Source organism: Acinetobacter sp. 161(2023) (assembly GCF_037027805.1).
In the GTDB taxonomy this organism is placed as follows: Bacteria; Pseudomonadota; Gammaproteobacteria; order Pseudomonadales; family Moraxellaceae; genus Acinetobacter.
Genome location: NZ_JAZEYD010000014.1, coordinates 1 through 115,343 on the forward strand (window position 1 = coordinate 1; position 115,343 = coordinate 115,343).

General features: G+C 38.3%; 104 protein-coding genes, 4 tRNA genes and 4 pseudogenes (1 of these 112 running past the window's edge). 48 read left to right on the forward strand and 64 right to left on the reverse strand.

What is annotated here, in order from left to right:
* Positions 1 to 226, forward strand: a pseudogene (locus WA249_RS13975) (hypothetical protein); the annotation flags it as partial.
* 102 nt (positions 227 to 328) lie between these two features.
* Here the strand turns inward: WA249_RS13975 and WA249_RS13980 are convergent.
* The 3 genes and pseudogenes from WA249_RS13980 to WA249_RS13990 form a co-directional block, all read right to left on the reverse strand.
* Complete coding sequence (locus tag WA249_RS13980; RefSeq protein ID WP_336169554.1) at positions 329 to 742, reverse strand: NF045616 family extracytoplasmic (lipo)protein; 414 nt, start codon at positions 740 to 742, stop codon at positions 329 to 331.
* 2 nt (positions 743 to 744) lie between these two features.
* On the reverse strand, positions 745 to 1,434 hold the full coding sequence (locus WA249_RS13985; RefSeq protein WP_336169556.1) for a zinc protease: 690 nt from the start codon (positions 1,432 to 1,434) through the stop codon (positions 745 to 747).
* Positions 1,427 to 1,959, reverse strand: a pseudogene (locus WA249_RS13990) (PAAR domain-containing protein). Before WA249_RS13990 ends, WA249_RS13985 begins: the two are co-directional and overlap by 8 nt.
* 83 nt (positions 1,960 to 2,042) lie before the next feature.
* Between WA249_RS13990 and WA249_RS13995 the strand changes: the two are divergent.
* Positions 2,043 to 2,855: a hypothetical protein gene (locus WA249_RS13995; protein ID WP_336169561.1), complete on the forward strand. Its 813-nt coding sequence runs from the start codon at positions 2,043 to 2,045 to the stop codon at positions 2,853 to 2,855.
* 268 nt (positions 2,856 to 3,123) lie between these two features.
* Here the strand turns inward: WA249_RS13995 and WA249_RS14000 are convergent, their stop codons facing one another.
* The gene (locus WA249_RS14000) at positions 3,124 to 3,765 is read right to left on the reverse strand and encodes a hypothetical protein (RefSeq protein WP_336169563.1); all 642 of its coding nucleotides are present in this window, start codon (positions 3,763 to 3,765) and stop codon (positions 3,124 to 3,126) included.
* Positions 3,762 to 4,604 (reverse strand): PAAR domain-containing protein, encoded by an 843-nt coding sequence (locus WA249_RS14005; protein ID WP_336169565.1) that lies wholly within the window; start codon positions 4,602 to 4,604, stop codon positions 3,762 to 3,764. Before WA249_RS14005 ends, WA249_RS14000 begins: the two co-directional genes overlap by 4 nt.
* A gap of 482 nt (positions 4,605 to 5,086) precedes the next feature.
* Between WA249_RS14005 and WA249_RS14010 the strand changes: the two genes are divergently transcribed.
* The 5 genes from WA249_RS14010 to WA249_RS14030 all read left to right on the forward strand — a co-directional run bounded on the left by WA249_RS14010 (position 5,087) and on the right by WA249_RS14030 (position 8,710).
* Entirely contained in the window at positions 5,087 to 5,302 is a 216-nt protein-coding gene (locus tag WA249_RS14010; protein WP_003650532.1) for a cold-shock protein, read from the forward strand.
* Between the two features lie 110 nt (positions 5,303 to 5,412).
* Positions 5,413 to 5,640, forward strand: a complete 228-nt coding sequence (locus WA249_RS14015; protein WP_107882789.1) for a hypothetical protein — start codon at positions 5,413 to 5,415, stop codon at positions 5,638 to 5,640.
* 68 nt (positions 5,641 to 5,708) lie between these two features.
* Positions 5,709 to 5,915: a hypothetical protein gene (locus WA249_RS14020; RefSeq protein ID WP_336169569.1), complete on the forward strand. Its 207-nt coding sequence runs from the start codon at positions 5,709 to 5,711 to the stop codon at positions 5,913 to 5,915.
* A 786-nt stretch (positions 5,916 to 6,701) separates the two neighbouring features.
* On the forward strand, positions 6,702 to 7,268 hold the full coding sequence (locus tag WA249_RS14025) for a TetR/AcrR family transcriptional regulator (protein WP_336169571.1): 567 nt from the start codon (positions 6,702 to 6,704) through the stop codon (positions 7,266 to 7,268).
* Between the two features lie 134 nt (positions 7,269 to 7,402).
* Positions 7,403 to 8,710 carry an MFS transporter gene (locus tag WA249_RS14030; protein ID WP_336169573.1) on the forward strand — a complete coding sequence of 436 codons (1,308 nt, stop codon included), beginning with the start codon at positions 7,403 to 7,405 and terminating at the stop codon, positions 8,708 to 8,710.
* 36 nt (positions 8,711 to 8,746) lie between these two features.
* Here the strand turns inward: WA249_RS14030 and WA249_RS14035 are convergent, their stop codons facing one another.
* A complete protein-coding gene (locus WA249_RS14035) occupies positions 8,747 to 9,604 on the reverse strand; it encodes a LysR family transcriptional regulator (RefSeq protein WP_336169575.1) in 858 nt (285 codons plus the stop codon).
* A 313-nt stretch (positions 9,605 to 9,917) separates the two neighbouring features.
* On the opposite strand from WA249_RS14035, the gene WA249_RS14040 reads away from it, so the two are divergent.
* The 4 genes from WA249_RS14040 (at position 9,918) to WA249_RS14055 (ending at position 13,495) form a co-directional block, all read left to right on the forward strand.
* The gene (locus WA249_RS14040) at positions 9,918 to 10,349 is read left to right on the forward strand and encodes a DoxX family protein (RefSeq protein ID WP_336169577.1); all 432 of its coding nucleotides are present in this window, start codon (positions 9,918 to 9,920) and stop codon (positions 10,347 to 10,349) included.
* Positions 10,350 to 10,381: 32 nt separating this feature from the next.
* The gene (locus WA249_RS14045; protein WP_336169579.1) at positions 10,382 to 11,296 is read left to right on the forward strand and encodes a glyoxalase; all 915 of its coding nucleotides are present in this window, start codon (positions 10,382 to 10,384) and stop codon (positions 11,294 to 11,296) included.
* A gap of 111 nt (positions 11,297 to 11,407) precedes the next feature.
* The gene (locus WA249_RS14050; protein ID WP_336169580.1) at positions 11,408 to 12,868 is read left to right on the forward strand and encodes an alginate export family protein; all 1,461 of its coding nucleotides are present in this window, start codon (positions 11,408 to 11,410) and stop codon (positions 12,866 to 12,868) included.
* 18 nt (positions 12,869 to 12,886) lie between these two features.
* Positions 12,887 to 13,495 (forward strand): M17 family peptidase N-terminal domain-containing protein, encoded by a 609-nt coding sequence (locus tag WA249_RS14055; RefSeq protein ID WP_336169582.1) that lies wholly within the window; start codon positions 12,887 to 12,889, stop codon positions 13,493 to 13,495.
* Positions 13,496 to 13,598: 103 nt separating this feature from the next.
* Here the strand turns inward: WA249_RS14055 and WA249_RS14060 are convergent, their stop codons facing one another.
* Together WA249_RS14060 and WA249_RS14065 are read right to left on the reverse strand one after the other, a co-directional pair.
* Positions 13,599 to 14,510 (reverse strand): ornithine cyclodeaminase family protein, encoded by a 912-nt coding sequence (locus WA249_RS14060; RefSeq protein WP_336169584.1) that lies wholly within the window; start codon positions 14,508 to 14,510, stop codon positions 13,599 to 13,601.
* 131 nt (positions 14,511 to 14,641) lie between these two features.
* A complete protein-coding gene (locus tag WA249_RS14065; protein ID WP_336169586.1) occupies positions 14,642 to 15,610 on the reverse strand; it encodes a threo-3-hydroxy-L-aspartate ammonia-lyase in 969 nt (322 codons plus the stop codon).
* A 255-nt stretch (positions 15,611 to 15,865) separates the two neighbouring features.
* On the opposite strand from WA249_RS14065, the gene WA249_RS14070 reads away from it, so the two are divergent.
* On the forward strand, positions 15,866 to 16,489 hold the full coding sequence (locus WA249_RS14070; RefSeq protein ID WP_336169588.1) for a helix-turn-helix transcriptional regulator: 624 nt from the start codon (positions 15,866 to 15,868) through the stop codon (positions 16,487 to 16,489).
* Positions 16,490 to 16,982: 493 nt separating this feature from the next.
* Here the strand turns inward: WA249_RS14070 and WA249_RS14080 are convergent, their stop codons facing one another.
* Both WA249_RS14080 and WA249_RS14085 read right to left on the reverse strand, forming a co-directional pair.
* On the reverse strand, positions 16,983 to 17,669 hold the full coding sequence (locus WA249_RS14080) for a pirin family protein (protein WP_336169594.1): 687 nt from the start codon (positions 17,667 to 17,669) through the stop codon (positions 16,983 to 16,985).
* 188 nt (positions 17,670 to 17,857) lie between these two features.
* Positions 17,858 to 19,096: a L,D-transpeptidase family protein gene (locus tag WA249_RS14085; RefSeq protein ID WP_336169596.1), complete on the reverse strand. Its 1,239-nt coding sequence runs from the start codon at positions 19,094 to 19,096 to the stop codon at positions 17,858 to 17,860.
* 302 nt (positions 19,097 to 19,398) lie between these two features.
* Between WA249_RS14085 and hemE the strand changes: the two genes are divergently transcribed.
* The 4 genes from hemE to WA249_RS14105 all read left to right on the forward strand — a co-directional run bounded on the left by hemE (position 19,399) and on the right by WA249_RS14105 (position 23,847).
* Positions 19,399 to 20,472 (forward strand): uroporphyrinogen decarboxylase, encoded by a 1,074-nt coding sequence (gene hemE / locus WA249_RS14090; protein WP_336169598.1) that lies wholly within the window; start codon positions 19,399 to 19,401, stop codon positions 20,470 to 20,472.
* A gap of 6 nt (positions 20,473 to 20,478) precedes the next feature.
* Positions 20,479 to 21,273, forward strand: coding sequence for a DUF817 family protein (locus WA249_RS14095; protein ID WP_336169600.1), 795 nt, complete (start codon positions 20,479 to 20,481; stop codon positions 21,271 to 21,273).
* 149 nt (positions 21,274 to 21,422) lie between these two features.
* Positions 21,423 to 21,893 (forward strand): DUF3015 family protein, encoded by a 471-nt coding sequence (locus WA249_RS14100; RefSeq protein WP_336169601.1) that lies wholly within the window; start codon positions 21,423 to 21,425, stop codon positions 21,891 to 21,893.
* A gap of 70 nt (positions 21,894 to 21,963) precedes the next feature.
* Positions 21,964 to 23,847: an Lnb N-terminal periplasmic domain-containing protein gene (locus tag WA249_RS14105; RefSeq protein ID WP_442891974.1), complete on the forward strand. Its 1,884-nt coding sequence runs from the start codon at positions 21,964 to 21,966 to the stop codon at positions 23,845 to 23,847.
* Between the two features lie 68 nt (positions 23,848 to 23,915).
* Here WA249_RS14105 and blaADC read toward each other — a convergent pair whose 3' ends face one another.
* The 8 genes from blaADC to WA249_RS14145 form a co-directional block, all read right to left on the reverse strand.
* Positions 23,916 to 25,067, reverse strand: coding sequence for an ADC family extended-spectrum class C beta-lactamase (blaADC, locus tag WA249_RS14110; RefSeq protein WP_336169604.1), 1,152 nt, complete (start codon positions 25,065 to 25,067; stop codon positions 23,916 to 23,918).
* A 152-nt stretch (positions 25,068 to 25,219) separates the two neighbouring features.
* Complete coding sequence (gene folE / locus WA249_RS14115; protein ID WP_336169782.1) at positions 25,220 to 25,768, reverse strand: GTP cyclohydrolase I FolE; 549 nt, start codon at positions 25,766 to 25,768, stop codon at positions 25,220 to 25,222.
* Between the two features lie 90 nt (positions 25,769 to 25,858).
* Positions 25,859 to 26,548: a Smr/MutS family protein gene (locus tag WA249_RS14120; RefSeq protein ID WP_336169606.1), complete on the reverse strand. Its 690-nt coding sequence runs from the start codon at positions 26,546 to 26,548 to the stop codon at positions 25,859 to 25,861.
* A gap of 10 nt (positions 26,549 to 26,558) precedes the next feature.
* On the reverse strand, positions 26,559 to 27,365 hold the full coding sequence (gene trpC, locus WA249_RS14125) for an indole-3-glycerol phosphate synthase TrpC (protein WP_336169608.1): 807 nt from the start codon (positions 27,363 to 27,365) through the stop codon (positions 26,559 to 26,561).
* A 9-nt stretch (positions 27,366 to 27,374) separates the two neighbouring features.
* Positions 27,375 to 28,424: an anthranilate phosphoribosyltransferase gene (gene trpD, locus WA249_RS14130; RefSeq protein ID WP_336169609.1), complete on the reverse strand. Its 1,050-nt coding sequence runs from the start codon at positions 28,422 to 28,424 to the stop codon at positions 27,375 to 27,377.
* A 9-nt stretch (positions 28,425 to 28,433) separates the two neighbouring features.
* On the reverse strand, positions 28,434 to 29,018 hold the full coding sequence (locus WA249_RS14135) for an anthranilate synthase component II (protein ID WP_003650566.1): 585 nt from the start codon (positions 29,016 to 29,018) through the stop codon (positions 28,434 to 28,436).
* A 303-nt stretch (positions 29,019 to 29,321) separates the two neighbouring features.
* Positions 29,322 to 31,124, reverse strand: coding sequence for an aminopeptidase P family protein (locus WA249_RS14140; RefSeq protein ID WP_336169612.1), 1,803 nt, complete (start codon positions 31,122 to 31,124; stop codon positions 29,322 to 29,324).
* The gene (locus WA249_RS14145) at positions 31,121 to 32,662 is read right to left on the reverse strand and encodes a peptide MFS transporter (RefSeq protein WP_336169614.1); all 1,542 of its coding nucleotides are present in this window, start codon (positions 32,660 to 32,662) and stop codon (positions 31,121 to 31,123) included. The genes WA249_RS14140 and WA249_RS14145 overlap by 4 nt, the downstream gene beginning before the upstream one ends.
* Positions 32,663 to 33,458: 796 nt before the next feature.
* Between WA249_RS14145 and glnA the strand changes: the two genes are divergently transcribed.
* The 5 genes from glnA to WA249_RS14170 all read left to right on the forward strand — a co-directional run bounded on the left by glnA (position 33,459) and on the right by WA249_RS14170 (position 38,108).
* Positions 33,459 to 34,874 carry a type I glutamate--ammonia ligase gene (gene glnA / locus WA249_RS14150; RefSeq protein ID WP_336169615.1) on the forward strand — a complete coding sequence of 472 codons (1,416 nt, stop codon included), beginning with the start codon at positions 33,459 to 33,461 and terminating at the stop codon, positions 34,872 to 34,874.
* Positions 34,875 to 35,000: 126 nt separating this feature from the next.
* Positions 35,001 to 35,510 (forward strand): chorismate--pyruvate lyase family protein, encoded by a 510-nt coding sequence (locus WA249_RS14155; protein ID WP_336169617.1) that lies wholly within the window; start codon positions 35,001 to 35,003, stop codon positions 35,508 to 35,510.
* The gene (ubiA, locus tag WA249_RS14160; RefSeq protein WP_336169619.1) at positions 35,507 to 36,385 is read left to right on the forward strand and encodes a 4-hydroxybenzoate octaprenyltransferase; all 879 of its coding nucleotides are present in this window, start codon (positions 35,507 to 35,509) and stop codon (positions 36,383 to 36,385) included. Before WA249_RS14155 ends, ubiA begins: the two co-directional genes overlap by 4 nt.
* A gap of 110 nt (positions 36,386 to 36,495) precedes the next feature.
* A complete protein-coding gene (locus WA249_RS14165) occupies positions 36,496 to 37,803 on the forward strand; it encodes an alpha/beta hydrolase family protein (protein WP_336169620.1) in 1,308 nt (435 codons plus the stop codon).
* 104 nt (positions 37,804 to 37,907) lie between these two features.
* The gene (locus WA249_RS14170; protein ID WP_336169621.1) at positions 37,908 to 38,108 is read left to right on the forward strand and encodes a hypothetical protein; all 201 of its coding nucleotides are present in this window, start codon (positions 37,908 to 37,910) and stop codon (positions 38,106 to 38,108) included.
* A gap of 10 nt (positions 38,109 to 38,118) precedes the next feature.
* On the opposite strand, the gene WA249_RS14175 is transcribed toward WA249_RS14170, so the two are convergent.
* From WA249_RS14175 to WA249_RS14200, 6 genes are all read right to left on the reverse strand, one after another.
* Complete coding sequence (locus WA249_RS14175) at positions 38,119 to 38,562, reverse strand: DUF2726 domain-containing protein (protein WP_336169623.1); 444 nt, start codon at positions 38,560 to 38,562, stop codon at positions 38,119 to 38,121.
* Positions 38,563 to 38,618: 56 nt separating this feature from the next.
* Positions 38,619 to 38,694: transfer RNA gene (locus WA249_RS14180), tRNA-Asn, on the reverse strand.
* A 181-nt stretch (positions 38,695 to 38,875) separates the two neighbouring features.
* A tRNA-Asn gene (locus WA249_RS14185) sits at positions 38,876 to 38,951 on the reverse strand.
* An 8-nt stretch (positions 38,952 to 38,959) separates the two neighbouring features.
* Positions 38,960 to 39,035 (reverse strand) — tRNA-Asn (locus WA249_RS14190).
* 146 nt (positions 39,036 to 39,181) lie between these two features.
* The gene (locus WA249_RS14195; RefSeq protein ID WP_003650584.1) at positions 39,182 to 39,808 is read right to left on the reverse strand and encodes a superoxide dismutase; all 627 of its coding nucleotides are present in this window, start codon (positions 39,806 to 39,808) and stop codon (positions 39,182 to 39,184) included.
* 147 nt (positions 39,809 to 39,955) lie between these two features.
* Positions 39,956 to 40,714 (reverse strand): Nif3-like dinuclear metal center hexameric protein, encoded by a 759-nt coding sequence (locus WA249_RS14200; RefSeq protein WP_336169626.1) that lies wholly within the window; start codon positions 40,712 to 40,714, stop codon positions 39,956 to 39,958.
* Positions 40,715 to 40,908: 194 nt separating this feature from the next.
* Here WA249_RS14200 and WA249_RS14205 point away from each other — a divergent pair, with 194 nt between their 5' ends.
* Entirely contained in the window at positions 40,909 to 42,084 is a 1,176-nt protein-coding gene (locus WA249_RS14205; RefSeq protein ID WP_336169628.1) for a S1C family serine protease, read from the forward strand.
* Between the two features lie 42 nt (positions 42,085 to 42,126).
* On the opposite strand, the gene WA249_RS14210 is transcribed toward WA249_RS14205, so the two are convergent.
* From WA249_RS14210 to ahcY, 6 genes are all read right to left on the reverse strand, one after another.
* The gene (locus WA249_RS14210; RefSeq protein ID WP_336169629.1) at positions 42,127 to 43,365 is read right to left on the reverse strand and encodes a multifunctional CCA addition/repair protein; all 1,239 of its coding nucleotides are present in this window, start codon (positions 43,363 to 43,365) and stop codon (positions 42,127 to 42,129) included.
* A gap of 91 nt (positions 43,366 to 43,456) precedes the next feature.
* Positions 43,457 to 45,727 carry an NADP-dependent malic enzyme gene (locus tag WA249_RS14215; protein WP_016137502.1) on the reverse strand — a complete coding sequence of 757 codons (2,271 nt, stop codon included), beginning with the start codon at positions 45,725 to 45,727 and terminating at the stop codon, positions 43,457 to 43,459.
* A 238-nt stretch (positions 45,728 to 45,965) separates the two neighbouring features.
* Entirely contained in the window at positions 45,966 to 48,818 is a 2,853-nt protein-coding gene (locus WA249_RS14220) for a putative bifunctional diguanylate cyclase/phosphodiesterase (RefSeq protein ID WP_336169631.1), read from the reverse strand.
* A 135-nt stretch (positions 48,819 to 48,953) separates the two neighbouring features.
* Entirely contained in the window at positions 48,954 to 49,676 is a 723-nt protein-coding gene (locus WA249_RS14225; protein ID WP_336169634.1) for a 16S rRNA (uracil(1498)-N(3))-methyltransferase, read from the reverse strand.
* Between the two features lie 18 nt (positions 49,677 to 49,694).
* Positions 49,695 to 50,531, reverse strand: coding sequence for a methylenetetrahydrofolate reductase [NAD(P)H] (gene metF / locus WA249_RS14230; protein WP_252612461.1), 837 nt, complete (start codon positions 50,529 to 50,531; stop codon positions 49,695 to 49,697).
* Between the two features lie 74 nt (positions 50,532 to 50,605).
* On the reverse strand, positions 50,606 to 51,988 hold the full coding sequence (ahcY, locus tag WA249_RS14235) for an adenosylhomocysteinase (protein WP_336169637.1): 1,383 nt from the start codon (positions 51,986 to 51,988) through the stop codon (positions 50,606 to 50,608).
* A gap of 222 nt (positions 51,989 to 52,210) precedes the next feature.
* On the opposite strand from ahcY, the gene WA249_RS14240 reads away from it, so the two are divergent.
* Positions 52,211 to 52,747: a cysteine peptidase family C39 domain-containing protein gene (locus WA249_RS14240; protein ID WP_336169640.1), complete on the forward strand. Its 537-nt coding sequence runs from the start codon at positions 52,211 to 52,213 to the stop codon at positions 52,745 to 52,747.
* Between the two features lie 37 nt (positions 52,748 to 52,784).
* Here WA249_RS14240 and WA249_RS14245 read toward each other — a convergent pair whose 3' ends face one another.
* The 3 genes from WA249_RS14245 to lipA all read right to left on the reverse strand — a co-directional run bounded on the left by WA249_RS14245 (position 52,785) and on the right by lipA (position 57,033).
* Positions 52,785 to 53,168 (reverse strand): carboxymuconolactone decarboxylase family protein, encoded by a 384-nt coding sequence (locus WA249_RS14245; protein WP_032055395.1) that lies wholly within the window; start codon positions 53,166 to 53,168, stop codon positions 52,785 to 52,787.
* 106 nt (positions 53,169 to 53,274) lie between these two features.
* A complete protein-coding gene (locus tag WA249_RS14250; RefSeq protein WP_336169641.1) occupies positions 53,275 to 55,737 on the reverse strand; it encodes an acyl-CoA dehydrogenase in 2,463 nt (820 codons plus the stop codon).
* Positions 55,738 to 56,019: 282 nt separating this feature from the next.
* Positions 56,020 to 57,033 (reverse strand): lipoyl synthase, encoded by a 1,014-nt coding sequence (gene lipA, locus WA249_RS14255; RefSeq protein WP_004790988.1) that lies wholly within the window; start codon positions 57,031 to 57,033, stop codon positions 56,020 to 56,022.
* Positions 57,034 to 57,229: 196 nt separating this feature from the next.
* Between lipA and sthA the strand changes: the two genes are divergently transcribed.
* Positions 57,230 to 58,642 (forward strand): Si-specific NAD(P)(+) transhydrogenase, encoded by a 1,413-nt coding sequence (sthA, locus tag WA249_RS14260; RefSeq protein ID WP_004790990.1) that lies wholly within the window; start codon positions 57,230 to 57,232, stop codon positions 58,640 to 58,642.
* Between the two features lie 243 nt (positions 58,643 to 58,885).
* Here the strand turns inward: sthA and WA249_RS14265 are convergent, their stop codons facing one another.
* The 4 genes from WA249_RS14265 to map all read right to left on the reverse strand — a co-directional run bounded on the left by WA249_RS14265 (position 58,886) and on the right by map (position 64,177).
* Positions 58,886 to 60,100: an MFS transporter gene (locus WA249_RS14265; RefSeq protein ID WP_336169644.1), complete on the reverse strand. Its 1,215-nt coding sequence runs from the start codon at positions 60,098 to 60,100 to the stop codon at positions 58,886 to 58,888.
* A 163-nt stretch (positions 60,101 to 60,263) separates the two neighbouring features.
* Complete coding sequence (locus WA249_RS14270) at positions 60,264 to 61,610, reverse strand: MFS transporter (RefSeq protein ID WP_336169646.1); 1,347 nt, start codon at positions 61,608 to 61,610, stop codon at positions 60,264 to 60,266.
* A 411-nt stretch (positions 61,611 to 62,021) separates the two neighbouring features.
* Positions 62,022 to 63,146 (reverse strand): OmpW/AlkL family protein, encoded by a 1,125-nt coding sequence (locus tag WA249_RS14275; protein WP_336169648.1) that lies wholly within the window; start codon positions 63,144 to 63,146, stop codon positions 62,022 to 62,024.
* 206 nt (positions 63,147 to 63,352) lie between these two features.
* The gene (map, locus tag WA249_RS14280) at positions 63,353 to 64,177 is read right to left on the reverse strand and encodes a type I methionyl aminopeptidase (protein ID WP_336169650.1); all 825 of its coding nucleotides are present in this window, start codon (positions 64,175 to 64,177) and stop codon (positions 63,353 to 63,355) included.
* A gap of 210 nt (positions 64,178 to 64,387) precedes the next feature.
* Between map and rpsB the strand changes: the two genes are divergently transcribed.
* From rpsB to WA249_RS14310, 6 genes are all read left to right on the forward strand, one after another.
* The gene (gene rpsB / locus WA249_RS14285) at positions 64,388 to 65,140 is read left to right on the forward strand and encodes a 30S ribosomal protein S2 (protein ID WP_003650626.1); all 753 of its coding nucleotides are present in this window, start codon (positions 64,388 to 64,390) and stop codon (positions 65,138 to 65,140) included.
* Between the two features lie 138 nt (positions 65,141 to 65,278).
* Positions 65,279 to 66,154: a translation elongation factor Ts gene (gene tsf, locus WA249_RS14290; protein WP_336169652.1), complete on the forward strand. Its 876-nt coding sequence runs from the start codon at positions 65,279 to 65,281 to the stop codon at positions 66,152 to 66,154.
* 65 nt (positions 66,155 to 66,219) lie between these two features.
* Complete coding sequence (locus WA249_RS14295; protein ID WP_336169654.1) at positions 66,220 to 66,705, forward strand: DUF3465 domain-containing protein; 486 nt, start codon at positions 66,220 to 66,222, stop codon at positions 66,703 to 66,705.
* Between the two features lie 104 nt (positions 66,706 to 66,809).
* Positions 66,810 to 67,634 carry an AraC family transcriptional regulator gene (locus WA249_RS14300; protein WP_336169656.1) on the forward strand — a complete coding sequence of 275 codons (825 nt, stop codon included), beginning with the start codon at positions 66,810 to 66,812 and terminating at the stop codon, positions 67,632 to 67,634.
* Between the two features lie 94 nt (positions 67,635 to 67,728).
* Positions 67,729 to 68,445 carry an AzlC family ABC transporter permease gene (locus tag WA249_RS14305; protein WP_336169658.1) on the forward strand — a complete coding sequence of 239 codons (717 nt, stop codon included), beginning with the start codon at positions 67,729 to 67,731 and terminating at the stop codon, positions 68,443 to 68,445.
* A 1-nt stretch (position 68,446) separates the two neighbouring features.
* The gene (locus WA249_RS14310; RefSeq protein ID WP_336169660.1) at positions 68,447 to 68,764 is read left to right on the forward strand and encodes an AzlD domain-containing protein; all 318 of its coding nucleotides are present in this window, start codon (positions 68,447 to 68,449) and stop codon (positions 68,762 to 68,764) included.
* 44 nt (positions 68,765 to 68,808) lie between these two features.
* Here the strand turns inward: WA249_RS14310 and WA249_RS14315 are convergent, their stop codons facing one another.
* The 11 genes from WA249_RS14315 to WA249_RS14365 all read right to left on the reverse strand — a co-directional run bounded on the left by WA249_RS14315 (position 68,809) and on the right by WA249_RS14365 (position 77,975).
* Positions 68,809 to 69,258, reverse strand: coding sequence for an Mpo1 family 2-hydroxy fatty acid dioxygenase (locus WA249_RS14315; RefSeq protein ID WP_336169661.1), 450 nt, complete (start codon positions 69,256 to 69,258; stop codon positions 68,809 to 68,811).
* 573 nt (positions 69,259 to 69,831) lie between these two features.
* Positions 69,832 to 70,443, reverse strand: a complete 612-nt coding sequence (locus WA249_RS14320) for a septal ring lytic transglycosylase RlpA family protein (protein WP_336169663.1) — start codon at positions 70,441 to 70,443, stop codon at positions 69,832 to 69,834.
* A 289-nt stretch (positions 70,444 to 70,732) separates the two neighbouring features.
* Positions 70,733 to 71,734 (reverse strand): lytic murein transglycosylase B, encoded by a 1,002-nt coding sequence (gene mltB, locus WA249_RS14325; protein WP_336169665.1) that lies wholly within the window; start codon positions 71,732 to 71,734, stop codon positions 70,733 to 70,735.
* Between the two features lie 19 nt (positions 71,735 to 71,753).
* A complete protein-coding gene (rodA, locus tag WA249_RS14330; protein ID WP_336169666.1) occupies positions 71,754 to 72,896 on the reverse strand; it encodes a rod shape-determining protein RodA in 1,143 nt (380 codons plus the stop codon).
* Positions 72,897 to 73,023: 127 nt separating this feature from the next.
* Positions 73,024 to 73,674, reverse strand: coding sequence for a hypothetical protein (locus tag WA249_RS14335; protein ID WP_199964542.1), 651 nt, complete (start codon positions 73,672 to 73,674; stop codon positions 73,024 to 73,026).
* Between the two features lie 23 nt (positions 73,675 to 73,697).
* Positions 73,698 to 74,510, reverse strand: a complete 813-nt coding sequence (queF, locus tag WA249_RS14340; RefSeq protein WP_336169669.1) for an NADPH-dependent 7-cyano-7-deazaguanine reductase QueF — start codon at positions 74,508 to 74,510, stop codon at positions 73,698 to 73,700.
* Positions 74,507 to 75,280, reverse strand: a complete 774-nt coding sequence (locus WA249_RS14345; protein ID WP_336169671.1) for an ABC transporter permease — start codon at positions 75,278 to 75,280, stop codon at positions 74,507 to 74,509. Before WA249_RS14345 ends, queF begins: the two co-directional genes overlap by 4 nt.
* A complete protein-coding gene (locus WA249_RS14350; protein ID WP_336169673.1) occupies positions 75,277 to 76,212 on the reverse strand; it encodes an ABC transporter ATP-binding protein in 936 nt (311 codons plus the stop codon). The genes WA249_RS14345 and WA249_RS14350 overlap by 4 nt, the downstream gene beginning before the upstream one ends.
* A 117-nt stretch (positions 76,213 to 76,329) precedes the next feature.
* A tRNA-Arg gene (locus tag WA249_RS14355) sits at positions 76,330 to 76,406 on the reverse strand.
* Between the two features lie 113 nt (positions 76,407 to 76,519).
* Positions 76,520 to 77,140, reverse strand: coding sequence for a hypothetical protein (locus WA249_RS14360; RefSeq protein ID WP_336169674.1), 621 nt, complete (start codon positions 77,138 to 77,140; stop codon positions 76,520 to 76,522).
* Between the two features lie 148 nt (positions 77,141 to 77,288).
* Positions 77,289 to 77,975 carry a 3'-5' exonuclease gene (locus WA249_RS14365; protein WP_336169677.1) on the reverse strand — a complete coding sequence of 229 codons (687 nt, stop codon included), beginning with the start codon at positions 77,973 to 77,975 and terminating at the stop codon, positions 77,289 to 77,291.
* A gap of 245 nt (positions 77,976 to 78,220) precedes the next feature.
* Between WA249_RS14365 and WA249_RS14370 the strand changes: the two genes are divergently transcribed.
* Positions 78,221 to 79,447, forward strand: a complete 1,227-nt coding sequence (locus WA249_RS14370) for an alpha/beta hydrolase (RefSeq protein ID WP_336169679.1) — start codon at positions 78,221 to 78,223, stop codon at positions 79,445 to 79,447.
* Positions 79,448 to 79,476: 29 nt separating this feature from the next.
* Here WA249_RS14370 and WA249_RS14375 read toward each other — a convergent pair.
* A pseudogene (locus tag WA249_RS14375) lies at positions 79,477 to 79,631 on the reverse strand (hypothetical protein).
* Positions 79,632 to 79,692: 61 nt separating this feature from the next.
* Between WA249_RS14375 and glyA the strand changes: the two are divergent.
* Positions 79,693 to 80,946 carry a serine hydroxymethyltransferase gene (glyA, locus tag WA249_RS14380; protein WP_336169681.1) on the forward strand — a complete coding sequence of 418 codons (1,254 nt, stop codon included), beginning with the start codon at positions 79,693 to 79,695 and terminating at the stop codon, positions 80,944 to 80,946.
* A 64-nt stretch (positions 80,947 to 81,010) separates the two neighbouring features.
* On the opposite strand, the gene WA249_RS14385 is transcribed toward glyA, so the two are convergent.
* Genes WA249_RS14385 through adeF form a run of 3 tightly spaced genes read right to left on the reverse strand, consistent with a single transcriptional unit; the run spans position 81,011 to position 86,905 of the window.
* Positions 81,011 to 82,486 carry an efflux transporter outer membrane subunit gene (locus WA249_RS14385; protein WP_336169683.1) on the reverse strand — a complete coding sequence of 492 codons (1,476 nt, stop codon included), beginning with the start codon at positions 82,484 to 82,486 and terminating at the stop codon, positions 81,011 to 81,013.
* 12 nt (positions 82,487 to 82,498) lie between these two features.
* The gene (gene adeG / locus WA249_RS14390) at positions 82,499 to 85,678 is read right to left on the reverse strand and encodes a multidrug efflux RND transporter permease subunit AdeG (protein ID WP_336169685.1); all 3,180 of its coding nucleotides are present in this window, start codon (positions 85,676 to 85,678) and stop codon (positions 82,499 to 82,501) included.
* 6 nt (positions 85,679 to 85,684) lie between these two features.
* The gene (gene adeF, locus WA249_RS14395) at positions 85,685 to 86,905 is read right to left on the reverse strand and encodes a multidrug efflux RND transporter periplasmic adaptor subunit AdeF (protein ID WP_013197220.1); all 1,221 of its coding nucleotides are present in this window, start codon (positions 86,903 to 86,905) and stop codon (positions 85,685 to 85,687) included.
* A 201-nt stretch (positions 86,906 to 87,106) separates the two neighbouring features.
* On the opposite strand from adeF, the gene WA249_RS14400 reads away from it, so the two are divergent.
* The 5 genes from WA249_RS14400 (at position 87,107) to WA249_RS14420 (ending at position 91,373) form a co-directional block, all read left to right on the forward strand.
* Positions 87,107 to 88,135: a LysR family transcriptional regulator gene (locus WA249_RS14400; protein WP_336169688.1), complete on the forward strand. Its 1,029-nt coding sequence runs from the start codon at positions 87,107 to 87,109 to the stop codon at positions 88,133 to 88,135.
* 175 nt (positions 88,136 to 88,310) lie between these two features.
* Entirely contained in the window at positions 88,311 to 89,096 is a 786-nt protein-coding gene (locus tag WA249_RS14405) for an ABC transporter substrate-binding protein (RefSeq protein ID WP_005307073.1), read from the forward strand.
* A 91-nt stretch (positions 89,097 to 89,187) separates the two neighbouring features.
* A complete protein-coding gene (locus tag WA249_RS14410) occupies positions 89,188 to 89,877 on the forward strand; it encodes an ABC transporter permease (protein WP_087399935.1) in 690 nt (229 codons plus the stop codon).
* Complete coding sequence (locus tag WA249_RS14415) at positions 89,874 to 90,587, forward strand: ABC transporter permease (RefSeq protein WP_174764843.1); 714 nt, start codon at positions 89,874 to 89,876, stop codon at positions 90,585 to 90,587. The genes WA249_RS14410 and WA249_RS14415 overlap by 4 nt, the downstream gene beginning before the upstream one ends.
* 9 nt (positions 90,588 to 90,596) lie before the next feature.
* Complete coding sequence (locus WA249_RS14420; RefSeq protein WP_013197223.1) at positions 90,597 to 91,373, forward strand: ABC transporter ATP-binding protein; 777 nt, start codon at positions 90,597 to 90,599, stop codon at positions 91,371 to 91,373.
* A 76-nt stretch (positions 91,374 to 91,449) separates the two neighbouring features.
* Here WA249_RS14420 and abeS read toward each other — a convergent pair whose 3' ends face one another.
* The 4 genes from abeS to WA249_RS14440 form a co-directional block, all read right to left on the reverse strand.
* Positions 91,450 to 91,779, reverse strand: a complete 330-nt coding sequence (gene abeS, locus WA249_RS14425) for a multidrug efflux SMR transporter AbeS (protein ID WP_004700493.1) — start codon at positions 91,777 to 91,779, stop codon at positions 91,450 to 91,452.
* Between the two features lie 251 nt (positions 91,780 to 92,030).
* Positions 92,031 to 92,294: a YfhL family 4Fe-4S dicluster ferredoxin gene (locus tag WA249_RS14430; protein WP_336169698.1), complete on the reverse strand. Its 264-nt coding sequence runs from the start codon at positions 92,292 to 92,294 to the stop codon at positions 92,031 to 92,033.
* A 2-nt stretch (positions 92,295 to 92,296) separates the two neighbouring features.
* Complete coding sequence (gene trhP, locus WA249_RS14435) at positions 92,297 to 93,667, reverse strand: prephenate-dependent tRNA uridine(34) hydroxylase TrhP (RefSeq protein WP_336169700.1); 1,371 nt, start codon at positions 93,665 to 93,667, stop codon at positions 92,297 to 92,299.
* Between the two features lie 85 nt (positions 93,668 to 93,752).
* A complete protein-coding gene (locus WA249_RS14440; protein ID WP_336169784.1) occupies positions 93,753 to 95,189 on the reverse strand; it encodes an aminotransferase-like domain-containing protein in 1,437 nt (478 codons plus the stop codon).
* A gap of 231 nt (positions 95,190 to 95,420) precedes the next feature.
* On the opposite strand from WA249_RS14440, the gene WA249_RS14445 reads away from it, so the two are divergent.
* Positions 95,421 to 96,290, forward strand: a complete 870-nt coding sequence (locus tag WA249_RS14445; protein WP_336169702.1) for a PhzF family phenazine biosynthesis protein — start codon at positions 95,421 to 95,423, stop codon at positions 96,288 to 96,290.
* 55 nt (positions 96,291 to 96,345) lie between these two features.
* On the opposite strand, the gene WA249_RS14450 is transcribed toward WA249_RS14445, so the two are convergent.
* Complete coding sequence (locus WA249_RS14450) at positions 96,346 to 97,125, reverse strand: ferredoxin--NADP reductase (RefSeq protein WP_016137545.1); 780 nt, start codon at positions 97,123 to 97,125, stop codon at positions 96,346 to 96,348.
* Between the two features lie 101 nt (positions 97,126 to 97,226).
* On the opposite strand from WA249_RS14450, the gene tsaA reads away from it, so the two are divergent.
* Complete coding sequence (gene tsaA, locus WA249_RS14455; protein WP_336169703.1) at positions 97,227 to 97,961, forward strand: tRNA (N6-threonylcarbamoyladenosine(37)-N6)-methyltransferase TrmO; 735 nt, start codon at positions 97,227 to 97,229, stop codon at positions 97,959 to 97,961.
* Positions 97,962 to 97,967: 6 nt separating this feature from the next.
* Here the strand turns inward: tsaA and WA249_RS14460 are convergent, their stop codons facing one another.
* Positions 97,968 to 99,239, reverse strand: a complete 1,272-nt coding sequence (locus WA249_RS14460; RefSeq protein WP_336169704.1) for an MgtC/SapB family protein — start codon at positions 99,237 to 99,239, stop codon at positions 97,968 to 97,970.
* Positions 99,240 to 99,528: 289 nt separating this feature from the next.
* Between WA249_RS14460 and WA249_RS14465 the strand changes: the two genes are divergently transcribed.
* The 4 genes from WA249_RS14465 to WA249_RS14480 all read left to right on the forward strand — a co-directional run bounded on the left by WA249_RS14465 (position 99,529) and on the right by WA249_RS14480 (position 103,829).
* Positions 99,529 to 101,286 (forward strand): GspE/PulE family protein, encoded by a 1,758-nt coding sequence (locus WA249_RS14465; protein WP_336169705.1) that lies wholly within the window; start codon positions 99,529 to 99,531, stop codon positions 101,284 to 101,286.
* A 75-nt stretch (positions 101,287 to 101,361) separates the two neighbouring features.
* Complete coding sequence (locus tag WA249_RS14470; protein ID WP_336169710.1) at positions 101,362 to 101,721, forward strand: NirD/YgiW/YdeI family stress tolerance protein; 360 nt, start codon at positions 101,362 to 101,364, stop codon at positions 101,719 to 101,721.
* A gap of 108 nt (positions 101,722 to 101,829) precedes the next feature.
* Positions 101,830 to 102,492 (forward strand): response regulator transcription factor, encoded by a 663-nt coding sequence (locus WA249_RS14475; protein ID WP_336169712.1) that lies wholly within the window; start codon positions 101,830 to 101,832, stop codon positions 102,490 to 102,492.
* Positions 102,489 to 103,829, forward strand: coding sequence for a sensor histidine kinase (locus WA249_RS14480; RefSeq protein WP_336169714.1), 1,341 nt, complete (start codon positions 102,489 to 102,491; stop codon positions 103,827 to 103,829). The genes WA249_RS14475 and WA249_RS14480 overlap by 4 nt, the downstream gene beginning before the upstream one ends.
* A gap of 72 nt (positions 103,830 to 103,901) precedes the next feature.
* Here WA249_RS14480 and hemP read toward each other — a convergent pair whose 3' ends face one another.
* Positions 103,902 to 104,072 carry a hemin uptake protein HemP gene (gene hemP / locus WA249_RS14485; protein ID WP_004643472.1) on the reverse strand — a complete coding sequence of 57 codons (171 nt, stop codon included), beginning with the start codon at positions 104,070 to 104,072 and terminating at the stop codon, positions 103,902 to 103,904.
* A gap of 135 nt (positions 104,073 to 104,207) precedes the next feature.
* On the opposite strand from hemP, the gene WA249_RS14490 reads away from it, so the two are divergent.
* On the forward strand, positions 104,208 to 105,110 hold the full coding sequence (locus tag WA249_RS14490; RefSeq protein WP_336169716.1) for an NUDIX domain-containing protein: 903 nt from the start codon (positions 104,208 to 104,210) through the stop codon (positions 105,108 to 105,110).
* Positions 105,111 to 105,135: 25 nt separating this feature from the next.
* Here the strand turns inward: WA249_RS14490 and WA249_RS14495 are convergent, their stop codons facing one another.
* Entirely contained in the window at positions 105,136 to 105,687 is a 552-nt protein-coding gene (locus WA249_RS14495) for a tetratricopeptide repeat protein (protein WP_336169718.1), read from the reverse strand.
* Positions 105,688 to 105,708: 21 nt separating this feature from the next.
* Positions 105,709 to 108,105 (reverse strand): penicillin-binding protein 1B, encoded by a 2,397-nt coding sequence (gene mrcB / locus WA249_RS14500; RefSeq protein WP_336169720.1) that lies wholly within the window; start codon positions 108,103 to 108,105, stop codon positions 105,709 to 105,711.
* 185 nt (positions 108,106 to 108,290) lie between these two features.
* Between mrcB and WA249_RS14505 the strand changes: the two genes are divergently transcribed.
* On the forward strand, positions 108,291 to 109,199 hold the full coding sequence (locus tag WA249_RS14505) for an NAD(+) kinase (RefSeq protein ID WP_336169722.1): 909 nt from the start codon (positions 108,291 to 108,293) through the stop codon (positions 109,197 to 109,199).
* A complete protein-coding gene (locus tag WA249_RS14510) occupies positions 109,196 to 109,468 on the forward strand; it encodes a YeaC family protein (RefSeq protein WP_004791223.1) in 273 nt (90 codons plus the stop codon). The genes WA249_RS14505 and WA249_RS14510 overlap by 4 nt, the downstream gene beginning before the upstream one ends.
* A gap of 194 nt (positions 109,469 to 109,662) precedes the next feature.
* Here WA249_RS14510 and WA249_RS14515 read toward each other — a convergent pair whose 3' ends face one another.
* On the reverse strand, positions 109,663 to 110,673 hold the full coding sequence (locus tag WA249_RS14515) for a glycosyl transferase family protein (RefSeq protein ID WP_336169724.1): 1,011 nt from the start codon (positions 110,671 to 110,673) through the stop codon (positions 109,663 to 109,665).
* 501 nt (positions 110,674 to 111,174) lie between these two features.
* Between WA249_RS14515 and WA249_RS14520 the strand changes: the two genes are divergently transcribed.
* Both WA249_RS14520 and WA249_RS14525 read left to right on the forward strand, forming a co-directional pair.
* Positions 111,175 to 112,530, forward strand: coding sequence for a dicarboxylate/amino acid:cation symporter (locus WA249_RS14520; RefSeq protein WP_336169726.1), 1,356 nt, complete (start codon positions 111,175 to 111,177; stop codon positions 112,528 to 112,530).
* A gap of 156 nt (positions 112,531 to 112,686) precedes the next feature.
* On the forward strand, positions 112,687 to 113,832 hold the full coding sequence (locus tag WA249_RS14525; RefSeq protein ID WP_336169727.1) for an acyl-CoA dehydrogenase family protein: 1,146 nt from the start codon (positions 112,687 to 112,689) through the stop codon (positions 113,830 to 113,832).
* Positions 113,833 to 113,887: 55 nt separating this feature from the next.
* On the opposite strand, the gene WA249_RS14530 is transcribed toward WA249_RS14525, so the two are convergent.
* The gene (locus WA249_RS14530) at positions 113,888 to 114,511 is read right to left on the reverse strand and encodes a hypothetical protein (protein WP_336169728.1); all 624 of its coding nucleotides are present in this window, start codon (positions 114,509 to 114,511) and stop codon (positions 113,888 to 113,890) included.
* 109 nt (positions 114,512 to 114,620) lie between these two features.
* Positions 114,621 to 115,343: pseudogene (locus WA249_RS14535) on the reverse strand (alpha/beta hydrolase); it runs 38 nt beyond the window's last position.

The following is a 115,343-nucleotide window of genomic DNA, read 5'->3' on the forward strand; positions in this document are numbered from 1 at the left end:
GCACTATTTAAATGAACCAGATTCTTTGTATAGTAATAGCTTCACATGGTGGCTGAATCGATTAGAAAGAGCTAATAGTCCTGATTCGATTAAAGAATTATTAGAATACTTTGATGTACAACAAGTTGATGTACTTGAAAAATTTTTATTGTATGTTTTCAAATCAAGTACTGAATGCAAAGATGTTAATATCGCTTTAGATAATCTAAGGCATATAAAAAACTAGATAATTAACCAGTAATGAAGTAAAGCACCCTCTAAATTAGACTATAAGTGTCCAACTTTGGGGGTGCAGTTCAATTATCAGGGCTTCATTTCATCTTTAAATTTAGTCACATGTGGATTTACCTGCTTCAATATGTTTGACTTCCAAGCGATTTCCTTTATCTATTACACAAATTCTGGCATGAAAACTCTTATTAGTTTCTAAAATTATTTCATAAGCAACATTCTTATCAATTACTTCTAATGGTATTGCCACGCAATTAGTTTCTTCTATTGGGAGCGGAGCTTTTGTATATAACTTTTTATAAGTACTTTTAAACTCTTTTGTATAGTCAATCTTACCCAAATAAACTAGAACAGAGTTGTCAAAACTCGCATAAGTTTTAGGATTGTTCGTAAATACACATAAGTTATTTTTTTTGATAACTGCTTCCAATGGACGTGGCCCTTGGCTACAAGCACTGATCGTAATACTTATTATGGCAATAAAGATTAAAGTTAAGTTTTGCTTTATCATTTTTAAGACCTTGGCAATAACGTCTTGTCATGTGGGTTCAGAATAAAATCCCTTAAAATTCTTTCTACATATCCTAAAAGTTTTAGACTCTGTCTGTGATGTACTCTTTCAGGGTCAACATTTTGTAAATAGCATGCATCAAACCAAAACTCAATTAAACGGCCTTGTTGTTCAAAATTGAATTCATTAAATTTCTTTCCAAAGTCCCGTCCCAAAATATCCGTATCATAAGCTTTTAGTTCACCACCAGAATCTACGGACGTCACCATTGAGGTGTAACCACCTTTACAAAGCTGCTTCAAACCTAACCATCCATTTGGTGTCCCCATTTGATATTGCCAAATATGAACCATTTCATGAATAAACCAATGACGATTATCCCCAGAAGCCTTACTAAAATCTGATGTTGCCATATATTCTGATCTAGGAAGCATGATTTCACCAGCAGGTGTCATCGCATTACCTGTCGCATTGTGAATATACCCACCGATATGAATCCATACTTTTGAGTAATCAATAGCATCTTTAAAAACCAATTGGCACATTTTAATTTCGCCAGAAGTTAATTTTCTTTTAGTTTCAATTTTTATTTCAGTCGTTGGATGAGGTTGGTTATTTTTCAATTTAGTCAGCTTTGCTTTCGCATTTGCTACAATGATTTTAGCCGATTGCTTCACTGGATTTTTATCCATGTGTATGTTCCTCATAAATAATATTAATTGTTATTTCTTCGCTATTAGTATTTGTGATTAGTTCAGTAAAGCCTTGTTTATCGGTTATGCCATGTATCGTTTCCCCATTTTTTACTATTTCATAGCAAACACCTGCTAGTGGTGCATCTGTTAGTTGATCTTTTAATAAAAATCTATGCCCGAAATTTTCAATAGGTAATAAGCTCTTAGTATTACTTTTTGAAGAGGTTGAATTACCACCGCCATTATCCTGAACAACTAAACTTTGTTGCGGAAGTAGCTTACAGCCACAGGACAGAGAGTCACCAACACGCGCCGCCATTTTGCCAAAAATATTCATGCACGGATCGCCCGATACAATGGTGGCTACCACTTTATGTGTAGGGCAGGTGGCTTTATCGCCCGTACAAGCTACAGCTTTTCCATCAATTAGAAACAATGAGTTTCCACTAATTACTTTGCCGCCACCTGTAGTATAGGGCAGCCTAATTGAGTGAGTAAGCGACATTTTATGGCGTAAAGCATCTTTTCAAAGCGCCATTTTTTTCAGCTTTTTGATAGTCTAAGTGCAGTTATTATGAGTTTATAAGTTTAAAGGGCGTACTAATGTGGACAATGATCTAAATAAACTTTTGAATGGTATTCAATTAATTGCTCAAAAAGTTCATGAATTTTTGAATAGGGAAGAAGTAAAAATAATTGCCAATAAGGCTATATTAGGAATGCAACAACTAGGAGAATTTGTACATAACTTTTATACATACAGTCAATATCAGAAAAAAATGTATATCGAAATGAGCCAATTTGGTTGGTTTCCTTCTTATTTAACATTCAAAACACCAGTATTAGAAGGTGAAACAGCCGATAATTACATGGACAGATGCTTGTCCGAAAACCTTGTTGATATTGAAGAAATACTAATAGATTCATATCCGCATAGAAAGCATATATTTGAAGAAGCATTCAAACTGTATGGTGAAGAACGATTTGTAGCTGCAATACCTCTATTTCTTAGCCAATTAGATGGTTTGAGTGTTGAGTATGGTTTATCGCCCTTTTTCACAAGAACCAAAGCTGGTTCTGAAAAGAAAAAACTAAGTGCTGATGAACAATTAAAATTAGACAAGTTTCCTATGTATTTAAAACAAGCTTTAGAGAGAAATTTATTAGGAAAAAGTCAGGAGATTGTTTCTTATTACGAAGAAGTTATTAATAATGCTTGTAAATCTTTTATTGGTGATCAAACTAAAAACCTTGATATGACTAATCCCATCAATAGATTAAATAGACATGGCATATTGCATGGTCATGTAGATTTCTTAGAGTATGCTAATAGAATAAATTGCTTAAAAATAATTTCATTAATATTATTTGTAGATCATATCTTGTCACTAATTGGAAATTTGGATGATCAAAAATGATTTATTAGACACCTCTAAAAAATTAGAAATAAGAGTTTGATTAAATATATTTTAATATAAGTAAATATATTAAAATCTTGGTCGATATTTGATATACCTAATAAAATTTATAAAGGGTTTACATCGTTTTAATAATATGTAAGCACATTTTTAATATCTAAAAATATGCAGTAATTGCTTTAAATGCTGTAAAAATAACAAAAATGGCGCCAATTTTACGCCACATACAACTAATAAAAAGCCCCAAATTATCAGGGCTTTTTTTAATCTAGTTTTCAACTTCTACATTATAAATTGTTGTAAAAGACGCCTTTAATTTTTCATCTTTAGTATCTGCAATGTACTTTTGCATTTTTTGCTTATATTCCAGATGACCAGCTTTGTACTTAGCAAGTAAGTATGTAAACTCGCCCTGCTTATAATCAGGATTTGTCTTGTTTTCTGGCTTATCTAGCTCTACTTTTAAAACTTCCGCCGCCTTGTCAAAGCATTGAGAAATTACTTGCTTATCTTTTTGCTGCAACGTAAGAATCTGGCACTTAGAGATATATAGAGCAGGACTTTCAGGCTTTCTTGCTATTTGTTTATCAGTTAAAGTTAAGGCTTCATCATACATCTGTGCAGCTAAGTACACATTCATTTGAAGCATTTCTCGTTTGCCCTGGTCTTCCATTGCATTAATTTCAGGCAATAGTTCCTTCATACGTTTTTTTAAAACTTCTGGGCTTTCAAGAGAATACTTTTGAACATACTCATTGTGTTTATCTAAAATTTGTTGATCCTTAGCAGACAGCTTTTTAGGTGCCTGAGTTTCAGTTTTTACTTCGGTTTGTTTCGTGCTTTCAGAGGCATTACCACAGCCAGCTAGAAAAGCCGAGCCAAGAATAATTAGTGTAAGTGTCTTTCTCATTGCTTCCTTCTTGCTGCAGATGTAATTATGAACTCATGTACTATATTCGGTGGATTCGTAAATAGTGCTCCGCCATCAAATCTAGCATCATACTTCATGGTTAATTGGGCTGTGATAGCAGATAAATCTGGCACTGGTAGTTTGACGTTACAACTGCCAACTGGTTGTCTGTCATTTTCTGTATTCCAAACACCCTTTGCCACTTTTAAATTAATTACGTCACTAATTTGCTTTCCGTTTTTAAATAAGCGCAATGCCGCTTGAGAGTAAATTGTTGCATCCCCCTTTAATACTGGTGGTAGTAAAGTTGCAGTCACAAATAAATTTTGTTTTTCAATCTTATAAGAGACTTCAAATGTACAAGCACCAGACATCGCTTGCATTACTTGACCAAATAGAGACGCTTTGTCTTGGTCGTACGGAAATAACCATGGTTTAAACGGAACCATTGTGGTTTTTGTGTTCTCGATGTAGTAGTTTTCGTACTCATCTTTCGCAAAGCTATCTGTTGTAGGTTGCTTTTGAGACATTGGAGCTGGTGAGGATTTAGCTGCAGAAGATCCAGCCCCACCACCATTATCTTGAACAACTAAACTTTGTTGGGGAAGTAGCTTACAACCACAAGACAGAGAGTCACCAACACGTGCCGCCAGTTTGCCAAAAATATTCATGCACGGATCACCCGATACAATGGTGGCTACCACTTTATGCGTAGGGCAGGTGGCTTTATCACCTGTGCAGGCTACGGCTTTTCCATCAATTAGAAATAATGAATTTCCGCTAATTACTTTGCCGCCGCCAGTAGTCGGGCAACCTATGGTGATATAGGGTGTAGCCAAATTATAATTCCTTGTTATTTGCATGAATTGGGCAAATGATAACAAAGAAAAATATACAGATCTGTCTATTTTTTCAAAAAAAACCTTTATAACCCCCCCTTTAACAGTAACTCACTCATTATTTATCCTTACTTTTTAATGATCTATTTAAAAGCAAATGTCATTTGCTTGACTGCAAAAGGGTAGAGCACAGTCCTTTGCCTGCCTGCATTGAGCACCCCCCTTATAAACACTTAGAATCCAGAACATCACCTTATTTTATAAATAAAATAAATATATATATTAGAAAACTTGATTAATTTTATTTTTCGTATACAATGAACATAACTAGAAAAAGTCATGTTTGGTAAATCTTCTCTAAGTACCGCAGTATTAGTCATAATCCTTCGTTTTTTTCAGATTTTCAGCTCCATTCTTTATTATTTCGATGTTACTCATAACCAATAAAATGGTTTAAATTTTTAAAAAAACTAGGATGTATTATGTCTAATTCAAATATCATGAAAGGTACTGTTAAGTGGTTTAACGAAGCTAAAGGTTTCGGTTTTATCCAACCAGAATCAGGACCAGACGTTTTTGCTCATTTTAGCGAAATCGCTAACTCAGGTTTCAGAACTCTTGCTGAAGGTCAACGTGTTGAATTCAGTGTTGCACAAGGCCAAAAAGGCCCAAATGCTGTAAATATTGTTGCTCTATAAATAATTAAAAGCACTCATAAATAAAAGCACTAATGGGTGCTTTTATTTTGGTTTTAAAATAATTTTAAAGTTTTTTTAAGATTATAAGTAAATTTAATTTAGGATATAAATTGTTAAAAATAAATGACTTAATTGCAAAATCTAAAAATGGTACAGAAATTCTAGTGTCTTTAATTCCTCTAAATAGAATACAAAATACACGCGATGGTTTTAAAACTGTTGAAGTTGGAAAAAGAGTTCTTCTTTCCTCTGGAATTGAAGTTGATTTAAATTTAGATGGGCGTACCTTTTATGCGTCTATAAATCAACTATTTAAATTAGATTATAGAGTTAGTTAAAACTCAGCTTGCTATTGGATATTTAGGCGGGTCCATTATTTCTGCCATAATTTTATTAGGATATTATAATGATTAAACAAAATATCAGTGTTAAAGACCAGTTTGGAAGTAAATACTTCATTCAGGCAACAGTAGATAGTAATTTCGCTAATACTCAATGTTTTTCTAATTTAAAATACATTACAGTTGAAGGCGAAGATATACGACCAAGTTTTGAAATGTTTTTTCAAAGCACCTTAAGTGGTAAAATTTTTAAAATTGATAAAATAAATTAATTTATCAAAGTAGTACATTTAACGCGGTAGGATAGATTCTTTTCAAAAATAGAAAATCCTCATCGCGCTAGGGCACGTTGCAAACACTTAATTAAACAATAACTTTAATAATAAAGCGCAGGTGGTGAAAGCCACACTAGCGTATTGCTACTTCATACCCCCCTTTATAAACCCCTCTTAAACAATAACTTATCTATTATTTATTCTTACTTTTTAATGATCTATTTTAAAACAAATGTCATTTGGTGTGCTTGACTGCAACAAATCCGAAGCTTATCCTTTGCTTGCTGGCCACATTGCCAGCCGGCTTTGACAGGCTGAATAATAACTCCCGCATCAGAGCTTTTCCTTCTGAGGACTACTCTTGTGTGGTGTGCCACTCGTCTCTTTCCCGTAGCGGTAGGACGGGAGAGGGACACCTACGGGTGTGCTAGTTTGAGTTATGCTAGTCTGTCAACCTTCTTCCGTTCTGCCACCATAATTCCTATTAATGTCTGGCAGAACTCCCAATAAAAAGGAGTTGGCTTTGCACATCCATTATTTCTTGGCAGCCGTTGCCAAAAGCTATAACGACACAACTTAAAAATTTAAAGCAGCTTGATCACCTTTAGGGTTTTCAGGCTTTAAGTCATTACGGCTCAAAAAACTTGCATTAACAATAAAACTTGAGATGTGCCAAGCACAGTCTTTATAGGCTTTGCTGTGCCTTTTTTTCTCCCAAAAAGGGTACAGGCTTTTTATATCTCATTTATATACAACAAAAATTTATTTTATAACGGTAAAACAATGCCAAATTTAATTCTTTCAACACGTGCCTTAAAAGTTGTAAATAAAGCGATTGATCTGTTTCATCACGATGGATTTCCCATTGTGGGCGTCGACAAAATTATGCGAGAAGCAGGAGTGGCGAAAATGACGTTTTATAACTATTTCCACTCTAAAGAGCGGTTTATTGAAATTTGTTTGATTGTGCAAAAAGAGCGCTTAAAAGAAAAAGTGATTTCAATTGCTGAGGAGGCGAACCGGACAGATGTAATTGAGCAATTAAAGAAACTTTATTTCTTACATACCGATCTAGAAGGGCCGTACTATTTATTGTTTAAAGCCATTTTTGAAACGAAACTGGCCTATCCAAAAGCCTATCAAGTCGCAGTGAGATATAGAACGTGGTTAATCAACGAAATCTATAGCCAGCTAATAAAGCTAAAAGCTGATGCTTCCTTTCATGATGCTAAATTATTTTTATACATGATTGAAGGCACAATAATTCAGCTTTTAAGTTCGGATGAGGCAAATGAAAAAGATAGGGAGTTGGAATGGAGGTGGATCATGAAATTGCTAAGATTAAACTAGATTTCAGATGCTTTTATAATCGGCTAAGGCAACGATATAAAAAGGTATTTTAAGCTTCTCTTTAATTTCGTAGGTTAACATCTAAAGAAGTTCCTTGTCTGGAATGAATTGAATTCCTACCTAAGGAGAATCAAATGCTTGAAGTCTTAAAAAATAGCACATACCGGCATTTGTTTTTGGCCCAAGTCATTGCATTGATTGGTACTGGGCTAATTACAATTGCGTTGGCTTTACAAGCCTATGACCTTGCTAAAGGGCAGGCTGCGCAAGTTCTTGGTATTGCTTTGGCAATTAAAATGATTGCTTATATTGGCGTCGCCCCAATTGCCTCAGCTTTTGCAGAAAGACTTCCGCGTAAAAAGGTTCTGGTAACGTTAGATGTGATTCGAGCATGCACTGCTTTATGCCTACCATTCGTTACTCAAATTTGGCAAATTTATGTTCTGATTTTTATTTTACAGTCTGCATCGGCTGCATTTACCCCAACATTTCAAGCCATGATTCCCGATGTCTTACCCGAGGAAAGGGAATATACCAATGCGCTATCTCTATCTCGGTTAGCATATGACTTAGAAAATATTATTAGCCCGATGTTGGCAGGTTTTTTACTAAGCTATATGAGTTATCACAACTTATTTTTAGGTACAGTGGTAGGATTTATTGGCTCGGCACTTTTTGTTGTAAGTGCAAAACTACCCGTGGCTCAGGTTGCAGCATTTCAAGGTGTATATAGCAGAATAAAAAGGGGAGCAAAAATCTATTTCAACACTCCTCGTTTAAAAGCTTTATTGGCATTAAATCTAGCCATTGCTTCTGCAAGTGCGGTGGTAATTGTAAATACTGTCGTTTTAGTACAATCCACTTTTAAATTGTCTGAACATGCGACTACTTGGGCGTTTGGGTTATTTGGCTTGGGATCAATGCTTTCAGCTTTTATGCTTCCTAAAGTTTTAGAAAAGTTTGATGACCGATCTGTCATGTTGTCTGGAACGGTAATTTTGGTGATTGGTTTATTGAGTGGATATTTTATCCCTTCATATGATTGGCTTTTAGCGCTCTGGTTTGTTTTGGGAATAGGGTATTCAGTCTCACAAACTCCAACGGGTCGACTCATTCGTAAGTCGGCATCAAGTGAAAATAGAACAGCTTTGTTTGCCGCACAATTCGCGTTTTCACATGCATGTTGGTTAATTACATATCCTTTAGTGGGATGGTTAAGCACTCACTTGGGAACTTTATTTACTTTCATTCCCATGGCGATTATTGCTTTAGTTGCTATGTCTTTTGCCTATTTCATCTGGCCGAAAAATGATGATTTAGTTTTATCTCATACTCATGATGATTTACCTACTGGACATGAACATTTGGTTAACCATAGCCATAATGGTGAGCATGCACACGAATATGTGATTGATGACTATCATCACAAATGGACGAAGTAGAGATGAAAAAAGTAAATAGGGTTAATTTTATAAAATTTAATGATAGTTTGGAAAATGTTGCTTTAACGAGTCTAAAAAAAACTGAACCTTTTTGGGAATTTTTGATCCATAGGGTGTGGTTGCATAGAAATGCACTGTTGATGAAAAGATGTCCTGAGAGTAATTAATAATAATGCCAGCATCTTCATATTTTTTTGCCAAAAAATCGGGAATAAATAAAATACTGTGATTCTTTTGGCAAAAATCTAAAAGAATTTCTATATTATTGCAGATGAGTTGAGGGGGTGAATCAATAAAATTATTTTTTAAATCTGATCTTGAATATAACGATATATTATATTTTCTTAAGTCTTCTATGCTTTTAGGTTTTTCATGTTTATTTGAAAATGAAGCTGTTGCATAAAAGTTTTTTTTATACGTATTTAAAATAAAAGTATTTTGCTCTTCAATATTTTCCTCAAGTTTTAAAATCACATCAAATTTATGGGTATTGATATGATTTGAATGGTCTGAAAACATAAGATCAATTTCAATATGGGGGTATTTCTTTAGAAAATTAGAAATGACATCTGAAAAGCACGTTTGGATAAAGGCATGCGGAGCACTAATTTTGAGTAAGCCTTCAGGGTACTTCTGGTCGTATACAAAGTCATGGGCTGCTAAATCTAACTCTTTCACAATGACTTTGCATCGCTCATAGAACTTTTCTCCAGAGCGAGTGAGGTCCATCTTTCGGGTGTTGCGTATAAATAATGATGTATTAAATAGACTTTCTAAATAAAAAATTCTTTTTGAAACTTGATCTCTCGTAATGCCTAGATTTCTAGAAGCATGACTAAAATTTCCAGTTTCTACGACACTAATGAAAGTATTAATACAGTCTATTTTATCCATTAAATTTTGAAAGGCTAAATTGGCGTTTCGCTAAACTATATTATGATGTTCTACTTATCAATCATTGTATCTTTTTAGAATACAGTTTGTATTTAAATAAATATCTAGTAGTTTACACGGATTTTTGATTTTATATATCGTAAGTTATTTGGTTTTATAAAGGTTAATAAAATATTTAAAACTATTTAAATTATCTTATTTTTATAAAGATAATTTTATAAATTAGATAATGAATATTTTATAAACTTTTATTAATGCATGAAACTTATATTTTTTAAATATTAAAACTATGAGATTTCAAAAAGGTAAATAGATGAGTGACTTGATTAATAATAACCCAGTATGGGTAAAAAAGATCTTATCAATTCATGGATTGCTTTCGCTACTTCGAGTTGCACTCGTTTCAGCGTATTTAGTGGGGGGAATAAATAAGTTTATAGGCTTTCATATGGCGGTTGAGGAACAAGCAAGTTTTGGTCTACAACCCGCTTGGCTTTGGGCAGCTACCGCTATTTTTATCGAAATTGTTGGTTCGCTACTGGTTATTTTTAATCGTTTTGTCTGGTTAGGAGCAGGGGCTTTAGGCTGTCTAACCGCAGTTGCGATGCTCGTTGCAAACGACTTTTGGAATCATACAGGCCCAGCATTTTTTAGTACGTTTAATAGTTTCTTCGAACATCTTGGGCTCATCGCTGCGTTGGTGATGGTCACCATTCTTTCTAATCAATCTTCAAAATCACAATAAGTTTAAGCATCTCATTTAAACAGGAGCATTTTATGCGTAAATCATTATCAGCATTGCTTTTAAGCACCATGCTAGTGGGCACAAATGTTGCCCTAGTTCCTCAAGTTTTTGCCAAAACAACAACAAGTATAAAAAGTGAGGCGCCCGGTGTAGCCCCTCAATACGATACAACGCATGTTTATGTAAACCCTGAAGACTTTGATAAATTTACCGATAGTTTGGTCGCAACATTCGGTGGTACCAAGTCGAAACAAGGTGTTTTCCAAGTCACACCAACCCCGAGCCAGACCATGTCTCAACTTGTATTGACTCCAGTTGGCACAGTGTCTGTATTTGGTTTTAAAACCCCAATTCCACATCCTTTTGGTTTAGAAAGAACAGGCTATTTAGTCAAAGATATGGACGCAGCCGTACAGTCTGCCAAGGCAAATGGGGCAGATGTGATTGTTGATGCATTTCCTGACCCGATCGGGCGTGATGCAGTGATCCAATGGCCGGGTGGTGTGAATATGCAGCTTTATTGGCACACGACTAAGCCTAGCTATAACCAGTTAGAAACTGTTCCAGAAAATCGTATTTATGTTTCAAAACAAAGTGCTGACTCGTTTGTTAAGAAGTTCGTGAGTTTCTCGCACGGTAAAGTCGTTTCCGATAACCCTAAAGCCGCAGGCATAGAAATTGGTCGCCCAAATGAAACGTATAGACGTATTCGCGTTGAATCTGATTTCGGCAAAATGACAGTGTTCGTCACTGATGGTCATCTTCCTTATCCATATGGACACGATATGACGGGTTATGAAGTCAAAAATTTATCTGAAACTTTAGATAAAGCCACAAAAGCGGGTGTATCTGTATTAGTGAATGCCTATAAGTCAGATGGTCGTGAAGCCGCGATGGTACAGTTCCCAGGTGGTTATATTGCCGAAATTCATGCTTCTATCAAATAATTTATAGCCTAAATGATGGATTGAAATTTGCACTTATGTTGCTTAAGAGCAGTATGAGTGCAAAACACCAAGTCTCTGCAACGACCTATTTATTACTATGGATAACACTTGATGGCCTTGCATGTTTTTAAAGTTAGAACATATCGAACTAAGCACTCAGAGACTTACCTTAAAATAATAAAAATGAGTCTGTTATTAACCAGCAGTTTATTTTTCTACGAATCTGCTTATGCAGAAAATGAAGCCTTAAATACAAATGCATGTCCAACTCGTCCAAAAATCTCAACGAATCGTTGGCAAGAAAATTGGGATGTTTTAAAAAATCCGTGTGTGCCAAAGAAAATAGGAGACGACTTCAAATATATACCTTTTGGCGATAATAATTATTTATCACTCGGGGCAAATATTCGTGAACGTTTTGAAGTCAATAATAATGCCAAGTTTGGTACTGGAAATAATCAGGCTGACAGCTATTTAATTCAAAGATTACAAGCGCATGCAGATGTACGAATAGGTGATCATTTACAATTATTTACTCAGTTAAGTGATGCTCGGGCGTTTGATAAAAAGAATATTAGCAGTACCGATCAGAATAGACTTGATGTGGAACAAGCCTTTATTGCGTGGGTGGGTCCTTTAAATAATGGAACTTTTAAATTTAGAGTCGGCCGTCAAGAAATGGCTTTTGACTTACAACGCTTTATTTCGAATAGAGAAGGCCCAAACGTTCGGCAAGCCTTTGATGGCGTTTGGTCAGATTATGAATATGGTGACTGGAGAATTTTAGGGTATTTGACTCGGCCTGTTCAAATTGAAAAAGATTCCACTTTTAATGACCACTCGAAAAGTAACTTTAGCTTTAGTGGCTTTCGCGTCGATAAACAAATTGTATGGGGTGGTGAGTTATCTGGTTATTACTCACGTTATGAACGAGATAATGCATCCTTTCCAAGTGTTAAAGGTAATGAAGTTCGAGACTTATATGATGTTCGGCATATGGGTAAGAAAAACAATATCGATTGGGATGTTGAAGGTATGCTGCAACATGGAAGGATAGGCGGACAATCTATTCAAGCATGGGGACTCAGTAGCATTACAGGATACACGTTTGCTGAGCAAGCTTGGTCGCCGCGTTTAGGCGTCCAGTTTGATATTGCTACAGGTGATAAAAGTGCTAACGATAATCAACTCAATACCTTTAACCAGCTTTTTGCAAATGGCTCATATTTTACTTTGGCGGGTTATAGTGGTTATAGCAATATTATTCACCTAAAACCGTCTCTGACGCTCAAGCCTTCAGAGAAACTTACTTTGTTAAGTGCCTTAGGTTTCCAGTGGCGTGAAACCACCCAAGATGCGATTTATTTCCAAGGCAATAACAGCATGGCAAATACGGCAGGGCAAGGCTCTAGCTGGACAGGTGCATATATTCAACTGAGAGCAGATCAAAAAATAAATTCTAATTTGTCTGTTGCTGCCGAAGGCGTTCACTTTGAGGTTGGCGATACCATTAAGAAAGCGGGTGGTAAAGACGCAAACTATTTAGGCCTTGAGCTTAAATATGGCTGGTAAAACGAGTAGAGTAAAAATATGAGCACAGATTTAAAGCAAACTAAAATTGGACGTTACCAAAGTTTAAACATCGAACTCGTGACTTGGGATTCTACCTCGGCCGAGGTTGATCTTTCCTGTGCTTGTATTTTTGAACATGAAATGAATAACCGTTCTTTTTCGGGTGGTTTGGCACATTTAGATGAAGCTCTAAATGGAAGACTAAACGAAATACGAAAAAATAACTGGTTCAGTGAAAAAATTGGTGATGCACTTTTACTTAATCAAACTCCTTCAACCATACAGGCAACTAAAGTTTTGCTTATAGGCATGGGAGCACCAGAAGATTTCACGGTAGAGCGAATCGAGACTGCGATAAAAACTGTTGTAAGAACAGCGCATCAACTGGAACTTAAAAGTGTGGCATTTGCGCCGAGTATTTTAGATACAGGTCTGAATCCTCCGGCAGGTTTAAATGAACTTATGCTAAGAAGTTTAAAAGAAGAATTAGACAAACATGCACAGCTTTATTTGCACAAATTAGTCAAAAAATCTGAAATTGAAAAATGGGTATTTGATGCGGGTTTTCAAAATTATGATGCTAAGGCTGAGCAATATAGCGCGTCTTTTGCCAAAGTTTTTATTTAAGATTCATTCTGATTTTAAAAACAAAATTCAGTAAAGCATTATGAAAAGGAACATGATTTTAATTTAACTGCATCAACCTGAACGATGCAGTTAAATGTAAAGATTAAGAAATTTCTAAAATTTTCTGAGCGATATATAAATCTTGGATCGATAGCCCTGAACTGTCATAAATTGTGATTTGTTCCTGAGATTGCCTACCTTGAGTGTTTGCTAAAAGCACATCACCTATATTAATTAAAATTGCAGACTCAGGCGCATGTTGAAATTCACCAATGAGTTTAGACTGCACATCAAGATCACAAAATAAGTCACTATGTGAAAATAACTCTGGCGGAAGTTCTTGTTTGCCTTGTTTATCTGAACCCATAGATGAAATATGAGTGCCAGCTTTGACCCATTCAGCTTTAAAAAGAGGAGTGTGGGAGGACGTTGCAGTTACAATAATATCGGCTTGCTCACAGGCTTCTTTTGCACTCATAACTTGAAGCTTAACGCCTAAGTGTTTGAGGTTTTCTATCATTTTTTCAGCTTTACTTTGGTCGCGTCCTACTATCAAAATCTGTTCAAAATTTCTAATTCTTGCTAAAGCCTCACATTCATATTTGGCCTGATTTCCTGTGCCAAATATCGCTAATACTTTTGAATCTTTTCTTGCCAATATATTGGTCGCAACTGCATTAGAAGCAGCTGTACGGAAGGCATTGACTTTGCCTGCTTCAATGGCTGCTGCCATTTTTCCATTGGCTTGATTAAATAATAAAATGAGCGCGTTATGGCGAGGCAAACCATTTTTGGGGTTCTCTTCCCAAAACGAACCAACTTTAAGGCCAGCTAAGTGCTGAGTCGCCGATGATTTAACACTAAAGGTATTTTTGCTATCGGACCCTTGACCATGAACTACAGGAAAACTTTGAGTGTCGGGTTGAGTTGCAGCAATTAAAGCTTGGTAAATAGCATCATAAGCCAGTTCATGATTGATGAGAGCAGAAGATTCAGACTCAGAAATAAATCTCATCACCATCTCCAAAAGTTTATTTAAATTAAGACGCGAACACGTCGAGAGGTCAGTGCATATTGAATGTCTATCCATGACGCTTTAACTGACATCATAGATAGACTTAAGACTTTGATAGACATCGACTTTTATTAAGCTGATAAAAACTCTACATATTTAGAAATATCGACATTTCCGCCACTAATGATGATGCCTATACGTTTGCCTTTTAACTCATGCTTTAAATTACGTGCAGCAGCAAATCCGAGACATCCAGTCGGTTCAACCACCATTTTCATTCTTTCAGCAAAGAACTTCATACAGCTAATAAGTTCTTCGTCTTCTACTGTCAAAATGTCATCTACATTCTGTTGAATGATAGGAAAAGTTAATTTGCCTACACTTTGAAGTTGAGCACCATCGGCAATTGTTTTAGGTATATCAATCTGAACAATTTCTCCTTTTCGAAAAGACATTTGTCCATCATTTCCTAGAGCAGGTTCAACACCATATATTTTACATTTCGGAGAGAGTTGACGGGCAGACAAGGAAGAACCTGCCAATAAACCTCCACCACCTAAGCCTACAAATAGGTAATCTAATTCGCCAACCTCTTCAAATAGCTCTTTTGCAACCGTTCCTTGACCTGCAATTACATGTGGATGGTCATAAGACGGAATGAGTGTTAGGCCATTTTTTTCGGCAATTTCTTTACCAATTTGTTCTCGACTTTCTGTATAACGGTTATATTCAACAATATTGCCGCCGTATTCTCGCGTTGCTGCCATTTTTGCAGCAGGCGCATCTTTAGGCATGATGATAGTTGCTGGAATACCAAGAATTTTGGACGACAGCGCAATAGATTGCGCATGATTTCCCGAAGAGAAAGCAACCACACCAGCTTTTTTCTGAGCATCATTGAATTGCAAAAGCGCATTCATCGCACCACGAAATTTGAAAGCACCAATGCGCTGATAATTCTCACATTTAAAGAATACTTCTGCTTCAAATTCATTGTTAACCGTACGTGAAGTTAAAACAGGGGTTTTATTTGCAAAACCTTTAATACGCTCAGCAGCGGCTGCGACATCTTCATAAGTGGGAAGGGTTAAATTTTTCATAATTAAACCTAATTCTATTCAGTGTTTTGGATGCAAGATTTCGTATTGCTCAAGGAACGCACAATATATAGACCTTGTTTAGATAAAATATATATATTTAGATAAAATGTCTAATTTTATTTTCTAATGTGATAACAATGAGATATAAGATTTTGATTTACATTAAGTTTAAAATTAGATAAAAAGTCTAAATTGCTACTTGCATACTTGACGCTAGGGTTTGAAGTAGCCAGTAAGTCATTTGGAGGAAATAAATTGGGAAATCGCGATAAACATTTACTCACTCAACTAGATACAATCGCAAAGGGTTTAAGTGAAACGCTATCTCCTTTTTGCGAAGTTGTGGTCCATGACTTAACGAATCCTGAGCATGCCATACTCTCAATCCACAATAACTTATCTGGTCGAAAAATTGGAGATCCAGCAACTGAGTTAGGGCTGGCTAGAATTATGTCGCCAGAATTTCCAAATCTTATTTCAAACTATGCAAACCAGTTTGCTGATGGTCGTCCCGCAAAAAGTACTTCTATTGGGATTAAAGATGAAGAGGGTCAGTATGTGGCCGCTTTATGCATGAATATTGATTTAACCCTATTTAGGGGAATGCAAAGTGCTTTAGAGCATTTCACTAAAATTGAAACGAATAACGTTATTGAAAATTTGGAGCCGAATGGCACGGAAGCTATTCGAAAATATATTGATCAATTTGCCTCAAAACATGCAACGACACCGCGTATGTTAAAACTCAACGAGAGAAAAGAGTTAATACACGAATTGAAGAATAATGGGTTATTAGAAATTAAAAAGGCTGTGGAGACAGTTGCGCAGCATTTAGGTATATCAAGAGCGAGTGCTTATTTGTATGTAAAGGAAACTTAAAATCTTTTTTAAGAATTTATAAGCTTCAAATGGCTTGTTTTAATTTTTGTCGAGATGGGTATGGCGTAACCTTTATACTTTTTGAAAGGTTACTCTGCCAATTTTTTGTTTTAGAAGTTGTATCTTATTTATAAAAAATAACTTGTTTATTAGGTCTGGCTTATTTAAATAAAGAAGTAGGCAATACAACAATTATCTTTGTAGCTTTATTGAGGAGGTCATTATTTGAAGATATTTATTATTGTATTTATTACCATTTTTTCCAGTATTGGACTATTTCTTTTAATTGCTTTTCTCCACTATCGAAAAAATTATTCATCATCGGGTGAGCATGATTATTCATCTTCATCACACCATCACTTTAATGACATTAGTCATCATCATAGCTCTAGTTATTCAAATGATTGTTCATCATCTTCAGATTCAGGTAGCTGTGATAGCAGCGGTGGGGGAGATTAAAAAAAGCCCTTTTGTGCAAAGGGCTTTTGATTATTTAAGGTAAGTCAAACCAGATAAATTGACTATCTTCAGTTGCTTGAATTATCGCTTTATCTTCAAACACGAAAGCATCACCAGCTTTTATTTCTTGATCACCAATACGGATTACACCTGAAATCACGTGAACATAGTTCACTTTTTTAACTGGCTCAACACTTAACTCATGTCCTTTTTCCAATACAGCAGACTTTACTTCCGCATTTTGACGGATATGCATCGGTGCATTTGCATCGGGACCTGCAATTAAATGCCATTTGTTTGGATCATTACGTGGGTCAAGGCTAATTTGCTGATAATTTGGCTCTGCATCTCTTACGTTTGGAATAATCCAAATTTGTAATAAATGTACAGGCGTATCAGTGTTGTTGATTTCACTGTGGGCAACACCTGTACCAGCACTCATGAGTTGCCATTCACCTGCTTTAATCTGGCCTTCATTTCCCATCGTGTCGCGGTGTGAAATTGCACCATCGAGCACACAGGTTAAGATTTCCATATTGTCATGCGAGTGCGTACCGAAACCATTATGCGCATCAATCTTGTCGTCATTAATAACTCGTAAAGCACTTACACCCATATATTTAGGGTTATACCAGCTACCAAATGAAAAGCTATGATAAGACTCTAACCAACCCGCTTTTACATGACCTCGATCTTCACCACGATGTAGATAAGCATTCATGATCTAATCTCCCAAATTTTTTATTTATCTCTTGAGAAATATATTAACGTTCTATAGAGGTTAGAAAAATAGGCTAACTGCAACATGTCGTTGCATAATTGATATGGTTGTAAAGTTTTTTATTTATCAATGCATTTTTAACAATAAAAAACCTGCCATGCAGGCAGGTTTTTTTAATAATATATTGATTATTCAAGGAATTTTACAGTTACACCAGAACGTACTTTATTTCCTAAATCGTTTGCATCCCAGTTAGTCAAACGGATACAACCGTGTGATGCAGTTTTAGAAATTAAAGATGGATTTGGAGTTCCGTGAATACCAAAAGATTTTTTACTTAAACCAATCCAGATATTACCTACTGGAGCATTTGGGCCAGGTGGTAAAGAAAGAGGTTTTAAGTTTTTACCTTGTACGAAGTTCGAAGGTGAATAGCTGTACCAAGGGTTACGTGCCACACCAACTACCTTGTAAGTACCGGCCGGAGAAGGCGTATCAGTACTGCCAATTGTTGCAGGAAATGAGGCAATCATTTGGTTCCGGCTATTGAAGAGATACAATTGTTTTGCACCTTTATGGGCAATAATCAAATGAATATCTTCTGGTAAATCATTGCGCACGTTTGGAACAATGATTTTTTCACCCACTTTTTTGAATGTCGCAGTTGGGTTTAATTTCTTTAAGAAACCTTCATCAATATGAAACTTCTCACCCAACATTTCGGTCACACGTGTGTAGTACAAACCTTTCATTTTAGCTTGTAATGCGTAGTCAGAAGGAATTGACTCAGCATATGGACCTTTTAAGTCTGCATCAGTAATTGTGTATTCAATAAATGCTGGCTTGGTTTGTTTCGCAACCAATGCATCCCAAGTTTCTTTGGTCAGGTCACCAGTAGGTGATAAACCATTCATTTGTTGGAATGAAGAAATTGCTTTTAATGTATTTTTACCGCTCATGCCGTCAATTGCACCTGGCGAAGCATGTGCATTATTAAGCATCACATGTGCACGCGCATAGACTGGAAGTTGGCCTTTACCAATATTTTCAGACCATTCTGCCGAGTTTAAGCCATCTAATGTCCATGACGCAGCAGACACTTTTGCGGTCTTAGACGTCGCTGTGCTTTTAGCAGCTGTTGGTGTAGACGCAGCAATACCAGACTCGGCATTTGGGTCTTCTGTTTTCTGCAAATTCTGTAATGTTGTTGACGCTCGATTTAGGTCATTTTGTTCTTGAGCAGTAATTTGTGTCGGAGCTTGAGCTTGTACAGTTGAAGCTGCATCTACTGCTAAAGGATCAATCGGATCTTCTACAGGAGCTGATACCTTTTTAGGGTTCAGGGGTTGCTCAGTTGTTGAAGCAGCAAAAGCAACATTAGCAATAATACAACTTAAACTCATAGCGAGTAATGAGCGAACAAACATGTAATTCAACCTTAAGAATTTTCATATAAGCAATAGGGGATTGATCTAAACTCAAAGTGCAAAAAACTACCAATAACTCATTTATATGAGCCCAAGATTGGTAATTAAGTGATTAAAAGAATATCCAATGACCCCAATGTAACATGTTGCAAGTATTGCAGAAAACCCCACGTCTTGCAGTAGACTTTTGTGTAAATATGCATTTTTTAGTAGATTGACGAGTTTTTTGTGTGAAATTGAAATTATAAAAATGTCTCTGTTTTTGATATGATGCTGCCACATAAAGAAGATAGAGATTGGTAATGACGACTTTGAAAAATGATCGTTTCCTCCGTGCTTTGTTACGCGAACCTGTAGATACCACGCCAGTATGGATGATGCGTCAAGCAGGGCGTTATTTGCCTGAATATCGTGAAACACGTTCAAAAGCAGGTGATTTCCTATCTTTATGTAAAAATACAGATTTTGCCTGTGAAGTTACTTTACAACCTTTGCGTCGCTATGATTTAGATGCAGCAATTTTATTTTCAGATATTTTAACAATTCCAGATGCACTGGGTTTAGGTCTTTATTTTGAAACAGGTGAAGGACCAAAATTCCATAAAACTGTGCGTACTGAACAAGACGTTGCGAATTTACCTAAGTTAAATGCAAAAGTAGACCTTGATTATGTGATGAACGCTGTAAGTACGATTCGCTCTGCTTTAGGTGGTCAAGTTCCACTGATTGGTTTTTCTGGTAGCCCTTGGACTTTAGCGACTTATATGGTTGAAGGTGGTTCAAGTAAAGAGTTCCGTTTTACCAAGCAGATGATGTATGCCCAACCAGAAGTTTTGCATGCTTTACTCGATCATTTAGCAGACTCAGTCATTGACTATTTAAATGCTCAAATTGATGCAGGTGCTCAGGCCATTCAGATCTTTGATAGCTGGGGCGGGGCAATGGCACATCGTGAATATGTCGAATTCTCTTTAAACTACATGAATAAAATCATTGCAGGTTTGCAACGAGAGAAAGATGGCCGACGCATTCCTATCATTGTGTTCACTAAAGGTGGTGGCCAATGGTTAGAGCCAATGATGAGCACAGGTGCGGATGCATTAGGTTTAGATTGGACGACACCATTAAATACAGCTCGAACTACAGTGGCTGGGCGTGTAGCTTTACAAGGGAACCTTGATCCGGCAGTTTTATATGGTTCAGCTGCTTCAATTGAGAAAGCAGTGAAAGCGATGTTGGACGATGCCTATGCAAATGGTGAAAAGACTGGCTATGTTGCAAACTTAGGTCATGGCATTACCCAATGGGTAGACCCGGCGCAGCCAAAAATCTTTGTAGATACAGTACATGAGTATAGCGCTAAATATCTAGGATAGTTTTTTGTGCAATATTTAACTTTACCGTTTCAATTTATCGGCAAGGCTGTTTCTGCAGCCTTGTTTGGTATTTTGCTTTTAATTGCTTTTGCTTTAACAGCGCCGATGGGAAGCCATGAATATATGGGTTTTTATCGTTATGATTATTTACTCATCTATGCAGTGTTAATCCAGATCTGCTTACTCTATTTAAAACTGGAGTCATGGGCTGAAGCCAAAGTGATTGCTTTGTTTCACGTTATGGCGATGGTCATGGAAATCTTTTTGACGCATCCTGGTATTGCTTCATGGCAATACCCGCAGCCTGCTGTATTTAAAATCATTACGGTGCCTTTATTTGCAGGCTTTATGTATTCGGCTGTAGGTAGTTTCTTCGCACGGTCAATACGACTGTTTCAGGTTTCTTTTGAAAAGCTTCCAAGTTTTGGAAGTATGCTGTTGTTAGCCTTTTTCTCATATATAAATTTTATGAGCAAATTTTTTGTTCCCGATATTCGCTATATTTTATTTGCGATTAGTATTTTTATTTTTTGGAAAACAAAACTTTATTTTCAACTTAATCAACATAAATTTAAAATCTCGATGTTACCAATATTATTGACGCTCGCGTTTTTCATTTGGATCGCTGAAAATATAAGTACATTTTATAAAATCTGGCTCTATCCAAGTCAGGTTAATGCTTGGCATATGGTGGGTTGGGGCAAGCTAGGTTCATGGTATTTATTATTAATTTTAAGTCTAGTACTTGTGCTTAAAATATTAGGCAACAGGGATAATCAAGGTAACTGGAATTTAAGATAATTTTTCTTTTGCACTTTTCATCATATTGTTTATTTTTTAATTGCTAAATCACAGTCTTCTCGTTATCTTTAATATCGTGTAATAAGAATTACACATAACAATACAACACATAAGAAACAATCAATAATGATTTTTGGAGATTTAAATCTATGTTAAAAAAATTAGCTTTAGCTGCTTTATTAGCAGCTGGTTCAAGTGTCGTAATGGCTGACAACGATGTGGGTTGTGGTGCAGGTACACAAGTATGGGCTGGCAAAAAAGGAGTAGCGCCTAAAATTCTTGCTGCAACAACAAACGGTCTTTTTACTAACCAATTACTAGGGATTACTTTCGGTACTTTAGGCTGCCGTCAAGGCGGAACAGTAACAGCACAAGTTGTAACATTCACAAATGAAAATGCAGAAGCTTTAGCACGTGATATGGCAGTAGGCCAAGGTGAAAGCCTGAACGTACTTGCTGAGTTAATGCAAATTAAACCTCAAGATAAAGACCGTTTCTTTAAAGTTTCAAAAGCAAACTTTGGTGAAATCTATTCAGCAAATAACCAAAATACCCTTCAAGTTTTAGCATCACTGCAAACTGTAATGGCTAAAGATGACGTTTTAAAAGCTTACGTATAAGTTTGAAACTGAAAACCCTGTCCGATGGCAGGGTTTTTCTTATATTTAATGATAAAAATTGATGAGCTTAATGAAGTCAGTTGTCTTAGTTTTTGCCTCTTTGGCAGTTAATATTGCGTATTCAGCAGATATAAATCCATCTATTCAAAAATATTGGTCAATTGCAGAACAGAAAAACTTAGATCAAGACATTACCTGGCAAAGGCTCATGTATGCCAATAAAGACCATAAAAGTGATGTCACTTATTCTGGCTATTTCATGTCAGAAAATGGGAAAAATAATTTAAAAGAAGAACTGAAAGCTGACATCTCGGCATTATTTATGCCTGCTCAAGATAATCAGTCGATCCGCTGTAAATTTCCGGCACGCAGTCAATGGCTCATACAAAAAGTAGGCATTCAAGAAAGTGAATTGCCTCAAGTGAAGTGTTCAGAATTTGAAAACTGGATTGGGCAGATTAAGCCTTATAAAGCGACATTAATTTATGCAACCGATTTTATGGGCAATCCAAGTTCAATGTTTGGGCATACTTTATTGCGTTTAGACCCCAAAGATCAGCAACAATTAAATTTAGTTTCTTATGCTGTAAATTATGCAGCAACTGTGGCAGGGAATGACAACTGGTCATATGCTTGGAAAGGCTTAACAGGGCAATATCCGGGTGAATATTCACTGATGCCTTATTACCGTAAAGTAAAAGAGTACGGCGATTTTGAAAGCCGTGACTTATGGGAATATGAGCTAAATTTAACACCTGAAGAAACACGGTTTTTAGTAAGCCATATTTGGGAAATGCAACATGTGAGCTTTCCTTATTACTTTGTGAGTGATAACTGTGCCTATCGATTGTTAGGGTTGGTTGATTTAGTAAAACCTGAGTCTCACCTACAAGAGAAATTCACTCATGCTTCCATCCCAATGGAAACCATTAAATCGATGCAGCAGCAAGGGTTAACCCAAGCTCCTGTATATCGACCTGCTTTAGAAACTCAACTATTGGCCCAAGCTCATCAACATGGTGCATCTTTGGCGAAGGTAGCTCATCAAATTGCGATGATGCCTACTCAGCAGTCTTCTCAGATTTTAAAATCATTTGGTGAGCAAGATCAGGCTAAGATTTTAGAGATGGCTTATGATGATTTATATCTTCAATTTACGAGCCGTAAAATAGAAGAAAGCATTGCTCAGCCGCAGTTGCGTCAACTTTTAGCGCTAAGAAGTCAGATTGATTTAGACAAACAGCGTCAAGAACCTAAAAGACCAGCAAAAGAGCCAACTCAAGGTCACAATGCACGTAATATTTCAGTGAAAGTAGGTGAAGTGCAAGGTGATAAGTTTGTCGAACTTGGTCATCGCCAAGCCTATCATGACTTGATAGATCCTCAAGGAGGATACCGGGCGGGAACTCAATTACTCTTTTTAAATGGTAATGCACAGTGGCGAGATGACCATTTAAAACTAGAACGTCTTGATCTGCTAGAAGTAAATTCTTATAACCCGATTCAACCTTTTAGAACACCGCTGAGTTGGGGATTTAATTTAGGTTGGCGTCAGGAAACGATTCATGATGGTACTTTTAGTGAAGAAAAACAGCATGGCGTAGCGAATTTTAATGCTCAGGTTGGATATAGTTTTGCTGACTATGAACGCAAACATGTTTGCTATGGACAACTACAAACCTACCTACAAGCAGGCTCAAATCTAGATAAAGGATGGCGTGTGGGAATGGGCCCGACTTTAGGTTGCATGAACCAATGGTTTGAAAAATTCAACTCTGTGGTGCAAATTGAATTGCCCTATTGGGAAGACCAAAACCAATGGAACTTAAGACTAAATACACAGTGGCAATATGTGATTAATAGTAATAATACCATTCGATTAAACTGGGATTATGAACAACAAAATCATCAAGACTGGATGAAATCAAGCCTAGGATATGTTTGGTTCTTTTAAAGAATAAGCGCATAAAAAAAAGAGAAATGAATAATCTCATTTCTCTTTTTTGTTTTTAGACAAGACGATTATTTCTTTATTGCATTCAACACTGCATAGGCTGCTTTAATACGTTCTTCATTGGGAATACGTTTATTGGTTAACATGACTAAACCAATATTTTCTTTAGGAATAAACACAACATACGTTCCAAAGCCGTTAGTTGAACCAGTTTTGTGGAAAATCTTGACTGAAGGTTCTTTCGAAATAGCAGTCACTTTATTAGGCTTCATCACAATTTGCTCTGAATTACTGTCTAATAAAGTCTGTAAAGGTGCTGGATAAGAGAACTCTTCCCAACCTAACGCTTGATACATTGTGCCTACTTGGTAGAAACCTTGATGTGTTTCATTAATCGCGCGTTGAATATCAGTCGGATATTTTTGTGGATTTAGATTGGCACTAACGAAACTCAGCATATCAGGTAATGTAGATTTAACGCCGTATGCAGGAGCATCTAATGGTCCAGGGGTGACGCGAATCGGCTGATTTTCTTGGTTATAGCCAAATGCATAGTTTTGCATCTGAGTTTTAGGCACATTTACATAGCTATGTTTTAAGCCAAGATCTGGAAAAATGGTTTTTTCTAAGACTTGGTCGAAAGGTTTATTCATAGACAAAGCAACAACTTTTCCAAATAAACCAATGCTTGGATTTGAATATTGTCGATATTCACCGATTGAGTTTTTAGGTTTCCATTCTTTGAAAAAAGTTAAAACTTGCGGGTCTGTTTGGACTTCATCAGGGAATTGTAAGCCAAGATTACCACTCGTATAAGTTGCAAGCTGAAGTAGAGTAACTCGGTCAATCGGTGTGTTTTTTAGTTCTTTCCAATATTTTCCGGGTGTGTCTTCAAAAGAGATTGTTCCTTTTGTTTTTGCATATCCACCTGCTGTGGCAGTAAATAATTTACTCACTGAACCTAGCTCAAAAATGGTATTACCATTTACGATTTTTTTATCTTGAACCGATTGTAGGCCATAATACATTTCATACTTTTTATTATTTTGGATGACACCAACGGCCATACCGGGCACATCATATTTTTCTAATAACGGTTTAAAGTTTTGATCAACCAGTTTTTTAATTTCTTGTTCTTTTGGTGTATTCCCAGCATAGGTTGAGGTATTAAAAATAAAAAGAGGGGATAAAAGTAAGCAAGAAATTTTGTTAAATCGCATGATTAACTCATAAGTTATTTAAAAATAAAGATGTGTACTTTTATAACAAAAATCACATAATTTAATTGTTATGTTTTATAGAATAAAAGCTGTATTTGAATATAAAAAAAGCCCAACTGGGTCGGGCTTTTAATTGGGTTACTAAACAAAAATTAGTAACTTTCAGGTACAGCACTCAAGAACTCACGGCGTGCTTCTTTGTCAGTTTTAAAATCTCCGACAAATGAAACTGTACGTGTGGTTGATTCTTGCTTACCTACACCACGCATCATCATACACATATGTGCTGAATCGATAACGACAGCGACACCACGTGCGCCAGTCACTTCAGCTACAGCTTCTGCGATTTGCTGAGTCAGGTTTTCCTGAATTTGCAAACGACGTGCAAACATTTCAGTAATACGTGCGAATTTTGAAAGGCCAAGAACTTTGCCTTCTGGTAGATAAGCAATATGAACACGGCCGTAGAATGGGAGCAGATGATGTTCGCAAAGCGAATAAAATTCAATATTCTTCACCAATACCATTTCATGGTTATCTGATGGGAAAACCGCATTATTGGTGACTTCTTCTAAAGTTTTACTATAGCCAGAAGTTAAATATGAAAAAGCTTTAGCCGCACGCACAGGCGTATCTTTAAGGCCGGGACGATCAAGATCTTCACCGACGGCAGTCAGAATATTTGCGTACGATTGCTGCATAGACATAAGAATGTTCACTTACACTGGTTGAACAAAACGGCATTCTATCAGAAAACTATAAAAAGTCTGAATTCTGTAGAAAATGCCGCTTTATTGTTGGTACTTGGGATTTTTTTCTGCGCGTTTAAGCAGTACGAGAACGGCGCCTGTGCCACCTTGGTTTTCTGGTGCACTTACAAAAGCTAAAACATCGCGGTGCTGACGTAACCATCCGTTGACATAGGTTTTTAAGACCGCTTCAGGGCCTTTACCATGTACAATTTTGATCACATTTTGATTTTCATCTTTTGCCATCTGGAGAATGTGTAAAACTGCGTCACGTGCTTGCTCAATCGTACAACCGTGTAAATCTACAGCTTCAAACCAACGTATTTTTCCAGCTTTTAAGTCTTCAAAAACTTTATGCTGAAGGGTAGCAATGCGATAGCTTAATGTTGCTTGGCTTGCGACAGGATTTAAAGCAGCTTGAGTATCAGATAACTCAGCATGCTCAGTGTCACGACCACCTTCGGCAGCTGCACGTTTAGCTAATGTTTGAGCATCAACTTTTTTTGTGCGAGGCGTTCTTACATCAGCAATATTACTATTGTTGATGGGTTTAACGCCTGCTACAGCACTTTGAAACAGATTTGCATTTTCCAATTCCTCAGACTCAGCCTGCGGTGGTTTTATCTCAGGCTGACTTGCGATTTTGCTTGAATGAGGATTGGAGATTTGCTTTTTAAATTGCTTCAATAACTTTTGTTGCTCTTTAGAAAGCGATGAATCTTTATTACTCATATATCTTCTATTAAACCGTTTGGGGTTGTCCAAAAAGGGCGTTAAAGGCTTGATCTGGTCTTGGTTGTTTCATAAAACTTTCACCAACCAAGAAGGTGTGAATATCATGTTCTTGCATCATACGAACATCTTCTGGAGTGGCAATACCACTTTCAGTCACAAGTAAACGAGATGCAGGAAGCAAATTTTTCAAACGGATTGATGTATTTAAATCAACATCAAAGGTTTTTAAATTGCGGTTATTTACACCTAACAAACATTGCTCAGACAACTTTAAAGCACGTTCCAGTTCTTCTTCATCATGAACTTCAACCAATACATCAAGTTGATGTTCAAAAGCAGTTTTAGACATTTCTTCAAGCTGCTGATCTGACAAAGATGCCACAATCAATAAAATACAGTCAGCATGTAAAGCACGTGCTTCGACTACATTATATGGATCGATCAGAAAGTCTTTACGTAAAGCAGGTAATGCACAGTGGCTTCGTGCGATTGCAATATTTTCATCTGCACCCTGAAAAAAATCAACATCAGTTAAAACAGATAAACATGCTGCTCCAGCTTGTTCGTACTGCTCGGCAATTTCAGCAGGATTAAAATCTGCACGAATAATGCCTTTTGACGGAGATGCTTTTTTAATTTCAGCAATCACGGCAGGGCATTTGTGCTGTAACGCTTTTGCAAATCCTCGTACAGGAGTCGCAGCTTTAGCAAGTTCTTCAACATCTTGCAAATTACGTTGTTTTAAACGCGTAGCAAGTTCCTCATGTTTACGGTCAACAATTTTACCTAAAATGGTATTTTGAATATTAATCATGAGAAATCCTTAATCTGCCTGACATTGTTTTAATGTTTTGGTAAATTCAGCCAAAACACTCATTTTCTCGAGTGCTTGTCCGCCATAGATAATATCTTGAGCGAATGTAACAGCCTGAGCATACGTTTTGGTAATGCCTGCTACGTAGATACCAGCGCCTGCATTAAGCGCAATCATGTTTGCTGCTTTTTCGCCAATGTCAGTTTTATTTTTACCTAATGCATCTTTAATCAGCTTTAAGCTTGCCGCTGCATCTGTAACTACTAAGCCATTTAGGGTTTGTGATTCAATGCCGACATCTTCGGGATTAAGTGTCCATTCAGTAATTTCGCCATCTTTTAACTCTGCAACAGTAGTAGGAGCAGCAAGGCTGATTTCATCTAGTCCATCTCTTGAATGAACCACCATGACATGTTCAGCTCCGAGTTGCTTCATTACCTCTGCGATAGGACCACAAAGCTCATCTGAAAATACACCAATGACAAAGCGTTTTACACCAGCCGGATTCGTAAGCGGGCCGAGTAAATTGAAAATGCTGCGAACACCAAGCTCACGACGTGGGCCTACAGCATATTTCATTGCTTTGTGGTGGTTTGGAGCGAATAAAAAGCCTACACCCATCTCACGAATGCAGCGCTCAGTTTGTTGCATGTCTAAATCAAGGTTGATACCTGCTTGTTCAAGTAGGTCAGATGAACCTGATTTACTTGAAACGCCTCGATTACCATGCTTTGCAATGGTTGCACCTGCTGCTGCAATCACAAAGCTTGAAGCAGTAGAGACATTAAATAAGTTTTGACCATCACCGCCAGTACCGACAATATCAACTAAATATTTAATATCACTGACATCAATTTTAATAGCGAATTCACGCATAACACGTGCGGCAGCAGTAATTTCATCAATACTTTCACCTTTCATGCGAAGGCCCATCATCAAAGCACCAATTTGTGCTTCTGTTGCTTCACCTTGCATGATGCTGCGCATAATGTCTTCCATTTGCGGCTGAGTCAGGTGAATATTTTTTGTAATATGGTTAAGTGCTTGTTGAATGTTCATAAATATCACTTATGCATAAATATCTAAAAAGTTTTTAAAGATTTGATGGCCATGTTGACTCAAGATTGATTCAGGATGGAACTGCACACCTTCAACAGGCAATGTCTTATGTTTAACACCCATGATTTCTTCCATTGAGCCATCTGCTTCATTGGTCCAGCACGTTACTTCAAGGCAATCAGGCAGTGTTTGCTGATCGATTACCAAAGAGTGATAACGAGTTGCCGAGAATGGGCTAGGAAGATTACTGAAAATACCTTTATTGCTGTGGTACATATCAGATAAACGTCCGTGCATAACCGTTTTGGCTCTTACAATGTTTCCGCCAAAAGCTTGCCCAATACTTTGATGCCCTAAACACACGCCAAGCAAAGGAATTTTTCCGGCAAAGTGATTAATTGCAGGAATTGAAATACCCGCTTCGCTCGGAGAGCAAGGGCCAGGACCAATAACTAGATATTTAGGTTGCCATCGTTCAATATCCTCTAATGTGACTTGATCATTGCGAACAACTTTTACTTCCTGATCCAACTCGCCAAAATACTGGACGATGTTGTAGGTAAAAGAGTCGTAATTGTCGATCATTAGAAGCATTTTTGGCTAAACCTCTTGATATTTAATGTGTTTTTAAATACCGTCTCTTAAGTTACCCGTTTGGTTACCCGTTTTGAATTAAGTGCCCAAAACATTGGATAAAAATAAAGCCGCTATTTAAGCGGCTAATATAACAAAAAATGAAGTGACCAGTTTAACTATTTCATTCGTTAGAAATTTGCTAAAAAAGTCAGCTTTAAATTGATATTAGATCTGTTAAGAAACAGAGATATGTGCAACTAGGGCAGAATCGGCTTTTTCATTAGAAATAAAAAAATATTCTGCCTTAGTTAGAAAAGCAGATTAAATCGCACGAGTGTTGTAAATCAGCCAGTCTAAAACCTCTCCAGATAAATGTTCAGCTAGTCTTTCTTGAACCATTTGGTGATAGGTATTTAGCCAGTCTTTCTCTTCATTGTTAAGCATATCAACAACGATACAATCTAAATGGATTGGACAAAGCGTAAGTGTTTCAAACTCCAAGAATTCACCGTAAGTTTTCTCAAACCCAGAGTGGAGCTGGTTTGCAACCAGATTTTCAATGCGAATACCATATTGTCCCTCATGGTATAAGCCCGGCTCGTTAGAAATAATCATTCCCGCGCGTAGTTTGCTGTAGGCATGAATAGGCGCGTAATAAGAAAGTACTTGTGGACCTTCATGAACATTAAGCGCAAAGCCTACACCGTGGCCTGTTCCATGTCGATAATCTAAACCATGTTGCCATAAAGTATTACGACAAATTGAATCGAGTAGCGGTGCAGCTAAACCTTCTGGATAAATCGTTTTTGCCAAAGCAATGTGACATTTTAAAACCAAGGTGTAGTCACGTTTTTGTTGCCCTGTTGGCGTGCCTACAGGAACAACACGGGTAATATCCGTTGTTCCATCTACATATTGACCACCTGAGTCAATCAGCAATAGACCATCACCTTTGATAAATGAATAGTGCTCTTCAGTTGCACGGTAATGGGGTAGAGCACCATTGGCATTAAAGCCAGCAATTGTTGAAAAACTTGGCCCTATAAATCCATCTTGCTGCGCACGGAAAGCTGTAATCTTTTCATCAATCGTGAGTTCTGAAATGCTTTCACCATGATGAAGTGCTTTCTCTAACCAGTGGAAAAAGTGGCAAAGCGCGACTCCATCTTTAACCATTGCATGACGGATATGAGCAATTTCGCTTTCATGTTTACGCGATTTAAAAAGTGTACTCGGGTTGATGTCATATACAACTCGAATATCTTTTGCGATGGCTTGTTCATGAAAAATCGACACTTTCGCTGGATCTAAAAGTACTGAAGCATCAGAAATATTCGCTAAAAATTTAGCTGTATCTTCGTAGTTACGAATTTCAATACCATCGGCTGCCAAAGCTTGCTGAATGCTTACATCAACTTTTTCAGCATCAATGAAAAGAATAGTTTGTTTTGCACTGACATATAAATGTGAAAGGAACACAGGGTTATATTCTACATCTTGCCCACGTGCATTTAAGATCCATGCAATATCGTCTAAAGATGAAATGAAATGACCCGCAATATTCTTGCTATGTAAAGTTTCACGAATAGCCTGAATTTTTTCTTTACGAGATAAGGCATTTAGCCCTTCAGGCATGAAATGAATTTTCATTGATGGAAGTTCGGGACGGTTTAACCAAATCTCTCCGACTAAATCTTGCTGGGTTTCGAGTCTATAATTATTAACTCGGGCAGTATGTTCAAGCGCCTTAAATTGCTGAATTGATAAAGTATGTCCATTTACCACAATGACTGATTCTGGTTGTAGATTTTTTTCAATCCAAGCGAGATGTGTTGACGATTCATCACTTGTTAATCTTTGAAGATTAAAGCCAGTTCCAACAAGTTGTTGCTCGGCTTGTACCCAATAGCGACCATCTGCCCAGAGGCCAGCAAAGTTTTGGGTCACGACGAGTGTACCAACCGAACCACTAAAACCGCTTAACCACTGCCTTGCTTTCCAGTAGTCTGGTAAATATTCTGACATATGTGGATCGGCACTCATCACAATTAAAGCATCCACCTGCTGATTGCACATGAGTTCACGAAGTTTCTCAAGTTTTTCTGGAACAGTTAAAACGCTCATATAGTTTCCAACTCAGGTTGAACTTTACTGGTACTTTTGTTCATTAATCTATTGATAGGTTTCTTTAATAAAAATAACACGATTGCGCCAATCACTAACGCTAAAACACATCGCATAAACAGGGTGGGTAAATGATTAATGCCATCTGCCGATACGTGCCCGCCAATTAAACCAGCGATAAGATTACCTAAAGCTGAACCCGTGAACCATAGACCCATAATTTGACCGCGTATGACATCGGGTGCAAGTTTAGTCATGGTAGATAGACCAATCGGGCTTAAGCAAAGCTCTCCGATAGTAAGTAGAAATAAAGTACCTACTAACCAAAATGGTGAAACTAAGCCACCAGCAATTGCAAAACGGCTTGCAAATGACATAACTAGAAAGCCACCTGCTGCGAGTAAAAGCGCAATAATAAATTTACTGATATAACTTGGGTCTTTATTTGACTTACCAAGTTTAGCCCAAAGCCATGCTGCAATTGGGGCAAAAATAATAATAAAGAGCGCATTAATTGATTGAAACCATACTGCCGGAATTTCAAATCCGAAAACATTACGGTCCGTATAATCTTGAGCAAATAAATTAAAAGACGTTGGTTTTTGCTCAAAGGCAGACCAAAAAAGAGCTGAGGTTGCTAATAAGACAAAACAGATAATAATTTTAAATTTTTCATGTTGTTCTAAACCCAGGAAAAATAATAAATAGATAAAATAAGCAATAATTCCAATGCCTATTCCAACTGTTAAGTAAGTTGCAACTGCAACTGGGTTGATATGAATTACGCCAAAGAAGGTAAGAGCAATAACCACTGCAACGCTTAATAAAAATGAGAAAGCAATTTTGGGGGCATTTTTATTTTCTACGACAGGTTTATTCCAGTTGTCAGTTTGCTGACGCAATTGATTGAAGGACTGTAGTTGAGGAATGGCTAATGCACGGAAAATGAGTAATGCAACTAACATTCCAAGGCCGCCAATCCCAAAACCCAGATGCCAGCCATGATCGCGAGCTAATATACCTGTAATAAGCGGGGCAATAAACGATCCCATATTGATGCCCATATAAAAAATGGAGAAACCAGCATCACGTCTATTATCTTGTGCTTTATATAACGTTCCGACAATCACTGAAATACAGGTTTTAAACAATCCTGAACCAATAACAATAAGGACTAATCCGAAATAAAAAAAGAAATGATCAAAGATAGGGGTAAGCGCAATTGATAAATGACCTAATGCAATAATAATTGATCCATACCAGACGGATCGTGCTTGACCTAACCAGTTGTCGGCAATCCAACCACCTAAAACGGTCATTAAATACATAGAGCCAGCAAATAGTCCAACAATTGCGGCGGCAGTAGGACGGTCAAGACCTAAACCACCATCATTGACCATCGCAACCATATAGAGAACGAGTAAGGGCCGAATTCCATAGTAAGAAAAGCGTTCCCACAGTTCTGTAAAAAATAAAGTTTTTAAGGGTTTTGGATGGCCGAAAAAAGCCGTGTCACATTGTTCGAGTTCATGCTTCATTTCAAATCCTTTGAACGTATTTGTAGTTTAATAAGCCAAACTTTTAGTTTGTTTAGTTATAAAAAAAAGTTATGTTTTATTTTTTAGATTTTTTTAAATCGAAAAGCAAGTTGGTCATGTATAAAAAAGGTATATAACAAATGGTAAAAAAACTTCCCTTTAGTTTCTTAACCGGCTACCGCACCAAAGCTGATCAAAACTTGCCTCGAGGTAGGGGAAAATAAGTTGTTTTTAATTGGTGTAAAAATAGAGGGCATTGTAAAAAGAAAAATAATTTTATCAATCCTCTGCATTTTAATAAGTGAAGGAGATGATCCAATAGCTGATTTTTTTAATTTTTTAGAGGGCTATTCTTCAAGTCAATATTTACATGAGAACCTTTTTGGCAAAGGCATGAGTAGATATAGTAGGCTCAGCTAAAAGTTACATTTTATAAGTCATCTTTTATTATTTTCATTTATTGCAATAAGAATGTCAGCTTTCTATATGAGAAAGTATTATGATCATGAATTACTGTTAGATATTGATGCGATGGTTCATATTAGCGCAACAATTTTGCACTAAATTAGGGCGATTGCGGGCTATTCTTGTATGCCATAATTTGAAAATGTCTGAATATGGTGCATTTAACGATGCAAACAGTATAATGGGTTCAAGACAAGGGACCTAAATCATAGATAGTTATAAGCAATTCAATGTTTTAGGTAAGTCTTATAAAGTTGGTATGAGATTTGCTTTATAAATACCAGCAATTAACACGCACTTAACAAGTGCAACAAAATTTCATTGGAGCAAAATGAGCATGGCGAACAAGGTCCTTCAACTCATACAAGAAAGTGGCGCAAAATGGGTCGATTTTCGCTTTACTGATACTAAGGGTAAAGAACAGCACGTAACTTACCCAGCTGATTCTATTGATGAAGATACTTTTGAAGACGGTAAAATGTTTGATGGTTCTTCAATCGCTGGTTGGAAAGGCATTGAAGCATCTGACATGATTTTACGTCCAGATGCAGAAACTGGTTTTGTTGACCCGTTCTTTGCTGAACCAACTGTAGTTGTGACTTGTGACGTTATTGAACCTTCAACTGGTCAAGGTTATGAGCGTGACCCACGTTCGATTGCTCGCCGTGCAGAAGAATACTTAAAATCTACAGGTATCGGTGATACTGCATTCTTTGGTCCAGAACCAGAATTCTTTGTATTTGACGAAGTGAAGTGGGACATCGATATGTCTGGCGCTCGTCATACATTAATCGCTGAAGAAGCTGCTTGGTCTACTGGTAAAGATTACGAGTCTGGTAACTCTGGTCACCGTCCACGTGTTAAAGGCGGTTACTTCCCAGTTCCTCCAGTTGATTCTTCACAAGATATGCGTGCAGAAATGTGTGCAAAAATCGAAGACATCATGGGCCCTGGTCGTGTAGAAGTACACCACCACGAAGTTGCTTCTTGCCAGTTAGAAATTGGTGTGAGCTTCAATACACTTGTACGTAAAGCTGACGAAGTTCAACAGTTCAAATATGCTGTTTGGAACGTTGCACATCAATATGCAAAAACTGCAACCTTTATGCCTAAACCAATGGTAGGTGATAACGGTTCTGGTATGCACGTTCATATGTCTATCTCTAAAGATGGCAAGAACTTGTTTGCTGGTGATGAATATGCAGGCCTTTCAGAAATGGCATTGTACTTCATCGGTGGTGTTATCAAGCACGCTCGTGCATTGAACGCAATCACAAATCCATCTACAAACTCGTACAAGCGTTTGGTTCCTCACTTTGAAGCGCCAATCATGCTTGCTTACTCAGCACGTAACCGTTCTGCGTCTATCCGTATTCCTTACGTTTCTAGCCCTAAAGGTAAGCGTATCGAAGCTCGTTTCCCAGACCCAATGATGAACCCGTACTTAGGTTTCGCTGCATTGTTAATGGCTGGTATCGACGGTATTCAAAACAAGACCCATCCGGGCGAAGCTGCTGATAAGAACTTGTATGATCTTCCTCCAGAAGAAGAAGCAAAAATCCCAACAGTTGCTCATAGCTTAGATATGGCTCTTGAAGCACTTCAAGCAGATCACGAATTCTTGTTAAAAGGCGGCGTGTTCACTAAAGAAATGCTTGATGCATACATCGAACTTAAAACTGAAGATGTACGTCGTCTTAACACGACTACTCACCCAGTTGAGTTCGATATGTACTACAGCTTGTAATACATATTTTCATAAAAAAGCCTGCTTATGCAGGCTTTTTTATTGCTTGGAATGTTGATTGAATTCTCTACATTTTTTATCAAAAAATTGGGGTAAACTAGGTGCGAGTTTTCATGTGAGCAGATTATGCGTAAACGACAACCAGTACTTAAACAGGAAAAAACTTTAAATCCTGAATTGAAAACATGGTTGTATGCGTCTGGTTCATTGACCCAACAATTGACTGAAATTGGCGGTGGTCAATTTAGTGTAAAGCCTTTTCAAGAACATTTTCAGCGTTTAACTTTTGCAGATAGTCGTTGGATGAAGATGTCTCATGCTCACACTTCGTGGGTAAGGGAAACCTATTTATATGGCTGTGAAGCAGAGCCATGGGTGAAAGCAAAAAGTATTTTTCCAATTCAAAGTTTACAAAAAAAAGCCCGTATATTTCAGCACATTGGTTCTAAGCCAATAGGCTTTTTTCTATTTCAAAGAACAACACCACTGTGTGACCGCCGTGTCATTCGTTTGCCTGAGGGGTGGACACGACAAAGTTGCTATACTTGGCATGGATGTAAATTTATCGTCCAAGAAACATTCTTACCGGCTTTTGAAGCTTTTCTACATCAGCAGCACGACAAGGAACTACTATGACGACTGCAACAAGTACAACATGGCGTCAGCGTTTAGAGGCTTATTATTATCTTTGCCGATTTGATAAGCCCGTTGGAACAGAACTGGTATTTTGGCCAACCATGTGGGCACTTTGGATTGCAGCAGAGGGAATGCCCCCTCTACATATTCTTTTGGCGATGGTATTGGGTACAATTTTTATGCGTGCTGCTGGATGCGCAATTAATGACTTTGCTGATCGTAAAGTGGATGGTCATGTAGAGCGTACGAAGACACGTCCTTTGGCAACAGGGGTAATCAGTCCAAGAGAAGCGGTGTATGTGTTTTTAGCTCTAGTGTTTGCAAGTGCTTGTACGCTTTTCTTTTTACCTATCGCGACGTTCTACTGTGCATTAGGAGGCTTGGCTTTAGCATTTGTATATCCTTTCATGAAACGTTATACCCATTTACCACAAGTCGTGTTAGGTATGGCATTTTCTTGGGGTATTCCAATGTCATTTACTGCAATGGGTAAGCCTTTAGATATAACGTGTTGGCTAATTTATTTTGGTAATTTGGCTTGGACAGTGGCTTTTGACACTCAATATGCAATTACAGATCGCGAATATGACTTAAAGATTGGCGTCAAATCTACTGCTATTCTTTTTGGTCGATATGACATCCAGATTATTGCGCTTTTACAGGCAACCAGCCTTGTTTTGATTGGTGCCGCACTATATTTAGAAAATATCTTATTTCCATGGGCGATCATTGCTTTAATTGTTGTTGCATTCGATTTTATATATCAAACAATCAAAACCAAAGACCGCAACCCACAAGTATGTTTTTGGGCATTCCGTCACAATCGCTGGGTAGGATTAATCATTTTTCTGGGAATATTTTTAAATTTCATATAGTAAAAATGACCGCAAGGTTGAAAAGTGTTCTATGCAGAGCACTTTTTTTATGTCTTAATATTTGTGCATAAAAATATGCGGAATAAATAATACATAAAAAAGGATATTCTATGAAACGGTCAAAAATTGCTTTAGCTATAACATTATCAGCTTCAACATTTTTTCTTACAGCATGTAATGACAATAATGATGACTATATTGGTGTAAATCCTGATCAAACTTATATTTCTGAAAAAGCTTATTCTCAAGATACTTTAGGTGGTGCGGCATCTATCAAAGTGATGACCTATAACATGGAGAATGTACAAGGGAAGACAGCTCAAGCAACAGCCCTCGTCATGTTCCCTAAAATTGCACAACCTAAAGATGGCTATCGGGTAGTGGTATGGGAGCATGGAACAGTAGGCGTAGGAGATAGTTGTGCTCCAAGCAATAATACAATTAATCCACGTTTCAAAATTCTAGCGGATACATTATTGGCAGCTGGCTATGTCGTGGTTGCTCCAGACTATGAAGGTTTGGGTACTCGAGGAATGCATCCATACCTTAATTTGGCAAGTGAGGCTAAATCTGCAATTGCAGCAGTTAAAGCTGCGAAAGATCATTACGGTAATCAGTTGAATAGTTCATGGATGTCAATTGGGCAGTCTCAGGGAGGGCATGCTTCACTAGGTACTGCTGAATTTGCGAATAACGACACTAACTATAAAGGAGCGGTTGCAACAGCACCAGCTTCCAGTCTCGGCTATATTATTTCTATAGTTGCTCCACAAGCAATTCAAGGCATTCTTAAACAAGAGCAAGCAGGTATTAAACCTGTTGGTACGGCTGTAGAAGTTTATGCTGAGCTACTCGCATATGCTGCATATACCACAGTAGGTATTACTGCTTATGAACCAAAATTTAATTATCGTGAAGTGTTCCAACAACGTTCTCAAAGTATAGCTGAGTTCGCAGAAGGAACTACTGGTGAAAATGGCGTATGTTTAACCGATTTGCATAATAAATTTGCAGCCGATATTCGTGATTATCTTGCGACTAATGCTGGTAAAACAGTATTAGATTATCCAGGTCTAGCTGGTAATTTCCAAGAAAACCCAACGGTGAAAAAATTCTTGGCGGATAACCAACCGGCTACCAAAAAAATTAATTCACCTGTCATGATTGTCCAAGGTACGGCTGATATGGCTGTACCATATCCTGTTACGACTGCCTTGCAAGACGGTCTTAAAAAAATGGGAACGGATGTGACATTTGTACCTGTTGACGGGGCTGCCCATACACAAGCGATTGTTTGTAAAAATGCGGAAATTTATCAATTTGTACAATCTAAGATGCCAGCTAAAACAAATATAGTGCTCGATCCATCGGTAATAGATGCAAGTAAGAATTTCGAATGTACTGGGTTAGTACAATAATTTTTGTATTTAAAATATTCAGCTTAAAAGAGTCCTAAAAAGGGCTCTTTTTTGTTATATTGTTACATATCTTAAAATTAATTATGTTTGAGTTTAAATCACTTATGAGCCAGCAACCTGTTGAAAAAAAATCTGTTCCTTGGCTATTAATGGGATTAGGTTTACTCATTCCTTTTTTGATTATTGGAATACTTTTTTTGGCTGCAAAGAGTGATGCCCAGACCAAAAAGCAATATGAGCAACAACGTTTAGAGATGGTAAAAAGAATAGCTGAAAAAGAAGCAGCAAATTCTGAAAAGAAATAACAGCGGTTTTTTAATGAATATCCTTTTGTAGCTGACGTACAGTCGGAATATTTGTGTAACGTCTTACTATGTAACCTGCTTCTGTGAGCATTTGATCACGAATGCGATCTTCTTCCGCTTTTTCAAGATGGGAAGGGTCATCTAGTTCAATAATGGCAATTACTTCCATCTTGTCGTTAAGCACAACAAAGTCGGTAACTTTTCGGTTGAACTGACTACGAATTTTATAGTCCTTACTGGTAATTAAGGCGCTAAAAGCCACTTGTGCTAAAACATGATAAGTTGGAAAACTTTGTTTTAAACGGATAAACATTTGAGTTTCAAAGTTGGTAATAACGGGACGAGCAAAGAATTTTTGTTTTGGAAATAAATAGGGACGAAAACAAACAACAAGAAAAATACAGGTGCTTAAGCAACCTAAAACAATAAAAAATAAGTGACTCGATTCGAACATGTGAAGGCATCATACAAATAAAAACCCACTCATCATGAGTGGGTTTTTAAGAATCTTGGCTCTCCAACCTGGGCTCGAACCAGGGACCTGCGGATTAACAGTCCGTCGCTCTACCGACTGAGCTATTGGAGAATCTGGAAAAGGATTTTAGGCAGGAAAGGGGGCGAGGTCAAGTCTTAATAACGGAATTAGTGAGAATATATAATCGTTTGGTTTAAAAGTATTCGAAACATTGATTTTATTAAAAATAATAGAAAATTATTAAATGATTGGATAAGAAAAAGCCCACAATAAATGTGGGCTTTTAGAATCTTGGCTCTCCCACCTGGGCTCGAACCAGGGACCTGCGGATTAACAGTCCGTCGCTCTACCGACTGAGCTATGGGAGATTAGTAGATGGCTCTCCAACCTGGGCTCGAACCAGGGACCTGCGGATTAACAGTCCGTCGCTCTACCGACTGAGCTATTGGAGAATCTGATGCGCATTTTATGGATGAAATCTAAAAGCGTCAATAAGAATATTAAAGAAAATGAATCGTTTGCTTGATTAATATGCTTTTGTTGTACTAAAAATAAAAAAACCACCCAAAAAAGGGTGGTTTTTTAGAAATAAATAAAATTATTTCTCTACACCAGCTGGTTGACCTGCAAGTTTTGCATTTGCATAGTCCCAGTTCACTAGGCTTTCTAAGAAAGTTGCGATGTATTTAGGACGTAAGTTACGGAAATCGATGTAGTAAGCATGTTCCCATACGTCAATTGTTAATACAGCAATTTGACCATGTGCAAGTGGAGTGTCTGCATTAGAAGTTTTAGTAATAGATAATTTACCGTTTACTTCATCAGCAACTAACCAAGCCCAACCTGAACCGAATTGAGTTGTTGCAGCAGCTGCAAATTCTTCTGCAAATTTTTCGTAGCTACCGAAAGCTTCTTCAATTTTAGCAGCGATTGCGCCAGTAGGCTTACCACCACCATTTGGCTTCATCGAATTCCAATAGAATGTATGGTTCCAAACTTGAGCAGCGTTGTTGAAAATACCAGCTTTAGATGCATCACCAGCAGTTGCTTTGATGATTTCTTCTAAAGTTTTACCTTCAAGGTCAGTCCCTTTGATTAAGTTGTTTAAGTTAACAACATAGGTATTGTGGTGTTTATCGTGATGGTATTCTAAAGTTTCTTTACTAATATGTGGCGCTAAATCATCATAGCCATATGGAAGTGCAGGTAAAGTAATGGTTGTCATGTTCCTATTCCTTGCATTTGCTGGGTTATACAATATTAAGTGGCTCTATTGTAAATGATTCTGTTCACAATAGTGCATCGTTTTAAAGAACTATACACAATAAAGATCTAATTAATACGCATAACACAGATTGAAAAAAAGACTTAATTAAATCGGATTATTCAATTCAAAATATTCGGTTTCAATTGCAAACTGCTTTGAAATTGCTTGTGCTAAACGTTGAACTCCATAACGTTCAGTTGCATGATGACCACACGCAAAATAGTGAACGCCTAATTCTTTTGCTTCATAGAAAGTTCGTTCACTGACTTCACCTGAAATATATGCATCACAATTTTGCAAAGCTGCTTTAGCAATAAAATCTTGAGCACCACCCGTACAAAAGCCTACTTTTTGAATGCCTTGCTTTTGGGCTGGCAAATGAATCACTTTAAAATCAAAGCTATCTTGTAATTTTGCTTTAAATTCTTCAACAGAAAGCGCTTGCTCTAAATAGCCAATATTTCCAATTGGATGTTTCTCGGCTAAATCGAGTGGTTCTAAATGATGTAAGCCCAATTTTTCTGCAATGGCTACATTGTTACCCAAACTTGGATGTGCATCTAAAGGTAGGTGGTAAGCCACGAGTGAAATATTATTTTGAATGAGTTTTTTAATTCGGTTACCGCGCATTCCTGTAATTGGGTAGGGTTCGCCTTTCCAAAAATAACCATGATGTACAAGTAATAGATCCGCATTTTGAGCAATTGCTGCATCAATCGCATCTTCGGAAGCAGTAACGGCACAAATGATACGTTTTACTTCAGTTGAACCTTCAATTTGCAGGCCATTTGGTGCGTAATCTTTAAATTCTGCCGCTTTTAAGGTTTGGTCGCACCACTGAATAATTTCATGCAAATTCGCCATGATATTTCCTGAATTGAGTCGTAAATAATTCCTAAAGCTATAGAAACATATTTTGTTGTGTAACTAAAGCTAGACAAATCTTTTTTGAGTTTTTTATGTATATCGACATATTTAATTTAAAATGCTTAACTGAAAACTCTTTTTGTTCAATATATTAATTTAATTAAAAACTTCTTTGCGTAGAGGATATGAACGTGCGTCGCACCTTTACATGGTTACCTTGGGTATTACTTATTATTGTAATTGCCAGTTTTATTGCATGGCAAAAATACCATCAGCCGAAACCAACTGTTGCAGTTGATGGGGTGCAAATGCCTGCCGAGAAAGTTGAACCACTGGTTGATACTTCACGAGCGGGCGGGGTGGTGTCTTATAGCGCTGCGGTAAAAGTTGCAGCACCGGCAGTTGTTAATATTTTTACGACCCAGAAAGTTAAACAAAAGCATCCATTGTTAAGTGATCCGGTATTCCGAGAATTTTTTGGAAATCAGGCTCCTGAACAACAACAGCAAAATGAAAATAGTTTAGGTTCTGGGGTTATTGTACGTGCTGATGGTTATATTCTTACCAATAATCATGTAATTGCTCAGGCCGATCAAATTGTAGTGGCATTACGTGACGGTCGCCGTGCAGAAGCAACTATTGTTGGAACGGATCCAGATACGGATTTAGCCGTAATTAAAATCGATTTAGATAAATTACCTGTGTTGCCATTTAAGTTAAGCGGTAATGAAGTGGGTGATGTTGTCTTGGCAATTGGTAACCCATTTGGTGTAGGGCAAACGGTCACTCAAGGTATTGTTTCAGCAACAGGTCGCTCAGACTTAGGTATTAATACCTATGAAGATTTTATTCAAACTGATGCGGCAATTAACCCTGGGAATTCAGGTGGCGCTTTAATTGATGTGGCTGGTAACTTGATTGGCGTGAATACTGCTATTTTTTCACAATCGGGTGGTTCTTTAGGTATTGGTTTCGCAATTCCAGCTAAAATTTGTCAACAAGTATTAAACTCGATTTTGAAAGATGGCCGCGTTGTGCGTGGATGGTTAGGCATTAGTTTAGTACCACCTACACAAGACGATGTATTGGCACCAAAACCATCAGTGGGTGTAGTCGTTGCTGATGTATTAAAAAGTGGTCCAGCGGCTTCTGCTGGCATTAAAGTGGGCGATAAAATTGTTCAGGTAAATAATGAACCGATTACTTCGGCATCTCATTTGATCAATTATGTTGCATTACAAGCGCCTAATAGCGAAATTAAAGTAATGGTTGAGCGAGATGGGAAGCAGCAAAACTTTGTGGTAACAGTTGGCGAAAGAAAAAACCAAAATAGTCAATCTCAATATATACCGTTACCTAAACAGTAAAGACAAAAAAGCCTCATAATGAGGCTTTTTTATTGGCTTAAATTAAGAATGTGTTGGTGTCTGATGTTGATGTTTGAACTCAGTTAAAGCATCAATACGATATTGAATTAACATTTCACCAATTTCAGCACCCTTAATGTTCTCGGGTAAATCCTGAACTTTAACAGAGCGAACCACTTGCATTGCATCTAACATGTATTGAGCTTGAGGATAAGGGCGATCTTCTAAACCTAGTCTTCCTTTCGCATCGCATTCACATGCTTGTACAAAAGCTTCCACTCGCTCAGGACGGCGTAATACATCAAGACGTTGTAATAAACGCCATACAGTTCCTGGTTTTAACGACATGATCTGATGACATTTTAGATGCTCTTTACACACCGATAATGCCAACTGTCGAGTTTGAGTTGGAACTTTTAAACGTTCACATAATTCAGTAACTGGTTTCACGCCACGCTCTTCATGCATGATATGGCGAGGAAGTTCGTTAACTGGCGTTAATGCTTTACCCAAATCATGTACTAAAACAGCAAACCGAACATCAAGCGAGTAGTTTGACTTACACGCTTGCTGTAAAGACATAAGAGTGTGTATGCCACAGTCTACTTCCGGATGATATTCAGGACGCTGTGGTACACCAAACAGTGCGTCAATTTCAGGGAAAAGATGTTTTAAAGCATCACAATCCCGTAATGTCTGAAAATAAATATCTGCATGTTCTTCTAAAAGTGCACGCGAAGTTTCTTTCCAGACACGTTCTGGTGTTAATGCATCCAGTTCACCTGATTCAGCCATCGTTTGCATGAGTTGTAAGGTTTCAGGTGCAATATGAAAACCATATGCAGAATATCGAGCTGCAAAGCGTGCAACACGTAAAACACGTAACGGATCTTCAGCAAAAGCTTCTGAAACATGTCGTAAGGTTTTATTTTCTAAATCAGTCTGACCACCATATGGGTCATATAATTTGCCATCTTGATCCATTGCTATAGCATTGATGGTTAAATCACGGCGAATTAAATCTTCTTCTAAACTTACTGTGGTATCAGTAAAAAACTGAAAACCGTGATAGCCCTTACCGGACTTTCTCTCAGTACGTGCAAGTGCATATTCTTCTTTCGTTTCAGGATGAAGAAACACAGGAAAATCTTTGCCTACAGGTTGAAAACCTTGGGCGAGCATATGTTCAGGTGTTGCTCCGACCACAACATAATCTTTTTCTTGATAGGGATGCCCAAGTAGAGAATCTCGGACGGCACCGCCTACTAAATACACTTGCATGAAAAAACCTCTATTCTTCAAGCAATCATGCTACAGAATAGAGGTTTTCTCAAGTCATTAGACAGGCTTTTCGTAAAAAGCTCTTTCTAAATTATTTTTCTAATTGCTGGATTTCAGCAACAGTTAAAGCAGTCATATTGATAAGACGACGAGTGGTTGCCGTCGGTGTCAAAATATGAACAGGTTTTGCTGCGCCAAGCAAAATTGGACCAATAGTAACGTTATTACCAGAAGTTGCTTTTAACAAGTTAAATGAAATATTTGCTGCATCTAGGTTTGGCATAATGAGCAAGTTTGCAGAACCTTTAAAACGTGAACCAGGGAATGCAAATTGACGAATATTTTCGTCTAATGCTGCATCACCATGCATTTCACCTTCAACTTCAAGCTCAGGAGCTTGCTCAGATAAAATACGATAAACTTCACGCATTTTTTGAGCACTTGAATCAGTTTGGTCGCTACCAAAACTTGAATGAGAAAGCAGTGCTACACGTGGAGTAATACCAAAACGACGTACTTCTTCAGCTGCTAAAATAGTCATTTCAGCAAGTTGTTCAGCAGTCGGGTTAGTGTTTACGTATGTATCTGCGATAAACAAGTTACGATCTTCAAGCATTAATGCATTTAATGTGAAGAAGTTATTCATGCCTTCTTTAAGACCGATAACATTGCGTACAAAGTCAAGGTGAATGTTATAGCTACTATAAGTACCACATAACATACCGTCTGCTTTGCCAAACTTAACGAGAAGAGCAGCGATTAAAGTCGAACGACGACGAGCTTCACGTTTTGCATATTCAACAGTGATGCCTTTACGTTGCATTGTCTGATGGTAGTCTTTCCAGAACTCTTCATACAATGGATTTTGTTCTTGATCAACAATCTCAATATTTACGCCATGTTGTAAACGTAGGCCTAATTTTTTGATATTTGCTTCAATTACAGCAGTACGACCTACTAAAATAGGTTTAGCTAAATCTTCATCAACTGCAATTTGTACTGCACGTAATACGCGTTCGTCTTCACCTTCCGCATATGCAATACGCTTTGGATCAGCTTTTGCTTGAGCAAAAATTGGTTTCATCAAGAATGCAGAGTTATATACAAACTCAGATAATTTTTGACGATATACAGCGAAATCTTCGATAGGACGAGTTGCTACACCTGAGTCCATTGCAGCTTTAGCAACCGCTGGTGCGATTTCTAAAATTAAGCGTTGATCAAGTGGGCGTGGAATTAAATAGTCACGACCAAATGAAGCAGATTTTTCACCATATGTTGCTGCATCAGCTTCGATATGAGCCATACGCGCAATTGCATGTACACATGCAATTTTCATATCTTCATTAATTGTAGTTGCACCAACGTCAAGTGCACCGCGGAAAATGTATGGGAAACATAATGCGTTGTTTACTTGGTTTGGATAGTCAGAACGACCAGTTGCCATAATAACGTCAGAGCGTACTTCATGTGCATGTTCAGGTAAAATTTCTGGATCTGGGTTTGCCAAAGCAAAAATAATAGGGTTCTCAGCCATGTGTTTCACCATTTCTTTGGTGAGAATACCTGCAGCAGAAAGACCCAAGAACATATCTGCACCAGCCATTACTTCATGAAGCTGAGATGCTGTAATATCTTGAACATAACGTTTTTTAGATTCGTCTAAGCCTTCACGTGAAGTGGTTAATAGACCACGTGAATCGGCAACAATAATATTTTCTTTTTTAGCACCAAGCGCACAAAGCAAGTCTAAACATGAAAGTGCTGCTGCACCTGCACCTGAAGCTACGATTTTGATTTCATCAATTTTCTTATTTACAAGTTGCAATGCATTGAGCAAAGCTGAACCTACAATAATACTTGTACCATGTTGATCGTCATGGAATACAGGAATTTTCATGCGTTCACGAAGTTTCTTTTCAATATAGAAACATTCTGGCGCTTTAATATCTTCGAGGTTGATACCACCGAAAGTTGGCTCAAGAGAGGCAACAATATCTACGATCTTATCTGGATCATTTTCTGCAATTTCGATGTCAAATACGTCAACACCAGCAAACTTTTTGAAGAGAACGCCTTTGCCTTCCATTACAGGTTTAGAAGCCAATGGGCCAATATTACCTAAACCAAGAACAGCGGTACCGTTCGTTACTACAGCAACCAAGTTTCCGCGTGCGGTATATTTAGCAGCAGTTGAAGGGTCACGTTCAATCTCTAAACATGGCGCAGCAACTCCGGGTGAGTAGGCTAAAGCCAAATCTCGTTGGTTAACAAGTTGCTTACTTGGGGTAACGCTGATTTTCCCTGGGTTTGGATATTCATGGTAATTTAAAGCGGCCTGTTTTAAAGATTGATCGTCCATCTGAGTCTCTATTTGATACAAAAAAGCAAACTAGTCAAATCACTCATTCAGGGGGAAGGCAATTCAGTTCTTTTACTATGCTTTAATTTTTACCAATTAAGAGAATAGTAGACGAATTGCCAATAGCCCTGTAGTGAGCTAAATGCTAAAGAATATAACACTACTTCTTTATTTCTCACAGTCAAAAACGCTCATTTTTGGAAAAAGCAGCGTATCTAAAAATCGAAGGTTTAAACAACTAAGAAATATGTGAACTTGTTTGTAGATAAGGAATAATCTGCTCAGCAGGGATAGGACGACTAAAGAAATAGCCTTGTAAAAAATCACATTGCTGTTTTTGTAGATAGGTAACTTGTTCCTCTGTTTCTACACCTTCGGCAACCAGTTTAAGACCCATACTTTTACCCATAGCAATCATGGCATTTACAATAGCTTCTTGTTTGTGATCACCGATTTTAGAAATGAAAGCACGGTCAATTTTTAATACATCAATTGGATATTCTGTCAGATAAGCCAAAGAGGAATAACCAGTCCCAAAGTCATCTAGAGCAATTGATATATCTCGCTGTTTTATCGCATGTAATAGCGTTTTGACGTTATCAGTATTATCTAATAGAGCTGACTCAGTAATTTCAAGTTCAAGATCTGCACCTTGTATATTATATTTTTGCAAAACTTCATCTAGATCATTAAGTAATAAGCCACGATGTATTTGTTGAGCAACAATATTTACAGAGACTTGAATGTTTGCATAGCCTGCGTTTTTCCATTCTTGTAATTGTTTACCAACTTTATCTAAAACGACTTTTCCAATATCTGAAATGAGGCTACTACGCTCAGCAAAAGGTATAAACATATTTGGCATGACTAATCCTTTTTCAGGATGTTGCCAACGAATTAATGCTTCGAAACCAATAATTGATTGATCTTGTAGATTAATTTTGGGCTGGTAATAAATGACAAATTCATTATTTTGAATGGCTTTGCGTAACTCTTGTTCTAAATCAGCAGTTTTATATGGATGCTCTGCTTTATTGCAATAGTAAGAAATGGTATTGCCTCCTAAGCGTTTTGCTTCTGAAAGTGCTTGTTCTGCATGGTTGTTAAGATGATCAATTTGTCGGCCATGCTCAGGAAAGCATGCAACACCGATAGATGCTGTAATAAAATATTCGTGATTATCAATATAAAAAGGTGCGTTGAGCGCTTGTAAAATATTTTGGCAATATTGCTCAATATTTGGATGAATTGGAGAAATTTCATAAATAATTGCAAAATCGTCACTATTTAAATAGGCAACCAAGATTGCATTAATATTGATTAAGCGTAAACGCTGTGCAAACTGTTTAAGAAGTTCATCGCCACTATCATTATTTAAAAACTCATTAAAAGCACGAAAGCGGTCAATATTTACTCGTATCAATGCTAAATTTTTAATGTTATATGAAGGGTTTACAAGATATTGATGTAATTGATTGTAATAGTAAAGACGATTAGGTAAGTGGGTGAGGCTATCATAATTTTTTAAATAGGATAGATGTTGTTCCTGACGTTTTTGCTCAGTGAGGTCACGTGCAAATCCAATATAATTTGTGATTTGATGGAACTCATCTTTAACCACATTGATGTGTAACCACAAATATACGCTTTTGCCAGAACTAAACTTTTCATCAAATTGGCCCATATATTCTCCAGTTTCGAGGAGCTGTTGGGTAATTGAGGTGTGAAATTGTTGTTGTAATTCTTTTTGATTAATCGCAATGCTAAATAATTCTTTATTTAATAGTTCTGATTTAGTGAATCCGGTTAATTTTTCGTAGTAAGGGTTAATATCAATATAGTTCAGGTGCTCATCTAGAATAAATATACCTTCAGCTGCTTGTTCAAGCACAATTGCTGATAGTCTTAAGTGTTCTTGATCTTTTTTCTCTTGATGTATGTCTCGGGTCATACCCACCATACGAAGCGCTTTTTGTGTTTTGGGATCTCTCGTGATGACACGACCTACATCCTGAATCCATCGCCATGAACCATCTCGGCGTAATATCCTGAAATTGATATTAAAATGATCTGTAATTCCTTCTATATGTTGCTTTAAACGCTCTTCAAAAAGTTTTTTATCACTTGGATGTACGCGGTCTAAAATGCTATTGAGATGAATAACAGTCGTCTGAGTTTGCTTTTGTTGATCGAAAAACTTAATTTCTAATTTTTGATTTTCAATATCCCAGTCCCAAGGCCGAATGCCCGCCGTTTCATGTGCAAAAGCTAAATTGTAGTGATGGCTTTCGAGTTGCTCATTCATTTTGGTGAGATCGTAAGTGCGTTCCCGTACTTTTTGCTCAAGTAAATGGTTATTAAATTGGAGCTGGGCTTCAATATCTTTTGATTTATTGACTTCTTGTTGAAGCTGTACACATAGCTCTTCAGCCCACTGGGTATGTTGATCTGAAATTTGAACGAGCTGTTTATTTTTGAATAATAATTGAGAAATCTTTTGATAGTTACGTTGAGTTGCGTATGCGCAGAGTACTGTAGCCACAAAAGTTATATTGTAGGCGAAATAAAAAGGTAGCTGAGTAATGGGTGTATGTGTAAATTGAGCGATGAGTAGGGGGAATGTACTGGGAATGAATAAAAGATAAAAGTATCGAGGTTGCTGCGTTAAAAAAGTCAGGCCAATGATATGAGCGGAAGTGATAAACAAGGCAATTAAAATATGAGCATCTGGTAGTGCAACCAACTCTGCCGGAAGATAAAAATGAATAACTGTAACGTTTATTCCGAGTAAAATTCCTGAAATAAAACAAATGCTTTGTAATATAAAATCGGCTTTTTTAATAAAATTAATAGTACGGTAATGGGTTAAAATATTTGGAATAAACCATAAGCAGATAAGAGATACTATAGTAAGGCCAATAGACCAGCTGAATGTTGTTATTGATGATGAAAAATAATAGGAAAAAATAGCATATGAAATCAGACAGAGTAATACTAAGCTAATCAAATACCAGCGTATATATTGAATTGAAAGTTTAAGCTGCTCAATTTTTGTTTGATGCTGTAAGTATTCTTCCTGAAGCCCGGACATAAGATTTTTCTATCCTATTTTTTTTACATATATACAGAAAGAATCTGATTTATCAGTAATAAAGAATTTGAAATTTTATTCATACAATAAAACTAAATTAACTTTAAATAGTGATTTAATCAATGTTCAATGAGCTTAGGTGGATAAAAACCGATAATTTAAAATAGATAAGGCAACGACAGGCGCAGTTTCTGTACGTAAAACACGATCACCAATACACCAATTCATAAAACCAGCTTGATTGGCTTGAGTAATTTCAATTTCGCTTAAACCGCCTTCTGGACCAATCAATAGGGCAAGTTCAGGTTGTATACCGGCTAATACATCTTTTTGTTCTTTTTCTGGTGCTAAAACAAATTTTGAAACGGGAAGTTCAGAAGAACTTACCCATTCACTTAGAGAAATAGGCGCTAAAACTTCTGGAACTAGGTTTAATCCACATTGTTCACATGCTGCAATTGCAACAGCTTGCCAGTGATCTAATTTTTTTTGATCTCGATCATATTTTAAGCGCATTTCACAGCGGTCACTTGTAAGTAACTGAATTTTACTTACCCCGAGTTCAGTGGCTTTCTGAATAGCATAATCCATTCGGTCACCTTTACTCATGACCTGACCAAGAACGGCTTTAAATGGGGCACTACGGTTATTAGGGTTGAAATTCTCAATTGTGACAAACGCATTTTTTTTATTAATTTCGGTCAAGGTCGCTAGATATTCGCCACCTTGGCCATTAAAGAGAGTCGCTTGTTCTTGTAATTGTGCACGTAAAACACGCACCCAATGATGAAATACTGATTCAGTTAGTTGAATTGTTGAACCAACCGTAAGTTCAGTTTCGATAAAAAAACGATTCATTGGGTACGCCTTACAAAATTAATTTAAACCAAGATCAACGACGAGTTGACGAGTTGGTTCGACTTGATTCATTGAATAGAAATGTAAGCTTGGTGCACCACCTGCAATCAGGCGTTCACATAGCTTCACAATAACTTCATGACCAAAAGCTTTAATACTCTCGCTGTCATCACCATAGGCTTGTAATTGTTTACGGATCCAACGAGGAATTTCTGCACCAGTACCATCAGCAAAACGAATTAAATTGCTGGCATTGGTAATCGGCATGATGCCAGGAGCCACCGGAATATTAACTCCAGCTTTTTCCAGACGCTCAATAAAATAAAAGTATGAGTCTGGATTAAAGAAGAATTGAGTAATTCCTGCATTAGCACCAGCTTGTACTTTTTCAATAAAACGTTGGATATCTGCATCAAGGTTTTCAGCTTGGGGATGCATTTCAGGATAAGCTGCAACTTCAATATGAAAATGATCACCTGAATGCTCACGAATGAAACGTACTAAATCTTGAGCATAAGGAAGTTCGCCAAGTCCGACTTGACCAGAAGGTAAGTCACCACGTAAAGCGACAATACGGTTAATGCCTTGAGCTTTATATAAATCTAGTAACTCAGCAATACGCGCTTTATCATCACCAATGCACGAAAGGTGAGGTGCAACTGGTGTACCTTTACCATTGAAATCGTCAATAGCAGCAAGAGTACGTTCGCGAGTAGAGCCACCAGCACCATATGTAATCGAGAAAAAATCTGGATTTAATAGTTGTAATTCTTGATGAACAATACGAAGTTTTTCAGCACCGGCATCAGTTTTCGGTGGGAAAAATTCAAAAGAAATGGGTATACGTTTAGTCATGTCAAATCCTTGTAAACAGCGAAACAATATTTTTAGAAAAAAGGGCAGTCGGTTCACCGTCTGCCCTTAAGTTCTTAGTATTTGTAAGCGTCAGACTTGAATGGTCCCTCAACAGCAACACCTAAATAGCCAGCTTGCTCTTGAGTTAATTGAGTAAGTACACCACCAAAACCTGCAACCATTGCCGCAGCAACTTCTTCGTCAAGTTTCTTAGGAAGAACTTCTACGCGAATTTGTGCAGTTTTTTCGTTTGCAGGAAGGTCAGCAAATTTCTCTTGGAATAAGTGAATTTGACCTAACACTTGGTTAGCAAAAGAACCGTCCATCACGCGTGATGGGTGACCAGTTGCATTACCTAGGTTTACAAGGCGACCTTCAGAAAGAAGAATGAGGTAGTTATTTTCATCTTCTGAACGGTAAACTTGGTGAACTTGAGGTTTAACTTCAACCCACTTATAACCACGTAAATAAGCTGTGTCGATTTCTGTATCAAAGTGACCGATGTTACAAACAACTGCACCAGCTTTTAAGCTATCTAACATTGCAGCGTCACACACGTGGTAGTTACCAGTAGTGGTTACAACAAGATCAGTGTTGCCAAGTAAGTCTTGGTTAATATCTTCTTTTTTGCCTGTTTGTACGCCGTTTTTGTATGGAGATACAACTTCATAGCCGTCCATACATGCTTGCATTGCACAAATTGGGTCAACTTCAGTTACACGAACAATCATGCCTTCTTGACGTAAAGATTGAGCAGAACCTTTACCAACGTCACCATAACCGATCACAAGCGCACGACGGCCAGACAAAAGCATGTCAGTTGCGCGTTTGATTGCGTCATTTAGTGAGTGACGGCAACCATATTTGTTGTCGTTTTTAGATTTAGTAACTGAATCATTTACGTTGATTGCAGGTACTTTCAAAGAACCGTCTTTCCACATTTCGATAAGACGTTGAACACCTGTAGTCGTTTCTTCAGTAATACCGTGAATGCGTTCTAAAAGAGCTGGGTATTTGTCATGAACAAGAGCAGTTAAGTCACCGCCATCATCCAAGATCATGTTGGCATCCCAAGGTTGACCATTAACATTCACTTGTTGTTCAAGACACCATACATATTCTTCTTCAGTTTCGCCTTTCCAAGCAAAAACAGGAATGCCGCGAGCAGCAATTGCAGCAGCAGCATGGTCTTGAGTCGAGAAAATGTTACATGAAGTCCAACGAACTTCAGCACCTAATTCAACAAGCGTTTCAATAAGAACCGCTGTTTGAATGGTCATATGAATACAACCAAGGATTTTTGCACCAGCAAGTGGTTTAGACGCTGCATAACGTTTACGTAAACCAATTAAAGCTGGCATTTCTGCTTCAGCAAGTTTGATTTCTTTACGACCGTAGTCAGCAAGTGAGATGTCAGCAACTTTATAATCTGTAAATGAAGCATTAACCGCGTTCATCAGGATCTCCTAGGGAAAAAATAGTATGGATCGTTCTGTTCGCGGATGCCGTTGTTGGCTAAACCGAGTGTTTAACCGATTGTCGAGCCTGGCAAATTGATCTTTAGTGCCGATCATTTGTCGCAGCATCCCTCGACTAGCGCAACATTGTACTTCGAAAAGCTTTTAGTGCCAATCCAGTTTTGTTTATTATCTGCCTAATTATCTTTATAGATTCAAATTATGGCAATCAATATTCCCCAAGCTCTAGCAAATCTCGAAGCAAACTGTGGTGTTTTTGCGGTTTGGATGGTGCTTCAACATCATGGAGTACAAATTGATGTTGCTGAGTTGATTAAAGTTTGCCGACACGATGAAGGGGGTACCTATACTATTGCCTTAGCTGTTGCATTAAAGAAACTAGGATTTGAAGTGTCATTTCATTCAGATGAAGATCCTAATATTAGCCCAAGTGAACGAATGAGCTATAAAGAAGCAAAGGTATTAAAAATACCGACAGGGCCTGCGTTGAGCTATCAAGATATTCAAGCTGAAATTCAAAACGGAAAAATGGTCATCGTCTATTACGATACTTTAGCTGGAGTGGGGAACCAGTCACTGGTGTATTCAATAGATGAAAAAAATATCTGTTTCTTTGATAGCTTTGAACCGATGTCAGCAGCAGTTTTTGAAAAGCAACGTCAAGTAGAAGGGATTTGTCGTCAGGCTATCGTGATTGATGACCGTAATTTTCAGATGCATTCGACTAAATTGAATTAGATTAAAAAGAGCCAGTAGGCTGCTGGCTCATTTGCAGTTATTTTTGTTGATATTCTTGAATCACTTCTAAAGCAGCGCGAAAAGCTTCTTGAGTAGCAGGCGCGCCACAATATGGCAGACTGTGCAATAAAGTTTCTTGAATTTCTTCAACTGTACAGCCATTGTTGAGCGCACCACGAACATGGCCTTTGAGTTCGGTTGGTGACTTAAGTGCAGTTAACATTGCCAAAGTAATTAATGAACGATATTTACGTGGTAGCACGCCTTCACGTTGCCAAGTCGACCCCCATGCATGTTCATTAATCCAGTCTTGCACAGGCTGGGTAAAGGGTACGGTATTTTCTTGGGCACGTTTTACAAAAGCTTCTCCCATCACTTCTGTGCGAACTTTTAATCCATTTTCGTAATCTTGCTTAGACATTAATTTCTCCTAAAAATAAAAGCGTCGATTGACGCTTTTATGGCTGATTATTAATTAATCTGAATCAAGTATGATTGCAATAGTGAATTAGTGGAGGCATCAGTCACTAAATTTGATGAGGGTTCGATAAAGGCAGGTCCTTATTTAAATCTTCATCAAATACATCTGTAAGCATGCTGTCGAATCGAATTGCATTGTATTGCAATAATTGTTTAGCTTCACTTTCAGTAATAAAACCTTCTTTTATCGCTTGTTCAATATTCTCTTCGAAAGTAAGTCCTGTAAATTTGCCTTTAGATTCAGCTTTTTTAAACTTATCCCAAAGCGGTTCAAGGGTTCGTAGAATTTGGAATGCATGTTCTAAACGTCCAGTCACATCATCGGCTTTGGTAGAATAAAATACGTGATGTTTAAGCTGCTCTCTGAAAGGATGCTCTTGCATCATAAGTTCAGCGACTTGTTGTTTTAACTCATCGTCTGGTTTTGAAATGACACGACCAAGAGGGAAACAGATCCATTTTACAAATGCTGCTGGAAGTTTGGCTGGGAAGTTATCAAATAGACCCCAAAATGCTTCCTGAATATTTAAGAAAGCTTTTTGTAGAGCTAATTTAGCGTGAAGTTGTTCAGCTTCAGTTTTTTGGCCAGCTTCATAAAATTTTAAAATTGCAGTAGAAATAAAAAGGTTCGCGTGAATATCTGCCAAGCGGCCTGATAACATTTCTTTGCGTTTCAAGTCTCCTGCAAGTAAACCAAGTGACATATCCGAAACAAGTGCAAAGTTGGCACTAAAACGGTTAATCGTTTTATAGTAACTGGCAGTAAATTGATCTACTGATTGAGGAGCATCGCTTGAGCCACCTGTCCAACCATAAGCAAATGATTTTGCTCCGCGGTTAAAGGTATAGGCTAAATGTTTAAATAACAGATCATCGAATTTTTTGACTGAATTATTCTTATCTTCAGATTGAAGGAGTTGCAACTCTTCAAAAAGGTAAGGGTGACAACGCATTGAACCTTGACCAAAAATCATCAAAGAACGGGTTAAAATATTTGCGCCTTCCACTGTAATTGCAATTGGAATTGCTTGATAGGTAAGTGCAAGGAAGTTACGTGGTCCAAGTTGAATTGCACGTCCTCCGGCAATATCCATTCCGTGATTGACCACTTTACGCATCGTTTCAGTTGCATAATATTTTGCCATGGCAGTCATTACCGCAGGTGTTCCACCTTGATTTAGGCCACATGTCACTAAATAACGGAATGCTTCAAGCATGTAGGCATCGCTGGCAATTTCACTGGTCGCCTCTTGTACGCCTTCAAATTTACCTACTGAAATATTGAACTGTTGGCGAATTTTCGCAAAAGCACCAACGGTTAAATAGCTCATTTCACCTGCTGCTGTTGCTAAAGCTGGAAGGGAAATACCACGGCCAACGCCTAAGCACTCCATTAGCATTCGCCAGCCTTTACCAGCATTTTCTTGCCCACCAATAATCCAGTCAATAGGAATAAAAACATCTTCTCCTTCTACGGTTCCGTTCATAAATGGAGAACCTGGAAAATGACGCGCTCCTATTTTTACGCCTGCATGACTGGCAGGAATGAGGGCACAGGTAATACCGTACTCAGTTTTACTTTTATCACCGAGTAATCCTTCAGGATCATATAGTTTAAATGCAAGGCCTACGACTGTGGCAATTGGTGCAAGGGTAATCCAGCGTTTAGAGAAATTCATGCGGAGCCCAAGAACTTGAGCACCTTCATATTCGCCGTAGCAAACAACGCCCGAATCTGGAATGGCACCAGCATCTGAACCTGCTTCTGGGCTGGTTAAACCAAAGCATGGGATTTCTTCACCTTTAGCAAGGCCCGGTAAATATTGTTGCTTTTGAGCATCAGTACCGTAGTGCATGAGTAGCTCACCGGGTCCTAACGAGTTTGGAACCATACAACTCACCGCAGTGGTAAGTGAGCGTGAAGCAATTTTGCTCATAATTCGGCTTTGAGCAAATGAGCTAAATTCTTTGCCGCCAAAGGATTTTGGAATAATGAGTCCTAAAAAACCTTTATCTTTAATAAATTGCCAAACTTCAGGAGGAAGATCTTTTAAGTGATGATGAATTTCCCATTCATTGAGCATGCTACAAAGTAGTTCAACTTCATTGTCTATAAAGTTTTGTTCTTCTTCTGACAACTTTGGGTAGGGATACTTTTCAAATTGAGACCAATCAGGCGCTCCCATAAATAACTCTTTTTCCCACCAACTTGTACCTGCTTCTAAAGCCTCTTGTTCTGTGGTACTGATGCTCGGCATTGAGTTTGCTAAAGTCTTATAGGCTGGCTTAGTAATTAGGTTAAATCGTAATGGCTCAACTAAAATAATGATGCTGAGCGCAATAATTGGAATACCTAAAAGCAGTGACCATGGTGTTAGCAAGAATGCCGAAAGTAGGGCAACAATAATCGCCACACCGCTACCAAGAACTTTATTTAAGTTAAAATAGAAAATTGCCCATACTGCAATAAGCTGAATAATAATACTTAATATAAAGAGTAGGAAAATCATACTTGCTCCTTACTAGATAAGCCCTCAGGTGGATGACGTTACAAAAGAGAGGAGATATTTAAGGCTTAACTAGCTGTTTAGTTGCTGTTTAAATTTGAGTTTTTATGTCGCAAATATTGATGTATATGCTAGAGCAGGGATATATCGTACTTTTAGGTATAAGATATTTTTGAGTGAAAGTGTAATGGGTTGTTTTATCGATTTGTCAAGAAATGTTATTGATTTTCTTATACAAATAAAAAGCCCTCTGTGTTAGAGGGCTTTTTATAGATATTTAATTTATTAAGCTTCGACGGTTTGAACAGCGATTTTTTTTGCTGGATCTACTTTACGACGAACTTCTGGTACTGGTTCACCATGGTATTGACGATCAGCAAAGTAGCTTGAACGAACCATTGGTGCAGACCAAATATTTCTAAAGCCGAGTTTACGACCATGCTCTGCATAACGTTCAAACTCTTCTGGCGTTACAAAGCGGTCAATTGGTGCATGTTGTTTAGAAGGCTGTAAATATTGACCAATAGTTACATAGTCAACATCGTGAGCACGTAAGTCATCGAGTAATGCAATAACTTCTTCTTCAGTTTCACCAATACCCACCATCAAACCACATTTTGTTGGAATATCTGGGCAGTATTCTTTAAACATTTTTAATAAGGTTAAAGAATGTTGATAGTCTGAACCTGGACGCATTGCTTTATATAAGCGAGGCACAGTCTCAATGTTATGGTTAAATACGTCTGGCGGACATTCGGTCATAATGCGTAAAGCAATATCCATACGTCCACGGAAGTCAGGTACTAAAATCTCAAGCAATGTCGTTGGGCTAAGCGCGCGAGCTTCTTTAATACAGTCCACAAAGTGTTGTGCACCGCCGTCAAGCAAGTCGTCACGGTCAACAGAAGTAATTACTGCGTACTTGAGTTTCAGGTTAGAAATGGTTTCTGCCATGTGACGAGGTTCATCAGCATCGAGCGCATTTGGACGACCATGTGCTACATCACAAAAAGGACAACGGCGTGTACAAATATCGCCCATAATCATGAATGTTGCCGTACCACCACCAAAGCATTCTGGCAGGTTAGGACAAGCAGCTTCTTCACAAACGGTATGGAGTTTTTGAGCACGTAAAGTCGTTTTAATACGCTGAACTTCTTCTGGTGCCGTCATCTTGACACGAATCCAGTCAGGTTTACGCGGCACTTCAACCGTAGGTACAACTTTTACAGGAATTCTTGCGACTTTTTCTGCGCCACGAAGTTTTACACCCTGTTCAGGTTTACGGTGTTCTGACATATCTAACTTTTCCACTCGTTTATAGAGACATTGACATTGTATTATAGCGAAGTTCTTCAGTTAATAGCGGAAAATAACTATTCATATAATAAATGTGGCTATTCAGAAATATAGGGTTGAGAAATACATAAATTCACCGCATATTAGTCATAATCTATTATAAAATATGGTCATTCAAGAGAGGAAGGAGCTTTCAATGCCACGTAAAAAAGAGGTCGTTAGTGGGAATTTCGTTAAATACGATGCGGTAGTTCTCGGTTCTGGACCTGCGGGTGAAGGCGCGGCAATGAAGCTTTCAAAAGCTGGTAAGCGTGTTGCAATTGTAGATGTGCGTGATCAACTTGGCGGTAACTGTGCACACGTAGGAACGATTCCAAGTAAAGCATTACGTCAAACAGTTTCTAGTATTATTCGCTATCAGCGTGATCCAATGTTTCAAAAAGTAGGTGAATGGAAACAGTTCACCATGAAACAAGTTTTGCGTAATGCACACAAAGTGATTCAACAACAGGTTGATACACATACACGTTTTTATGACCGTAACAAGATTGGTGTCTTCCACGGTCGTGCATATATTCAAGATAAAAATACAGTCTTAGTTTTTAGCCATGAAGGTATTAAAGAAACAATTATCTGTAAGCAAATCGTGATTGCGACAGGTAGCCGTCCTTATCATCCGCAAGGTCTCGACTTTGACCATCCTCGCGTATTTGATTCGGACAAGATTCTTGATCTTGATTATTCAATTCAAAAAATCATTATTTACGGCGCAGGTGTTATTGGCTGTGAATATGCCTCAATCTTTATTGGTTTAGATCATAAAGTTGACTTGATCAATACTCAGCAAAAACTATTAAGTTATTTAGATGATGAAATTGCTGATGCTTTGTCTTATCACTTACGTGAACAAGGTGTATTGATTCGTCACAATGAACAAATGGATCATCTTGAAACGTTTGATGACCATGTTGTTTTACACTTACAAAGTGGTAAAAAGATTAAAGCTGATGCCATTCTTTGGTGTAACGGCCGTTCAGGTAACACAGAAGGCTTAGGTCTTGAGAACGTTGGATTAGTTCCAAACAACCGCGGCCAGCTTTCAGTAAATGATCAATATCAAACTGAAGTTGAAAACATCTATGCAGCTGGTGATGTAATTGGTTGGCCATCGCTTGCTTCTGCTGCTTATGACCAAGGGCGCTGTGCTGGCGCAAACATGAGTGGTGAAGATGCGAAGCCAGTACGTGATATTCCAACTGGTATTTATACCATTCCGGAAATCTCATCAATTGGTAAAAATGAACAGGAATTAACGGAAGAGAAAATTCCGTATGAAGTGGGTCAAGCTTCTTTCCGTCATTTAGCTCGTGCACAAATTACTGGTGATACAGTGGGTGAGTTAAAAATTCTTTTCCACCGTGACACTATGGAAATTTTAGGTATTCACTGTTTTGGTAATAATGCTGCCGAAATTATCCACATTGGGCAAGCAGTTATGCACAGCCCAAACAATACCTTGAAATATTTTGTTGAAACGACATTTAACTATCCAACCATGGCTGAAGCATATCGTGTAGCTGCACTTAATGGTATGAATCGTTTGTTTTGATTTTAAATAAGTTTTCAATAAAAAAGCCTGCAAATTTGCGGGCTTTTTTATTTTCATTAGACCATAGGTTTTTTATATTTTTATGACAATCCAAAGGATGATTTTAGCTTTTTATCATACTAGTGTGGACAAAATGCTTGGTTAAAATATTCAAATAAATCTGGTGTTTGTTTCCATAAAATTATAGAAAGCACCAAAAGCGTGACTATGATAAAAGTCATAATTGTTTTCAAAAGTAAGGCATTATGCGTCATGAATAACAGCCTCCTCATTCACAAAGAAGTGTACGATCACACCTAATATACTTAATGCTATAGAACATAGCCAAATTGCATTGTAATTACCTGTTAAGTCGTGATTAATACCACCAAGCCAACCGCCAAAGAAAGAACCGACTTGATGGGTGAAAAACACAATGCCGCTCAGCATTGAAAGGTATTTAACACCAAACATATTTGCCACAATACCGTTCGTGAGCGGAACAGTAGAGAGCCATAAAAGGCCCATAATGACACCAAAAGCATATACCGTATAAATGCTTAAAGGTAATAACAAAAAGGCAATGATCGTAATGCCACGGCTTCCGTAAAGCGCCATTAATAATTTAGGTTTTGAGAAGCGATCTCCTAACCAGCCAGCACCATAAGTCCCCACAATATTAAATAGTCCAACTAGTGCCAGAAACACAGTTCCTGTAGCTGCATCAAAGCCGTGATCGATTAAATAGCCCGGTAAATGTACACCTAAGAAAACAACTTGGAATCCACATACTAAGAAACCTAAAGCTAACCACCAAAAAGGTTTATGTTTTCTGGCAATATTCAGTACTTGTTTAAATGTGAGCTGAGGTTGTGCAATTGCTTTTGGAGTTTGATTGCTTGGTCCTTTTAACATCCATGCAAGGGGAATAATAAGAGCAATTAATAGCGCACTGACCATTAGGGCTGCTGACCATCCAACATTTTTGAGTAAGAGAAGGGTAGATGGCAACATAATAAACTGACCGAAAGAACCCGCTGCACTTGCAATCCCCATTGCCATACTTCTTTTTTCTGGCGGTGCTGCTCGACCTACTGCACTAAGTAAAACTGTAAAAGAGGTCGCTGACAAAGCTAAGCCGATAATCAATCCTAGGCTTAAATTTAAGATTAATACGCTTGAACTAAAGGCCATTAAGAGAAGGCCGAGGGCATAAAGTAGTCCGCCAACTGCAACCACAATTTTACTGCCATATTTGTCTGCAATTGCACCAGTAAATGGTTGAACGACTCCCCAGATCAGGTTTTGCATGGCGATTGCAAGACTAAAAACATGTTGGCCCCAACCAAACTCATGGCTCATTGGGACCAAATAAAGTCCAAAACCATGCCTAACACCTAAGGAAAGTGCCAAAATAAGAGCACTACCAATCAACATATAGATGAGGGGCTGGGAAAAGTGATTGCCAGTTTTAGTCATGATTAATGGAAAATTATAATAATGTGATCATTTATTGTAGAGGATATATCGGGTAATGACGATATACCTGCGGAGAATATTTAAGAAGAATTAAAAAGTTCGTATTTTATGATAAGAAAATTGAAGAAGCAGAAATCATTTTAATCTCTGCTTCTTATAAAAATTAAGCTGCGGAATTGCGTTCAAGCAATGCTTGTTCAAACAGAACTTGTTCTTTTTCTTTATGTTCAGTTGTGAAGCGAATCAAAATTACACTACAGCCTGCGACCATAACCAAACCCCCTAAAATAAACAGGCAAGTTTGAACATCAAGCAAACCTTTAAGTAAGAAACCTGCTGCAACAGCACCAACATTGCCACCTGCACCAATAATTCCAGCAACACCACCTAATGCATTACGATCAATAAATGGTACGAGTGCATAAGTTGCTCCACATGCCATATGTGTAAATAGTGCAAAAATAGTCATCGAAATAACTGCGAGCGCAACAGCATTCATTTGTGAGAAGACTATTAAGAATAGCCCTTCACCTAAAATCATCAGCACAAGTACTTTTGTACGACCATCTAAACCTTTCTTGAGTGCAACTTTATCGGAAATGATACCGCCCAGCGCACGAGCGAATAATGCTAAAAGACCAAAGATTCCGGCAGTTAAACCAGCGGTTTTTATATCCATTTTGAATTGATCAACATAATACATTGCTGCAACGTTATGGATAAAAATCTCAATACCAAAACTTGCACCATATGCTAAAAATAAAATCCAGACACGGTAGTTGCGAGCAGCTTGCATTAAAATTGCCGTACCACCTTTTTTGCCACTACCGATCTCAATACCTTGCGCGCGAACTTCTTTAAAGTTTCCTTGAGGGCAATCTTGAGTTAATTTCCAATAAAGAATACCTACAATAACCATCATTATGCCAGGTACGATTAATGCGACGCGCCATCCCATGGTTTGTTCAACACCAAACATCACAATTGCACCTAGCAATAAAGGCATTAAAGCTTGTGTTGCACCACCGCCAGCATTTCCCCAGCCAGCCGTTGCCGCATTTGCTGTTCCTACAACGTTAGGTGCAAACATCACACTTGTATGGTATTGAGTAATGACGAAGCTTGCACCAATCGCACCAATAAGTAAGCGAAAGAATAGAAAAGATTCATAACTATTGGCAGCAGCTACACCAAATACTGGAATACTGCCAACTAATAGGAGAGTGGTGTACGTAATACGGGGGCCATATTTGTCGCAGAGTGGTCCGACAATAAGCCGTACTAAAATCGTAATCGCAACGGCAGCAATATTAATATTGGCAATTTGATCTTTTGTTAAGCCAAACTCACCTTTAATCACGGGCATTAATGGTGCACATGCAAACCATGCAAAGAAGCAAACAAAGAAAGCGAGCCATGTCATGTGGAAGGCACGCATTGCTGGAGTTGAAAAGCTGAATAATTTAATTTCAGTTGCTTTTTTTGCATCTAACTGGATATTTGAAGACATACGCCGTCCCCCTGAACTGAACGAAATTTAATTTGCATGGCAATTTATTGCTTATATGCAGACCGATCAGAGCGGACATCGTTGGCCGTCTTTGTTTATTCATTGAATCATCATTGATTCATCATGCAATGAATAAAGCAAAGGGCGTGCCAAAAAAAGAATTTTACTAAGAAGGAAAAATTACTTTTTAATTTTATTGAGTTAGTTTGTGAATATAAAAATAATAAAAAAGGTCAGGAGGGAGGGCGAGCAGTAATAAGAATATGAGAAGGTCTTTATATTTGTAGTTTTTATTAAAAATGCTCATTTTCTTAGCATATTGATTTAAAAAGAAGCAATTTCTAGGCGAGATAAGTGAAAAAAAGCTATAAAAACCTATATCAGTTTTTATAGCTTTATATAAGGCAAAAGTTAGAAGCGGTAACCTACACCCACATAAGTAATGAGGGGATCAATATCAATTTTGGTATTTGCTTTAATGAGCTCTTTACCTGTATTTTGGTCGGTCACATAGATTTTTGCTTCACTATTCATTTTTGAATATGAAACTGAACCGACAGCAAACCAGTTCGGGTTGAAGTCATAAGTTGCCCCTAAAGTCACAATAGGTGCAAAAGTATCGGTCGCTTCAAGTTTCACGATAGGATTTGCGGATGATGTCTTACCATCTAATGCCGCTCCAGCTTTGCCATCATGGATATTCTGAATCATATGGCCGGCTTTAATTAAATCTGACTCAATCCCTGAATTCATTTTTAAGTCGTTGAAATAGGCATACATGACACCTGCACCCACATATGGGCGGAATTTATTCACTCCGGATTTACCAAACTGATAGTGTAATTCTACAGCAGGCAACCAAGCACGTGCTGTAGCTGCTTTATCACCTTGCGTGAGATCAGTGATAAAAATATCTTGTTTTAAAGGGATATCACCAAGAATAGTACCAATACCACCTGGTTTATCTATTCCAGATAATGGAGCATAAATATTTCCTTTACCTTTGATATCAACTTTGGGTGGAATACCTGCTTTAATTTCTAAAGACAAGTTATCGCTGAAATGATAGTTAGCCATGATGCCAACTGTATCAACACTCTGAGCTTCTAAACCAGTTCCTTGAGCTTGCCAGTTAGATAATCCATTAATTGTGGCATTACCTGCAATATTTGAATTTAAGTACGTTTTTCCATCATCACCTTTATGGGTGATAAGGATGCTTGTAAGTGGATTGCCTGTTAGGCTTTGTAAGGTATCATGTTTTCTTTTACCCTCAGCTGTAGATTGATCTATTGCCTTCAGAACAGAATCAACAGTTACATCACCTACTTTAGAGGTTGTTCCTTCTGCAACACTAGTATTGATATTGAATGGATTTGCGCTTCCTTGTGGCATGGCATGTAACCAGCCCGCAGAGACAGAAAAACGTTTGAAACCATCACCATCCTTTAAACTAAAATATGGCGAAGCGGCGTAGGTGGCTGTTGGCAGAGCAAAAAAGGCAGCTGTCATACAAAATAATGACTTTTTCATCATAAAAGGACTCCATGTCCGACATTTGTTTACTGATTTTTATTGAGCCAACCATACCGTGTTTTATTAAAATGATTGTTTATTAAAAATTAATAATTGTAATTTTTTTGAAATAATTGTTTATATTTGGCAATATTTGTTAATTTTAAGTACACAATAAATAATAAAAGGCTACATAAAGTAGCCTTTTATTAAATCTAATTAAATTATTAGTTGAAGCGAGATAAGTCTTCTTCTGGGCGTGCAGTTAAAATTTCAATGCCCGTTTGAGTCACTAAAATAGTATGTTCATATTGAGCTGAAAGTTTATGGTCTTTCGTTACAACAGTCCATTTGTCGCCTAGTAGTTTCGTTTGCCATACGCCCGCATTTACCATAGGTTCAATGGTAAAAGTCATACCTGCTTCTAGACGCATACCTGTTCCAGCTTGACCATAATGTAATACTTGAGGTTCATCATGGAAAACAGTTCCAATACCGTGGCCACAATATTCACGCACTACACTAAAACGCTCTGATTCAACATATTTTTGGATTGCATGGCCGATATCACCTAAATATGAGCCATCTTTAACAGTTGCCATTCCTCGATACATCGCTTCTTGGGCAACCTTACATAGACGATTAGCCAAAATAGAAGTCTCTCCGCCAACGACATACATCATATTGGTATCGCCGTGATAACCATCTTTAATCACAGTCACATCAATATTTAAAATATCGCCGTTTTTTAAAGTTTTATTCTCAGAAGGAATGCCATGGCAAACAACATGGTTAACCGAAGTACAAATAGAGTGCTGAAAAGCAGGGCGTCCAGGAGCGCCACCATAGCCGACACAGGCAGGAATAGCATGCTGTACATTTTCAATGTGGTTACGGCAAATGGTATCAAGTTCAAGTGTACTTACACCTGCCTTAATATAGGGCTTGATCATCTCTAGAACTTCAGCCGCCAGTCGTCCTGCAATACGCATTTTTTCAATTTCATCTGGAGTTTTGATTAATCGACGTGGAGCTGTATAAGTACTGTTCATGATCTCTAAAAACTTTTGGTAATTTACAAGTGTCTATGGTATAAATAGCCGCCCATTTTATCAAATGCTTTTCGTGAATATATTTTACGAACAATTTTGATAAATGGAGTAAAAAATCCGCACATATATCGTCACATTACTCTGGGTGCCTGTAAAAGGGTGGAGAATGCGGATATATGGAGGCCTAACCCAAACTTTAAGGTAAAGAAAATGGCAGATTACAACGTAAGCATGCGTGACCTTCTTCAAGCAGGCGCGCACTTTGGTCACCAAACTCGTTTCTGGAACCCAAAAATGCGTCAATACATTTTTGGCGCGCGCAACAAAATTCACATCATCAATCTTGAGCACACTGTTCCTGCGTTAAATGATGCTTTGAACTTCGCTAACCAATTAGCAAGCAAAAAGAACAAAGTTTTGTTCGTTGGTACAAAACGTGCTGCTTCTAACATCATCCGTGAACAAGCACAACGTGCGGGTCAACCATATGTTGATCACCGTTGGTTAGGTGGTATGTTGACGAACTGGAAAACTCTTCGCCAATCTATCAACCGTTTAAAAGACCTTCAAACTCAATCTCAAGATGGTACTTTTGCTAAGCTTACTAAACGTGAAGCTTTAGAGCGTACTCGTGAGATGGAAAAACTTGAACGTGCTTTAGGCGGCGTTAAAAACATGGGTGGTTTACCTGACGCATTATTCGTAATTGACGTGGATCACGAATCAATTGCGATTAAAGAAGCTAAAAACCTTGGTATTCCAGTAATCGGTATCGTTGATACAAACTCTAACCCAGACAACGTAGACTACGTTATTCCTGGTAATGACGATGCAATCCGTGCGGTTACACTTTATGCTTCTGCTATGGCTGATGCGATTCTTGCTGGTAAAGAATACGCTCAATCTCAAGCAAATGCACAAGCTAAAGGCGAAGAAGCTGCTAAAGAAGCTCCAGAGGCTTAATGCGTTTTGACGCAAGCTTGTCATTTTTGCGACATGTAATGGTGGCAAATTAAGCGTCGAGAGTGCAAACGGCCCAGAGTTTCTTTGGGCCGTTTTTGTTGAAAAGATTCATTTTTCTACCGTATTTAGGAGAACAACATGACTGCAGTTACTGCGAGCATGGTAAAAGAATTACGTGACCGTACTGGTCTTGCAATGATGGAATGCAAAAAAGCATTAACAGAATCTAATGGTGATGTTGAATTAGCGATTGATAACCTTCGTAAATCAGGTCAAGCAAAAGCTGCTAAAAAAGCGGGCAACATTGCTGCTGATGGTGCGATCACTATCGTTCAAGAAGGCAACAAAGCGATTCTTTTAGAAGTAAACTGTCAAACTGACTTCGTTGCTAAAGACGAAAACTTTGCTGGTTTCTCTGCTAAAGTTGCTGCTGCTGCACTTGCTGCAAATGAAACTGATGCGACTAAAATTGCTGAATTGAAACTTGAAGATGGCACTACTGTTGAAGAAGCACGTATTGCTCTTGTTCAAAAAATCGGTGAAAACATCCAAGTTCGTCGCGCGAAAATCGTTGAAGGCGAAAGCTTGGCTATCTACAAACACGGTTTAAAAATCGGTGTTGTAGTTTCTTATACTGGTGATGCTGATACTGGTAAAGGTATTGCAATGCACGTTGCTGCGTTCAACCCAGTAGCTGTAAATGCTGAAGCTGTTCCTGCTGACCTTATCGCTAAAGAAAAAGAAATTGCTGAAGCGAAAGCGTTAGAATCTGGCAAACCAGCTAATATCGTTGAAAAAATGGTAACTGGTTCTGTTGATAAATATTTGAACGAAGTTGCTCTTGATCGTCAAATGTACGTAATCGACAACGACAAAAAAGTTGCTGATGTATTAAAAGCAACTGGTACTACTGTTGTTAACTTCGTACGTTTCGAAGTTGGTGAAGGTATTGAGAAGAAAGCAGAACTTAGCTTCGCTGAAGAAGTTGCTGCTGCTCAAGCTGCTGCGAAGTAATTCGTATCACGATAAAAAAAGCCCCTTTGGGGCTTTTTTTATCTCAACTAAAATGAGTGTATAAAATGATAAATAAAAAAAATCTTAGTATTGGCGGTGTCATTATTTTATTGATCGCTGCATATTTTGGTCTGGATTTATCTGGACATAAACAGAATCAATCGCCATCATCAATCATACCCGAAGCTCAGCATACTGAAACTACACTTTCAAATAATGGGGTGGACACAATAAAAGCTGCTTATGAGCAGAGAAAAAGTAATGTTCAAGTGCTGGGAAGTGGTCGAGTAAAGGCAATTTTAAGAGACGATAATGATGGGTCAAGACATCAGAAATTTATACTTGTATTAAAGAATGGCCTTTCAATTTTAGTTGCGCATAATATTGATTTAGCACCTAAAATTTCTAATTTGAAAAAAGGTGACATGGTAGAGTTTTATGGCGAATATGAATATAACCCCAAAGGTGGTGTATTACACTGGACGCATCGTGATCCACAAAGTCGTCATGAAAGCGGTTGGCTTAAACATGATGGACAAATCTATCAGTAAAGCCAAATAGACAATTAAAGAGATTGTTTTTATAGAGCAATTTTATTCTATTCAGTTTCTTAAAACATGCTATGGTTTTTTTATTAAATAGATGAGACGTATTTATGCAGCGGGAGCAAGCCGATTATCTGCATGTGCGAGAGCTGGGCGGTCTAGAGTTACTAAAAGCACATTACCACCAAACACAATTCTCGAAGCATACTCATGAAGGTTATTGTATCGGTGTGATTGAAGAGGGAGCACAGTCTTTTTTTAGGACGGGCCAGCTACATGTAGCTCCCAAAGGCGATATTATTTTAGTAAACGCTGACGAGATTCATACAGGTTCATCTGCTGTTGAGTCGGGGTGGCGATATCGAGCGATTTACCCCACACCTGAAATGTTGGCAGAAGTTAGTCAAGATTTTTTTGAAAATTCACGTGGGGCACCGTGGTTTCCTCAGGCTGTCATTAGTGACTTGGGTTTGGCTCAACAACTTTGTTTACTTTTTGATTTATTAGAACAAAAAGATAATTTTTTACTTAAAGAAACAATGTATTTATCGACTTTAGCCTGTTTAATGAAACGACATAGTAAATCAAATCATACTTTTTGTGAGTTGCCAGAAGCATATTCAAAAATATTAAGAGTTAAAGAATTATTAATAGAAATGCCTGAAACGAATTTTTCTTTGCAAGATTTGGCTGATATGGTGGGTCTAAGCGCATGGCATTTCTTAAGACAATTTAAAAAATATGTGGGTTTGCCACCACATGCTTGGCTTGTTCAAGCACGCCTACAAAAAGCAAGGCAATTATTAAAACAGGGTGACCAAATTGCGATGGTGGCACAGCAATGTGGCTTTTCTGATCAAAGCCATTTTAATCGTCACTTTAAAAAAGCCATGGGAGTGACGCCCACTCAATATGTGGCTAGTCTAAATAACTAAATTATTAAAAATTTATTTACAGCAATTTTATTCAATATGAATCATTTCTCATTGGGCATTTTAAAGAGAGTTTTCTTATATTGGGTTTGTATATATGAATATTCAGCTTCATCAGTTGGTGGGGTTTTCAAAAAATAAGCCATCCTATCTGTTTTTACGCGGTGCAATGGATATTTTACCATTGTCAATTTCTGTGATTCCATGGGCAATTTTAGCAGGCTCAATGGCAATTCATGCAGGTTTATCTTTTTATAAAGCGCTTGCAATGTCAGGAATTGTTTTTGCTGGAGCAGCTCAATTGGTTAGCTTAAGCATGGTAATGGAAGGTGCATCCGCTTTTACAGTTTATGTGACTATTTTCTTTTTAACAGCCCAGCATTTCATTTATGCATTAACTTTAAGAAATGATATTTCTATTTTGCCTCTTTCGAAAAGGTTAAGTTTGGGCTTTTTATTAACAGATGAATTATTTGCGGTGTGTGCATCTGGTGAAAAAAGGCAGCTAGAATATTTGTTGGGTGCAGGCCTATCTTTTTATTTATTCTGGGTGGTTTTTAGCTTGGTCGGAATACTTTTGGCAACAGTGATTCCCGATTTACTAAATTATCATTTGGATTTTTCAATTGTGGCTATTTTTATTGCCATGATAGTGCCGCTATGTAAGGGGTTGCCCGTAGTCGCGGGTGTGCTAATGACTTGTTTCAGCGGGTTTTTATTTAAATTCTATCAAGTTGAAGGAGCGATTTTACTTTCAGGATTAATAGGGATGTTGGTTGCTGTGTTAACTGAAAAAATAGGTAAGGAGCAATAAAATGTCTTGGTTCATGATTTTAGGTTTGGCAACAATCGTCTTTTTTAATCGTTATTATTTTTTAGAACCCAATGTTAAAATTAAACTACCTCTTATTATGAATAAGATGCTTAATTACTCTGCGCCTTGTTTATTAACGGCAATTTGTATTCCAATAGTTTTTTTTGATGGCGATAATTTAAAGGGAATTTTAAATAATCCTTATATTTATGCAGCAATCTTTTGTATTGTGATTGCTATTTATCTTAAAAGAGTACTTTTAAGTGTGATTGCCAGTTTGGCTTTTTTCTATTTTATAAATTTTCTAATAAATCGCTAAAATGTAAAAAGCTGAATCGAGATGATCCAGCTTCAATTTAACAATTAGGAAATAGCATGTTTTTGTCTGCTTTTCCATTTAGGTAAGATTTTTCCTAGATAGGCATCCATGCACCAGACTGGGCCAATCAGTAGAAATTGTAAATCTTTAAAGAAAGATGGTTTTTTGCCCTCAATTTTATGGCCATAAAATTGTCCGACCCAAGCAATCACAAAAATAGCGATATAAAATCCGACTCCTACAGGTAGGGTGTAAATGAGCCATGCCATAACAACAAGTAAAGCCGCCATTGCAACAGCAAGTACAAGATCTAAACGCGCATAAAATACTAAAGTGAGTACAAGTAATAGAGCAGTGAGCAAAGTGCTGAAATGAGCAATGATTCCAATTATGGAAAATAAAATGGCAGGAACGCATAGCCAGTGAATTTGTTTATTGGTTGGGTTCTGATGGCTTTCGCTATATTCATCAAACCATTCTGTAATGGATTTCATTAATGGCACGCTCCTTGTTTTAACTTTGATTTATTTTTTCTGAGTATATTTTATCCTGTTCTTTGGGCGGGCGACAAGAAACCGATAATATTCAACTATAGAAACCTCGCAATAGGTGTTTAAAAAAAGTATGAGAAAAACCTAATGTTTTGGTTATTGAAAAAGTACTCAATGTAGACTTGAGAATGATGCAATTTTTCAGAATATTTTTTATAGGTTACTGGATGATGAAATCATCAAAAAAAGTGTAATTTTGAGATGGGTGGGAAAATTGTATGAAAAAGCTCTACTCATCTACTCTAAAAACGCCATAAATAGCCCTGATTTTATAAAAATGGTACTAGGGTAGCGCAAATTTATTAAAGTCGCTCTAAGCGCAATTTAGGAGAGAAATAAGCTTTGAGAAAATAAATACATTTTTTTGTTTAAAAAATATTCAAATATGGGGTTGAAGAAGGGCTAAAAAAGATGATTTTTTTGTATTAAACTAGGGATTATTTTTTATAGTTTAAAACATAAAAAAAGCCGCAGAAAAAATTGCGGCTTTTTTACATGAACTCTAGAGTCTATAACTTATGAAGTTGGACCATCAACACGTTCAATATTTACTTTTGCAGTTCCAGCATTGGTAATGCCAAGACGTTTAGCTGCACCGTATGATAGGTCAAGTACACGATTGCCATGGAAAGGACCACGGTCATTTACTTTTACAACCACACTTTTACCATTGTCTTTATTCGTTACTCGGATGTAACAGTTCAATGGTAGGCTGCGGTGAGCAGCAGTTAAAGCATTCATATCGAATGTTTCACCATTTGCTGTTTTGCGCCCATGGAATTGACGACCATACCATGAAGCCATGCCAGTTTGGCTAAACTTACGAACAGTGTTTGAAGCTACTGTGTTAAGTTTTTCAATCACTGAAGGCTCATCTTCAGGGATTTCAATTTTTGCTGCGATAGCTTGACGACGGATTTGGTCGCCAGAACGTTCAGTGATTGAAAGACTGTTAATGTTAGAAAAACGAGAATTAAAATTTTGAGTATCTTTACTCAATACACGAGCTGCTAAATTAGAACCATCTACATCACTATTTAATGAGGTAGATTGCACCATTTCAGCGTGCAATGGGGCTATGCTTAAACTAGCCGTCAGTGCAAGAACGTATTTCAGCGATAACTGCATTTGTATAAACTCCTGAGAACATGTACTTTTTTCTTTCAGCCATTGACTGAAATTTAAAGTGAACATGTCTTATTATTCACTTTTGCAATTGCTACATTGGGGTGGATAATATTCATCGCTTACGGAGAGTGTCTAGTCTTTAACGAGAAATAGTTACAAAAAGGGCAAAAACTTACAGTTTCTGGTTAAAAAATAATCAAAGTTGTAACAGGATGTTGAATTTGTGTGTATTGTGACCTATTTAACAAAAATATTTATTGACTTTTACATAACTTATAAAAAAGCTAGCCTATCGGCTAGCCACTTCAGTACCTAATAACCATACAGCAGTAGCATACATACGGCTCTTATTATAGGTCGTAATTACTTGAAAATTCGGGTAAGTCAAATAGTAAATTGGACCATTATAGTCTTGTAATTGAATAACATTCACCATATCCAGATCATCAATTTTAACTAAAGGATTTAAAGGTGAAACCCCGAGTGTCTTTAATGCGCCATATGGAAAAGGTTGAGTTAAATCTTTAGCAATAACACTGTCCGGATTTGATCCTGTATAACGCGCCATAAACCCGATAGGTTGATCGCGTTGCCATCCTTGTTTTGCTAAATAGTTTGCGATTGACCCAATTGCATCTTCTGCAGAGTTTCTTAAATCGATGTGTCCATTACCGTCATAATCGACCCCATATTTACTAATATTACTCGGCATAAACTGTGGATAGCCAATTGCACCTGCGTAGGAACCTAGAATACTATTTGTTGGATAACCTTCTTTATACGTCCATGCAATAAGAGCAGCGAGCTCATCACCAAAGTATTCAGCACGGCGAGGGTAGCCAAAAGCAAGTGTGGCTAAGGCATCACGTGTAATAAAAGAACCTTTATTCGCACCATAACCTGTTTCAACACCCAAAATACCCAAAATGACGGCTTGGGATACACCATATTGTTGTTCAGCGCGATTTAAGGCATCTGCATATTGGTTTTTAAAACGGACACCACGTTGAATTGTCCCTTCAACCAAGAACATAGAGCGATAGTCATACCAAGGTTTGCTTTCACCTGGACGAGTCATAATATTTAGAATGTTTGGTAAATTTTTTGCACCACTCATAGCTGCATCAACTTGATCGCCACTTAAGCCATAAGTGCTCATCGTTTTTTGTTTAAAATTTACATAATCAGGATGTGTTGCAAAATCGTTAGCCTGAGCGAAGTGACTTGTACTGATTAAACCAGTACACAAAGCGAGCATTTTTAAAGTTTTATTTAAGTATTGAGACAACATATCGTTTTAAAATTCCAGATTATCGATGTGTATGAATGGACATGACTAAGCCAAAGGTGGCCATTAAAGTAATAATAGCTGTTCCGCCATAACTCATGAAAGGTAAAGGAACACCTACCACTGGTAAAATACCACTGACCATTCCCGCATTTACAAATACATACACAAAAAAAGACAAACCCAAGGCGCCAGCTACTAAACGTCCATAGTTATGGAAGCTTTGTAAACCGATTTGGAATGTTCTAAAAATAATAGCAAAATAAAGAATAACTAAAATAAGTACACCGATAAGCCCAAATTCTTCGGAATAGGCTGCAATAATAAAGTCGGTATGACCTTCGGGTAAAAAGTGCAAATGTGATTGAGTTCCTTCAAGAAATCCTTTACCTGAAAAACCACCAGAACCAATCGCAGTTTTAGATTGAATAATGTTCCAACCTGTGCCGAGCGCATCTGCCTCAGGATCAAGCAATGTTAAAACCCTTTGACGTTGATAGTCATGTAATAGGAATTCCCAAGCAATCGGAATGACGATCGCAGCGCAGGCTCCTGCTGCACCGATCATACGCCATGATAGTCCACTTAAAAATAAAACAAATATGCCACTTGCTAGTACTAAAAGTGATGTTCCTAAATCTGGCTGTTCCGCAATCAGTAAAAAGGGAATACCAATTAACATTAATGATAAAACAACTTGTGAAAAGCTCGGAGGGAGGGGTTTTCGCGCTAAAAACCATGCAACCATCATGGGCATGCCAATTTTCATGAACTCACTGGGTTGAACGCTGCCGAAACCAGGAATATCAATCCAGCGCTGAGCACCCATTCGGACTTCACCGAACACTTTGACTGCAACGAGCGCAAATAAGCCAAACAAATAAAAATATGGGGAAAAAGCTTGGTAGACCTTGGGTGGAATTTGAGCTAGACCACACATCACTAAAAAGCCAATACCAAAACTCATGGCTTGTTTACTCACCAAGCCCACATCTTGTGCGGAAGCACTATATAGTACGGTTAAACCTAATAGCGCATTTAAGAGCAAAAATAGGCATAACCAAGGGTCAATATGGAGTTGTTGCCACTTTGATGGTTGCATAGCGGTGCTAAGACCATCTCGGGGAGCTTGGCGTAAAAATTTATATTGTGGGCTAGGAGACATGCGGCGTTAACTAAGGTCAATCAGTGCTTGGCGCATGCTAACATAAACTTGGTTAATGGCAATGTATATCAATATTTTGCAATAAAAAAACCTAGCTTTCGCTAGGTTTCCGATAGTCTATTTTTTATTAGTTAAAGAATAAACCATCATGATATTCAGCCATTGCTTTCAGTTCAGTGCGATTCAAGCTTGGAATCAATTTGTCGATTGCGATGTGAACAGCTTTTGTTACTGCTGCTGCACCAATATCGGCTGCTTTACGCTTAATCATGCCAAGGTCTAATGTTTTATTAAAATCAGACATGAAGTGCTTGATCATGGCATCGCCGAATTGTTTATATAATTCAGCCAAAGCAGCTTTATTAATGTCATTGCCTGCTTCAAGCTCAGTAAAGTTATGCTTAAGGTTAGTCACTAAACCTGCATCTAAATTTACGCCTACTTTATATTGGCCTTGTGGATCTTTAAATAAGCTTTTTTCAGAAAACTCTACTGACTGTTTAACCACATCATTTGGTGCTTTGCTTAACAATTGCTTTAAAAGAACAGCAACAGTTGATTTGACATAACCTGCTAGTTTTTCGGCAGTATCGCGTTTTTCACTTGCAGGAAAATGCTGAACTAACTGAATTAAGACATTATTAATAATTTCTTCATTAAGTTGTAAAGCAATCTTATCGCGAAGTGGATATAAAGGTTCACTAGAATTTTTATTCGCAATTCCAGTCTGCATATCGTTCAATAAGCCTTCAGAAGGGGTAAAACCAAAAAACGGCATGGTGTATCCTCAAATTATTCGTTTTATTGTCGTGCCAATCGAATCGGTTTTGGCATCCATGATAGATCCGATACTCGGCAAGGGTTAATATCAAGTCCGCCGCGACGAGTATAAGTTGCATAAACCATCAGCTTCTCAGGCTCTAGATTTTGCCAAATATCGGCAAAGATCTGCTCAACACACTGTTCGTGAAAGCCATTATGCTGACGGTACGAGATAATATAAGCTAAAACACTACGATAACAAGGTTTTTTGCCTTTAAAACGGATAAAAACTGTACCCCAATCTGGTTGTCCCGTGACTGGGCAGTTACTTCTCAAAAGATGAGAATACAGTTCAATTTCAACTTCTTCACCAGACTCATCTCGTTTTAAAAGAGTTGCATCTGGATGCTGTTCTAAACGTTCTGGCGCAAGGTCATCAATACAAATGCCTTGGGGTTTAGAAATATCTAAATCATCAACCTGAAATAAGGTTAATTCAACTTTTGCGCCTGCAGCAGCAGATAGATCCTTTTTAACCGTTTCTATGAATGACTCTTTCGAATCAAATTGAGTGAAATTAAGACTATTAAAGTAAAGTTTTAATGACTTTGATTCAATTAAATTCGGTGAAGAAGCGGGTAGTGTAATTCTGCCAATCGCAACTTGTGGAATACCATGAGCGTTTAACCATGAGATTTCAAAAACATGCCACCAATCTTTACCTTGAGTAATGCCTTCAATATGTGAATAGCTTTCACGAGACTGAGCACGGGCAATTGGAAATAAAACATCAGGTTGATAATTAGTTGGATATTGGGTTTCTTTACCCAATAAAGACTGTTCGACACTCATTCACGCATTCCTGAACCACGAGCAAGTAAATAGTAAGCAATTCCGTAAAGTACAACACAACATAATGTCACAATGGTTAAAGAGAACGTAACATTCACATCACTATGACCTAAAATGCCGAAACGGAAAGCATTAACCATATAAACAATAGGGTTAATTAAAGAAAGTTTTTGCCAAAAAGGACCAAGTGCACTAATGGCATAAAACACACCACCTAAATAAGTTAAGGGTGTAAGAACAAAGGTGGGAATAATAGAAATATCATCAAATGATTTTGCATAGACTGCATTAATAAAACCACCTAATGAGAAAAGAACCGATGTAATTAAGACTGTATATATAGTTACGAACCAATTGTGTATGAAAAGGTCAGTAAAGAACATGCTCATTGCAGTCACAATAGCGCCCACTAATACACCACGGCATATACCACCAATTACATAGCCCCACAAAATAATATGGAGTGGCACAGGACTCATGATGAGTTCTTCAATACTTTTTTGGAATTTTACACTAAAGAAACTTGAAGACACGTTGGCATAACTATTGGTAATGACCGCCATCATAATTAAACCGGGCACAATAAATTGCATATAGCTCACGCCACCCATTTGTCCAATGCGTGAACCTACCAAATTACCGAAAATGACAAAGTACAAACTCATCGTAATTGCAGGTGGTAATAAGGTTTGTGGCCAAATGCGTAGAAAACGGCGTACTTCTTTACGAACTATGGTCCAGAGAGCAATTTGCAGTTGGCTAAAATTCATTTTGCCTCTCCTTCAAGATTTTTCTCGACCATTTTGACAAACAGCTCTTCTAAGCGGTTCGATTTATTACGCATACTACGAACACGAATACCTTGAGATTCTAATAGCTGGAATAAGTCATTTAATGTATGCGCTCTATCCATCGTTACTTCTAATGTATTGCTATCGATTAAGTTAAACTTTACACCAATAATATTTAACTGAAGCGGCCCAATCGGTTCGGCTAAATCGAAGATAAATGATTCTTCATTGAGCTGATTAAGGAAGCTCTTCATGCTGGTATCTTCTTTAATTACACCGCGATCAATAATCGCAATTTGACGACACAACATTTCTGCTTCTTCTAAATAGTGGGTCGTTAAAATAATAGAAGTACCGTTTTCGTTCATTTCAGTCAGAAAATCCCACATAGAGCGGCGTAATTCGATATCTACACCAGCAGTGGGTTCATCTAGAATAAGAAGCTTAGGCTCATGCATCATGGCACGGGCAATCATCAGACGACGCTTCATACCACCAGACAGCATACGTGCTTGTATATTACGTTTTTCCCACAGACCGAGTTTTTCTAAATAATGTTCGGCACGTTTTTCTGCAATCTTTTGATGGATGCCGTAATAGCCAGCTTGAGTGACTAAAATATCGAATGTTTTTTCAAACTGTCCAAAGTTAAATTCTTGAGGAACGACGCCAAGCTGCTGTTTTGCCAGAGACGGATGGGTATCAAGATTGTGCCCAAAAATCTCAACTGTTCCTGAGGTTTTTTTCGTGAGGGAGCTGATAATACCAATGGTTGTTGATTTGCCGGCACCATTTGGGCCTAACAACGCATAAAATTCACCTTCAGGCACAGTGAGGTTAATACCTTTTAACGCCTGAAAACCATTACGATATGTTTTGGACAAATCTCTTAAAACCAAAGCATCAGTCATGAAATTCTCACATTATGAAAGAGGGGTATATTTTGAGCGATAATGATTAATAAACCAAGTAAAATAGTCGGAATTTTATAAAATTGAGATAAATTTATGAAGTTATTATATAAAAGCTGGTGCGCCCGGCGGGGATCGAACCCACGACCCCAGGTTTCGGAAACCTGTACTCTATCCAACTGAGCTACGAGCGCATGTGTGGGGCACATCATAGGAAAAAAACACTTGCAGGTAAAGCACGAAATACGTGCCAAGTGAATTTAATGCTTAATTAAACAGCAAGTTGTTCAATATTTTATATACTTTATTAAAGAAGCTGAATTGAATGGTTAATTGTACGTAAAGCTCTTGCAAGTTCCTGAGGGGGAATGCGTGATTCTTGTAAACTGGTAATCCATTGCACCTGACATAATTTAAGCTCTTGTATTGTTTTAGTTTCCTCTATTTTTTGAACAAGTGGTTTAGTCATTAGTCCGCAATAGCTGCTAAGTGTTTTCATCATTAAATGTTTTATTTCTTCCAAAGAAAGAGTCTGTAACGGCGTTACTGGTTGAAAATATGTAGTACTGGACTGATCTAAAGTTTTTTGCTCGGAAAGCTGGATTTCTCCAACAAGATGAGGGGAGTGTGGTATAGCGCTAATATTAGATTCTTTTTGATTTTCTTCTACGCTATTTATTGCTGATGTTTTTAAAATAATTTCTTCATTGGTAGATGTTTCGGTAGAAGCACTGGGGGCAATGAGTTTTAAGTCTATAAGTTGTTGAATCAGTTCTGGAGATGCAATACGTTTTTTAAACTCATCATTTAAGTTTTGAAAATCTTCATGGTCTATTAAGAGTAACAAACGTCTTTGTTTTGCATTTAAAACAATATTGCGTTGTTGAAGCGCAACTCTTCCCAAATTGGTTCTATAAAAACCAGCCATTACTTTTCCCCAATCTAAAAAATAAATCAGACTGTTCAATTTTCTGAGTTGAACAGTACTGTTTTTAATAAAATATAAATGGGGTTAACAATAAAACTTAAAAATGACAGTATGATGAATAGTTTATAAATATCATTTAGTTAAATTATTAAAATGCACTTTCCAATGCTTTTCGAAGGTAAACATCAAGCTCATCTTGGCGTAATAGCCATTGAATATAGTCTTTTGGAAGTTCAGCAATTGCTGTGCCTTTATGCTTACCAAAGTTAACGGTAGTAGGTATACGTGCTTCTTCAGAAACTCGGTAGAGCTCTTCAATATCTTGAATATTTAAATGATAGACAATATGCATCAAAATATTAGCAGTCAAAATAATATCTGCATCGGCACGGTGTGCACCTTTGAGCAATTCTCGAGCTTTACTGCTACCTTGAGAAATCATATAGATGAGGGCGGAGATATTATGTGCTTCTGCATCTGGCCAAACTTTACGTGCTAAAGCTAAAGTACAAATTGGTTTAATATTTGATACATCTACCTCACAACGAGCAATTGCGGCAATATCGTAATCAATATTGTGACCAATAATATAAGTTGTACTCTCTGGTAATTTAAACGTTTTATAGTGTGGCTGGTTTTCTAAATCTGACTCTAATATATGGTGAACTGCCATAGCCGCATAAGAAATAGGAGCACCCACTTGATAGAGTTGATCAAACAATTTGCTTTTATCTAAGGTGAGTTTACCTTGATTAAGTTCAATCGGGGCATATGCAATTTCAATAGGCAAACCATTTAGTGTATGAGTTTCTGTATCTAAAATAATGGTTTGCATATTTGGCCCTTTAAACAATTACGAGTAACTATGAATGTTAACAGTTGGCTATCTACTTTAAAACATAGAATAAGGCTAGATGGGGCTAGAGAAGTCAATTTAGGTTGAAAAGTAGAAAATCTAGTTGCTAATTTTGATTAAATATATCTTGCGAAAAATTTAGTTTAGGCGTAATTGTTTGTAAGACATTTAAAATGTTACTAAAAACTAAAGCACAACAAAAATTGAATTTAAGGGATATATAAATGAAAATGAAACTGTTCATGACCAGTATGCTTAGCACAAGTTTATTGTTGACGGCATGTGGTGGAGGAAGTAGTGATGACAGCCCAGCAAGTACCGATCCATCGGGTACTCCAGCCAATAATATTCAAAACCCAGTTGTTAAGGTAGATGCTTACACGAGTACTAACTTAGGAGCTGCTGCTGAAAGTAGTATTTTGACTTATAAAATGTTAGGTCAAAGTGGGCAAGAGGTACAGGCAACCAGTCTAGTGTTTACACCAACTACACCACCACCAGCAGGTGGTTGGCCAATTGTAGTTTGGGCGCATGGAACGACAGGGGTTGCAGATGCATGTGCACCAAGTAAATCTGCTTTAGAAGACAGTACAAAAGATTTAATTAGTAAGCTACTTACAGCTGGTTATGTTGTTGTCGCACCTGACTATGAAGGTTTAGGCACGCCAGGCATACATCCATTTTTAAATGTTAAAAGTGAGGCCTTTTCAATTACGGATGCTGTAGTTGCAACGCGTAACTATTTATCTCAACGTAATTTATTAACTTCGAACAAATGGGTAACCGTAGGCCACTCTCAGGGTGGGCATGCTGCCTTAGGCGCTGCTCAATATGCAAGCCGTGCACAGCTAAACTATAAAGGTACAGTAGCGGTAGCGCCAGCGTCTAATCTAGGCTTTATTTTAATTGCAGGTGAACAAGCCGTTGCGAATGCAACGTTGGATCAAAAAATTCCGATGTATGCACAGCTTGACACATACACTGCTTTAGTTACAGCTGGCATTCGAAATACACAGCCAAGCTTTGATTATTCACAGGTATTTACTTCACAAACAGCAAGTACTGCACAGCAGGCAGAAACGATTTGTGCGGGGCCATTGGGTCAAGCCTTTGGTGCAGGTATGACTAAGTATGCTACAGAGCATAATGGAACACTTGATGGCTATACGCGTACACAACCTAACTTTATGACTGTTCCATTGGTAAAAACATTCTTAGATAAAGATTCTCAACCTCTACAAGCAAAAGTTTCTACACCAATTATCATTTATCAGGGGGTAGCAGATACAACGGTTCCTAAAGTGGCCACTGATATTTTGATATCTAATGCCACTGTCGTAGGTACAAAAATTAATAGTTATGTGACGGGTAACTGGGACCATAATACGGCAATGAGTAGTAATGTAGACAACATTGTAGGAAATGTTCAGACTTTGCTAACAGCACAATAGAGTTATTGATATTTAAAGTATTTTTTAAATTATTGTAAGCTAAAGTTAATGATAGGAAAGTTCAAATGTAAGCTTTAAACCAGCTTTTTAATTGATTTATAAACAATGGCTCAAGTTTTATAAAAATTGAGCCATTTTTATTTAAAACTGAGCTAACTTCATTCTGTTTAATTATAAAGTTCATGCTACAATATGTCGCAATCTTAGCACGGCTTAAAAGCCCTAATTTTATAGGACCCCCGCTAATGTTTGCCAATATTTCCATTTCTGAATTTGATCCAGAATTAGCTCAAGCAATTGCTTCTGAAGGTGAGCGTCAAGAAGCACATATCGAGTTAATTGCTTCTGAAAACTATTGCTCTCCTGCTGTGATGGAAGCGCAAGGATCAAAACTTACGAATAAATATGCAGAAGGTTATCCAGGTAAACGCTATTATGGCGGTTGCGAATATGTGGATATCATCGAGCAAATGGCGATTGATCGTGCTAAAGAACTTTTTGGTGCAGATTACGCAAACGTTCAACCACACGCTGGCTCACAAGCTAACTCTGCTGTTTATCTAGCGCTTCTTAATCCAGGCGATACTGTTTTAGGTATGAGCTTGGCTCACGGTGGTCATTTGACTCATGGTGCTAAAGTAAGCTTCTCTGGTAAAACTTATAATGCAGTTCAATACGGTCTAAATGCTGAAACTGGCGAGATCGATTATGAAGAAGTTGAACGTTTAGCATTAGAGCACAAGCCACGTATGATCGTTGCTGGTTTCTCTGCTTACAGCCGTGTTGTAGATTGGCAGCGTTTCCGTGACATCGCGGACAAAGTTGGCGCTTACCTTTTTGTTGATATGGCTCACGTTGCAGGTCTTGTTGCTGCTGGTGTATATCCAAACCCAGTTCAAATTGCTGACGTAACTACAACTACGACTCATAAAACACTTCGTGGTCCACGTTCTGGTTTAATCCTTGCGAAAGCGAATGAAGAAATCGAGAAAAAACTTCAATCAGCTGTATTCCCTGGTAACCAAGGTGGTCCATTGATGCATGCGATTGCTGCTAAAGCAATCTGCTTCAAAGAAGCAATGTCTGATGACTTCAAAGTTTACCAACAACAAGTTGTGAAAAATGCTCAAGCTATGGCTGAAGTATTAATCGCTCGTGGTTATGACGTTGTTTCTGGCGGTACTGACAACCACTTGTTCTTGTTATCTTTAATCAAGCAAGACGTAACTGGTAAAGAAGCAGATGCTTGGTTAGGCGCTGCTCACATTACTGTTAACAAAAACTCAGTTCCAAATGACCCACGTTCTCCATTTGTTACTTCTGGTATCCGTATCGGTACTCCAGCAGTAACAACTCGTGGTTTCGGTGAAGCTGAAGTTCGTGAACTTGCTGGTTGGATCGCTGATGTGATCGACAGCAAAGGTGACGAAAAAGTTATTGCTGACGTAAAAGCGAAAGTTGAAACTGTTTGTGCAAAATTCCCTGTATACGCACAATAAGTTGTAGATATAAAAAAAAGCGCCGTATGGCGCTTTTTTTTATATCAAGTTAATTATGTGAGAATTAACTTTTAGATTTTACCGATGATTCGGCACCATGCCATCCACCACCTAATGCGCGGATTAAATCTACACTGGCCATCATTCTACTGCCGTTAAGCTGTGCGGAAAGTTGCTCTTGTTGCAAAATAGTCCGGTCAGAGTCAATTACATCAAGATAACTGATAGCACCTTCTCGATAACGTAAATGAGAAAGCTGATTTGCATGACGAGAAGAAGAGAGCGCTTGGTTTTGAGCCTGAATTTGCTGATCGAGAATACGTTGATCAGACAAACCATTTTCAACTTCGCGGAATGCATTCAGCACGGTTTGGCGATAATTCGCCACACTTTCTTCATAGGCAGCTCGCGCTTGAGCGACTCCAGCTTTACGTTGCCCGCCATCAAACAAGGGTAAAGATAAAATGGTACCTGCGACTGGACCAAGCAAGAATGTACGGCTCGACCATTTCCCTAAATCACCTAAAGTTGATGACTCATAACCGAGGGCACCTGTCAGATCAAGTTTTGGGAAGAAAGCAGCACGTGCAATTCCAATACGTGCATTATCTGCTGCCATAGCACGTTCGGCAGCAGCAATGTCAGGTCGTCTTTCCAGTAAAGCTGAAGGTAAACCTGCTGGCAGACGTAGGCTGTTTTCGGTTAATGGTTGAATTGCCAAGCTAAACTCAGCAGGTGTTTTGCCTAATAATACTGCAAGGGCATGCTCTGCATTGGCTCGATTCCGAGCAATATTCAATGCATTGGTTTGGGCTGTAGCAAGTTCAGTTTGTGCACGGAAAACATCTAGCTCGCTGACTAAACCATTTCTAAAACGTATTTGAACTAAGTCACGTGTCTCGCCAAGCAGTTTAATAGTGCGATTATAAATTGCTTGTTCAGCATCTAACTGACGAATGAGAAAGTAACCTTGGGCAACATCTGCTTGCAAAGCTAAAAGAGCCGACTGATATAAGGCTTCTTGTTGCTGTACATCAGCTGTTGCTGCATTGACACTACTGGCGATTCGACCAAATAAATCGAGCTCATATGAAACATTTGCTTGAGCACGCCATAAGGTTTGTACAGATGTATGGGCATTTTCATCTAAACCCAATGACGCGGGAGAGGGTTTTTGACGAGTTGGGCCAAAGCCAGCACCAATACTTGGCAAACGTTCAGCTTGGGCTGCGGAACGTAACGCACGTGAAGCCTGAACATTAGCCGCTGCCGCTTTAAGACTCTGGTTTCCAGAAATGGCTTGTTGTTCGAGCTCATTCAATTGAGCATCATTAAAAACACGCCACCATTCACCTCGAACTTGCTGATCGGCAGGTTGGGCAATTTTCCAGTTATTATCCTCAAGTTTAGGGTCAGACTCTTTAAATTTGACTGGAACTATAACTTTTGCAGGTTGATATTCAGGAGCCAAAGAGCAGCCTGCAAGGAGCAGGCTTCCCATGAGTGAGGACAATAATAAGCTTTGTTTTGCTGTAGCCATTAAATATCCTCCTTAATGATCATGTGGGGTAGATAAAGGTGCTTCATGAACTGCTGCCGAATGCAATTTATGTTTACTGTTCAGTGTACGAATCAGGACATAAAAGGCAGGGGTCAGGAACAAACCAAACAGCGTTACACCGATCATCCCGAAGAACACCGCAATACCCATGGCATGACGCATTTCAGAACCTGCACCAGTTGAAGTAACGAGTGGGACTACACCCATAATGAATGCAATAGAAGTCATTAAAATTGGACGTAAACGTAGACGACTTGCTTCAACGGCTGCATTAAATGCAGTTGCACCTTGCATTTCGAGTTCCCTTGCAAATTCGACAATTAAGATGGCATTTTTACAGGCTAGCCCGACCAGCACCATCAGACCAATTTGGGTAAAGATGTTGTTATCTCCACCTGTCAGCCAAACACCCGTCAGAGCGGCCAAAATTCCCATTGGTACAATTAAAATTACAGCTAAAGGCAAAGTTAGACTTTCATATTGAGCGGCTAAAACTAAGAACACGAGTAATACACTAATTGGGAATACCCAGAGTCCTGCATTACCAGCCAAGATTTTTTGGTAAGTTAAATCTGTCCATTCAAACTTGATACCACGTGGTAGAGTTTGTGCAGCAATACGTTCAACCGCAGCTTCTGCTTGGCTAGATGAATAGCCCGGTGCAGGGCCGCCGTTAATGTCTGCTGACGTGTAGCCGTTATAACGCACTACCATTTCAGGACCATAAGTTTGAGTTACATTCACCAATGAAGATAACGGCACCATTTGTCCGGCACTGTTACGGGTTTTAAGCTGCAAAATATCTTCAGGGTTAGCACGGAAAGGTGCATCGGCTTGTGCTCGAACCTGATAAACACGTCCAAAGCGGTTAAAGTCGTTAACGTACTGAGAACCTAAATAAATCTGCATGGTGTTGAAAACATCTGTCACAGCAACACCTTGCTGTTTGGCTTTTACACGGTCCAGATCTACGTTCAGTTGAGGTACGTTAATTTGATAACTTGAGAACATTGGACCAAGTTCGGGGGCCGATTGTGCTGCTTTCATAAAGTTTTGTGCAGCATCGTTCAAGGCTGAATAGCCTAAGGCACCTCGGTCTTCGAGTTGGAGTTTAAAGCCGCCCATCGTACCTAAGCCCATCACGGGTGGTGGTGGGAAAACTGCAATATAGGCATCTTGAATGGCTGAATATTTCTGGTTGAGCGCACCTGCAATTGCATTTGCAGATAAGTCTTTAGCCTTACGTTCATCGAATGGCTTTAAGGTCACAAAGACAATACCGGCGCTTGAGCTGTTGGTAAAACCGTTAATTGATAGGCCAGGGAAGGCAACTGCACTTTCTACACCAGGTTGTTTAAGTGCAGTGTCACTCATTTTACGAATAACCGCTTCGGTACGATCTAAAGACGCGCCGTTTGGTAATTGAGCAAAGCTAATTAAATATTGTTTGTCTTGAGCGGGCACGAAGCCACCTGGAACAATATAAGAAATACCAACGGTTAAGCCTAGGAGTGCAGCATATACACCCATTGCCGATGCTTTATGAGATATAACACGACTTACGCCTTTACCATAGTTGTCTGATGCACGGGTAAATACGCGGTTAAACAGCGCAAAGAAACGTCCACATACACGGTTCATAAGGCGTGTTAAGGCATCAGGTTTAGCGTCATGTCCTTTCAGTAACATGGCTGCTAAAGCAGGAGATAGAGTAAGGGAGTTAAATGCCGAAATGACTGTTGAAATGGCAATGGTCATGGCAAATTGTTTATAAAATTGCCCTGTTAAGCCTGTCATAAAGGCAAGTGGAACGAACACGGCAACCAGCGTTAAAGCAATGGCAATAATCGGTCCGCTCACTTCTCTCATCGCGCGATAAGTTGCATCTCTTGGGCTTAAGCCTGCTTCAATATTCCTCTCGACGTTTTCGACGACGACAATCGCGTCATCGACCACAATGCCGATGGCAAGTACCATCCCGAACAGTGATAGCGCATTGATTGAGTAACCAAAAGCAAGCATGAGTGCGAATGTACCAATAATTGAAACTGGTACTGCAAGCAATGGAATGATTGAGGCACGCCATGTTTGTAAGAATAAAATAACAACCACAACAACCAGCGCAATCGCTTCAAGTAAGGTATGAACGACCGCTTTAATACTGGCACGTACGAATTGAGTCGGGTCGTAAACAATGTCGTATTTAATTGAAGATGGAAAATCTTTTGAAAGTTCTTTCATCGTGCTACGCACTTGATCAGAAACTTGTAAAGCATTAGCACCCGGTGCTTGGAAAATTGGAATCGCTACAGCTTGTTTATTATCGAGTAATGAACGTAAGCCATATTGTGAAGCTGCAAGTTCAACACGAGCAACATCACCTAAGCGAGTGACAGCGCCATCTGGTGCTGTTTTTAAAATGATATCTGCGAATTCTTGCTCAGTCGTTAAACGGCCTTGAGCATTCACTGAAAGTTGCACAGGAGAATTAGTTGGTGATGCACCAATGGTACCTGCGGCAACCTGAATGTTTTGTTCACGGATTGCACTCACAATTTCAGTTGCTGTGAGATTACGTTGCGCAACTTTTTGTGGGTCGAGCCACACACGCATCGCGTAGTCACCAGAACCAAATAAACCGACTTCACCTACACCTTGTAGGCGCGCCAAACGATCTTTTACGTTAAGCACTGCGTAGTTACGTAAGTAGGTCATGTCATAGCGATTATCTGGTGAAGTCAGATGCACAACCATGGTTAAAGTTGGTGAGCTTTTTAAAGTGGTGACACCTAAACGTTGTACGTCTTCAGGCAAACGAGGCAATGCTTGCGACACACGGTTTTGAACCAATTGCTGAGCTTTGTCTGGATCAATACCGAGCTTAAAGTTTACTGTAATGGTTAAGTTACCGTCACTGTTTGCCTGAGACTGCATATACAACATGTCTTCAACGCCGTTGATGGATTCTTCAAGCGGAGAAGCAACAGTTTCAGCAATTACTTTCGGGTTTGCACCTGGATATTGAGCACGTACCACCACAGATGGTGGAACAACTTCCGGATATTCTGAAATCGGTAATTTAAATACCGAAAGTAAACCGGCAAGTAGAATCAATACTGATAACACACCAGCAAAGATCGGCCGATCAATAAAGAATTTAGAAATATTCATATCGGATTAACCTTTTGCCGGAGTTGATGTTTTTTCTGTTGGCTGAGGTTGAGGAGTAGTGCTGCTCGCAGTGATTTGTGCATTTGGCATAGGTACAAGATGCGGGGTAACAGGGTCACCCGGACGAATCCGCTGTAAACCATTCACTACAATACGATCACCCGCTTGTAATCCGCTATTTACGATTTGCAAGCCATCTTGTTGTGTGCCAAGTTTTACTTCACGGTAAGCGGTCTGATTTTTAGCGTCGACTACCACAACAAAACGTTTATCTTGATCGACTCCGACCGCGGTTGGACTAATCAAAATTGCTGAACGAGGTTGACCACCACCCAGACGGATTCGAGCATATAAACCCGGTAATAAAACTCCGTTTGGATTGTCGAAAGTTGCGCGGACACGAATCGTACCTGAGGTCGTATCTAGGTTATTGTCGATTGAGTTGATGACTCCTTCACGAGAGAACCCAGTTTCATTGGCAAGTCCCATATAGACAGGAACTTGTGCTGAATTACGCTGGTTGCTGATGTATTTGAGGTAAGTTTGTTCATCAACATCGAAAGATGCATAAAGGCGAGATACAGACACTAAACTTGTTAAAACCTGTGCTCCATTACCCGCAGAAACCACGTTGCCCACAGTCACTTCGGCACGAGAAATTCGACCACTGACTGGTGCGGTAATGCGCGTGTACTCAAGATTTAAACGTGCAGATTGAACGGCTGCTCTAGCGGCTTGCAGGTTGGCACTGGCTGAGCGTGCATCATTTTCAGCTAGATCTAACTCTTGACGAGATACAGCATTACTTTGAATTAAGCGTTGAATACGAGAAAGATTAGAACCTGTATAAGTCACTTGTGCTTCAGCTGAAGCAAGTTGAGCTTGGGCACGATTGAGCTCTGCTTCGAAAGGACGCGGATCAATGGTAAAAAGTAATTCACCTTTTCTAACCAGACTACCATCTTTGAAGTGTACGGAAATGAGTTTACCTGAAACCTGTGGCCTAATATCGACTTGATCAATGGCTTCTAAGCGACCGGAATATTCTTGCCAATCGGTAATGGTTTTGCTGATGACATTGGAAATATCAACAGTAGCAGCTTGTTGGGCTGTTGTCGGTGCAGCTTTTGCATCGGCATTTTCATGTAAAAACATAAAACTGCCACCCGTTGCCAAAATGGCGACAAAGATGGCAGACAGCGCGAACTGTTTGCGTGAAAATGACATGAGGTGCTCCTAATCATCTGGATACCTGTTTTCAGACTTTTAATTATGGTCCGTATGGGAGAAACAGGGTTTATGGGATGAACGGAGCATAAAAGTTTGTCAATTACGAATAAATATATTAAATTCGATAACACTATTCGTATTTTTATAACAATTGATGTGTTTGAATGAAAAAATGCATTAATTGATAGGAGTGTGCGTGTGGATCTATTTCATGCCATGAAAGTATTTAACAAAGTTGTTGAAACAAATAGTTTCAGTTTAGCGGCTGACAGTTTAGGCCTACCGCGCGCTTCAGTGACTACAACCATTCAGGGTTTAGAGAAACATTTACAGGTTCGTTTATTGAATCGGACCACTCGGAAACTCAGTTTGACACCAGATGGTGCGGTTTATTATGAACGTACTGCACGAATTTTAGCCGATGTCGAAGATGTTGAATCAAATTTTCATGACTCGGAACGTGGACCACGAGGTCGACTACGCATTGATGTTAAAGCTTCAATTGGACGACTCATTCTGATTCCAATGCTTTGTGATTTTCATGCCAAGTATCCCGATATTGATTTGGTGATTGGAATGAGTGATCGTCCGGTCGATTTAGTTCAAGATGCGGTGGATTGTGTCATTCGTATTGGTCAGTTAAAAGATTCAAGTTTAGTGGCACGTCGTATCGGCACAATTCAATGTGTGACGGTTGCTGCACCGCGTTACTTGGCGGAACATGGCGAACCGGAAACTATTGATGACTTAAAAGAACATCAAGTCGTGCATTATTTTAATAGTCGTACCGGACGCAATATTGACTGGGATTTTATGGTTGATGGTGAGATTCATAGCGTTGGTGTGAAAGGGCGCGTTTCTGTCAATGATGGTGATTCATATGTTGATTTGGCTGTACAGGGTTTTGGCTTAATTCAATGCCCATATTACATGGTGGGGAAACATCTGGAAGATGGCACACTCAAGGAAGTGCTGACTGAATGGTTACCTGCACCTATGCCAATATCAGTCGTTTATCTACAAAACCGTCATTTATCGCCTAAAGTCCGTGTATTTGTAGATTGGGTAGCCGAATTATTTGCAGGTTGTCCATTGCTGAGTGGTTGCTCAATGTCATTAGATCAAAAATGTGAATTTGCCAGTGCCAAAGAACATAACCATGAATACACCATTCGGACATTGGTTCAAAATGAAAATATGGCAGAGGCTTACACACTCAAAAACTAACTTAAAATTTGAGTGATTTTTCAACATTTAATGAGGTAATACGATCTGCTGTTTAGACATCTTCATAAATCCTTAATTTACTGGTATAGAAATTGCAATTATTTCGGCAGAAGAGTAATTTAGAAATTACTCAAGTTTTTATCACCTTATTTGGATTTTAAGGAGAAGCTTCAAGATGGCAAGCTTTATGAAAAAAATGTTCGTTTCAACAACCTTAGTTTTGGCTGCTGTTGCAACGAATGTTCAAGCAAAGGATTGGAAGGTGATTCGTTTTGGTACTGAGTCCTCTTATGCACCATTTGAATATAAAACACCAGATGGCAAGTTAACTGGTTTTGACGTTGATTTGGGTAATGCTATTTGTGCAAAACTCAAAGCTAAATGTGTTTGGGTTGAAAACTCTTTTGACGGGATGATTCCAGCACTTAAAGCGAAAAAATTTGACGGTATTCTTTCATCAATGACGGTGACTGATGAACGTGCGAAACAAATTTTGTTTAGTAGCAAAATCTACAACACGCCAACGCGTATGGTTGCAAAAAAAGGCTCACCGTTATTACCAACAGCTGCATCATTGAAAGGTAAGCGTGTAGGGGTACAACAGGGCACAATTCAAGAAACTTATGCTAAAACCTATTGGGCAACAAAAGGTGTAACCGTTGTACCTTATCCAGTCCAAGATTTGATTTATCAAGACATGATGTCAGGTCGTTTAGATGCAACTTTACAAGATGCAATCATGGTTGATGGCGCTTTCTTAAAACAACCAAAAGGCAAAAACTTTACTTTTGTCGGCAGCAATGTGGTTGATGCAAAAACACTGGGTGTAGGCGCAGCGATTGGTTTACGCAAAGAAGATGCAGATTTGAAAGCGAATATTGACAAAGCTCTCGCAGCAATCATTGCGGATGGCACATACAAGAAACTCGAGAAAAAATATTTCTCCTTTAACATTTACTAATGATGTGAAAAATGTCGGCTTAGTGCCGACATTTTAAAATCTATTCTCATCTCATCAATATTAGATATTGTTTTTAAGGAGAAGATGAGTCATGTTTTTATCTGGCTATGGGCCACTCCTTCTCAGCGGAACATGGATGACTATACAGCTTGCGCTGTTGTCACTTTTGCTTTCTGTCATTATTGGCTTAATTGGTGCGAGTTCAAAACTCTCTAATATTAAAGCTTTACGCTATATTGCGACCGCATATACCACGCTCATTCGTAGTGTGCCTGATTTGGTAATTATGCTGCTGTTATTTTATAGCTTGCAGTTAGGTTTAAACCAAATTACTGAAGCACTGCAAATGGATCAAATTGATATCAACCCATTCGTGGCTGGTGTGATTACTTTAGCGTTCATTTATGGTGCATATTTTACCGAGACCTTTCGTGGTGCATTTCAATCGGTTCCAACGGGTCAAATTGAAGCAGCAAAGGCCTATGGGATGACTCCGTGGCAGGTTTTTCGACGTGTATTGTTCCCTCAAATGATGCGTTTTGCATTGCCTGGGATTGGTAATAATTGGCAAGTTTTGATTAAGGCAACCGCACTGGTTTCAATTATTGGCCTGACTGATATTGTAAAAATTACGCAAGATGCGGGTAGAAGTACCATGCAATTGTTCTTTTTCAGCATCGTGGCTGCTGCGATTTATTTGGCAATTACCACCGTGTCAAACCTGATTTTAATGTGGCTTGAACGTCGTTATTCTGCTGGTGTGAGGAAGGGACAATTATGATTGAAATCCTTCAACAATATTGGCAGGCATACCTTTGGACCGATGGCCTACAAATGACCGGTGTCGCGATGACTGCTTGGTTATTGGTGCTTTCTATTGGTATTGGCTTTGTGCTTGCTGTGCCTTTATCACTTGCACGAGTATCAGAAAATCTTTGGTTGCGTGGTCCAGTTTGGTTGTATACCTACGTTTTTCGTGGCACACCACTGTACATTCAATTGCTGATTATTTATTCAGGTATTTACAGCTTTGATTACGTCCATGAACATCAGACGCTCGATGCATTTTTTCGAGAGGGCATAAATTGCACCATTTTGGCATTTGCGCTCAATACTGGTGCATATACGACTGAAATCTTCGCTGGAGCGATTCGTTCTATTCCACATGGCGAGATTGAAGCTGCTCAAGCTTTTGGAATGTCAAAATGGAAACTCTACACACGTATTATCATTCCTTCGATGTTACGCCGTGCTTTGCCATTTTACGGTAACGAAGTCATTTTGATGTTGCATGCGACAACCATTGCATTTACAGCAACTGTTCCAGATATTTTAAAAATTGCGCGTGATGTAAATGCGGCAACTTATGACACTTTCAATGCTTTTGGGATTGCCGCGGTGTTATATGCGATGTTGGCATTTATTTTGATTTGGATATTTCGTAAGTTGGAAAAACGTTGGTTGGCATTTTTAAAGCCATCGAATCATTAGGAGACATAAATGGAACACGTTGCAAAACTAGTGATTCGTGATTTACACAAAACATTTGGCGATCATGAAGTACTGAAAGGGATATCACTTGATGCAAATGCTGGCGATGTGATTAGTATTATTGGTTCATCCGGTTCAGGTAAAAGTACCTTGCTGCGTTGTATCAACTTTTTAGAGCAACCGAGCAATGGCACCATTAAACTCAATGGTGAAAAATTACGCACAGTCTTTGATAAAAAAGGCAATTTAAAAGTGGTTGATCCAAAGCAACTACAAAAAATGCGTACTCAACTGATGATGGTGTTCCAGCACTTTAATTTATGGTCACATATGACAGTGCTTGAAAATGTCATTGAAGGGCCAATTCATGTGCTTGGGGTAAAACGTGCTGAAGCAGAAGAGTGTGCACGGAAATATCTACGTAAAGTTGGATTGCCTGAAAGCGTTGAGAATAAATATCCCGCATTTTTATCTGGTGGTCAGCAGCAACGTGTAGCAATTGCTCGTGCTTTGGCGATGGAGCCGGAAGTGATGCTATTTGATGAACCAACCAGTGCACTTGATCCGGAGTTGGTGGGTGAAGTGCTCAAGGTTATGCAGAGTTTGGCTGAAGAAGGCCGTACCATGATTGTGGTGACACATGAAATGGGCTTTGCACGTCATGTGTCTAATCAAGTGATTTTCTTGCATCAAGGGAAAATTGAGGAACAGGGCCATCCTGATGAAGTACTCAACAATCCGAAAAGTGAGCGTTTAAAGCAATTTTTAACGGGCAGTTTAAAATAAGCTGTTTATACCGAGTAAAGTGAAATTTTTTAAAAAAAAGATTCGCATCTTACTCGGTTGCTTTTCTAATTATATTTTATAGATGAGTATTTTTAGAAAACACATTAATAATGATAATACCTGCGATCATTAAAGTAAGACCAATACAGGCCGCCAAGTCTAAATGCTGTTTGTAAAATATCCAGCCAATTGCAGAAATTAAAATAATACCCGCACCCGACCAAATGGCGTATGCAATTCCGATCGGAATCGTTTTTAGTGTCAAGGACAATAAATAAAAAGCAATTGCATAGCCCACAACTGTAACGATGGATGGAATAGGAACAGTAAAACCTTGAGATGCTTTTAAAGCTGAAGTTGCAATGACTTCACAAGCAATCGCAATTGCTAAATAAAGATAAGACATGGGGAGCTACGCCAGAATGAGTTTTAATCAATCTACATGAAATGTTGAAATGGTTTGGCAGTTTTAACGATTGTTTAATTTTTTGGTACAAAATGACCAGTAAATCAAACTGAACTGATAAATTGATTTTATCACTAGCAAAGTGGCCTAAGCTATTTATTCATTTATTCATTTATTCATTTATTTAATTATTGATCTGCATAGTCATAAAAAAGAGGATCAGTAACTTTAGCCTGATCCTCGATAGTCTTTTAAGAAATAGATTCGCCGAGTATATTTAGACCTTTAAATTTCTCTAGCAGTTGCTCTTTATTCTCAATATGCGCAGGGTCTGGTTTTATGCAATCGATAGGGCAAACCGCCTTACATGTTGGGGCATCGTAAAAGCCTACACACTCGGTACAACGAAATGGATCAATTTCATAAACTTTGCTTCCTTCAAAAATAGCGATGTTGGGGCATTCAGCTAAGCACATATCACAATTGATACATTCACTGGTAATCAAAAGTGCCATGTTTAACTCGCTGAATAAGCCAATGTAGATGCGGTAATACTTTCTTTCGCATGCGGCAAATTGCGTACGAGTAGGGCATAACTGATGTCAACATCTTGTGAGAGTGGAATTTCAACGAAATGTCCCGAACCTTTAGCATCTGTAATTGGGTTACCTTTTAAATCACGCATTTCGGTTAAGGTAAAAGTGATATTGCCTTGAGGTGTCATGAGTTCTAGTGAGTCGCCAACCACAAAACGGTTTTTAACTTCAATGTGAATATAATCGCCGTGGCGTTCTAATACTTCGCCGCAAAATTGTTGATAGTCAAAATGTGATGAACCATCGGCATAGTTTTGATATTCGCTATGCACATGACGTCTTAAAAAACCTTCGGTGTAACCACGGTTCGCCAACCCTTCGAGCTGAGCCATTAAGCTTGAGTCAAACGGTTTACCTGCTAATGCATCATCAATGGCTTTTCGATAAATTTGGGCAGTACGGGCGCAATAAAAATATGATTTAGTACGGCCTTCAATTTTTAATGAGGCGATTCCCATTTTTGTTAAACGATCTACATGTTGTACAGCACGTAAATCTTTCGAGTTCATAAAATAGGTACCGTGCTCATCTTCTTCGGCAGCAAACATTTCTTCATCATTACGTTGTATCAATAATGTTTGAGCTGAGGTTGTTTCTGATTGTCCTGATGAGCAGCAAGCTTTTTCCGACTCATTGAGTTGTGTGACTGGAATCACATCGCCGTTTGCATCTTCTTGTGCTTCATGCAGTTTATAGTCCCATCGGCACGCATTGGTACATGCACCTTGGTTGGCATCACGTTTGTTCATATAACCAGAAAGTAGGCAGCGGCCTGAGTAGGCCATGCATAGTGCGCCATGTACAAAAACTTCGAGTTCAATATCTGGTACGTGTTGCTGGATTTCTTCGATTTCTTCTAATGACAACTCACGAGATAAAATCACACGGCTTAAACCGTAATCTTTCCAAAATTTAACAGTTGCCCAGTTTATGGCGTTGGCTTGAACAGACAAATGAATTTGTACTTCTGGGAAATGCTCTCTCACCATCATGATTAAGCCTGGGTCAGACATAATAAGAGCATCTGGTTGCATCGCTACAATAGGTTCAAGATCACGAATAAAGTTCTTTAATTTGCTGTTATGTGGCTGAATATTCACCACAACATAAAACTTTTTACCCAAAGCATGCGCTTCATCAATCCCAATTTTTAAATTGTCATGATCAAAAGCATTATTACGCACACGTAAACTGTAACGTGGTTGGCCTGCATATACGGCATCTGCACCATAGGCAAATGCATAGCGCATGTTTTTTAGTGAACCTGCGGGAGAGAGAAGTTCGGTTTTCATAAAATAAAAGGCATAAAAAATATATGGCTTTATTTTATTAACTCTGCATTTATGATTCAACCTACTGAATTAGTAGGAATTTGACCTATATTTTTTGTACGGGTAGCATATTTTTTGCCAACTCTCCTAAACGCATCAAAGCATTTAACATTTTGGGATTTAACTCAAAACACGCTGCAATACGTAAACAATGACTAAAACGTTTATCAGCCGAACATAAAATTCCCGGCATACACAAGATTTTTTCATCCATTGCCTGATGAAACAGTTCTAATGTGTCGATAGATTCGGGTAACTCTAACCATAAAATAAATCCTGCTTGTGGGCGACTGACTCGAGTACCAAGTGGGAAATAACGACAAATATAAGATTTGATGGTGTCAATTTGTTGTTGATAGCGTTTTTTAAGATGCCTTAAGTGCAGGTCGTAACCACCATTTTCTAAGAAAAGTCCTAAAGTTTCTGTGAGTAAAGCTGGCTCGGCAACAGTGGTTGTAAATTTAAGTTGCTGCACAATATTTCGAAAGCGCCCAGCTTCTAGCCAACCGATTCGATAGTCGGGTGCTACAGTCTTGGTGTAGCTACTACATACCAACACCCATCCATTTTGATCAAATGCCTTAATGTTGGGTAAGAGAGGTTCGGCTAGTTGCAATTCGGCATACATCGCATCTTCAATAACAGGAACTTGAAAATGATTGGCTAGCTCTGCCAAGCGACGGCGGTTGCTTTCAGGCATGCTAAAACCGAGAGGATTGTGTCCTGTTGGAATAGTTAATATGGCTTGTACACTTTTAGATTTTAACAGTTCTTCAAGAGCATCTAGGCACATACCTGTATGTGGGGAGGTCGGCACTTCTACAATTTTTCGGCCTAAATTATGAAGGAGTGGGTAGAGATTATGAAAAGTAGGGATCTCAAGTGCAATGCTATCACCCGCTTGAGTTGTTGCCATAATCGCGAGACTTAAAGCCTCCATCGTGCCGTGAGTGAGTACAATATCATTTGCTGAAAGAAACATACCAAGCTGTAAACTTCGCCTCGCAATTTGAGTACGTAAACGTATAGAGCCGGGCGGTAAAGTATAGTTTTTAAAAATATCTGGTTGTGTCCGTAAAACTTGAGCAGTTAAGCGTTTTAAGCGTTCAATTGGATAGAAGTTTTCACCTGTAGGGCAAGCCAGAGCCAAATTGATATAGTCGGGGTCCATCTGTTTTTTAATAATTTGCGCGAGAAAACAGCTAATTCCTGAAAGAGGCACTTTTTCTTCACTCACATAACGCTCTTCGGGTTCTAGCAGGTTTGAAGGTGCATGACAAACATAGTAGCCAGACTGAGGGCGAACAGAAATTAAACCTTGGTCTTCAAGCTGACGATAAGCTTCTTTGACAGTATTAATGCTGACCTGATAATGATTTGCGCAGTCTCGGATTGATGGTAAGCGTGAACCAATCGGCTGCCTACCATTTTGAATTTGAAGGGTTAGGTCATCACTCACTTTTTTATATTTGTACATATCAATTCATTAAAAAGCCAAAGTAATGGATACACTTTATCGTGATCTTTTATTTAACTCAAATATTGTAATGGCTTTTGATTTATTCATTTAACACAAATCTAAACTTAAAAACTGTGTCTATTATTTTTAATAAAAACTGATACTGTGACCATTAAAAATAAATCAGTAATATCAGACCTATGGTAAGGATTTAAAACCATAATTTTTAATTACAAATTCAGTAGGAGTGGGTCTATGTCCGTTGTTGCATTTAAACAAGTTGATGTTTTTACTTCACAAGCATTTAAAGGGAATCCTGTCGCAGTCATTATGGACGGCAGTACCTTAACATCTGAACAGATGCAGGAAATTGCCAATTGGACTAATCTTTCTGAAACCACGTTTGTGCTCCCTGCGACCGATTCACAAGCTGACTATCAGGTTCGAATTTTTACTCCGCAAAGTGAATTACCATTTGCAGGACATCCTACAATTGGTACTGCCTATGCTTTGCTTGAAGCTGGTCTAATTACTGCTAAAGAAGGTAAGCTGGTACAGCAATGTGGTGCGGGGTTGGTAACGCTTACCGTAAGTGGCTCAAGTCATATTTCATTTGAACTACCTAAGCCTAAAATTACACCATTAGATGCAATCCACACTGAGAAATTAGCAGAAATTTTAAAATGTGAAATTAGTACTCAATGGAATGCCACATTGGTTGATGTAGGCGCACGCTGGGTTGTCTTGCAAGCTGTAAACGCGCAAGCTGTTTTAGATAGCCAACCAGACTTTGCTGCTCTAAAAGAACATGATTTAGAAATGAAAGTTGGTGGAGCGACGGTTTATGGTTTTTATGAAAATAATGATGAGCAAAAACATATAGAAGTCCGCTCATTTGCTCCTTCAATTGGAATAAATGAAGATCCAGTTTGTGGAAGTGGTAATGGCAGTGTGGCGTCTTTCATTCGTTACCATGGTATTTTGCCAGCACAAAATGATGTCGTGCTTTCTTCACAAGGTCGGGCTTTAGGTCGTGATGGGCAGCTTCAACTAAATTTGTATCAAGACAAAATTTTAGTGGGTGGAACGGCTGTTACCTGTATTGATGGCACGATTAACTTATAAAACAGATATAAAAAAAACCGAGGACTTTGCCTCGGTTTTTTTAATTAGAAAAATCTTATTTTTCTACGAAAGCACGCTCAATCACGTAGTCGCCCATTACACCCATACGAGGTGATTCAACTAAACCGTGTTGGTCAAGTAGCGCAGCAACATCTTTTAAGAATGCAGGGCTACCGCAAAGCATTGCGCGGTCAGTTTCACGGTTAAATCGTGGTAAACCAACTTTTTCGAATAAAGCGCCAGTTTCAATTGCAGTTGTTACACGGCCTTGAGTGTGGAAAGGTTCACGAGTTACAGTAGGGTAGTAAACAAGTTTGTCTTTAATACCTAACTCTTCAAAGAACTCATGGTTTGGTAATTCGTTCAAGATAAGGTCTTGATAAGCTAATTCAGAAATATAGCGTGTACCATGAACAACAATTACTTTTTCAAAACGTTCGTAAGTTTCTGGGTCACGAATAATTGATAAGAATGGTGCAAGGCCTGTACCAGAAGATAAAAGGTACAAGTTTTTACCCGGTAAAAGGTCATCATGAACCAATGTACCTGTCGGTTTTTTAGAAATTAAAATTTCATCGCCAACTTGTACTTTTTGCAAAATCGAAGTTAAAGGACCTTCTTGTACTTTAATTGAGAAAAACTCTAACTCTTCTTCGTAATTTGCACTTGCAATCGAATATGCGCGCATTAACGGTTTGCCATTCACTTCAAGTCCGATCATTACGAACTGACCATTTTTAAAACGTAAGCTAGTGTCGCGTGTAGTTTTAAAACTGAAAAGGGTGTCATTCCAGTGGTGAACATGAGTAATGCGTTCGACGTTAAAAGCAGCCATTAAAGGTCTCGATCACGATTAAAAGAAAACAGATAGCTATTCTAATCTAATTTCATTCCCGATAAACTGAATATATTTAATTGTGTTTATAAGAAAAAGTGATGAACAACTCTGTCACCTTCCCCATAATCGGCCATATGTGTTCACCTTATCGTGAAAAATTTGGCATTCCACGTCAGCCTAATTTGGTAAATATTGAGTCTTATATCGAAATGGCAGAACCTTATAATGACTTATTGGCATTTGAAGGAATTGAGCAGTTCAGTCATCTTTGGCTAGTCTGGCAGTTTCATGACAATAAAAATCAGGGTAATGCCGATAAATTCCGTCCACAGGTTCGTCCGCCACGTTTAGGGGGTAATGAAAAAATTGGTGTATTCGCTACACGTAGCATGTATCGACCATCTCCAATTGGGCTTTCAGTTGTAAAACTGAATAAAGTGGAAAAACTAGGTAAGTCTGTTCGTGTTTACGTCACTGGAAGTGATTTATTAAATGGCACTCCAATTTTAGATATTAAACCCTACATTCAATATTCTGATGCAATTGTTGATGCACAAAGTGGTTATGCACATGCTGAACCCGAACGGAAGTTAGTCGTTTGGTCAGGAGCTGCGTTAGCAGCTCAAAAATATTTTCTGCAAAATAATGAAATCAATTCACAGTACATTGATGAGCTTGAGCAAGTTTTATCTTTAGATCCAAGACCTGCCTATCAAGAAGACGCTGAGCGGATTTATAAAATGAAATTTTCAGACTTTGATATTCATTTTAAAGTCGATCAATTTCTAGTTACTGTCATTGATGTAGTGAAGACTTCTTCGCTTGCACAATAGAAATCTTTAAAACCAATGGATGTTGAGCCAAAGTAAGCTAATAAATATGGCCATATGAATGAGTTGGGCGGGCACGAAAGCAAGGGCATAGGGCAGCCCGCCCGAAATTGCAGAGTTCACACTTTTGGCAAGCGCATGAACGGCAAAGCCTCCTAAAAAAGCAATTAATAAAGGTGTCATATGGGTGCTATCAGGTTCACCTTGTACAATGACTGCCGCAATAGCTGCATGTATTTCAAATAAAGATGCGAGCAGAGTACCTGCGATTAATCCAGCATCGCCTAAAGATATACTTAAACCATAAACACCTGCCTGAATGAGGGTGAGTGTGCCTGCAATAATAATGGCTTCTTTTAAGCTGAACATTCTTGAGTCGAGTTCGGGCGAAGTTGTACTGGGCTCTGCTTTACGTAATAAAATGAAAGCCCAGATTGCTAAAACTGCTAATGCAATAAGTGTAGGAAATATAATCAGCTTAAACCAAGCAAAGCTAATCCCAATCACAATAATTAAAGTTTGAATGAGTGTTGAAACACATGACATTAATGCAGCGCCTGCATTTGTAGTTGCATTGGCTCTGCCGGAGCGTACTTCTAAACCTAAACTGGCAATCGTCGCTGTACTAGAAACAAATCCCGAAGCTAAAGAAGACAGTAATAAAGCGTTTTTAGAGGAGAGTAACCGTTTCGCAATATGGGCGAGTGCTTGTACAAATAAGATCAAAGTGAGTAATTTTAAAATCACATGTGGATTTAAAACTGGACCCCAAAAGGGTTTATTGGGAACTAAAGGCAACGCAATTAAAAGTAAGGCGAGTAGGAAAATACCATCACGCAATTCCGATTCAGTAATCCACTGACTGGCAATGCCATGCATAGATTGTTTAGCCAATAAAATAATGGTCATGATCACGGCGAGTCCAGCAGCTAGCGAAATATTCCAAATACAAAGTGCCCCAATAAAGTAAGTCATAATAAAGGCAAGTTCGGTGGTCGCACCGGGGTCATTGGGCTGATTTTTGAGAGATACAATGCTAATTGCACCAATGAGAAGGGCACCTACAATTCCAATTTCAGTGCCGAATAAAAAGCAGATTGCACCGAGTAGGGAACTAATTGCAAAAGAACGAAATCCCGCAAAAGTTTTGTATTCATGTTTAAGCTTACTTCGTTCACGCTCTAGACCAATCAATAAGCCACAACCGAGCGCCGCAGCAATGACGGTAATGAATTGTTCAAATGAAGTTGTTTGTAATGACATTGTCATTGGAAGCTCCATATTACTTCCTCTTTGGTTTATTGTTATAAGTAGATTTGAATCGTTTTAAAAATCATATATTCACGTTCAGTTTATGCTTTTTATTATAGTGAGCATAGTGTCTTTTTTAGGCAAAGCAACATACACAGTATTTTTATAAATATGAACTATGACGCAAAAAAAAATTAAGTTGAGAATTGGTTTAATTATTTGAAGTTAAAGAATATTTAAAATTTTGGTTTAGTGATTTTGTGATGAGCTAAATCAAAAATATCTCTGCTATATTATAAAAATATATTGGGGATAACGCATGAATGCACATGTACAAATAGATACGTATTGGTGTCTAGAACAACTATTACAAGAAGGCCGTATTACAGAACGAGATAAATTACTTGTACAATCAAGCCACCGCCAAAAAGACCAATTAAAGTGGCATCCATTACAGTGGATTGCACATTTTAATTTAAAGGATCAACAGCATACACACGCTCATTTAAGTTTAAACCGCTTGTGTTTGTGGTTTGCAGATCGGGTTCAACTTCCTTTATTTGTGATTGATCCTTTAAAGGCAGATGTTAGTGCTTTAACGCAGGTAATGTCACAAGAATTTGCTATTCGCAATCATATTTTAGCTGTTGAAATTCATGCCGAACGAATCGTGATTGGAACAGATCAGCCATTTCAAACAGATTGGCTTAATAATCTTGAACGAAGTCTAGCACCTAAAAAAATTGAGCGGGTATTACTTAATCCTGAACAGTTACAGCGTTATTTACGCGAATATTATCAGGTCAGTCGGGCGGTAAACTCTGCTCAAAAAGATGCAGCTCATGAACGAGACACTAAAAATGTTGAAGCGCTTTTGCAGCTTGGCGACAGTCAAAACCCAGATGCGAATGATCAGCATATTGTGAAATTAGTAGACTGGATTTTACAGTTTGCGTTTGAACAAAGTGCCAGTGACATTCATATGGAACCGCGTAAAGATAACGGTAAAGTCAGGTTCCGTATAGATGGTGTTTTGCACACCATTTATAACATGCCTTCAAATACACTGACCGCCGTGATTGCACGTATTAAGATTTTAGGACGTTTAAATGTCGCCGAAAAGCGCAAACCACAAGATGGTCGATTAAAAACTCGGACGCCAAAGGGGCAAGAAACAGAGCTACGTTTATCAACCTTGCCAACAGCCTTTGGTGAAAAACTGGTCATGCGGATTTTTGATCCAGATGTGTTGGTACGTTCTTTTCATCAACTGGGCTTTGAAGAGAGTTTATTACAACAGTGGCAACAGTTAACAAAAAATAGCCATGGTATTATTTTAGTCACTGGTCCTACAGGTTCAGGTAAAACGACAACGCTATATTCTTCGTTAAAGCAGCTCGCAACAGATCAGGTCAATGTCTGTACCATTGAAGATCCAATTGAAATGTTAGAGCCTAGTTTTAACCAGATGCAAGTCAACAATGCAATTGAATTAGGCTTTGCAGATGGTGTTCGTGCGCTCATGCGTCAAGACCCCGATATTATTATGATTGGGGAAATTCGTGATCAAGATACAGCGAATATGGCAATTCAGGCTGCATTAACAGGTCATTTGGTATTATCAACTTTACATACCAATGATGCGCCGTCTAGTTTGACTCGCTTGCATGATTTAGGCGTGCAACCATTCTTGACAGCAGCCACAATTTTGGGTGTTCTCGCACAGCGTTTAGTACGACAGCTTTGTCCGCACTGCAAACAGCAAACTCATATTAATGAGGATGAATGGCAACACCTCACATTCGATTATATTATGGACATGCCAGAAAAAGTTTATCAGGCAGTAGGGTGTGAACAATGTCGTCATACAGGTTATAAAGGGCGAGTGGGTATTTATGAATTTATGCCGGTCAGTCTTGAGCTTAAGCATCTTATTAGTAGCCATATGACTTTAAATGATTTGAGAACACAAACTAAAAAAGAAGGTATAGAACCCTTAAGAATTGCGGGTGCTCGTAAAGTCATTGATGGTCTTACGACATTAGAAGAGGTATTACGGGTTGTGCCATTAAATTAACTTTTTCTTAAGATTCACCTCATTTATGCATGATGTACTTATGTTATTCCAAGATGTGATTAAAAAGGTAATCTTATGAAAATGCTTAAAGCAATGATAATGACTACAGGTCTAACAGCTGCTAGTGTCGCTATGGCGAATACACCTGTGAATCAGGCAGCAATTGCTCCAGTAACTGTAACAACTGTTAAGCATGCATTAACGGCTAAAGATAATACACCGGTCAAAGTACATGGTCAGGTTGTAAAGTCTTTAGGCGATGAAAAATACCAATTTCGTGACAAGACAGGTAGCATTACGGTTGATGTAGATGATGAACTTTGGCAAGGTCGTCCTATTTCACCAAATACAAATGTGACTTTAATTGGTGAAGTAGACATCGACTATAAGCCTTTAAAACGTGTAGAAATTGAGGTGGATCAAGTTCAGTTCTAATGAATTGATCTCTGGATCTACTGCTTTCAGCCGCATTTAAATGATGCGGCTTTGCTTTTTTTATAAAGGCTTGGCAAGATCAACTCAGGATAGAACAGGAAAAAATAGATGAGAATTTTGCTTGCAGAAGATGATCGCTCTCAAGCGGAAAGTATTCAATCTTGGTTAGAGTTAGACGGTTATCAGGTCGATTGGGTGGAAAGGGGGGATTATGCGCTTACGGCAATCGAGCAGCATGACTATGACTGTATTTTACTTGATCGGGGACTGCCGCAATTAGCGGGTGAGAAAGTTCTAACAACGATCCGTTATAAACAAAAAAATGTTCCTGTTATTTTTATTACCGCACGTGACAGTATTCATGATCGAGTAGAAGGACTAGATTTAGGCGCAAATGATTATTTGGTTAAGCCTTTTAGTTTAGAAGAGTTATCTGCCCGCATTCGTGCTCAATTACGTAAACAAACTTTGAGTCAGCAATTGATTTTAACGTGGGGAAATTTGCAACTCGACACACAAGCGAAAGTTGTATTATGTGAGGGCAAATCTATCGTTTTAACGGCAAAAGAATTCCAGATATTACGTAAGCTGATGGCTCATCCGGAACATATTATTACCCGTGATCAATTAGAAGAAGCACTCTATGCATGGGGGGAGGAAATTGAAAGTAACGCGATAGAAGTATTTATTTATCAGCTTCGTAAAAAAATCGGAAGTAGCTGCATTAAAACCATACGGGGGCTAGGCTACCGGATGGGAGATTTAAAATGAAATCGAATCGCTCATCCTTGCAGTCACAACTCGTTAAAACCACGATGTGGAGTAGTATCGTGGTGGGGCTATTGGCTTTAAGCTTACTCACTATATTTTCTATTTATCACAACATGTCAGTGCAAGACGAAATCATGGATGAAATTTCAGATACTTTGCTCGTTTCTGATCTTTCAAAACATCCTATGAGACAGTTTGATGAGCTGAGTGATGAATTTGATATTCAGTATGAATTATTAAACGCCGGTCAATTACTTACTCATTCTCATACCTATCAGCATGAGCTTTTTGAACAAGGTAATTTATCAAAAGGTTTTTCATATTTTTGGTTTGACGGCCAATTATGGCGTAGTCTGGCTGCCCCGCAAGTAGACTCACAATTACATGTCGAAGTCTTTCAGCCAATGAGTACCCGTATTGAAGAGGTTTTTAAAGCGCTTGCAGGTTATAGTGCACTCATGGTGTTATTTTGGCTTTTACAATGGGCAATTGTACGTTGGTGTACCAAGCAACAATTAGCTGCTCTGAGCCTATTATCCAAACGTATTGCTCAAAAAACTGCATCAAATCTAGAACCAATTCAAGATCCAGATGTCATTACAGAAATTCAACCTGTGATTGATGCTATAAACCAGTTACTTGCAAGGTTGCAAAGGGCATTAGTGGCTGAACAGCGTTTTACCGCAGATGCTTCTCATGAGTTACGATCTCCATTATCTGCTATAAAAATGCGTCTTCAGGTTCTACAGCGTAAATATCAACATGTTCCAGAACTTCATCAGGACTTTGAGCGTATACAAGAAGACGTTTCAAAAAGTACAAAAATACTTGAAAATTTACTCCTTCTTGCTCGCTTGGAACCTAATGAAGCAGAACAGCCAGAACTTCCTAAGACGATTATCGATTTAAATTACTTATTAGCCAGAGTTATAGAAACTGTAAATGTAGATGCACAAGCTAAACAGATTTTGATAGAGACAAGTACCTTATCAATAGAAACTAAAACGTTTGCGAATGAAGAATTACTGTTTATTGCTTTTAGAAATTTATTTGATAATGCCATTCGTTATAGCCCAGTTTTAGGCTTTATTCATGTTGAGATTAATCAAGATGAACAGCACATTAAGATTTCTGTAGAAGATACGGGAAATGGTGTAGATGATGAGGTATTGCAACGTTTAGGACAGCGCTTTTTCCGGGTATTAGGCACTCAGCAGCAAGGTTCAGGGTTGGGAATTTCGATTACACGAAAAATTATTGAATTGCATAATGGCGAATTACATTTTATGCATGCTGAACAGGGTGGCTTAAGGGTGGAAGTTAATCTTCCTTTATAAAAAATAGCATGGTTACCCATGCTATCCATTTTTTGTTTTCCCACGAATATTATTGAAACGCGAGTGTATTTTTTATTTAGTTAAAATTAGACGATTGTTGCGAGTGAGACGTAAACGATATTCCTCGCCAGCATGCATAATGCGGATTTCACGGCCTAATGCAAAAAGGTTATTAGAATGTAACATTGGTAAGGCGTGAGCTGTTTCATTGTTACGAGTGAATAAGCTAAAAGGTGCGTTCATTTGTTGTGCTCCGTGGTATGTTATTGAACGATTTAAATGATAATCATTATCGAATAGGTCTGTCAATGAGATTTTTAAGATTTTATAAAATGATAAAATTTGCTTACACTTGAGAAAAACTTTAGAGAGTAAAAAATGCCCAAACCAATCGTCGATGTCGCTATAGCAATCTTGATCCATCGTGGAAAAGTACTAATTGGATGGCGCGAAGAGCAGCAGCATCAAGGTGGAAAGCATGAGTTTCCGGGAGGAAAGGTTGAGCAGGGTGAAACACCCGAAGAAGCCTGTCGCCGTGAAATCTATGAAGAAGTGGGTATTGGTTTAAAAGATTGGCATCAATTTGATTATATTCACCATGAGTATGATGACATTATTGTCAATTTACATTTATTCCATAGTTATGTGCCTGATGAGCTATTAAATCTTATTCATCAACCATGGGCATGGTACACAAGGGAACAGTTACTTCACTTAAACTTTCCAAAAGCCAATAAAGACATCATAAAGCGACTCTATTGGCCTCATTTCATCAAAATCAGCAATATGCTTACATCTGTAGATAACAGTGAAACTTTATTGTATTGGCGTATAGAAGAAGATGGTTCTGATCAGAGATATTTAGAACAATTAAGTGCTTTAGATGAAAATCAGTTATCACACTTAATCATTAATATAGATATTTGGCAGCAATTGGACCTTGAGTTAAAAAAACAGATAAAGACCGTTCATTTAAAACAATCTCAGCTTATGAATTTGCATAAGGGTGATTTAACAGTGGGCGTACGTCATATTGCCGCTTGTCATGATGCAGTTTCTTTAAAGCAGGCTGAGCAGATTGGCTGTGATGCTGTTTTTATTAGTCCTGTAAAGCCAACAATGACTCATCCAGAAGCCGCGGCATTAGGCTGGGAGCGTTTCGCTGATCTAGCCCAAAATAGCCAAATTCCAGTTTTTGGATTGGGGGGAGTGCATCCTGATGATTTACCTACTGCACAGCAGCATGGTGCATATGGCTTAGCAGGCATTCGTAATTTTTAATAAGAAAATAAACAAGCATTAAAAGCTAGAGAGCTTTTAATGCTTGTTGTGCTTCTTGAACAGTTTTTTGATTATTGCGTTGTTGTCCAGCTTTTAAAATGGTTAGCCAAAGCTGTTTTTTCATGGCTTGGCTCTGAGCAAAGCTTAAACCACGTCGTGCTAAAGACTCAGCATTAGAATATTGCTGCTTATGATTTGCCGTAAGTGCAAGAAATAAATAAGTCTCAGCTGCTTGGGGCGCTAAACGCTGTGCTTGAAGCGCATAACGTTCAGCTTCTGACCATTGCTGATTTCTGTAAGCCTGCTCAGTTTTCTGCATTAAGACTTTAAATGCAGGTAACTGACTTCCATCATCACTAAAGCGTTGGAGCTTCTTTTGCTGTGGGACAATGACCTGTAAATTTTTGCGTTGAATTTCCGGATGCTCATAAGGTGTAATTTTTACACCCGTTGGCGTTTCCGTATTTTTCTTTACAGGTGGAGTTGGTGTTTTCTCTTTGGACTCAGAATGATCAGGCAAAGTTGTACAACCGACCATAAGTACAGCACCAATATAAAAAACACCTTTCTTAAACATATCCTACTTTCCTGTTAACACTTAGTTGTTATAACTACCACTTGAAATCACATGTGAGTTATTTGACAGATCTTGTTGCATCTGATTTTCACTATCACGAATATAGCTATCGGTATTATCCGGTTGAGAAGCTGGCGTTGTGTTATCACTTTGTGGCGTATATGTTGGATCAACTTGATAATAAGGCGCTGCACATGGTGTCGCACGATGTGGAACCGTATGGGTTAGCATCGGAATATACATAGCACCATTACAAGCCTGCGCAGATAAATCACCTGATGCACGATCAATCCATTGCCACTGTACAGTGTCTGGTTGACGTAGATTCACAGGCGTTTGGCGTAACTGTTTCATTACATTAGTCCACACTGGCAATGCACCAGATGAACCTGTTAGACCAGTAACATTGTTGTCATCTAAACCTAACCACACGACAGCCACATGATTACCTGAGTAACCTGCAAACCATGAGTCACGTGTATCGTTAGTTGTACCTGATTTACCCGCCAATTTTAAAGCTGGAGATAAGCTACTATAGGCTGAACGGCCAGTACCCGAAGACATCACCTGTTGTAAACCATAATTCATGATATAGCCAACAGATGGATCAATCGTCTGTTGCACCTTAAGACCATAACGGTCAAGCAGACGACCATTGGCATCTACGACAGATCGAATCGCACGAGTTGGATATTTAAAACCGCCTGTAGCGAAGTTTTCATAGATTCCTAGAACTTCCATTGGTGACATATTGACTGCCCCAAGGAAAATAGAAGGGTAGGCAGGAATTGTTGACTCAACACCAAACTTTCTTAAATTATTGGTAAATGTAGATAGACCAAACTCTTGACCCAAACGTACAGCAGAAAGGTTATATGAGTTCGCTAATGCTTCACTCAGGCTCACTACGCCATGTCCACCACCACTATAGTTTTTTGGTGTCCAGCTTTTACCACCATCTACAGGAACACTAATCGGAGCATCATCAATTTGGCTTGCCCAGTTATAACGTCCAGATTCAATAGCACTTAAATAAATCACAGGTTTCAACAAAGAACCCACTTGACGTTTTGCATCTAAAGCGCGGTTAAAACCAGTAAAATCTTGTGTAGAACCCACCGCTGCAACGAGCTCACCATTTTCAGGATGTGCAATCAGTACAGCGCCTTGTAAATTTTTCAAACGAGATGGATTACTACTAGCCAAACGATCTACTGAAGCTTTAAACGCATTTTGAACTTGAGTTTGAGTAATTGGATCTAAGGTCGTAAAAATACGTAAGCCCTGATTGGTTAAATCACTTTCTTGATACTCTGTACGTAATTGACGACGCACAATATCTAAAAAGTCTGGGAATTTTGCAGGACCTAAACTTGGTTTACTTAAGACATTTAAAGGACGTGTAATTTCAGTTTCATATTCGGCTTGAGTTAAATAACCCATCACGAGCATGTTATTTAACACGGTATCGCGGCGTTTTTTTGCACCTTCAGGGTTTTTCCAAGGGTTATATAAAGAAGGGCCTTGCACTAATCCTACTAAATAAGCTTGTTGTGCAACATTAAGCTCACGTAATGGTAAACCAAAATAAAATTGTGAAGCCAAACCATAGCCATTAATTGAGTAGCTACCATTTTGGCCCAGATTTACTTCATTTAAGTAGGCTTCTAAAATTTCATCTTTACTGTAATGTAGCTCAATGAGTAAAGCCATTAATGCTTCATTCACTTTACGTTTTAATGTGCGTTCAGGAGTGAGATAGAAATTTTTAACTAATTGTTGAGTCAGGGTTGAGCCACCTTGACGCTTTCCACCAGTAACATTACTGACCAAAGCACGAGCAGTACCGCGAATTGAAATACCATGATGATGATAAAAATTGCGGTCTTCTGTAGAAATTAAAGCTTCGATGAGTGGTTTAGGAACATTATTCAATTTAATGAGTAAACGGTCTTCATTGTGTTGAGGATAAATTCCTCCAATGAGTAGCGGTTCTAAGCGTGCAACGCCGGTTGAAGAAGGTTTGGTACTTCGAACATCAGCAACTTGGTCATTTGCAAAACTTAACTCTAAGACTTGTTCAGGTTCAACACTGTCGCCGTAGTCAAAACCACGTGTGTGAATATACATATTGCTGCCTTGAGCAACGTAACTTCCAGACTTGTCATAATTACTTGAAGTTTTGTAACCCAATAGTTTTAACTCTTGAGTGAAATTTTCTTGAGTAATAGGCGCGTTGTTATAAATTTCCAAAGGTCGTGCAAACACTTTGGCAGGAATATCCCACCGCTGTCCTTCAAATTTTTCACGGATAATATTATCTAAACGAATCAGATAGATACTAAGAGCAATAAAAGCACCAATGACCAAAATGGAAAAGATTAGTGCAAAGAAACCGATACCACGTTCAAACTTCATAAAAATGAGATAAAACCCTAACAATGTCTGTAATGATGCGATAGCTTGTCATCAATTTGCAATGATAAAACTGTGAATAATTGGAAAAGTTAGATTGAATTTTACAGCATCTTGTAGTTATGTTTTTTTAAATTAATCAGGTTAATGTTATTATAGGCAAGTATCGCAGCGGAGCTTACTCATTCGTGCAAATTTCACATAAGTCCTTCAGAAACGTCGGGTTAATCGGTCGACCAGACAAATCATCAGTTGTAGAAACACTCTGTTTAATTCATGATCATTTGTTGAACTTAGGTTTGAACCCCCTTTTTGATCAGGAAACAGCCGAATTAGTACCTTATGACCATGCACAGATAGTAAGCCGTCATTTATTAGGTGAAGTTGCTGATTTAGTTATTGTAGTTGGAGGTGATGGTTCTTTACTCCATGCGGCAAGAGCTTTGGTCCGTTACAATACCCCTGTAATTGGTATCAACCGTGGACGATTAGGTTTTTTAACTGATATCAAACCTTCAGAAGCCATTTTTAAACTTGATCAAGTCCTTCAAGGACATTTTCAACTTGATCGCCGTTTCTTACTTGAAATGGAAGTGCGAACAAATGGCGAAGTCATTTATGATGCAATTGCTTTAAATGATGTCGTTTTGCATTCGGGTAAATCGGTTCATATGATTGACTTTGAGCTCAATATTGATGGCCAATATGTTTATCGCCAGCATAGTGACGGTTTAATTGTTTCAACTCCAACCGGATCAACGGCCTATGCATTGTCAGGCGGTGGCCCAATTTTACATCCAAGTATGGACGCTATTGCACTAGTTCCAATGCATCCCCACACACTGTCATCACGACCTATTGTCGTCGGTGGTCAAAGCGAAATTAAGATTGTTATTCGCGAAAATCGGGTGTTACCTATGGTGAGTGCAGATGGTCAACATAGCATATCGCTCAATGTTGGAGATAGTTTACACATCCGCAAGCATCCATTTAAACTAAGTTTATTGCATCCACCAGGTTATGATTTTTATATGGCCTGCCGTACCAAGCTTGGTTGGAACCAAGATTTTGAATCTTTCCAAAGAGATGAATCATGAATATTGAACAAATGCTATCTATTTTAAACCCTGAGATTGTAGAGCGTTTAAAAACAGCAGTAGAAATTGGTAAATGGCCAAATGGCGTTGTTTTAACAAAAGAGCAGCGTGAGACTTGTATGCAAGCTGTAATTGCTTGGGAGTTAAAGAACTTACCAGAAGAACAGCGCAGTGGTTATATTGACCGTGGTACGAAAGAAGAGGGTGAGGTATGTGAAGATGATCATCACAAACACGAGCCAGAATTTAAACCAATTCGTTTTGTTTAAAGCCGCATTTTAGAATAAAAGAATAAATCGTATTAGCCTTTGCTATCGCGTGGGCGACATGGATGTCGCCTGTTGAGTAACAGTACAAGAACGTACTGTTTGCTCAACGAAAGATTTTTGTTACTTTTCATCTTTGAAAAGTAAGTATTGCCTATATGCAACAATATCGAAAAGACACGGTGTATAAGGCTGTATCAGTCTTTTTGGATAGACTTACGTGTTTCCCATAACACTTTTGCTTTCTGCATCGCCTCTTCAAAACTAGCAACAACGCCCATGGTATATAGTGCAATTCCGATGGTTTCTGTTACTGCCATTTCACCGTATTCATGGTGCTGTTGACCTACCCATACTTCTTTAAAAGTTGCTAAATCTAATTCTTCTTCAATTGGACTGCGTTCAGGTGTGAGCTTTGGCAACTCATGTTCATAGAGTTCACCATTTTTAATGCCACAAATGAGTGTTTTTGCATCTGGATTTCGCTCAAACTCACCACCTTCACCTTTAATAACTGCACTATTTTGATAGCCTAAGCGCAGTGCACTATGCTGATGAGAGGTTCTATAAGCTGGATGGAATATCGCTTGTAAGGTAGCTTTAGCATTAAAAGGATTGATTAAGCGGGCTAAAGTATGAATGGGCGAACGTAATCCCATTACATTTCTTAAAGAAATCAGTTCACTTAAAACTGGTGAAATCACATCTAAAGGTAAGTAGGCAAAATTTTGCTCTGCTAGTTGTGTACGTACTTCTTGTTCAGAATGGCAAATTTTATAATCTAAATATTCCAAAACTTGTTCAGTATAGACTCGGTTAATCGTATGTCCAGAAGCGCCGTGCATTACGATTTTATAGCCGTGATGAGCAAGCGTAAGGGCAGCTAATAAAAACCAAGGATAATGTTTACGCTTACCAGCATAAGATGACCAGTCTAAGTCAACCTCTAATGGCTGAAAATTGAGTTGATCTCTAGTGGCTTGAACAAATCCCGCGAGTTCATCAATAGATTCTTCTTTAACTCGAAGCAGCATTAAAAAAGCACCCAACTGAACGTCAAGAACCTCACCTTTTAAAATCATGGTAAAAGCTTGATAGGCTTCTTCATAACTCAGTGATCGAGATCCGGTTTTCCCCTTACCTAAAATACGGACATATTGAGCAAAGGGATGTTCAGCATCTTTATAGATATTACGTTTAGTATTCATGGTAATTCAAAACAGTAAAAATAAGGGGGTAGGCAGCTCAAAATGAAATGTCTACAAGTACTTATCAATATGACATAAAACGTAGCTGAAAAAATATCAAAAGTGTTTCTTATACTAAAGTCTTAGGACCACATGAGTGTTTTTTGCGCGTATTAGCCAAAAATTTAACCGAATCATAATTTAATTCGAGTACACTTTCTCGTGCTTTTTTGAGCACTCATATCATAATTTTCTGTGATTCTCCTATATCTTCAGCTTTTTATTGAAAAAGTAAGAGGTTATTTCTAACTACTCAAAGTGGTTAGAAACTTCAGGTATTCTCCTGTTTTAGAAAACAGCTTTTTTTGTTTTCATTGAGGTAGTAGGAAGGTTTTTTGTTTACAAAGAACCGTTTCCCTTTTGCGGTGTTCATGTGAAAGGTTAGGGCTGTGTATTCGTAAAGAATAGACGTTTCATTTTGGTATTTCCAACGGACTTGGAAATATAGATTGAAGTAAAGTTATGGCTAAAAAACCGATTTATAAATCACTTTATTTTCAAGTGATTATTGCGATTATTGCGGGTGTTTTGGTAGGACATTTTTCCCCAAGCACAACGCAAATTGTCAATGGTGTTGAACAGCATATCCCAGGTTTAGGTGAGAAACTCAAGCCATTAGGTGATGCCTTTATTCGTTTGATCAAGATGATCATCGCACCCGTTATTTTCTGTACAGTGGTGAGCGGTATTGCTGGCATGGAAAGCATGAAGTCAGTCGGAAAAACTGGCGGCGTCGCGTTGTTGTACTTTGAAGTTGTTTCAACAATTGCACTTCTGATTGGTCTTGTTGTAATTAACATTGCTAAACCGGGTGTAGGGATGAATATTGACCCTACAACTCTAGACACCTCGGGCATTCAAAAGTACGTCAGTTCTGGTGAGTCACAATCTACCATTGATTTCTTAATGCACATCATCCCAGATACGGTTGTTGGCGCATTTGCAACTGGTGAAATCTTACAAGTCCTTCTTTTTGCAATTCTCTTTGGTTTTGCTTTACATAAGTTAGGTGATGCTGGACGTCCAGTTTTAAAATTTATTGACCAAGTTGCACATGTGTTCTTTAACATTGTGAATATGGTCATGAAACTGGCTCCGATTGGTGCATTTGGTGCAATGGCATTCACCATCGGTAAATATGGCGTTGGTTCACTCGTACAATTAGGGCAACTCATTCTCTGCTTCTATATTACGTGTCTACTCTTTATCTTCTTGATCTTGGGTACAATCAGTCGTATGAGTGGATTCAGTATCCTCAAAATGATTCGCCTGATTCGTGAAGAGCTTTTAATTGTACTTGGTACATCTTCTTCTGAATCTGTTTTGCCTCGTATGTTACGTAAACTTGAAATTGCAGGTTGTGAAAAGTCTGTAGTCGGTTTGGTTATTCCAACAGGTTATTCATTTAACCTTGATGGAACGTCAATTTATTTGACTATGGCAGCAATCTTTATTGCTCAGGCAACGAATACTCAGCTTGATATTCAACATCAAATCACTTTGTTATTAGTACTCTTAATCTCATCTAAGGGTGCGGCGGGTGTAACTGGCTCTGGCTTTATTGTGATGGCAGCGACTTTATCTGCTGTAGGACATATTCCAGTTGCAGGTTTGGCATTGATTTTAGGTATTGACCGTTTCATGTCAGAAGCACGCGCTTTAACTAACCTTGTTGGTAACTCTCTAGCAACGATTGTTGTTGCTAAGTGGGTCGGGGCTTTGGATAAAGATAAATTAAATGAAGCCTTAAATAATCCAGAAGAAGTGGATAGAAAAATGCTTGAGCAGAAAAGTATAACTGCTGAAGCATCTCACTAAAAATAAATATTAATAAAAAGGAAGCTCAGGCTTCCTTTTTATTGGCTGACTGAAAAGTACAGTATTAATGAGCAGCTAAGCCATGACAGTTGTGAAAAAAATGATTAGCATGCACAGCATGAGATTAGATAAAACAATAAGCTGAAGGAAAATATTATGTTGGCATACGATGCAGATTTAGAATTATTCCGTGATAATTTTAAACGTTTTATGGGTGAGCATATTGCGCCACACTACGACCAATGGGAACGCGAAGGAATCATGCCTCGTTCAGTTTGGAATCAACTGGGTGAAAATGGCTATTTATGCGTGGATATTCCAGAAGAATATGGTGGTTATGGGGTTCCAACTTACTATTCATTAATGCTGGTTGAAGAATCTGCACGTGCCGGTTTTTGTGCATTATCGACAGCTATTTCTTGTCACTCTGAAATTGCTGCACCGTATATTTTACATATCGGGACAGAAGAGCAAAAACAATACTGGTTACCGAAAATGGTAACAGGTGAAGTTGTTGGTGCAATTGGTATGACTGAACCTGGGGCAGGCTCAGATTTACAATCAATGCGTACCAGTGCCATTTTGCAAGACGATCACTATTTATTAAATGGTTCAAAAACATTTATTTCAAATGGACAACATGCTGATCTTGTTGTGCTTGCAGTAAAAACTGATCCTCAAGCACGAGCAAAAGGTGTGTCATTATTATTAGCAGATACACATCTGGAAGGCTTTAAGAAAGGCACAAATTTAGACAAAATCGGCCTGCATTCTCAAGACACATCTGAGCTGTTTTTTGACAATGTGAAAGTACCTAAAAACCAGTTACTTGGTCAAGCTGGGCAAGGTTTTGCTTATTTAATGCAAGAGTTACCTCGTGAACGTACCGCAATTGCATCTACTGCAATTGGTGCAATTCGTGGTGCAATTGATTTGGCAACCGCTTATGTAAAAGAGCGCCAAGCATTTGGTCACCCCATTTCACAGTTCCAAAATACTCGTTTTGTTTTAGCACAAGCAAAAATTGATGAGCTTGCTACAGCGGCTTTTTATGAAAGAAATGTTGCCTTATATCAAGAAGGCAAACTAGATGTAGAAACGGCTGCGGCATTGAAAAGTTTCAGTAGCGATATGCAAATGAAGGTCGCAGACAACTTGCTCCAACTTTTTGGTGGTTATGGCTATATGACTGAATATCCAATTTCACGTTTCTTTGTAGATGCCCGTATCCAACGTATTTACGGTGGGACAAATGAAATTATGAAAGAAATCGTAGCGCGTGGATTAATTGGCAAAGCCTAATTAAGCAGAGAAAAAAACAGCCTGTCTTAGAACAGGCTGTTTTGTTTTTAACTATTTAGTCATTCTGTTGAATGACAGGATAGTCCTGTTGTTTCGGTAATTGCTGTAATGCATGATTCATCTTTCTTAAAAACTCATCGGCTTCATCTTGATGAAATGAATCTTCGGTGTATGCACTACGTTCTTGGATATTGATACTACAACCTCTTATTTTCATATTTTTAGGATTAAATGACCAGTCATTTGGATCCTTTAAAGTAATGTCTAAATCACTTTCACAGCTTTTCCATAGACGTAAAAAATCATTTGATAACTCTGTTTTAAATCCTTGTGCAGGATAGACTGAAAATCCTTTCATTTCGGGATTAGAAAACTGTATAAACATGTTTACTGGCATTCCACCCCAAATGATTGATGTATCTTCTGGTAAAGCAATGCCTGATAAATTTTTCTCTTTTAAAGCATGTGATTGCTCAAATTTCTGCCTGAAATGTTGCGACTGATAGGTCAGCTTGGTTTGGGCTGGGATTGGAATGCCACGAACTTGATTGTTGGCAGTCATCATATAGTACGGAGAATTATCAGTACCATTGCATCCTGCGATTAAGGAGCAACCGCCACAAGCCGTTAAACTAAAACTTGTAAGACCCAGTAAGCCTAAAACAATAATTTTATTCATTCTATTTTTTACTGTTGTTATGACATATTGGGTCAGTATAACCAATCTATGCATTAAGAGGTCTATCTTTAAGAATAATGAAATAATCAGCTTCAAATGTAATTATGTTTTACTTGGCTGGCTGCTGTAATGGCCCATCAAATAAAGATTTACAGCTTTCTAGGTCTTTGCAAGAAGCAAACATAAGTGCTTTTGGTAGACTTGCATACAAATTTGTAATGTGTTGTTCAGCCGGGTTATAAAAATGCCAATAAGTAAATTGATCTGAACGTTTATTTTCCAGAGCTTTAAAGAAATCTGTTTCGTTAAATTTATTATCAAGTTGAGTACGGGGTCCTCCTTGCTCATGTGTACCGACCGTGGTCAAAAGCATCGGAGAGTTGCTTTGTTTTTGACTCTGCCAATAGTTTAATTTTTGAAATAGCATGCCTTGATCAAACCAAAGAGAAGGGCTTGCAGCAAAGTAACGTTGGAATGCATTTGGCTTTTGAAAAAAATGATAAAGAACCAATAAGCCTCCAAAAGAATGTCCATATAGACTCTGTTGTTGACTATTATGAGTGGGTCTAGGCCTAATTTTGCAGAACCTGCCCCAATAGACTGGGCAATATTGGCAGCACTTGGAAAGGTTGCATTTCCGTCTAATATATAAAGTACTGGATAACCCTGTTGGGGTGGGGCAACGGGTGGTTTATAAATTTGAATAAGATAATCATGGCCTGTATTTTTAGATTTAATTTGAAATTGTGCCTGATTATTTTGAAAAACGATTTTTGATTGATTTTGTGTAGAAGTTTGAGCCAAAACAGAGCCGCTTATTAATGAGCTCAAA

What these genes read in the sequence shown, in the direction of transcription:
- WA249_RS13980 (WP_336169554.1), bottom strand. Translation starts at nt 742, where the DNA reads ATGATAAAGCAAAACTTAACTTTAATCTTTATTGCCATAATAAGTATT.
- WA249_RS13985 (WP_336169556.1), bottom strand. Translation starts at nt 1,434, where the DNA reads ATGGATAAAAATCCAGTGAAGCAATCGGCTAAAATCATTGTAGCAAAT.
- WA249_RS14000 (WP_336169563.1), bottom strand. Translation starts at nt 3,765, where the DNA reads ATGAGAAAGACACTTACACTAATTATTCTTGGCTCGGCTTTTCTAGCT.
- WA249_RS14010 (WP_003650532.1), top strand. Translation starts at nt 5,087, where the DNA reads ATGTCTAATTCAAATATCATGAAAGGTACTGTTAAGTGGTTTAACGAA.
- WA249_RS14020 (WP_336169569.1), top strand. Translation starts at nt 5,709, where the DNA reads ATGATTAAACAAAATATCAGTGTTAAAGACCAGTTTGGAAGTAAATAC.
- WA249_RS14025 (WP_336169571.1), top strand. Translation starts at nt 6,702, where the DNA reads ATGCCAAATTTAATTCTTTCAACACGTGCCTTAAAAGTTGTAAATAAA.
- WA249_RS14030 (WP_336169573.1), top strand. Translation starts at nt 7,403, where the DNA reads ATGCTTGAAGTCTTAAAAAATAGCACATACCGGCATTTGTTTTTGGCC.
- WA249_RS14035 (WP_336169575.1), bottom strand. Translation starts at nt 9,604, where the DNA reads ATGGATAAAATAGACTGTATTAATACTTTCATTAGTGTCGTAGAAACT.
- WA249_RS14040 (WP_336169577.1), top strand. Translation starts at nt 9,918, where the DNA reads ATGAGTGACTTGATTAATAATAACCCAGTATGGGTAAAAAAGATCTTA.
- WA249_RS14045 (WP_336169579.1), top strand. Translation starts at nt 10,382, where the DNA reads ATGCGTAAATCATTATCAGCATTGCTTTTAAGCACCATGCTAGTGGGC.
- WA249_RS14050 (WP_336169580.1), top strand. Translation starts at nt 11,408, where the DNA reads ATGGCCTTGCATGTTTTTAAAGTTAGAACATATCGAACTAAGCACTCA.
- WA249_RS14055 (WP_336169582.1), top strand. Translation starts at nt 12,887, where the DNA reads ATGAGCACAGATTTAAAGCAAACTAAAATTGGACGTTACCAAAGTTTA.
- WA249_RS14060 (WP_336169584.1), bottom strand. Translation starts at nt 14,510, where the DNA reads ATGAGATTTATTTCTGAGTCTGAATCTTCTGCTCTCATCAATCATGAA.
- WA249_RS14065 (WP_336169586.1), bottom strand. Translation starts at nt 15,610, where the DNA reads ATGAAAAATTTAACCCTTCCCACTTATGAAGATGTCGCAGCCGCTGCT.
- WA249_RS14080 (WP_336169594.1), bottom strand. Translation starts at nt 17,669, where the DNA reads ATGAATGCTTATCTACATCGTGGTGAAGATCGAGGTCATGTAAAAGCG.
- WA249_RS14085 (WP_336169596.1), bottom strand. Translation starts at nt 19,096, where the DNA reads ATGTTTGTTCGCTCATTACTCGCTATGAGTTTAAGTTGTATTATTGCT.
- hemE (WP_336169598.1), top strand. Translation starts at nt 19,399, where the DNA reads ATGACGACTTTGAAAAATGATCGTTTCCTCCGTGCTTTGTTACGCGAA.
- WA249_RS14100 (WP_336169601.1), top strand. Translation starts at nt 21,423, where the DNA reads ATGTTAAAAAAATTAGCTTTAGCTGCTTTATTAGCAGCTGGTTCAAGT.
- WA249_RS14105 (WP_442891974.1), top strand. Translation starts at nt 21,964, where the DNA reads ATGAAGTCAGTTGTCTTAGTTTTTGCCTCTTTGGCAGTTAATATTGCG.
- blaADC (WP_336169604.1), bottom strand. Translation starts at nt 25,067, where the DNA reads ATGCGATTTAACAAAATTTCTTGCTTACTTTTATCCCCTCTTTTTATT.
- folE (WP_336169782.1), bottom strand. Translation starts at nt 25,768, where the DNA reads ATGCAGCAATCGTACGCAAATATTCTGACTGCCGTCGGTGAAGATCTT.
- WA249_RS14120 (WP_336169606.1), bottom strand. Translation starts at nt 26,548, where the DNA reads ATGAGTAATAAAGATTCATCGCTTTCTAAAGAGCAACAAAAGTTATTG.
- trpC (WP_336169608.1), bottom strand. Translation starts at nt 27,365, where the DNA reads ATGATTAATATTCAAAATACCATTTTAGGTAAAATTGTTGACCGTAAA.
- trpD (WP_336169609.1), bottom strand. Translation starts at nt 28,424, where the DNA reads ATGAACATTCAACAAGCACTTAACCATATTACAAAAAATATTCACCTG.
- WA249_RS14135 (WP_003650566.1), bottom strand. Translation starts at nt 29,018, where the DNA reads ATGCTTCTAATGATCGACAATTACGACTCTTTTACCTACAACATCGTC.
- WA249_RS14140 (WP_336169612.1), bottom strand. Translation starts at nt 31,124, where the DNA reads ATGAGCGTTTTAACTGTTCCAGAAAAACTTGAGAAACTTCGTGAACTC.
- WA249_RS14145 (WP_336169614.1), bottom strand. Translation starts at nt 32,662, where the DNA reads ATGAAGCATGAACTCGAACAATGTGACACGGCTTTTTTCGGCCATCCA.
- glnA (WP_336169615.1), top strand. Translation starts at nt 33,459, where the DNA reads ATGAGCATGGCGAACAAGGTCCTTCAACTCATACAAGAAAGTGGCGCA.
- WA249_RS14155 (WP_336169617.1), top strand. Translation starts at nt 35,001, where the DNA reads ATGCGTAAACGACAACCAGTACTTAAACAGGAAAAAACTTTAAATCCT.
- ubiA (WP_336169619.1), top strand. Translation starts at nt 35,507, where the DNA reads ATGACGACTGCAACAAGTACAACATGGCGTCAGCGTTTAGAGGCTTAT.
- WA249_RS14165 (WP_336169620.1), top strand. Translation starts at nt 36,496, where the DNA reads ATGAAACGGTCAAAAATTGCTTTAGCTATAACATTATCAGCTTCAACA.
- WA249_RS14170 (WP_336169621.1), top strand. Translation starts at nt 37,908, where the DNA reads ATGAGCCAGCAACCTGTTGAAAAAAAATCTGTTCCTTGGCTATTAATG.
- WA249_RS14175 (WP_336169623.1), bottom strand. Translation starts at nt 38,562, where the DNA reads ATGTTCGAATCGAGTCACTTATTTTTTATTGTTTTAGGTTGCTTAAGC.
- WA249_RS14195 (WP_003650584.1), bottom strand. Translation starts at nt 39,808, where the DNA reads ATGACAACCATTACTTTACCTGCACTTCCATATGGCTATGATGATTTA.
- WA249_RS14200 (WP_336169626.1), bottom strand. Translation starts at nt 40,714, where the DNA reads ATGGCGAATTTGCATGAAATTATTCAGTGGTGCGACCAAACCTTAAAA.
- WA249_RS14210 (WP_336169629.1), bottom strand. Translation starts at nt 43,365, where the DNA reads ATGCAAGTGTATTTAGTAGGCGGTGCCGTCCGAGATTCTCTACTTGGG.
- WA249_RS14215 (WP_016137502.1), bottom strand. Translation starts at nt 45,727, where the DNA reads ATGGACGATCAATCTTTAAAACAGGCCGCTTTAAATTACCATGAATAT.
- WA249_RS14220 (WP_336169631.1), bottom strand. Translation starts at nt 48,818, where the DNA reads ATGTCCGGGCTTCAGGAAGAATACTTACAGCATCAAACAAAAATTGAG.
- WA249_RS14225 (WP_336169634.1), bottom strand. Translation starts at nt 49,676, where the DNA reads ATGAATCGTTTTTTTATCGAAACTGAACTTACGGTTGGTTCAACAATT.
- metF (WP_252612461.1), bottom strand. Translation starts at nt 50,531, where the DNA reads ATGACTAAACGTATACCCATTTCTTTTGAATTTTTCCCACCGAAAACT.
- ahcY (WP_336169637.1), bottom strand. Translation starts at nt 51,988, where the DNA reads ATGAACGCGGTTAATGCTTCATTTACAGATTATAAAGTTGCTGACATC.
- WA249_RS14240 (WP_336169640.1), top strand. Translation starts at nt 52,211, where the DNA reads ATGGCAATCAATATTCCCCAAGCTCTAGCAAATCTCGAAGCAAACTGT.
- WA249_RS14245 (WP_032055395.1), bottom strand. Translation starts at nt 53,168, where the DNA reads ATGTCTAAGCAAGATTACGAAAATGGATTAAAAGTTCGCACAGAAGTG.
- WA249_RS14250 (WP_336169641.1), bottom strand. Translation starts at nt 55,737, where the DNA reads ATGATTTTCCTACTCTTTATATTAAGTATTATTATTCAGCTTATTGCA.
- lipA (WP_004790988.1), bottom strand. Translation starts at nt 57,033, where the DNA reads ATGTCAGAACACCGTAAACCTGAACAGGGTGTAAAACTTCGTGGCGCA.
- sthA (WP_004790990.1), top strand. Translation starts at nt 57,230, where the DNA reads ATGCCACGTAAAAAAGAGGTCGTTAGTGGGAATTTCGTTAAATACGAT.
- WA249_RS14265 (WP_336169644.1), bottom strand. Translation starts at nt 60,100, where the DNA reads ATGACTAAAACTGGCAATCACTTTTCCCAGCCCCTCATCTATATGTTG.
- WA249_RS14270 (WP_336169646.1), bottom strand. Translation starts at nt 61,610, where the DNA reads ATGTCTTCAAATATCCAGTTAGATGCAAAAAAAGCAACTGAAATTAAA.
- WA249_RS14275 (WP_336169648.1), bottom strand. Translation starts at nt 63,146, where the DNA reads ATGATGAAAAAGTCATTATTTTGTATGACAGCTGCCTTTTTTGCTCTG.
- map (WP_336169650.1), bottom strand. Translation starts at nt 64,177, where the DNA reads ATGAACAGTACTTATACAGCTCCACGTCGATTAATCAAAACTCCAGAT.
- rpsB (WP_003650626.1), top strand. Translation starts at nt 64,388, where the DNA reads ATGGCAGATTACAACGTAAGCATGCGTGACCTTCTTCAAGCAGGCGCG.
- tsf (WP_336169652.1), top strand. Translation starts at nt 65,279, where the DNA reads ATGACTGCAGTTACTGCGAGCATGGTAAAAGAATTACGTGACCGTACT.
- WA249_RS14295 (WP_336169654.1), top strand. Translation starts at nt 66,220, where the DNA reads ATGATAAATAAAAAAAATCTTAGTATTGGCGGTGTCATTATTTTATTG.
- WA249_RS14300 (WP_336169656.1), top strand. Translation starts at nt 66,810, where the DNA reads ATGCAGCGGGAGCAAGCCGATTATCTGCATGTGCGAGAGCTGGGCGGT.
- WA249_RS14305 (WP_336169658.1), top strand. Translation starts at nt 67,729, where the DNA reads ATGAATATTCAGCTTCATCAGTTGGTGGGGTTTTCAAAAAATAAGCCA.
- WA249_RS14310 (WP_336169660.1), top strand. Translation starts at nt 68,447, where the DNA reads ATGTCTTGGTTCATGATTTTAGGTTTGGCAACAATCGTCTTTTTTAAT.
- WA249_RS14315 (WP_336169661.1), bottom strand. Translation starts at nt 69,258, where the DNA reads ATGAAATCCATTACAGAATGGTTTGATGAATATAGCGAAAGCCATCAG.
- WA249_RS14320 (WP_336169663.1), bottom strand. Translation starts at nt 70,443, where the DNA reads ATGCAGTTATCGCTGAAATACGTTCTTGCACTGACGGCTAGTTTAAGC.
- mltB (WP_336169665.1), bottom strand. Translation starts at nt 71,734, where the DNA reads ATGTTGTCTCAATACTTAAATAAAACTTTAAAAATGCTCGCTTTGTGT.
- rodA (WP_336169666.1), bottom strand. Translation starts at nt 72,896, where the DNA reads ATGTCTCCTAGCCCACAATATAAATTTTTACGCCAAGCTCCCCGAGAT.
- WA249_RS14335 (WP_199964542.1), bottom strand. Translation starts at nt 73,674, where the DNA reads ATGCCGTTTTTTGGTTTTACCCCTTCTGAAGGCTTATTGAACGATATG.
- queF (WP_336169669.1), bottom strand. Translation starts at nt 74,510, where the DNA reads ATGAGTGTCGAACAGTCTTTATTGGGTAAAGAAACCCAATATCCAACT.
- WA249_RS14345 (WP_336169671.1), bottom strand. Translation starts at nt 75,280, where the DNA reads ATGAATTTTAGCCAACTGCAAATTGCTCTCTGGACCATAGTTCGTAAA.
- WA249_RS14350 (WP_336169673.1), bottom strand. Translation starts at nt 76,212, where the DNA reads ATGACTGATGCTTTGGTTTTAAGAGATTTGTCCAAAACATATCGTAAT.
- WA249_RS14360 (WP_336169674.1), bottom strand. Translation starts at nt 77,140, where the DNA reads ATGGCTGGTTTTTATAGAACCAATTTGGGAAGAGTTGCGCTTCAACAA.
- WA249_RS14365 (WP_336169677.1), bottom strand. Translation starts at nt 77,975, where the DNA reads ATGCAAACCATTATTTTAGATACAGAAACTCATACACTAAATGGTTTG.
- WA249_RS14370 (WP_336169679.1), top strand. Translation starts at nt 78,221, where the DNA reads ATGAAAATGAAACTGTTCATGACCAGTATGCTTAGCACAAGTTTATTG.
- glyA (WP_336169681.1), top strand. Translation starts at nt 79,693, where the DNA reads ATGTTTGCCAATATTTCCATTTCTGAATTTGATCCAGAATTAGCTCAA.
- WA249_RS14385 (WP_336169683.1), bottom strand. Translation starts at nt 82,486, where the DNA reads ATGGCTACAGCAAAACAAAGCTTATTATTGTCCTCACTCATGGGAAGC.
- adeG (WP_336169685.1), bottom strand. Translation starts at nt 85,678, where the DNA reads ATGAATATTTCTAAATTCTTTATTGATCGGCCGATCTTTGCTGGTGTG.
- adeF (WP_013197220.1), bottom strand. Translation starts at nt 86,905, where the DNA reads ATGTCATTTTCACGCAAACAGTTCGCGCTGTCTGCCATCTTTGTCGCC.
- WA249_RS14405 (WP_005307073.1), top strand. Translation starts at nt 88,311, where the DNA reads ATGGCAAGCTTTATGAAAAAAATGTTCGTTTCAACAACCTTAGTTTTG.
- WA249_RS14410 (WP_087399935.1), top strand. Translation starts at nt 89,188, where the DNA reads ATGTTTTTATCTGGCTATGGGCCACTCCTTCTCAGCGGAACATGGATG.
- WA249_RS14415 (WP_174764843.1), top strand. Translation starts at nt 89,874, where the DNA reads ATGATTGAAATCCTTCAACAATATTGGCAGGCATACCTTTGGACCGAT.
- WA249_RS14420 (WP_013197223.1), top strand. Translation starts at nt 90,597, where the DNA reads ATGGAACACGTTGCAAAACTAGTGATTCGTGATTTACACAAAACATTT.
- abeS (WP_004700493.1), bottom strand. Translation starts at nt 91,779, where the DNA reads ATGTCTTATCTTTATTTAGCAATTGCGATTGCTTGTGAAGTCATTGCA.
- WA249_RS14430 (WP_336169698.1), bottom strand. Translation starts at nt 92,294, where the DNA reads ATGGCACTTTTGATTACCAGTGAATGTATCAATTGTGATATGTGCTTA.
- trhP (WP_336169700.1), bottom strand. Translation starts at nt 93,667, where the DNA reads ATGAAAACCGAACTTCTCTCTCCCGCAGGTTCACTAAAAAACATGCGC.
- WA249_RS14445 (WP_336169702.1), top strand. Translation starts at nt 95,421, where the DNA reads ATGTCCGTTGTTGCATTTAAACAAGTTGATGTTTTTACTTCACAAGCA.
- WA249_RS14450 (WP_016137545.1), bottom strand. Translation starts at nt 97,125, where the DNA reads ATGGCTGCTTTTAACGTCGAACGCATTACTCATGTTCACCACTGGAAT.
- tsaA (WP_336169703.1), top strand. Translation starts at nt 97,227, where the DNA reads ATGAACAACTCTGTCACCTTCCCCATAATCGGCCATATGTGTTCACCT.
- WA249_RS14460 (WP_336169704.1), bottom strand. Translation starts at nt 99,239, where the DNA reads ATGGAGCTTCCAATGACAATGTCATTACAAACAACTTCATTTGAACAA.
- WA249_RS14465 (WP_336169705.1), top strand. Translation starts at nt 99,529, where the DNA reads ATGAATGCACATGTACAAATAGATACGTATTGGTGTCTAGAACAACTA.
- WA249_RS14470 (WP_336169710.1), top strand. Translation starts at nt 101,362, where the DNA reads ATGAAAATGCTTAAAGCAATGATAATGACTACAGGTCTAACAGCTGCT.
- WA249_RS14475 (WP_336169712.1), top strand. Translation starts at nt 101,830, where the DNA reads ATGAGAATTTTGCTTGCAGAAGATGATCGCTCTCAAGCGGAAAGTATT.
- WA249_RS14480 (WP_336169714.1), top strand. Translation starts at nt 102,489, where the DNA reads ATGAAATCGAATCGCTCATCCTTGCAGTCACAACTCGTTAAAACCACG.
- hemP (WP_004643472.1), bottom strand. Translation starts at nt 104,072, where the DNA reads ATGAACGCACCTTTTAGCTTATTCACTCGTAACAATGAAACAGCTCAC.
- WA249_RS14490 (WP_336169716.1), top strand. Translation starts at nt 104,208, where the DNA reads ATGCCCAAACCAATCGTCGATGTCGCTATAGCAATCTTGATCCATCGT.
- WA249_RS14495 (WP_336169718.1), bottom strand. Translation starts at nt 105,687, where the DNA reads ATGTTTAAGAAAGGTGTTTTTTATATTGGTGCTGTACTTATGGTCGGT.
- mrcB (WP_336169720.1), bottom strand. Translation starts at nt 108,105, where the DNA reads ATGAAGTTTGAACGTGGTATCGGTTTCTTTGCACTAATCTTTTCCATT.
- WA249_RS14510 (WP_004791223.1), top strand. Translation starts at nt 109,196, where the DNA reads ATGAATATTGAACAAATGCTATCTATTTTAAACCCTGAGATTGTAGAG.
- WA249_RS14515 (WP_336169724.1), bottom strand. Translation starts at nt 110,673, where the DNA reads ATGAATACTAAACGTAATATCTATAAAGATGCTGAACATCCCTTTGCT.
- WA249_RS14520 (WP_336169726.1), top strand. Translation starts at nt 111,175, where the DNA reads ATGGCTAAAAAACCGATTTATAAATCACTTTATTTTCAAGTGATTATT.
- WA249_RS14525 (WP_336169727.1), top strand. Translation starts at nt 112,687, where the DNA reads ATGTTGGCATACGATGCAGATTTAGAATTATTCCGTGATAATTTTAAA.
- WA249_RS14530 (WP_336169728.1), bottom strand. Translation starts at nt 114,511, where the DNA reads ATGAATAAAATTATTGTTTTAGGCTTACTGGGTCTTACAAGTTTTAGT.